The organism is Rhodococcus sp. IEGM 1330 (assembly GCF_033142445.1).
Lineage (GTDB): Bacteria > Actinomycetota > Actinomycetes > Mycobacteriales > Mycobacteriaceae > Rhodococcoides.
The window spans coordinates 288,357-403,699 of sequence record NZ_JAWLSB010000006.1 but is presented as its reverse complement, the minus strand read 5'-3'; the positions used below and the strand labels follow the sequence as shown (position 1 = coordinate 403,699).

At 65.9% G+C, this 115,343-nt stretch carries 102 protein-coding genes, 4 tRNA genes and 1 pseudogene (2 of these 107 cut by a window edge); 82 read left to right on the top strand and 25 right to left on the bottom strand.

Annotated elements, in window-relative coordinates:
- On the top strand, positions 1-1,055 hold the 3' portion of the coding sequence (locus tag R4P57_RS16875; protein WP_317803936.1) for a phage major capsid protein. It extends 193 nt beyond the left edge of the window; only the last 1,055 of its 1,248 coding nucleotides appear in the window; its start codon lies off the left edge, out of view; it ends in the stop codon at positions 1,053-1,055.
- Positions 1,056-1,172: 117 nt separating this feature from the next.
- Here R4P57_RS16875 and R4P57_RS16870 read toward each other — a convergent pair whose 3' ends face one another.
- The 5 genes from R4P57_RS16870 to R4P57_RS16850 all read right to left on the bottom strand — a co-directional run bounded on the left by R4P57_RS16870 (position 1,173) and on the right by R4P57_RS16850 (position 2,406).
- Positions 1,173-1,568, bottom strand: coding sequence for a hypothetical protein (locus R4P57_RS16870; RefSeq protein WP_317803935.1), 396 nt, complete (start codon positions 1,566-1,568; stop codon positions 1,173-1,175).
- Positions 1,569-1,704: 136 nt separating this feature from the next.
- On the bottom strand, positions 1,705-2,016 hold the full coding sequence (locus R4P57_RS16865) for a hypothetical protein (protein WP_317803934.1): 312 nt from the start codon (positions 2,014-2,016) through the stop codon (positions 1,705-1,707).
- Positions 2,017-2,134: 118 nt separating this feature from the next.
- Positions 2,135-2,209 (bottom strand) — tRNA-Val (locus tag R4P57_RS16860).
- Positions 2,210-2,246: 37 nt separating this feature from the next.
- Positions 2,247-2,317, bottom strand: a tRNA-Cys gene (locus tag R4P57_RS16855).
- Positions 2,318-2,334: 17 nt separating this feature from the next.
- Positions 2,335-2,406 (bottom strand) — tRNA-Gly (locus R4P57_RS16850).
- Between the two features lie 243 nt (positions 2,407-2,649).
- On the opposite strand from R4P57_RS16850, the gene R4P57_RS16845 reads away from it, so the two are divergent.
- The 9 genes from R4P57_RS16845 (at position 2,650) to pdxS (ending at position 10,803) form a co-directional block, all read left to right on the top strand.
- Positions 2,650-2,721 (top strand) — tRNA-Val (locus tag R4P57_RS16845).
- Between the two features lie 116 nt (positions 2,722-2,837).
- Positions 2,838-3,239, top strand: coding sequence for a TIGR02611 family protein (locus R4P57_RS16840; RefSeq protein WP_317803967.1), 402 nt, complete (start codon positions 2,838-2,840; stop codon positions 3,237-3,239).
- A 102-nt stretch (positions 3,240-3,341) separates the two neighbouring features.
- Positions 3,342-5,402: a threonine--tRNA ligase gene (gene thrS / locus R4P57_RS16835; protein ID WP_317803966.1), complete on the top strand. Its 2,061-nt coding sequence runs from the start codon at positions 3,342-3,344 to the stop codon at positions 5,400-5,402.
- A 2-nt stretch (positions 5,403-5,404) separates the two neighbouring features.
- Entirely contained in the window at positions 5,405-5,947 is a 543-nt protein-coding gene (locus R4P57_RS16830) for an HIT family protein (RefSeq protein WP_032397953.1), read from the top strand.
- Positions 5,948-5,972: 25 nt separating this feature from the next.
- Positions 5,973-6,656: a phosphatidylinositol phosphate synthase gene (gene pgsA, locus R4P57_RS16825; RefSeq protein ID WP_317803933.1), complete on the top strand. Its 684-nt coding sequence runs from the start codon at positions 5,973-5,975 to the stop codon at positions 6,654-6,656.
- Positions 6,653-7,558, top strand: a complete 906-nt coding sequence (locus R4P57_RS16820) for a phosphatidylinositol mannoside acyltransferase (RefSeq protein WP_317803932.1) — start codon at positions 6,653-6,655, stop codon at positions 7,556-7,558. Before pgsA ends, R4P57_RS16820 begins: the two co-directional genes overlap by 4 nt.
- On the top strand, positions 7,555-8,679 hold the full coding sequence (locus R4P57_RS16815) for a glycosyltransferase family 4 protein (RefSeq protein ID WP_317803931.1): 1,125 nt from the start codon (positions 7,555-7,557) through the stop codon (positions 8,677-8,679). Before R4P57_RS16820 ends, R4P57_RS16815 begins: the two co-directional genes overlap by 4 nt.
- Positions 8,679-9,704, top strand: a complete 1,026-nt coding sequence (locus R4P57_RS16810; protein WP_317803930.1) for an NUDIX hydrolase — start codon at positions 8,679-8,681, stop codon at positions 9,702-9,704. Before R4P57_RS16815 ends, R4P57_RS16810 begins: the two co-directional genes overlap by 1 nt.
- Positions 9,705-9,861: 157 nt before the next feature.
- Positions 9,862-10,803: a pyridoxal 5'-phosphate synthase lyase subunit PdxS gene (gene pdxS, locus R4P57_RS16805; protein ID WP_317803929.1), complete on the top strand. Its 942-nt coding sequence runs from the start codon at positions 9,862-9,864 to the stop codon at positions 10,801-10,803.
- Positions 10,804-10,813: 10 nt separating this feature from the next.
- Here the strand turns inward: pdxS and R4P57_RS16800 are convergent, their stop codons facing one another.
- Positions 10,814-11,464, bottom strand: a complete 651-nt coding sequence (locus R4P57_RS16800; protein ID WP_317803928.1) for a hypothetical protein — start codon at positions 11,462-11,464, stop codon at positions 10,814-10,816.
- A gap of 41 nt (positions 11,465-11,505) precedes the next feature.
- Between R4P57_RS16800 and R4P57_RS16795 the strand changes: the two genes are divergently transcribed.
- From R4P57_RS16795 to R4P57_RS16740, 12 genes and pseudogenes are all read left to right on the top strand, one after another.
- Complete coding sequence (locus tag R4P57_RS16795) at positions 11,506-12,357, top strand: acyl-CoA thioesterase II (RefSeq protein WP_317803927.1); 852 nt, start codon at positions 11,506-11,508, stop codon at positions 12,355-12,357.
- A complete protein-coding gene (gene pdxT / locus R4P57_RS16790; RefSeq protein WP_317803926.1) occupies positions 12,354-12,956 on the top strand; it encodes a pyridoxal 5'-phosphate synthase glutaminase subunit PdxT in 603 nt (200 codons plus the stop codon). Before R4P57_RS16795 ends, pdxT begins: the two co-directional genes overlap by 4 nt.
- 87 nt (positions 12,957-13,043) lie before the next feature.
- Positions 13,044-13,802 (top strand): YebC/PmpR family DNA-binding transcriptional regulator, encoded by a 759-nt coding sequence (locus tag R4P57_RS16785; RefSeq protein WP_317803925.1) that lies wholly within the window; start codon positions 13,044-13,046, stop codon positions 13,800-13,802.
- 107 nt (positions 13,803-13,909) lie between these two features.
- Entirely contained in the window at positions 13,910-14,527 is a 618-nt protein-coding gene (ruvC, locus tag R4P57_RS16780; RefSeq protein ID WP_317803924.1) for a crossover junction endodeoxyribonuclease RuvC, read from the top strand.
- Positions 14,524-15,129: a Holliday junction branch migration protein RuvA gene (gene ruvA / locus R4P57_RS16775; RefSeq protein WP_317803923.1), complete on the top strand. Its 606-nt coding sequence runs from the start codon at positions 14,524-14,526 to the stop codon at positions 15,127-15,129. The genes ruvC and ruvA overlap by 4 nt, the downstream gene beginning before the upstream one ends.
- A gap of 54 nt (positions 15,130-15,183) precedes the next feature.
- Positions 15,184-16,212 carry a Holliday junction branch migration DNA helicase RuvB gene (ruvB, locus tag R4P57_RS16770; RefSeq protein ID WP_317803965.1) on the top strand — a complete coding sequence of 343 codons (1,029 nt, stop codon included), beginning with the start codon at positions 15,184-15,186 and terminating at the stop codon, positions 16,210-16,212.
- Between the two features lie 138 nt (positions 16,213-16,350).
- Complete coding sequence (yajC, locus tag R4P57_RS16765; RefSeq protein WP_317803922.1) at positions 16,351-16,761, top strand: preprotein translocase subunit YajC; 411 nt, start codon at positions 16,351-16,353, stop codon at positions 16,759-16,761.
- 162 nt (positions 16,762-16,923) lie between these two features.
- Positions 16,924-18,705, top strand: a complete 1,782-nt coding sequence (gene secD / locus R4P57_RS16760) for a protein translocase subunit SecD (RefSeq protein WP_317803921.1) — start codon at positions 16,924-16,926, stop codon at positions 18,703-18,705.
- A 1-nt stretch (position 18,706) separates the two neighbouring features.
- Positions 18,707-19,888, top strand: coding sequence for a protein translocase subunit SecF (secF, locus tag R4P57_RS16755; protein ID WP_317803920.1), 1,182 nt, complete (start codon positions 18,707-18,709; stop codon positions 19,886-19,888).
- A gap of 24 nt (positions 19,889-19,912) precedes the next feature.
- Positions 19,913-21,616 (top strand): ABC transporter substrate-binding protein, encoded by a 1,704-nt coding sequence (locus R4P57_RS16750; RefSeq protein ID WP_411742380.1) that lies wholly within the window; start codon positions 19,913-19,915, stop codon positions 21,614-21,616.
- Positions 21,613-22,152: an adenine phosphoribosyltransferase gene (locus R4P57_RS16745; RefSeq protein ID WP_317803918.1), complete on the top strand. Its 540-nt coding sequence runs from the start codon at positions 21,613-21,615 to the stop codon at positions 22,150-22,152. The genes R4P57_RS16750 and R4P57_RS16745 overlap by 4 nt, the downstream gene beginning before the upstream one ends.
- Before the next feature lie 306 nt (positions 22,153-22,458).
- Positions 22,459-24,708, top strand: a pseudogene (locus R4P57_RS16740) (RelA/SpoT family protein); the annotation flags it as partial.
- Between the two features lie 71 nt (positions 24,709-24,779).
- Here R4P57_RS16740 and R4P57_RS16735 read toward each other — a convergent pair.
- Together R4P57_RS16735 and R4P57_RS16730 are read right to left on the bottom strand one after the other, a co-directional pair.
- Complete coding sequence (locus R4P57_RS16735) at positions 24,780-25,574, bottom strand: peptidylprolyl isomerase (RefSeq protein ID WP_317803917.1); 795 nt, start codon at positions 25,572-25,574, stop codon at positions 24,780-24,782.
- Positions 25,571-26,434 (bottom strand): peptidylprolyl isomerase, encoded by an 864-nt coding sequence (locus R4P57_RS16730; protein ID WP_317803916.1) that lies wholly within the window; start codon positions 26,432-26,434, stop codon positions 25,571-25,573. Before R4P57_RS16730 ends, R4P57_RS16735 begins: the two co-directional genes overlap by 4 nt.
- Positions 26,435-26,625: 191 nt before the next feature.
- On the opposite strand from R4P57_RS16730, the gene R4P57_RS16725 reads away from it, so the two are divergent.
- From R4P57_RS16725 to R4P57_RS16715, 3 genes are read left to right on the top strand one after another with little or no spacing between them, the layout of a single operon-like run.
- On the top strand, positions 26,626-27,318 hold the full coding sequence (locus R4P57_RS16725) for an MBL fold metallo-hydrolase (protein ID WP_317803915.1): 693 nt from the start codon (positions 26,626-26,628) through the stop codon (positions 27,316-27,318).
- A 2-nt stretch (positions 27,319-27,320) separates the two neighbouring features.
- A complete protein-coding gene (hisS, locus tag R4P57_RS16720) occupies positions 27,321-28,592 on the top strand; it encodes a histidine--tRNA ligase (protein WP_317803914.1) in 1,272 nt (423 codons plus the stop codon).
- A complete protein-coding gene (locus R4P57_RS16715; RefSeq protein ID WP_317803913.1) occupies positions 28,582-29,235 on the top strand; it encodes a hypothetical protein in 654 nt (217 codons plus the stop codon). Before hisS ends, R4P57_RS16715 begins: the two co-directional genes overlap by 11 nt.
- A 7-nt stretch (positions 29,236-29,242) precedes the next feature.
- Here R4P57_RS16715 and R4P57_RS16710 read toward each other — a convergent pair whose 3' ends face one another.
- Positions 29,243-29,713: a DUF3237 domain-containing protein gene (locus tag R4P57_RS16710; RefSeq protein ID WP_317803912.1), complete on the bottom strand. Its 471-nt coding sequence runs from the start codon at positions 29,711-29,713 to the stop codon at positions 29,243-29,245.
- A 124-nt stretch (positions 29,714-29,837) separates the two neighbouring features.
- Between R4P57_RS16710 and R4P57_RS16705 the strand changes: the two genes are divergently transcribed.
- On the top strand, positions 29,838-30,866 hold the full coding sequence (locus R4P57_RS16705) for an Rv2578c family radical SAM protein (RefSeq protein WP_317803911.1): 1,029 nt from the start codon (positions 29,838-29,840) through the stop codon (positions 30,864-30,866).
- Between the two features lie 11 nt (positions 30,867-30,877).
- Here the strand turns inward: R4P57_RS16705 and R4P57_RS16700 are convergent, their stop codons facing one another.
- Complete coding sequence (locus R4P57_RS16700; RefSeq protein ID WP_317803910.1) at positions 30,878-31,801, bottom strand: neutral zinc metallopeptidase; 924 nt, start codon at positions 31,799-31,801, stop codon at positions 30,878-30,880.
- Between the two features lie 169 nt (positions 31,802-31,970).
- On the opposite strand from R4P57_RS16700, the gene aspS reads away from it, so the two are divergent.
- A complete protein-coding gene (aspS, locus tag R4P57_RS16695; protein WP_317803964.1) occupies positions 31,971-33,755 on the top strand; it encodes an aspartate--tRNA ligase in 1,785 nt (594 codons plus the stop codon).
- 85 nt (positions 33,756-33,840) lie between these two features.
- Here aspS and R4P57_RS16690 read toward each other — a convergent pair whose 3' ends face one another.
- Both R4P57_RS16690 and R4P57_RS16685 read right to left on the bottom strand, forming a co-directional pair.
- Complete coding sequence (locus R4P57_RS16690) at positions 33,841-34,869, bottom strand: hypothetical protein (RefSeq protein WP_317803909.1); 1,029 nt, start codon at positions 34,867-34,869, stop codon at positions 33,841-33,843.
- Between the two features lie 125 nt (positions 34,870-34,994).
- Positions 34,995-35,615 (bottom strand): RDD family protein, encoded by a 621-nt coding sequence (locus R4P57_RS16685; RefSeq protein ID WP_317803908.1) that lies wholly within the window; start codon positions 35,613-35,615, stop codon positions 34,995-34,997.
- Between the two features lie 207 nt (positions 35,616-35,822).
- Between R4P57_RS16685 and R4P57_RS16680 the strand changes: the two genes are divergently transcribed.
- From R4P57_RS16680 to aroB, 13 genes are all read left to right on the top strand, one after another.
- Positions 35,823-39,212: a transglutaminase family protein gene (locus R4P57_RS16680; RefSeq protein ID WP_317803963.1), complete on the top strand. Its 3,390-nt coding sequence runs from the start codon at positions 35,823-35,825 to the stop codon at positions 39,210-39,212.
- A gap of 128 nt (positions 39,213-39,340) precedes the next feature.
- A complete protein-coding gene (locus R4P57_RS16675; RefSeq protein ID WP_317803907.1) occupies positions 39,341-42,064 on the top strand; it encodes a circularly permuted type 2 ATP-grasp protein in 2,724 nt (907 codons plus the stop codon).
- The gene (locus R4P57_RS16670; RefSeq protein WP_317803906.1) at positions 42,064-42,963 is read left to right on the top strand and encodes a transglutaminase family protein; all 900 of its coding nucleotides are present in this window, start codon (positions 42,064-42,066) and stop codon (positions 42,961-42,963) included. Before R4P57_RS16675 ends, R4P57_RS16670 begins: the two co-directional genes overlap by 1 nt.
- Positions 42,964-43,118: 155 nt before the next feature.
- On the top strand, positions 43,119-44,288 hold the full coding sequence (locus tag R4P57_RS16665) for a kinase (protein WP_317803905.1): 1,170 nt from the start codon (positions 43,119-43,121) through the stop codon (positions 44,286-44,288).
- Between the two features lie 151 nt (positions 44,289-44,439).
- Complete coding sequence (locus R4P57_RS16660; RefSeq protein ID WP_317803962.1) at positions 44,440-45,747, top strand: replication-associated recombination protein A; 1,308 nt, start codon at positions 44,440-44,442, stop codon at positions 45,745-45,747.
- A 43-nt stretch (positions 45,748-45,790) separates the two neighbouring features.
- Positions 45,791-48,460, top strand: coding sequence for an alanine--tRNA ligase (gene alaS, locus R4P57_RS16655; RefSeq protein WP_317803904.1), 2,670 nt, complete (start codon positions 45,791-45,793; stop codon positions 48,458-48,460).
- Positions 48,461-48,465: 5 nt separating this feature from the next.
- A complete protein-coding gene (gene ruvX / locus R4P57_RS16650; protein WP_317803903.1) occupies positions 48,466-48,996 on the top strand; it encodes a Holliday junction resolvase RuvX in 531 nt (176 codons plus the stop codon).
- The gene (locus R4P57_RS16645; RefSeq protein WP_317803902.1) at positions 48,993-50,405 is read left to right on the top strand and encodes an endolytic transglycosylase MltG; all 1,413 of its coding nucleotides are present in this window, start codon (positions 48,993-48,995) and stop codon (positions 50,403-50,405) included. Before ruvX ends, R4P57_RS16645 begins: the two co-directional genes overlap by 4 nt.
- 1 nt (position 50,406) lies before the next feature.
- Entirely contained in the window at positions 50,407-51,219 is an 813-nt protein-coding gene (locus R4P57_RS16640; protein WP_317803901.1) for a shikimate dehydrogenase, read from the top strand.
- Positions 51,220-51,340: 121 nt separating this feature from the next.
- On the top strand, positions 51,341-51,913 hold the full coding sequence (locus R4P57_RS16635; protein ID WP_317803900.1) for an A24 family peptidase: 573 nt from the start codon (positions 51,341-51,343) through the stop codon (positions 51,911-51,913).
- Between the two features lie 12 nt (positions 51,914-51,925).
- Positions 51,926-53,113, top strand: a complete 1,188-nt coding sequence (gene aroC, locus R4P57_RS16630; protein WP_032397981.1) for a chorismate synthase — start codon at positions 51,926-51,928, stop codon at positions 53,111-53,113.
- Positions 53,110-53,661, top strand: a complete 552-nt coding sequence (locus tag R4P57_RS16625) for a shikimate kinase (RefSeq protein WP_317803899.1) — start codon at positions 53,110-53,112, stop codon at positions 53,659-53,661. The genes aroC and R4P57_RS16625 overlap by 4 nt, the downstream gene beginning before the upstream one ends.
- A gap of 14 nt (positions 53,662-53,675) precedes the next feature.
- A complete protein-coding gene (gene aroB, locus R4P57_RS16620) occupies positions 53,676-54,788 on the top strand; it encodes a 3-dehydroquinate synthase (protein ID WP_317803898.1) in 1,113 nt (370 codons plus the stop codon).
- A gap of 290 nt (positions 54,789-55,078) precedes the next feature.
- Here aroB and R4P57_RS16615 read toward each other — a convergent pair whose 3' ends face one another.
- On the bottom strand, positions 55,079-55,738 hold the full coding sequence (locus R4P57_RS16615; RefSeq protein ID WP_317803897.1) for a B-4DMT family transporter: 660 nt from the start codon (positions 55,736-55,738) through the stop codon (positions 55,079-55,081).
- Between the two features lie 106 nt (positions 55,739-55,844).
- On the opposite strand from R4P57_RS16615, the gene R4P57_RS16610 reads away from it, so the two are divergent.
- From R4P57_RS16610 to R4P57_RS16530, 17 genes are all read left to right on the top strand, one after another.
- Positions 55,845-56,948 carry a Xaa-Pro peptidase family protein gene (locus R4P57_RS16610; protein WP_317803896.1) on the top strand — a complete coding sequence of 368 codons (1,104 nt, stop codon included), beginning with the start codon at positions 55,845-55,847 and terminating at the stop codon, positions 56,946-56,948.
- A 77-nt stretch (positions 56,949-57,025) separates the two neighbouring features.
- On the top strand, positions 57,026-57,589 hold the full coding sequence (efp, locus tag R4P57_RS16605) for an elongation factor P (RefSeq protein ID WP_027496978.1): 564 nt from the start codon (positions 57,026-57,028) through the stop codon (positions 57,587-57,589).
- A 1-nt stretch (position 57,590) separates the two neighbouring features.
- Positions 57,591-58,145 (top strand): transcription antitermination factor NusB, encoded by a 555-nt coding sequence (gene nusB / locus R4P57_RS16600; RefSeq protein WP_317803895.1) that lies wholly within the window; start codon positions 57,591-57,593, stop codon positions 58,143-58,145.
- Between the two features lie 138 nt (positions 58,146-58,283).
- Complete coding sequence (gene pyrR, locus R4P57_RS16595) at positions 58,284-58,871, top strand: bifunctional pyr operon transcriptional regulator/uracil phosphoribosyltransferase PyrR (RefSeq protein ID WP_317803894.1); 588 nt, start codon at positions 58,284-58,286, stop codon at positions 58,869-58,871.
- Positions 58,868-59,815 (top strand): aspartate carbamoyltransferase catalytic subunit, encoded by a 948-nt coding sequence (locus R4P57_RS16590; protein WP_317803893.1) that lies wholly within the window; start codon positions 58,868-58,870, stop codon positions 59,813-59,815. The genes pyrR and R4P57_RS16590 overlap by 4 nt, the downstream gene beginning before the upstream one ends.
- Positions 59,812-61,128, top strand: coding sequence for a dihydroorotase (locus R4P57_RS16585; RefSeq protein WP_317803892.1), 1,317 nt, complete (start codon positions 59,812-59,814; stop codon positions 61,126-61,128). Before R4P57_RS16590 ends, R4P57_RS16585 begins: the two co-directional genes overlap by 4 nt.
- Before the next feature lie 4 nt (positions 61,129-61,132).
- A complete protein-coding gene (locus R4P57_RS16580) occupies positions 61,133-61,639 on the top strand; it encodes a transporter (RefSeq protein ID WP_317803891.1) in 507 nt (168 codons plus the stop codon).
- The gene (gene carA, locus R4P57_RS16575) at positions 61,636-62,766 is read left to right on the top strand and encodes a glutamine-hydrolyzing carbamoyl-phosphate synthase small subunit (protein WP_317803890.1); all 1,131 of its coding nucleotides are present in this window, start codon (positions 61,636-61,638) and stop codon (positions 62,764-62,766) included. The genes R4P57_RS16580 and carA overlap by 4 nt, the downstream gene beginning before the upstream one ends.
- On the top strand, positions 62,766-66,140 hold the full coding sequence (carB, locus tag R4P57_RS16570) for a carbamoyl-phosphate synthase large subunit (protein WP_317803889.1): 3,375 nt from the start codon (positions 62,766-62,768) through the stop codon (positions 66,138-66,140). Before carA ends, carB begins: the two co-directional genes overlap by 1 nt.
- Entirely contained in the window at positions 66,137-66,964 is an 828-nt protein-coding gene (pyrF, locus tag R4P57_RS16565; protein WP_317803888.1) for an orotidine-5'-phosphate decarboxylase, read from the top strand. The genes carB and pyrF overlap by 4 nt, the downstream gene beginning before the upstream one ends.
- A gap of 208 nt (positions 66,965-67,172) precedes the next feature.
- On the top strand, positions 67,173-67,493 hold the full coding sequence (gene mihF, locus R4P57_RS16560) for an integration host factor, actinobacterial type (RefSeq protein WP_317803887.1): 321 nt from the start codon (positions 67,173-67,175) through the stop codon (positions 67,491-67,493).
- A gap of 5 nt (positions 67,494-67,498) precedes the next feature.
- Complete coding sequence (gene gmk / locus R4P57_RS16555) at positions 67,499-68,110, top strand: guanylate kinase (protein WP_317803886.1); 612 nt, start codon at positions 67,499-67,501, stop codon at positions 68,108-68,110.
- A 72-nt stretch (positions 68,111-68,182) separates the two neighbouring features.
- Entirely contained in the window at positions 68,183-68,488 is a 306-nt protein-coding gene (gene rpoZ / locus R4P57_RS16550) for a DNA-directed RNA polymerase subunit omega (RefSeq protein ID WP_032377808.1), read from the top strand.
- A 23-nt stretch (positions 68,489-68,511) separates the two neighbouring features.
- Entirely contained in the window at positions 68,512-69,762 is a 1,251-nt protein-coding gene (coaBC, locus tag R4P57_RS16545; protein ID WP_317803885.1) for a bifunctional phosphopantothenoylcysteine decarboxylase/phosphopantothenate--cysteine ligase CoaBC, read from the top strand.
- Between the two features lie 183 nt (positions 69,763-69,945).
- The gene (gene metK / locus R4P57_RS16540; RefSeq protein ID WP_317803884.1) at positions 69,946-71,160 is read left to right on the top strand and encodes a methionine adenosyltransferase; all 1,215 of its coding nucleotides are present in this window, start codon (positions 69,946-69,948) and stop codon (positions 71,158-71,160) included.
- Between the two features lie 147 nt (positions 71,161-71,307).
- Positions 71,308-73,275: a primosomal protein N' gene (locus tag R4P57_RS16535; protein ID WP_317803961.1), complete on the top strand. Its 1,968-nt coding sequence runs from the start codon at positions 71,308-71,310 to the stop codon at positions 73,273-73,275.
- A 79-nt stretch (positions 73,276-73,354) separates the two neighbouring features.
- Entirely contained in the window at positions 73,355-74,206 is an 852-nt protein-coding gene (locus R4P57_RS16530) for a cyclase family protein (RefSeq protein WP_317803883.1), read from the top strand.
- Here the strand turns inward: R4P57_RS16530 and R4P57_RS16525 are convergent.
- Complete coding sequence (locus R4P57_RS16525) at positions 74,122-75,837, bottom strand: diguanylate cyclase domain-containing protein (RefSeq protein ID WP_317803882.1); 1,716 nt, start codon at positions 75,835-75,837, stop codon at positions 74,122-74,124. The two genes, R4P57_RS16530 and R4P57_RS16525, sit on opposite strands and share 85 nt — an antisense overlap.
- A 300-nt stretch (positions 75,838-76,137) precedes the next feature.
- On the opposite strand from R4P57_RS16525, the gene R4P57_RS16520 reads away from it, so the two are divergent.
- The 3 genes from R4P57_RS16520 to R4P57_RS16510 all read left to right on the top strand — a co-directional run bounded on the left by R4P57_RS16520 (position 76,138) and on the right by R4P57_RS16510 (position 79,337).
- The gene (locus R4P57_RS16520; protein WP_317803960.1) at positions 76,138-76,860 is read left to right on the top strand and encodes a PadR family transcriptional regulator; all 723 of its coding nucleotides are present in this window, start codon (positions 76,138-76,140) and stop codon (positions 76,858-76,860) included.
- A gap of 87 nt (positions 76,861-76,947) precedes the next feature.
- On the top strand, positions 76,948-77,871 hold the full coding sequence (fmt, locus tag R4P57_RS16515) for a methionyl-tRNA formyltransferase (protein WP_317803881.1): 924 nt from the start codon (positions 76,948-76,950) through the stop codon (positions 77,869-77,871).
- Positions 77,868-79,337, top strand: coding sequence for an RsmB/NOP family class I SAM-dependent RNA methyltransferase (locus tag R4P57_RS16510; RefSeq protein WP_317803880.1), 1,470 nt, complete (start codon positions 77,868-77,870; stop codon positions 79,335-79,337). The genes fmt and R4P57_RS16510 overlap by 4 nt, the downstream gene beginning before the upstream one ends.
- Positions 79,338-79,370: 33 nt before the next feature.
- Here the strand turns inward: R4P57_RS16510 and R4P57_RS16505 are convergent, their stop codons facing one another.
- Positions 79,371-79,760 (bottom strand): MmcQ/YjbR family DNA-binding protein, encoded by a 390-nt coding sequence (locus tag R4P57_RS16505; protein ID WP_317803879.1) that lies wholly within the window; start codon positions 79,758-79,760, stop codon positions 79,371-79,373.
- Between the two features lie 36 nt (positions 79,761-79,796).
- Between R4P57_RS16505 and rpe the strand changes: the two genes are divergently transcribed.
- The 15 genes from rpe to ppc all read left to right on the top strand — a co-directional run bounded on the left by rpe (position 79,797) and on the right by ppc (position 95,958).
- On the top strand, positions 79,797-80,471 hold the full coding sequence (gene rpe / locus R4P57_RS16500) for a ribulose-phosphate 3-epimerase (RefSeq protein WP_317803878.1): 675 nt from the start codon (positions 79,797-79,799) through the stop codon (positions 80,469-80,471).
- Complete coding sequence (gene ribD, locus R4P57_RS16495; RefSeq protein ID WP_411742379.1) at positions 80,471-81,502, top strand: bifunctional diaminohydroxyphosphoribosylaminopyrimidine deaminase/5-amino-6-(5-phosphoribosylamino)uracil reductase RibD; 1,032 nt, start codon at positions 80,471-80,473, stop codon at positions 81,500-81,502. The genes rpe and ribD overlap by 1 nt, the downstream gene beginning before the upstream one ends.
- Positions 81,503-82,114: a riboflavin synthase gene (locus tag R4P57_RS16490; protein ID WP_037189383.1), complete on the top strand. Its 612-nt coding sequence runs from the start codon at positions 81,503-81,505 to the stop codon at positions 82,112-82,114. It begins immediately after the preceding gene.
- Between the two features lie 86 nt (positions 82,115-82,200).
- A complete protein-coding gene (locus tag R4P57_RS16485; protein WP_317803876.1) occupies positions 82,201-83,487 on the top strand; it encodes a bifunctional 3,4-dihydroxy-2-butanone-4-phosphate synthase/GTP cyclohydrolase II in 1,287 nt (428 codons plus the stop codon).
- Positions 83,484-83,981 carry a 6,7-dimethyl-8-ribityllumazine synthase gene (ribH, locus tag R4P57_RS16480; RefSeq protein WP_317803875.1) on the top strand — a complete coding sequence of 166 codons (498 nt, stop codon included), beginning with the start codon at positions 83,484-83,486 and terminating at the stop codon, positions 83,979-83,981. The genes R4P57_RS16485 and ribH overlap by 4 nt, the downstream gene beginning before the upstream one ends.
- Positions 83,978-84,469: a PH domain-containing protein gene (locus R4P57_RS16475; RefSeq protein ID WP_317803874.1), complete on the top strand. Its 492-nt coding sequence runs from the start codon at positions 83,978-83,980 to the stop codon at positions 84,467-84,469. Before ribH ends, R4P57_RS16475 begins: the two co-directional genes overlap by 4 nt.
- Positions 84,470-84,540: 71 nt before the next feature.
- Positions 84,541-86,631 (top strand): excinuclease ABC subunit UvrC, encoded by a 2,091-nt coding sequence (uvrC, locus tag R4P57_RS16470; protein WP_317803873.1) that lies wholly within the window; start codon positions 84,541-84,543, stop codon positions 86,629-86,631.
- An 83-nt stretch (positions 86,632-86,714) separates the two neighbouring features.
- Positions 86,715-87,581, top strand: a complete 867-nt coding sequence (gene rapZ / locus R4P57_RS16465) for an RNase adapter RapZ (protein WP_314144260.1) — start codon at positions 86,715-86,717, stop codon at positions 87,579-87,581.
- Positions 87,578-88,603, top strand: coding sequence for a uridine diphosphate-N-acetylglucosamine-binding protein YvcK (locus R4P57_RS16460; protein ID WP_317803872.1), 1,026 nt, complete (start codon positions 87,578-87,580; stop codon positions 88,601-88,603). The genes rapZ and R4P57_RS16460 overlap by 4 nt, the downstream gene beginning before the upstream one ends.
- On the top strand, positions 88,594-89,577 hold the full coding sequence (gene whiA / locus R4P57_RS16455; protein ID WP_068050529.1) for a DNA-binding protein WhiA: 984 nt from the start codon (positions 88,594-88,596) through the stop codon (positions 89,575-89,577). Before R4P57_RS16460 ends, whiA begins: the two co-directional genes overlap by 10 nt.
- Before the next feature lie 120 nt (positions 89,578-89,697).
- Positions 89,698-90,717 (top strand): type I glyceraldehyde-3-phosphate dehydrogenase, encoded by a 1,020-nt coding sequence (gene gap, locus R4P57_RS16450; protein WP_317803871.1) that lies wholly within the window; start codon positions 89,698-89,700, stop codon positions 90,715-90,717.
- A gap of 5 nt (positions 90,718-90,722) precedes the next feature.
- Positions 90,723-91,934 carry a phosphoglycerate kinase gene (locus R4P57_RS16445; protein ID WP_317803870.1) on the top strand — a complete coding sequence of 404 codons (1,212 nt, stop codon included), beginning with the start codon at positions 90,723-90,725 and terminating at the stop codon, positions 91,932-91,934.
- Between the two features lie 3 nt (positions 91,935-91,937).
- Positions 91,938-92,723: a triose-phosphate isomerase gene (gene tpiA, locus R4P57_RS16440; protein WP_317797619.1), complete on the top strand. Its 786-nt coding sequence runs from the start codon at positions 91,938-91,940 to the stop codon at positions 92,721-92,723.
- 118 nt (positions 92,724-92,841) lie between these two features.
- Positions 92,842-93,075, top strand: a complete 234-nt coding sequence (secG, locus tag R4P57_RS16435) for a preprotein translocase subunit SecG (protein ID WP_032398009.1) — start codon at positions 92,842-92,844, stop codon at positions 93,073-93,075.
- A 51-nt stretch (positions 93,076-93,126) separates the two neighbouring features.
- A complete protein-coding gene (gene ppc / locus R4P57_RS16430) occupies positions 93,127-95,958 on the top strand; it encodes a phosphoenolpyruvate carboxylase (RefSeq protein ID WP_317803869.1) in 2,832 nt (943 codons plus the stop codon).
- Positions 95,959-96,218: 260 nt separating this feature from the next.
- Here ppc and pgl read toward each other — a convergent pair whose 3' ends face one another.
- From pgl to tkt, 5 genes are read right to left on the bottom strand one after another with little or no spacing between them, the layout of a single operon-like run.
- Entirely contained in the window at positions 96,219-96,965 is a 747-nt protein-coding gene (pgl, locus tag R4P57_RS16425; protein ID WP_317803868.1) for a 6-phosphogluconolactonase, read from the bottom strand.
- The gene (opcA, locus tag R4P57_RS16420; protein WP_317803867.1) at positions 96,958-97,866 is read right to left on the bottom strand and encodes a glucose-6-phosphate dehydrogenase assembly protein OpcA; all 909 of its coding nucleotides are present in this window, start codon (positions 97,864-97,866) and stop codon (positions 96,958-96,960) included. The genes pgl and opcA overlap by 8 nt, the downstream gene beginning before the upstream one ends.
- Positions 97,863-99,419 carry a glucose-6-phosphate dehydrogenase gene (zwf, locus tag R4P57_RS16415; RefSeq protein ID WP_317803866.1) on the bottom strand — a complete coding sequence of 519 codons (1,557 nt, stop codon included), beginning with the start codon at positions 99,417-99,419 and terminating at the stop codon, positions 97,863-97,865. Before zwf ends, opcA begins: the two co-directional genes overlap by 4 nt.
- Positions 99,420-99,422: 3 nt before the next feature.
- Entirely contained in the window at positions 99,423-100,547 is a 1,125-nt protein-coding gene (gene tal, locus R4P57_RS16410; protein WP_317803865.1) for a transaldolase, read from the bottom strand.
- 3 nt (positions 100,548-100,550) lie between these two features.
- The gene (tkt, locus tag R4P57_RS16405; RefSeq protein ID WP_317803864.1) at positions 100,551-102,650 is read right to left on the bottom strand and encodes a transketolase; all 2,100 of its coding nucleotides are present in this window, start codon (positions 102,648-102,650) and stop codon (positions 100,551-100,553) included.
- A gap of 411 nt (positions 102,651-103,061) precedes the next feature.
- Between tkt and R4P57_RS16400 the strand changes: the two genes are divergently transcribed.
- Complete coding sequence (locus R4P57_RS16400) at positions 103,062-104,069, top strand: heme o synthase (protein ID WP_317803863.1); 1,008 nt, start codon at positions 103,062-103,064, stop codon at positions 104,067-104,069.
- A gap of 24 nt (positions 104,070-104,093) precedes the next feature.
- Here R4P57_RS16400 and R4P57_RS16395 read toward each other — a convergent pair whose 3' ends face one another.
- Entirely contained in the window at positions 104,094-105,059 is a 966-nt protein-coding gene (locus R4P57_RS16395) for a quinone oxidoreductase (protein WP_317803862.1), read from the bottom strand.
- Between the two features lie 136 nt (positions 105,060-105,195).
- Between R4P57_RS16395 and R4P57_RS16390 the strand changes: the two genes are divergently transcribed.
- On the top strand, positions 105,196-105,567 hold the full coding sequence (locus R4P57_RS16390) for a hypothetical protein (RefSeq protein WP_317803861.1): 372 nt from the start codon (positions 105,196-105,198) through the stop codon (positions 105,565-105,567).
- 139 nt (positions 105,568-105,706) lie between these two features.
- Here R4P57_RS16390 and R4P57_RS16385 read toward each other — a convergent pair whose 3' ends face one another.
- From R4P57_RS16385 to mptB, 4 genes are read right to left on the bottom strand one after another with little or no spacing between them, the layout of a single operon-like run.
- A complete protein-coding gene (locus tag R4P57_RS16385) occupies positions 105,707-106,693 on the bottom strand; it encodes a heme A synthase (RefSeq protein WP_317803860.1) in 987 nt (328 codons plus the stop codon).
- 55 nt (positions 106,694-106,748) lie between these two features.
- Complete coding sequence (locus R4P57_RS16380) at positions 106,749-107,543, bottom strand: ABC transporter permease (RefSeq protein ID WP_411742386.1); 795 nt, start codon at positions 107,541-107,543, stop codon at positions 106,749-106,751.
- Positions 107,544-107,545: 2 nt separating this feature from the next.
- Positions 107,546-108,448: an ABC transporter ATP-binding protein gene (locus R4P57_RS16375; protein WP_411742385.1), complete on the bottom strand. Its 903-nt coding sequence runs from the start codon at positions 108,446-108,448 to the stop codon at positions 107,546-107,548.
- A 38-nt stretch (positions 108,449-108,486) separates the two neighbouring features.
- Positions 108,487-110,190, bottom strand: coding sequence for a polyprenol phosphomannose-dependent alpha 1,6 mannosyltransferase MptB (gene mptB / locus R4P57_RS16370; RefSeq protein ID WP_411742378.1), 1,704 nt, complete (start codon positions 110,188-110,190; stop codon positions 108,487-108,489).
- 147 nt (positions 110,191-110,337) lie between these two features.
- Between mptB and R4P57_RS16365 the strand changes: the two genes are divergently transcribed.
- The 5 genes in view from R4P57_RS16365 to R4P57_RS16345 are tightly spaced (at most 42 nt apart) and all read left to right on the top strand, a layout consistent with a single transcriptional unit that may run on beyond the window.
- Complete coding sequence (locus R4P57_RS16365) at positions 110,338-111,222, top strand: metalloregulator ArsR/SmtB family transcription factor (protein WP_317803857.1); 885 nt, start codon at positions 110,338-110,340, stop codon at positions 111,220-111,222.
- Positions 111,219-112,664: a Fe-S cluster assembly protein SufB gene (gene sufB, locus R4P57_RS16360; RefSeq protein WP_317803856.1), complete on the top strand. Its 1,446-nt coding sequence runs from the start codon at positions 111,219-111,221 to the stop codon at positions 112,662-112,664. The genes R4P57_RS16365 and sufB overlap by 4 nt, the downstream gene beginning before the upstream one ends.
- Before the next feature lie 24 nt (positions 112,665-112,688).
- Positions 112,689-113,879: a Fe-S cluster assembly protein SufD gene (gene sufD, locus R4P57_RS16355; RefSeq protein ID WP_317803958.1), complete on the top strand. Its 1,191-nt coding sequence runs from the start codon at positions 112,689-112,691 to the stop codon at positions 113,877-113,879.
- Between the two features lie 42 nt (positions 113,880-113,921).
- On the top strand, positions 113,922-114,698 hold the full coding sequence (sufC, locus tag R4P57_RS16350) for a Fe-S cluster assembly ATPase SufC (RefSeq protein ID WP_317803855.1): 777 nt from the start codon (positions 113,922-113,924) through the stop codon (positions 114,696-114,698).
- A 2-nt stretch (positions 114,699-114,700) separates the two neighbouring features.
- Positions 114,701-115,343, top strand: the beginning of a protein-coding gene (locus tag R4P57_RS16345; RefSeq protein WP_317803854.1) for a cysteine desulfurase. Its footprint extends 650 nt past the window's final position; 643 of the gene's 1,293 nt are visible here — the first part of the coding sequence; the start codon lies at positions 114,701-114,703; its stop codon lies off the right edge, out of view.

Genomic DNA, 115,343 nt, shown 5'->3' with positions numbered 1-115,343 from the left:
AGGTAGACCGGACGATGCAGGCGGCCAAGCGGTCGGCGGCTACCGCCGCCAAGATGAAAGGCGGCGTCGTAATCGACCAGGACGGTAACGCTGTGAACGGCGGGGGCGGCCTGGGCACCAAGTACATCGGTCTGAGCACGCCGTCGGGCGTCAAGAGCACTGCGGCGGTACTCGCCAAGGGGATGACCAACCCCGACCCGTCGGCCAAGGCCCTCGTGCCCGCGGGCACCGCCACCGGCGACGTGCCGATGATCGGCATTTACGAGCGTCCCGACCTGCCGACCACGATCCTCGACTTGCTGCCGATGAAGCGCGTCGACTCGCACTTCTCGTACATGCGTGAGGTGAGCCGCAACGACAACGCAGGCGTCGTGGCCATCGGTGAGGAAAAGCCGCGGTCGGACTACAGCATCGAGCGCGTCGAGGATCACCTGCGCGTCGTGGCACACCTTGCAGGGCCCATCGACAAGTATGTGCTCGAAGACTCGGCCTCGGTGCAGGCGTTCCTCGAACGACGCATGTTGCACGGTCTGCGCCTGGGCATCGAGGACGCAATCCTCGTCGGTGACGGTGCAGTCGCCGCCGGGCCGCCCCGTGTCGACAACGTGCGCGGCATACTCAATTACTCGTCCATTCAGGGGCGGGCTTTCGCTGTCGACCTGCTCACGACCATCCGAAAGGGCATTACCGACCTCGAACGCCTTGGCCACCAAGCCACCGCGCTCGTGCTTTCACCCGACGATTGGGAGGCACTGGAACTCACCCGCCGCGTCGGTGACGGCGGGTTCGACCTCGGCCCCGCCAACCTGCCCGTCGACCGCGCTAAGCGTCTTGTGTGGGGCGTGCCGACGGTCACGAGCAACGGGTTGCCCACCAAAACCGGCGTGCTACTCGACACTGCGGCGGTCGAGTTCGTCGGTGACGGACGCATTGCCGTCGACTGGAACCCCTACAGCGGGTTCTCGCGCAACGAGGTCGAGGTGCGCGTCGAGACGCGTATCGGCGTCAACTTGGTGAGCCCCCTCGGGGTAGTCGAGTTGGGCACCAGGGCCTAACAGATACCCCGCCGTTCCAATAGCGGCGGCGTTCGCACCGTGCGGTCGGCTCGGGTGAACACAGCAACGCCCCGGCACCTCACAAGGGCCGGGGCGTTGTCGTGTGCGTATCGAGGGCTACTCGACTCGGATGATTGCCTTACGACGCACCGGGGCCTTGGTCCACGCGCCCCGTGGGTTCGGCTCGTCGCCGGTGCGGGTCAAAACGATGGACCCACCGCCCACACTCCGAATGACCATCTCACCGGAGACGGTGTGGGGTGTGCCGTCGACGTCGACCACAGCGGACAACGACGATGCCGCGACGTGCTCGCCACGCTTGAGTTCCCACACGTCGCTCTTGTCGAGCAGGTCAATCTCGTTCCGCACGTCATCGGCGTGCGGCGTGATGATGACAACCTGGTAGCCGTCGAGGGCCTTGAGTGTGTAGCTGCCCTCGGCGTCACCCGTGTGGGTAACTGTGTAGCCGAGCGGGGCGGCGAGGGCGTCGAGTTCGAGAGCGGCAGACTGCAAGGCAAGTCCTCAGGACTAGGTCGAGCACGTGAACCGACCTCGTGGTCGGCCTGAGGACAAAGCGTATGCCGCCGGTCCGACAGTATGGGCACGGTGCCCGCGCTCACCGCTCGGAAGTGTTCGCAAACCGCTCGCGTTAGCCGCCCAAACTGATCGAGAATGCCCCGCCGGACGGCGGGCGTGGGTCGAGTTCGTCGGCGGCCTCGGTCAACGCGGCGGCAAGACGGCGGGCGTCGGCGGGGGATAGATGAGCGCCGATCCCATATGCCTGCGAGGCCGAGGCCGCGAAGAACATATTTCCATTCTCGGTCACGATCTGAATGGGCCTCGGCTTATCGGTGTCAATCTCGACGGTCACGCGGTCGTCGACGTCGGCAGGGGAGCGGTCCGCCGTCCGCGCTACCGCAAATGTCGGGGCCGAAACGGATGTCACGTCTCTGAAGGTCATGCCTGCACTATCGCGCCGACAAAGCGCACCCGTTACGCGCCGCACCACCGACGTGGGGCACACGTGGTGCAGACACAAGAAAGGCCCCCTCGAAAGGGGGCCTGACCTGGTATTTCTGTGGTGCGCGATACTGGGATTGAACCAGTGACCTCTTCCGTGTCAGGGAAGCGCTCTCCCGCTGAGCTAATCGCGCGTGTCCTCGCACCGGTCTTGCAACCGATGCACTAGCGAGGTGGAGACGGGAATCGAACCCGTGTGCACGGCTTTGCAGGCCGTTGCCTCACCACTCGGCCACTCCACCATGGGTCGAGACCCTCGAGCGGATGACGGGATTCGAACCCGCGACCCTCACCTTGGCAAGGTGATGCGCTACCACTGCGCCACATCCGCATACCCCGGAGGCGTTCACTGCTGGGCAGTTGCTGTCTCCGTGGTGCGGGGAAAACATTAACCCAACGGGAGTGAAACTCACAAATCTCGTGGTCAGCTGCGGAATTCGAACGTGCAGCGCATGTGAAAGATGTGAAAGCAGAGGCGAGACGAGCCCTGTGGTGGCAGTCCGTCGACGTAGTCGGTGATCGGGCAGGCGATTCGGTTCGCCGCGGCACCTCGTGTTAATGTTTTGCCTCGTTCGGTCCCGTGGCTCAGTGGGAGAGCGTCCGCTTCACACGCGGAAGGTCGCTGGTTCGATCCCAGCCGGGACCACAGAAAAGAAGGCCCACACCGCCCGCCGGTGTGGGCCTTCTTGCGTTCGAGGCCGGTAGCCTGAGCCGGTGAGCACCGAAGAGACGAAGCCCCAGGCCGCCGCCGACCAGGGTCCGATGGACACAGCCAAGGTGAAGCACCGGCGCTTTCGGGCGCGCATCGCCGAGAACAAGTCCCTCGATCTCACGTACCGAATAACGGTCGGTGTCGTCGGAACAGTCGTGTTGGTGCTGGGTGTACTCGCCATTCCGTACCCGGGGCCCGGCTGGTTGATCGTGTTCGCCGGCCTGGGAATCCTGGCGTCGGAATTCGCGTGGGCAAAGAGTGCGCTGCGGTTCGTCCGTAAGAGATACGACGCATTCATGGCGTGGTTCTCGAAGCAGTCGATGTTCGTCAAGGGTCTCGGCGTTCTGTTCACCACGGTCGTCGTGCTCGCAACGCTGTGGCTACTGGGCACGTTCGCGTTGGTCGGGGGCTGGATCGGGCTCGACTGGACGTGGCTCGAAAGCCCGATCTGACGTCACGCGTCGCGCTGAGGCCAATCGAGTGGACCGTTGCCGATAGGCTGTCGGAGGCCTTCCTGGCCAGAAGAATCGATCGAGGAGTACATCGCTGTGAGCATGCCCGTTGTCGCCGCCGTTTCGCCCGCCCGCATCATGGTGCCGGCAGGAACGACGGCAGGTACGGCGCTCCGCGACACCGGCCTGCCGAACAAGGGACCCGACGCCATCGTCGTGGTGCGCGATCCCGACGGCAAGCTCCGTGACCTGTCGTGGGCACCGGAGGGCGACACCGAGGTCGAGCCCGTTCCGGCGAACACCGAGGACGGACGAAGCGTCATCAGGCACTCGGCTGCACACGTGCTGGCGCAGGCCGTTCAGGAGCTCTTTCCCGACGCCAAGCTGGGCATCGGACCGTTCATCAAGGACGGCTTCTACTACGACTTCGATGTGAAGCAGCCGTTCACTCCCGAGGATCTGACCGCACTCGAGAAGAAGATGAAGCAGATCGTCAAGGCCGGCCAGCGCTTCTCGCGTCGGGTGTACGAGTCGGTGGATCAGGCCCGCGAGGAGTTGGCGAACGAGCCGTACAAGCTCGAGCTGATCGACGACAAGTCCGGCATCGACGATCCCGAGGTCATGGAGGTCGGTGGGGGAGAGCTGACCGCCTACGACAACCTCAATCCCCGGACCGGCGAGCGCATCTGGGGCGATCTGTGCCGCGGACCGCACATCCCCACCACCAAGTACGTGCCCGCGTTCAAGCTCACCCGCAGTTCGGCTGCATACTGGCGCGGCAATCAGGACAACGCCGGCCTGCAGCGCATCTACGGAACGGCATGGGAGTCCGCCGAAGCACTCGATGCGCATCTCGAACTGCTGGCCGAGGCGGAGCGTCGCGATCACCGCAAGCTCGGATCCGAGCTGGACCTGTTCAGCTTTCCCGACGAATTGGGCTCCGGTCTTCCGGTGTTCCATCCGAAGGGTGGTGTGATCCGCAACGAGCTGGAGAACTACTCGCGCCAGCGGCACATCGAAGAGGGCTACGAGTTCGTCAACACCCCGCACATCACCAAGGGCCATCTCTACGAGGTCTCGGGTCACCTCGATTGGTACCGGGACGGCATGTTCCCGGCGATGCACCTGGACGCCGAACTCGACGAGAACGGCGACGTGCGCAAGCCCGGCCAGGACTACTACCTCAAGCCGATGAACTGCCCGATGCACAACCTGATCTTCCGTTCCCGCGGTCGCTCGTACCGCGAACTTCCGCTGCGCCTGTTCGAGTTCGGCTCGGTCTACCGGTACGAGAAGTCCGGCGTCATCCACGGTCTGACCCGCGTGCGCGGCATGACCCAGGACGACGCGCACATCTTCTGCACCCGCGAGCAGATGCGCGGCGAGCTCACCAGCACCCTCGAATTCGTTCTCGGGCTGCTCAAGGACTACGGCCTCGACGATTTCTATCTCGAACTCTCCACTCGGAACCCGGAGAAGTCGGTCGGCAGCGACGAGGTCTGGGAAGAAGCGACCAACACCCTCGCCGAGGTGGCGGCGGCGTCGGGCCTCAACCTGGTGCCCGATCCGGGTGGTGCCGCGTTCTACGGACCGAAGATCTCGGTGCAGGCCAAGGATGCGCTGGGGCGCACCTGGCAGATGTCGACCATTCAGCTCGACTTCAACCTGCCCGAACGCTTCGAGCTCGAATACACCGGCTCGGGCGGAACCAAGGAACGCCCGGTGATGATTCACCGTGCGCTGTTCGGTTCCATCGAGCGCTTCTTCGGAGTGCTCACCGAGCATTACGCGGGCGCATTCCCGGCGTGGCTCGCACCGGTCCAGGTCGTCGGCATCCCGGTTGCCGAGGTGTACCAGGACCACTTGTTCGCGGTGGTGAACGAGCTGAAGAAGCGTGGCGTGCGCGCCGAGGTCGATGCCAGTGACGATCGGATGCAGAAGAAGATCTTCAACCAGACGGCGCAGAAGATCCCCTTCATGCTTCTCGCCGGCGAACGCGACGTCGAAGCCGGTGCGGTGAGCTTCCGATTCCGGGACGGCACGCAGGTCAACGGCGTCCCCGTGGCACAGGCCATCACTGTCATCACCGACTGGATCTCCCAGCGCAACAACGCATCACCGACCGCCGAGCTCGTGCAGACCGAACCCGCAGGAGTGAGCTGATCATGTCGGAACAGGACGAGTCGATCGTCGTCACCGGGGCCGGTGAGCCCGATCGGCTGCAGCGACTGTGGACGCCGCACCGGATGTCCTACATCGCCGAGGCTCCCCAGGGCTCGGCGAAGTCGAACGAGCCGTTCTCCGACATTCCCAAGATGAGCGACGAGGACGGTCTCGTCGTCGCACGAGGCGAATCGGTGTACGCGGTGCTCAACCTGTACCCCTACAACCCCGGCCACGCGATGATCGTGCCGTACCGCCGTGTCGCGGCGCTGGAAGACCTCACGCCCGCAGAAAGCGCCGAGTTGATGGCGTTCACGCAGCAGATGATTCGCGTCATCAAGCGAGTGTCACGTCCACACGGGTTCAACGTCGGACTCAACCTCGGCGCTGCCGCTGGCGGGTCGCTGGCCGAGCACCTGCATCAGCACATCGTGCCCCGGTGGGGCGGCGACGCGAACTTCATCACCGTGATCAGCGGCGCAAAAGTCATGCCGCAGTTGCTCCGCGACACTCGGGCCCTGCTCGCGTCGGCCTGGAACGAATGAACCACAGGCGAGAGGAGCACGCGCCGTGCTGAGCATTTTCGGCCGTGCGCCGGTGTCGAAGGTGACCGCCCCGCTCGGGCGCGCCCTCAACAGCACAGGGCTGACCCCCAACTCCGTGACGATCATCGGCACCGTCGTCACCGTCACGGCCGCGGTCACGATGTACCCCGCCGGCTACCTGTGGTGGGGTTCGATCGTCATCACCCTGTTCGTGTTGTTCGACATGCTCGACGGTGCCATGGCGCGGGCTCGGGGCGGTGGCACCAAGTACGGTGCCGTCCTCGACGCGACGTGCGATCGGGTGGCCGACGGCGCGATCTTCGGCGGGTTGGCCTGGTGGGCGGTCTATTCCGAGCAGGACAAGCTGCTGCTGGTGGCCACCCTGATCTGTCTGGTCACCTCCCAGGTGATCTCCTACGCCAAGGCGCGCGCCGAGGCCAGCGGACTCTCGGCCGACGGTGGTTGGATCGAGCGCCCCGATCGCCTGGTCATCGTTCTCGTCGGAGCCGGGTTGACCGGCGTCGGAAGGCATTTCGACATTCAGTGGCTGGACAGCGTGATCTACCCGGCCATGTGGATTCTCGCCGCCCTGAGCATCGTGACCGTGTTCCAGCGCGTTCTCGCAGTCCGTGGATCCGAGGGTGCTCGCGACATCATCGTCCCTCCGGTGGCACCGGCATCCGACGACGGCGACGTGGCCGCGTCGTGACTCTCTCCGACAGGGCGAGCGACGCGGGCTATGCGGCCGGTTGGCGCCTGGTCCGGTCTCTGCCCGAGCCGGTGGCACGACGCCTGTTCGATCGCGGGGCCGACTTCGCGGCGACGCGGGGCGGTGGACCGGATCAGCTGCGTCGCAATCTCGCTCGCGTCCTGGGGACCACTCCCGCCGAGGTGCCCGACGAGCTGATTCGCGACAGCGTTCGCTCCTACGCCCGGTACTGGCGCGAGGCATTTCGGTTGCCGTCGATGGATCTGGCTGCGCAGGCCGCCGTCATCGATCGGTGTGTGAACGGCAAGGAGCATCTCGAGGGTGCACTCGCGGCCGGTAAGGGAGTGGTGCTGGCGCTGCCGCACAGCGGCAATTGGGACATGGCCGGAATGTGGCTGGTGCGCACGCACGGTGGGCTCTCGACCGTTGCCGAACGGCTGAAGCCGGAATCTCTGTACCAGCGATTCGTCGCCTATCGGGAGAGCCTGGGCTTCGAGATATTTCCGCTCAGCGGCGGTGAGCAACCGCCCCTGCTCGCGCTGTCCGAAAGGCTGCGCCACAACAAGGTCGTCTGCCTGCTCGGCGAACGAGACCTCGCCAAGCACGGGGTGCCGGTCACCTTCTTCGGTGAACCGACCCGGATGCCCGCGGGCGCAGCGAAACTCGCGATCGACACCGGGGCGACGCTGCTGCCGGTGCACGGCTATTTCGACGGCGACGGCTGGGGATTCGACATCTCGCCCGCAGTGGATGTCTCGGCCGGGGTCGGGCCTGCAACCCAGACGTTGGCCGATCATTTCGCTGCCGGAATCCGAGCCCATCCGGCGGACTGGCACATGCTGCAGCCGCTGTGGATGAGCGACTGGTCGGCCGAGCGACGCGCCCGAATCGAGGGCGCGTGAAGATCGGCATGGTGTGCCCGTATTCGTTCGACGTTCCGGGCGGGGTGCAGGCTCACGTTCAGCAGCTGGCCGAGGTGTTCATCGAACGTGGCCACCGCGTCAGCGTCCTCGCACCGGCATCGGAGGACGTCGAGCTGCCGGACTTCGTCGTTTCGGCAGGCGAAGCAACGGCCATTCCCTACAACGGGTCGGTCGCACGCCTCAAATTCGGACCGATCACCTACTCCAGAGTCCGTAAGTGGATCTCGGACAACGATTTCGATGTGCTCCACATCCACGAACCCAACGCCCCCAGTCTGTCGATGCTTGCTCTGAAGGCCGCGGACGGCCCGATCGTGGCGACCTTCCACACCTCCACCACCAGGTCCCTCTTTCTCAGCACGTTCCAGGGAGTCCTACGCCCGTATCACGAGAAGATCAGCGGTCGAATCGCCGTGTCCGAGCTGGCCCGTCGCTGGCAGGTCGAGGCTCTCGGATCCGACGCCGTCGAGATCCCCAACGGAGTCGACGTGCCCGCATTCGCCGATGCGCCTGTGCTGGAAGGCTATCCGCGCGCCGGTCGCACGGTGCTCTTCCTCGGCCGTTTCGACGAACCGCGCAAGGGAATGGCGGTCCTGCTCGGCGCTCTTCCCGCCCTCGTCGAATCCCATCCCGACATCGAGATCCTCATCGTCGGCCGCGGCGACGAGGACAAGCTCCGCAAGGACGCCGGCGCACTCGCTTCGCACCTGAAATTTCTGGGCCAGGTGGACGACGCGACCAAGGCATCCGCGATGCGCAGCGCCGATGTCTACTGCGCACCCAACCTCGGCGGCGAGAGCTTCGGCATAGTCCTCGTCGAGGCCATGGCCGCCGGAACACCCGTGGTGGCAAGCGAACTCGACGCATTCCGGCGAGTTCTGCGAGACGGCACCTGCGGGTTGCTGGTCCCGATCGACGATTCCGATGCCGTCGCCGCCGCAGTGACCTCGATCCTGTCCGACGACGCTGTTCGTGCGCGCCTGGTCGACGCCGCCTCGGTGGCAGTGGCCACCTACGACTGGCCCGTCGTCGCCGAGCAAATTCTGCGTGTCTACGAAACCGTCACCCTCGGGGGCCAGAAAGTGCGGGCGGCGAACTGATGACCCTCTCGGCGCTCACGATCCTGGTACTCGGGCTGGTCGCGGTACTGATCCTCGTCGTCGGCCTGTGGGCCTACGGAACGGCGAACCGACTCGACCGCCTACACGTGCGCACCGACCTCGCCTGGCAGGCGCTCGACGCAGCACTCGCCCGCCGTGCCGTCGTCGCGCGCGCGGTGTCCGCTGCCACCCGAGACTCGGCCCCGTCGAGCAGAGAACTTGCCGCACTGGCCGATCGGGCCGAACGCGTCGACCGATCTCAGCGCGAAGAGGCCGAGAACGCAGTGTCCAAGGCTCTGGCCGTCGTCGAACCGAACGCCCTACCCCCGCAACTGGTCGCCGAACTGGCGGACGCCGAGGCCCGCGTGTTGATTGCACGACGGTTTCACAACGATGCCGTTCGCGACACCCTGGCACTGCGCGTCAGACGTCCCGTCCGCTGGTTGCACCTCGGCGGAACCGCGGCCCTGCCGTCGTACTTCGAGATTGCCGAGCGGTCTGCTGCCGCGGCGTTCGGCAGCGAGAACCGCGCCACCCCGAGAACGTCCGCGCGGGTGGTGCTGCTCGACGAGCGTGGCCGCGTACTGCTGCTGCGCGGACACGATCCGACGGTTCCCGACACCTTCTTCTGGTTCACCATCGGTGGGGCAGTGGAGAAGGGCGAATCGCTCCGCGAGGCAGCGGTGCGCGAGGTACACGAGGAGACCGGCCTGACGATTACCCCGGCCGATCTGCGCGGTCCACTGTGGCGTCGGGTTGCGACGTTCCCGTTCAACGGAACCCTGATCCGCTCCGAGGAACTGTTCTTCGCGATCCGAACGCAAGAGTTCGAGCCACACAGCGCTGGTTTCACCGACTTCGAGCGCCGCACCGTGACCGGCCACCAGTGGTGCACCGAGGCCGACATCCGTGCGCTGAGCGCCGTCGGCGAGAACGTCTATCCCCAGGACCTGGCGGAATTGCTCGACGAGGTCAACGTGGCTCTCGCTCGACGCGGCGACCCGGACGTGCGCGCTATCCGCTAGCAATCTGGACCCTTTTCGAGCAGTCCAGCAATCGTCAAGTGGTTATGGGAAACCCTCGCGTCGAGGCCTACAGTTCTGGACGCGACATCGCGCTGCGCGCGATCGCACCTATCAGCCCGGAGCGCCGCAACAGCGTCGAAGAACACAGGAGTTTCCCTTGACTACCCCACACGCCTCGAACACGCCCGCCGCATCGGGCGACGGTGGATCCGGCGAGAACGGAGTCGGCACCGCGCGCGTCAAGCGGGGCATGGCCGAGATGCTCAAGGGCGGCGTCATCATGGACGTGGTCACCGCCGATCAGGCCAAGATCGCCGAAGACGCCGGAGCTGTGGCCGTCATGGCACTCGAGCGCGTCCCCGCCGACATTCGCGCCCAGGGTGGGGTGTCGCGAATGAGCGATCCCGACATGATCGACAGCATCATCTCCTCGGTCAGCATCCCGGTGATGGCGAAGGCCCGCATCGGCCACTTCGTCGAAGCGCAGATTCTGCAGAGCCTCGGCGTCGACTACATCGACGAGTCCGAGGTACTCACCCCGGCCGATTACGCCAACCACATCGACAAGTGGAACTTCACCGTTCCCTTCGTCTGTGGTGCCACCAACCTGGGTGAGGCAATGCGCCGAATCACCGAGGGCGCGGCCATGATTCGCTCCAAGGGCGAGGCCGGAACCGGCGACGTCTCGAACGCGACGACGCACATGCGCAAGATTCGCGACGAGATCCGTCGCCTCACCTCGCTTCCCGAGGACGAGCTGTACGTGGCGGCGAAAGAACTGCAGGCCCCGTACGACCTCGTCGTCGAGGTCGCCCGGGCAGGCAAGCTGCCCGTCACACTGTTCACCGCCGGTGGCATCGCCACTCCCGCAGACGCAGCGATGATGATGCAGCTCGGTGCCGAGGGCGTGTTCGTCGGATCGGGAATCTTCAAGTCCGGCAACCCCAAGGAGCGCGCCGAGGCGATCGTCAAGGCCACCACTTTCTTCGACGACCCCGACGTGCTCGCCAAGGTTTCGCGCGGTCTCGGCGAGGCGATGGTCGGAATCAACGTCGACGACCTCCCCGTCGGACACCGTCTCGCCGAGCGCGGCTGGTGACGGTCCTCGGTTAGTTGCGTTCGAGTGCCGGGCGGTCCGGATGGTCCCAGCGGACCAGAAAATCCGGCCGCTCGGCCGACAAGCCAAGGCTCTCGTAGTACGTGAGCAGCGGGGCGCAGGTCCACTGCTCGTCGGCGCTGGTTCGGCGGCGCAATGCGCTCGCGGACAGGCGTAGATGCACCGACAGATCGACGTTCAATCCCCGTCCGAGCAGCATGGGGCCCGCGATCAGGACGATCTGATTCGCTGCCGCCGAGGTGCTGCGGGCCCGTGCCGATCGGTCGGTCGCCTCATCCCACAGTCGCGGTAGAAAGTGACCTCCGCCACCAGGTCGCAGCGGGGCGATGACCTCTCGAACGATGGCGTCGTAGTCGAACCACAGTGTGCGATAGCTCAATTCGTCGGTGCGCGAGTACTCGAATCGAATGGACGCAGGTCGGACGTAGTCGTGCAGGTCGACGACGGCAGCCGGACGGCCCCGAGAGTGGGCGTGTTCGGCTGTGCGCGTTGCGAAGTCGACCGGCCGCGCGGCATCCGCGCCGTCGATCACGACGATCGATCGGGCCCCGTCCGGGCACGAATCGACGATCGACTCCACGAGAAGATCGGGAAATATCGGCACCGGTTGACCCACGCCGACCATCTTGCCTGGTCCGTCCATTGTTAGCCTGAGCCGTTGTCACAGAAAGGTGGACACCAGCCATGGCCAGCATCGAGGACATTCTCGAATTGGAACGGATCGAGAACGATATCTATCGGGGACGGACTTTCCCGAGTCGGCTGCCCCGTACGTTCGGCGGTCAGGTGGCGGGTCAGGCGCTCGTCGCGGCGGTGCGCACCGTGGCCCCCGAGTTTCGTGTGCACTCGCTGCACGGCTACTTCCTGCGTCCGGGCAATCCGAACGAACCGGCCGTGTTCATGGTCGATCGGATTCGGGACGGGCGCTCGTTCTGCACGCGCCGAGTGACCGGAATTCAGCACGGCAAGGCGATCTTCACGATGTCTGCCTCGTTCCACGGCGACGACGAGGGCATTTCGCATCAGGACGTCATGCCCGAGGTCGTGGGGCCGGACAGCCTGCCCGATCCCACCACCCTCGCCGAGTACGACCACTCGTACTACAAGGAGTGGTCGGAGTGGGACATCCGTCTCATTCCCGATGACCAGACCGTCAAACACCCGAGTTTCGCTGCGCAGCAACGAGTCTGGTTCCGTTACCGAGACAAGCTGCCCGACGACCAGGTGTTCCACGTCTGTGCGCTCGCATACATGAGCGATATGACATTGATCGGATCGGCCAAGGTGCCGCATCCGGACGCCGTCACGCAGACGGCCTCCCTCGATCACGCGCTGTGGTTCCTGCGGCCGTTCCGGGCCGATGAATGGTTGCTCTACGACCAGACGTCACCGTCAGCCGATTTCGGGCGGGCGCTGGCTCAAGGGCGAATCTTCGACACGTCCGGGCGCATGGTTGCCGCTGTGGTGCAAGAAGGGCTGATGCGCTACGAACGGGATGCCAACGCGCCCCACGTCGATCCCTTCGGCCGCAAGTGAGCGCTCCGACCATCGGAGTTCTGGCCCTGCAGGGCGACGTTCGCGAACATCTGGCTGCCCTGGAGTCGAGCGGCGCGCACGGCGTCACCGTGCGGCGTGCGGCCGAACTCGCGCAGATCGACGGGCTGATCATCCCCGGTGGGGAATCGACGACCATGAGCAACCTGCTCGGCGTGTTCGACCTGCTCGAACCGTTGCGTGCCCGGTTGGCCGAGGGCCTGCCCGCCTACGGATCGTGCGCGGGCATGATTCTGCTGGCGTCCGAGATTCTCGACACCAGGCCCGACGCCCGACATCTCGATTCCCTCGACATCACCGTGCGGCGCAACGCTTTCGGTCGTCAGGTCGATTCCTTCGAGACCGATCTCGACGTCACCGGCATCGACGGTGGGCCCGTCCGAGCGGTGTTCATCCGCGCGCCCTGGGTCGAGCGGGTGGGCGAGAGCGTCGAGGTGCTCGCCACCGTTCCGCACGGACCGGCCGCCGGACGGGTGGTGGCCGTTCGCCAGAACTCCGTGCTCGCGACGAGCTTTCATCCCGAGGTCACCGGCGACGATCGAGTGCACGCACTGTTCGTCGACATGGTGCGAGGCCGCTAGAACCTTCGATGGTCGGTCGGTGCCGAGCGCGGTACCGGGCGAGTAAAGTCGACAACACTGATTTCGAGCAGGAAGGGGCCCTATCGCATGAGCGGCCACTCAAAATGGGCCACCACCAAGCACAAGAAGGCGGTGATCGACGCCCGACGCGGCAAGTCTTTCGCCAAGCTCATCAAGAACATCGAGGTGGCCGCCCGCACGGGTGGCGGTGATCCCGTAGGCAACCCGACGCTCTTCGACGCCATTCAGAAGGCGAAGAAGACCTCGGTGCCCATCGACAACATCGAGCGGGCGCGCAAGCGAGGTGCAGGCGAGGAGACCGGTGGTGCCGACTGGCAGACCATCATGTACGAGGGCTACGGGCCCAACGGCGTGGCCATCCTGATCGAGTGCCTCACCGACAACCGCAACCGCGCCGCAGGCGAGGTACGGGTGGCAATGACCCGCAACGGTGGAAACATGGCCGATCCGGGCTCGGTGTCGTACCTGTTCTCACGCAAGGGTGTGGTGACCCTCGAGAAGAACGGTCAGAGCGAGGACGACGTTCTGATGGCCGTCCTCGAAGCCGGTGCCGAGGAAGTCAACGACAACGGTGACACTCTCGAGATCGTCAGCGAGCCGACCGACCTGATCGCCGTCCGCACCGCCTTGCAGGAGGCCGGAATCGACTACGACTCGGCCGAGGCGAGCTTCCAGGCCTCGGTCAACGTCCCGGTCGACGCGGACGGTGCACGCAAGGTGTTCAAGCTCATCGATGCACTCGAGGACAGCGACGACGTCCAGAACGTGTGGTCCAACGTCGACCTCTCCGACGAGGTCATGGCGGAGCTCGACGACGAGGACTGACGCCCCTCGCATCCGACGCAGTGATCGACCGGGTGTCGTATCCCTGATCCGACGGTGGGCTCCGCTACGCTATCGAACAACAGTTCGTAAGCGGAAGGTGTGGTGGCGTGCGGGTGATGGGTGTCGACCCCGGTCTGACCAGGTGTGGGCTCAGTCTGATCGAGGGTGGCGCGGGCCGAACGGTGGTCGCGCTCGATGTCGATGTGGTGCGAACGCCCGCGGACATGGATCTCGCACAACGTTTGCTGCGGATTTCCGAGGCCGCGGAGTACTGGCTCGATACCCACAAGCCTTCGGTGGTGGCGATCGAGCGAGTCTTCGCCCAACACAACGTGCGTACGGCCATGGGCACGGCCCAGGCCGGTGGCGTCATCGCCCTCGCGGCGGCCAGGCGCGGCGTCGACGTCTGCTTTCACACTCCCAGTGAGGTCAAGGCCGCCGTCACGGGCAACGGCTCGGCCGACAAGGCACAGGTGACCGCAATGGTCATGCGCATTCTCGGTCTGCAGACGGCACCGACTCCCGCGGACGCGGCCGACGCGCTGGCCCTCGGAATCTGTCATTGCTGGCGAGCGCCCATGATCGCCCGGATGGCGAAGGCCGAAGCCATGGCAGCCGAACAGAAACGCAAGTACGACGCGCGCCTGGCCGAGGAGCGCAAGGCTCGCGCCGTCGTGGCACGCAGGATCGAGAAATTGGCCAAGAAGGAGGCGGGCGCACGATGATCGCGTCGATCAGGGGTTCGGTGTTCGACATCGCGCTCGATCACGTCGTGCTCGAGGCTGCGGGCGTCGGGTACCGCGTCAATGCCACTCCGGCGACGTTGGCCACGCTGCACCGGGGGAGCGAAGCGACCCTCCTGACGACCATGATCGTGCGCGAGGACTCGCAGACGCTGTACGGGTTCCCCGACAAGGAGTCGCGTGAACTGTTCGAGTTGCTCCTCACCGTGACCGGCGTCGGCCCGCGAATCGCCATGGCAACTCTTGCCGTACACGAGCCCGATGCGCTGCGAACGGCCTTGGCGGACAGCGATATCGGAGCTCTGACCAGAGTTCCCGGTATCGGTAAGCGCGGCGCGGAGAGAATGGTCGTCGAGTTGCGCGACAAGGTCGACGCGGTGGTCGGACGCGCCGGAAGCTCTGCCGTGCCGGGATCCGGTGCGGGCAATTCGATGCGAGACCAGATCGTCGAAGCGCTGATCGGTCTCGGATTCCCCACCAAGCAGGCAGAGGAAGCCACCGACGCGGTACTCGCCCAGCAGCCCGAGGCCACGACGTCGACCGCGTTGAGGTCGGCTCTGGCGTACCTCGGAAAGTCCAGGTAGGCCCGGGTGACCGAGGAAGACCAGTTCGCCGAATCCCAGGTCGGTGCGGACGCGATGTCCGACGATCTGGATGTCGAGACGAGTCTGCGTCCGAAGAACCTCACCGATTTCATCGGTCAACCTCGGGTGCGCGAGCAGCTCCAGCTCGTATTGTCGGGTGCCAAGATGCGTGGCGGTACCCCCGATCACATCCTCATGTCCGGGCCGCCGGGCCTCGGCAAGACGAGTATGGCGATGATCATCGCCGCCGAGCTCGGAACCTCGCTTCGGCTCACGTCGGGTCCGGCGCTCGAGCGGGCAGGCGATCTTGCCGCGATGCTCAGCAACCTGGTCGAAGGCGACGTGCTGTTCATCGACGAGATCCATCGCATCGCCCGTCCGGCCGAGGAGATGCTGTACCTCGCGATGGAGGATTTCCGCGTCGACGTCATCGTCGGCAAGGGGCCGGGAGCGACGTCGATTCCACTCGAAGTCGCACCGTTCACTCTCGTCGGTGCCACCACCCGGTCGGGTGCGCTCACCGGCCCACTGCGAGATCGATTCGGGTTCGTGGCGCACATGGATTTCTACGAGCCGAGCGAACTCGAACGCATCCTGATGCGGTCGGCGGGAATTCTGGGCGTGCCGATCGACCGGGACGGCTGCGCCGAGATCGCCGGGCGCTCGCGCGGCACCCCCCGAATCGCGAACCGACTGCTCCGTCGAGTCCGCGACTACGCGGACGTCCGCGGCGACGGCACCGTCACCCAGGACACCGCGAAGGCCGCCCTGGTGGTCTACGACGTCGACAAACTCGGGCTCGACCGCCTGGACCGCGCAGTACTCAGCGCGCTCATCCGGAGCTTCGGCGGAGGGCCGGTGGGGGTGTCGACCCTGGCCGTCGCCGTCGGCGAGGAACCGTCGACGGTAGAGGAAGTGTGCGAGCCGTTCCTGGTGCGTGCCGGAATGATCGCCCGCACCCCCCGCGGGCGCGTCGCGACCGCTGCTGCATGGCAGCACCTCGGTCTGACGCCGCCGCCGGACCTCGCAGTGGGTGGAATTTCGGTCCGATCCTCGGAGGTTGCGCAGGGATTATTCGAGTGAATCGGGCACAACAGGACACGAACGGACCGGACCGGTTCCAGGTAATGGCACACTGGGTAGCTGCGAGGCCCGCACCGGCGACGTTCTCGCACGAGACAATGACGTATTTCGAACCCGACTTCGAGGACTGACCTTCCGATGGATTTGCTGTTCCCGCTGCTGATCGTGGCCCTTCTGGTACCGCTGTTTCTCAATGCGCGTCGACAGAAGAAGGTGTTGGCCAAGACCACGGAAATGCAGGACTCGCTGAAGATCGGCGACGAGGTCGTCACCACCGCCGGCCTGTACGCCCGAGTCGTCCTGGTCGAGGACGACACGATCGACCTGGAGATCGCCGACGGCGTCATCACCACCTGGTCGCGTGCAGTGGTACGTGAGGTGCTCCCCGACGACGCCGAGTTCGACAACACCGACATCGACGCCACCACCGAGGCGGACATCGCGGCCCTGGGCTCGAACGACACCGCAGGACCGTCCCTGAGCAAGGCAGACGCGAGCAGGCCGGACGAGACCGTCGAGCAGACGTCGAAGAGGCTCGAAAAAGAGTGAGCACGATGTGAGTCGAACCGCTGTCGGAGACAGTATCCGGCAGCGGTTTTCTCTGCGGTGACCGATGTGGTGCACAATCGCACCGCTCACCGCTGACACATCGGGCCGCCAGGCCCTGCAGGAACCGACACTTTCCATCGCCTCAGAGGAGAAACACACACCGTGGCACCTTCCAGCGGACCGGTGCAACCCGCCCGCTATCTCGCCGTTTTCGCGGTGCTGATGGCGGCGGTGTATGCCATGGTCTTCTTCACCGGAGACAAAGACCCCTCGCCGAAGTTGGGAATCGACCTGCAGGGCGGCACTCGCGTGACACTCACCGCGCGGACCCCCGACGGCAACGCACCGACGCAGGACAGCCTGCAACAGGCGCAGCAGATCATCGAGACTCGCGTCAACGGTCTCGGTGTGACCGGGTCCGAGGTGGTCGTCGACGGCGACAACCTCGTCATCACGGTGCCCGGCGACGACAGCTCCCAGGCGCGCACGCTGGGGCAGACCGCACGGCTGTTCATCCGACCGGTGGTGGGCTCCGTTGCTCCCTCGGCGGGCGAGAGTGCGGGTTCGCAGCAGACCCCGGCCGCGCCGGTCGACCCGGCGGTGCCGGCAGACCCTGCTGCTTCGGCGGATCCGGCTGCGCCTGCAGATCCGGCCACTCCGCAGAACCGTGTGTTTCCGGCGCAGGATCCGACGACGGTCGATCCGAGTCCCGCCCCCGCCACGGATGCGCCTGCCACGGATGCGCCTGCCACCGACGCACCGGCGGCCGACGATCCCGCCACCGATGCGACCCTGTCCGACTCGGAGCGTGCAGCGCAGGAGATCTCCGACGCCAAAACGCTCCGGCAGAGTGAGGATCAGCAGATCCAGCAGCTGGCCATGCAGTCGCTCGACTGCAACGCCGCAGACCCGCTCGCCGGCAACGACGATCCGGCGCTTCCCCTCGTGGCGTGCTCGACCGACGGAACGGCCGTCTATCTGCTCGGACCCACGATCATCGACGGTCAGCAGATATCCGACGCGACCTCCGGGTTCGACAGTCAGCAGGCCCAGTTCCAGGTCAGCCTGACGTTCGACACGGACGGCTCGAACACCTGGGCTCAGTTCACCGCGGCCAATCTGCAGAAGCAGGCTGCGTTCGTGCTGGACTCGAAGGTGATCAGTGCGCCGGTCATCCAGGGTGCCACTCCCGCTGGCAGCGCCACCTCGATCACCGGAAACTTCAACAACCAGACCGCGTCCGAGCTCGCCAACACCCTCAAGTACGGCTCCTTGCCGCTGTCCTTCGTGTCCTCGGAGGCCGAGACGGTGTCGGCAACACTGGGATTGGCCTCGCTCGAGGCCGGCCTGATCGCCGGTGCCATCGGTCTCGCTCTCGTGCTGGTGTACTGCCTGCTCTACTACCGCGCCCTCGGGCTGCTCACGGCGCTGTCGTTGGTATTGGCCGGTCTCGTCGTCTACGGAATCATCGTTCTGTTGGGTCGATGGATCAGCTTCACGCTCGACCTCGCCGGCATCGCAGGCCTGATCATCGGAATCGGTATGACCGCCGATTCGTTCGTGGTGTTCTTCGAGCGCATCAAGGACGAGATCCGGGAGGGCCGCAGCTTCCGATCGGCGGTTCCTCGCGGTTGGGCACGCGCACGTAAGACGATCCTGTCGGGCAACGCAGTCAGCTTCATCGCCGCCGCGGTGCTCTACGTGTTGGCCGTCGGTCAGGTCCGCGGTTTCGCGTTCACCCTCGGACTGACGACGATCCTGGACATCATCGTCGTGGTATTGGTGACCTGGCCGCTTGTGTACCTGGCCTCGAAATCCACGTTCTGGTCCAAGCCGTCCGTCAACGGTCTCGGTGCCGTTCAGCAGATCGCGCTCGAGCGCAAGCGCGCGGCCAACAAGGCACTCGCCGTCAAGACCGGCACTGCGCCGTCGAAGGAGGCATGACATGTCGGACACGACCACGTCGACCCCATCGCCCCTCGACGATTCGAGTGTCGATCAATCCACCCAGCCCAAGCACAGCTGGCTGTCCCGGCTGTACACCGGCACAGGGGCCTTCGACATCGTCGGTCGTCGCCGGTTCTACTACATCCTCACCGGCGTCATCGTGCTGGTGTGCCTGCTGAGCTTCCTGGTCCGTGGCTTCACGCTCGGCATCGACTTCGAGGGCGGAACGCGCATCGCGCTGCCTGCCGCCGACAACATCTCCACCGAGCAGGTGGAGACCGTCTACAACGACTCGCTCGGGATGGCACCGGTGTCGGTGCAGACCGTCGGATCCGGGGCGGCGGCAACGGTGCAGATCCGTTCCGAGGCACTCGACTCCGCCGAAGTGGACAGCCTGCGTCAGGCACTGTTCGAGGCATTCCAGCCGCAGGACAACTCGGGCACCTCTACACCCAATGCCATCAGTGTGTCCGACGTCAGCGAGACCTGGGGAGGCCAGATCACCCAGAAGGCGCTGATCGCGCTCGCGGTCTTCCTGGTCGTCGTCAGCATCTACATCGCCGTTCGATACGAACGGGACATGGCCTTCGCGTCCCTGGCCGCCCTGGCCTTCGACCTCATCGTCACCGCAGGTGTGTACTCGCTCGTCGGCTTCGAGGTGACTCCGGCGACGGTGATCGGTCTGCTGACGATTCTCGGTTTCTCCCTGTACGACTCGGTGGTGGTGTTCGACAAGGTCGAGGAGAACACTCGGGGCATCCTCAACCTGCATCGCAAGACGTTCGCGGAGCAGGCCAACCTGGCCGTCAACCAGACCCTGATGCGCTCGATCAACACGACCGTGATCGGCGTGCTGCCGGTGGTCGCGTTGATGGTCGTGGCGGTTTGGCTGCTCGGAGTCGGCACACTGAAGGATCTGGCGCTGGTGCAACTCGTCGGCATGATCGTCGGTGCCTACTCGTCGATCTTCTTCGCCACTCCGTTGCTGGTGACGCTCAAGGAGAAGTGGGGCCCCGTGGCAGCTCACACGCGCAAGGTCCACGCCAAGCGCGCCGAAGCAGCAGCTCGCGCAGCCGGTCTCGCTCCGGAGCCGGTGGCCGTCGGCGTAGCCGCGCCCAAGGCGTCGGCTCCGCAGCCGGGTAACCGCCCCACCGGGAAGCGAAACAAGAAGCGTCGGTAGAACCACCCTCGACACGGACGGAGAGTGCACGTGAAACGCAGGTGGAGCGCGGCACTGGTCGTGGCGGGTCTCGCTGCGGTGTCCATCACCGCGTGTTCGTCGCCCGAGGACAAGGTGCCCTCGATCGGCTACTCGTTCGACAACGTGGTGAACACCTACAACGCGAGAACCGTCGACGGCGCGGCGTCGGGAGCCCGGCAGGCGTTCACTCGGGTGCAGGTGGGCTTCAGCTACCTCGGGCCCGAGGGAGACGCGTTGTCGGACAACGACATCGGGACCGTGTCCGTGGTTCCCGGCGATACCCTGACCGTGCAGTACTCCATCGCCCCGGCCGCGACGTACTCGGACGGTGCGCCGATGGCCTGTGACGATCTGGTGTTGGCGTGGGCGGCGAACAGCGGAAGGTTCGCGACCGACCGCCCCATGTTCGACGCGGCGTCGACGGCCGGGTACTCCGACATCCAGCGCATCGATTGCGTTCCGGGGGCCAAGGAAGCCACGGTCGTCTTCGCGTCCGGCCGCAGCTACCAGAACTGGCGTGCCCTGTTCGGGGCCACCGACCTGCTACCGGCACATGTCGCGGCTCGGGCAGCGGGCGTGCCGAACGTCGTCGATCCCATCCTGGCCGAGGACGACGACGTCGTGAGCCGCATCGCCGACTTCTGGAACACCGGGTGGACCCTGACACCGGGCTCGATCGACCTCTCGCTGCTGCCCTCGGCCGGCCCATACCGCGTCGAGTCCTACTCCGCCGAGGACGGTCTCGTGCTCGTGGCGAACGACGCCTGGTGGGGAAACCCACCCCAGACCGAGCAGGTGGTCGTCTGGCCGAAGGGCACCGACCTGGCGGCGAAGTCTTCGGACGGATCGCTGGACGTGGTCGACCACGGTGCCGGTGCTGTCGATCTCGGGGCCACCGAGGGATTCACGACCACCGAGGAACCGTCGCGAGGCGTCGAGCAGTTGACGTTCGCAACTCAGGGGATCCTGGCCGACGCGAGTGCACGTCGAGCAGTGGCCGCGTGCATCCCGAGATCGGATCTGTTCGACACACTGGGTCACCCCGGTTTCGAGGCGGCAGCGGCTGGTCTGGGCTCGGGCGTCGTCGACTCTCGTCTCGTCCAGCCCGACACGCTCGAGTATCCATCGGTCGCAACGGTGGTGGGCGATCGGTACCAGCGCTCGGACCTGGACCAGGCGAGCCGAGAACTGGAGGCTGCGGGCGAGAACGCCCTGACCGTTCGTGTCGGCTACCGGGGACCGGACGCGCGCCGCGCCCAGGTGGTCAGTCGCATGGCCGCCGATTGTGCCGCCGCGGGCATCACCGTCGAGGATGCGAGCTCACCGGACTTCACACCTTCAGCACTGCGGGCCGGAGCGGTCGATGCCGTCCTCGGTAGCAGCGGATCACTTCCCGGACCGTCGGGTTCGGCTGCCGCTGTCACCGCCCGGTATTCGTTGCGGACGGGAATCGGTCTGAACGTCGGCGGATACAGCAACGGCAGGATCGATTCCATCGTCGATCAGTTGGCGGTGACCGACGATCCCGAGCGCATACTGGCGCTGGCCGGCGAGGGCGAGAACATCCTGTGGAACGACATGCCCTCGCTTCCCCTGTACAACGAGCCGCGTACCACTGTCGTCAGTGACGGCATGCAGGACGTGGTGCCCAACCCGACGGCCGCTGGTGCCGGATGGAACATGGATCGGTGGGTGCTTCTTCGATGAACGACGCAGGTGATCGAGTGGGTGCTGCCGCTGCCGTGACCAGGCTGACGCGGTGGGTCGACGACTTCCCCGTCCCCGGTGTGCGCTTCGGCGATCTGACACCGGTGTTCGCGGACGGACCGGCGCTGCGCAGCGTCGTGTCGGAGTTGGCGCAGGGCTTCGAGGACGTCGATCTGGTGGCGGGTATCGACGCACGGGGATTCCTGCTGGGGGCCGGCGTTGCCCTCGAACTCGGGTGCGGTGTGCTCGCGGTGCGCAAGGCGGGCAAGCTACCGCCTCCGGTGCATTCACGGTCGTACGAACTCGAGTACGGAACCGCCGAACTGCAGATCCCGACTGCGATCGACGTAGCCGGAAAACGAGTGCTCGTGGTCGACGACGTTCTGGCGACCGGCGGTACCGTCGATGCGACGGCTCGGTTGTTGGCCGAGCAGGGAGCGGTGATCGCCGGTGCCGCTGTCGTTCTCGAGATCGCTGTTCTGGGAGGGCGCGACAAGTGCAGTGGCTACCCGCTCGGCTGCCTGGTTCGAGTATGAGGACTAAAGTCTCTTTCATAATGCGTTGACCGGATACTTCCGGCGACAGCGCGGAACGTGTGGCAGGAGGTGATGAGAGTGACCCGTTACATCGATCAGCCCTTGCCCGATCGGCCTGCCGTCCCCGAGCGGCCCACAGTTGCCGATCAGACCGGAGTTACCGATCGGACCGGTGTCGGCGTCGTCACGACCGACGAGTCCGCGTCCGGTGATGCCCGCCCGGCCGTCGACACTCCGGTTCCCCACGACCCGGCGGCGACCGATTCGCAGGCTCCGTCGGGAACCCGTAATTCGGCGCCTGTCCCCACCTCGGCATCGCGGCGGGTGCGAGCACGTCTGGCGCGCCGCATCACCGCTGGACGCAGCGCGGCGGTCAAGCCGGTGCTCGAGCCACTCGTCAGCCTGCACCGCGAGCTCTATCCCAAGGCCGACCTGACGTTGCTGCAGCGGGCCTACGACGTAGCGGACGAGCTGCATGCCTCGCAGATGCGCAAGTCCGGCGATCCCTACATCACGCATCCGCTCGCCGTGGCCAACATTCTGGCCGAGCTGGGGATGGACACGACCACCCTGGTTGCGGCGCTGCTGCACGACACCGTCGAGGACACCGGATATTCGCTCGCCAAGTTGACCGAGGAATTCGGCGACGAGGTGTCTCATCTCGTGGACGGAGTGACCAAGCTCGACAAGGTCGTGCTCGGAACTGCAGCCGAGGGCGAGACGATCCGCAAGATGATCATCGCGATGGCGCGCGATCCACGGGTGTTGGTCATCAAGGTCGCCGACCGGTTGCACAACATGCGCACCATGCGGTTCCTACCGCCGGAAAAGCAGGCGCGCAAAGCGAAAGAGACGCTGGAAGTTATTGCGCCGCTTGCCCATCGGCTCGGAATGGCCACGGTCAAATGGGAGCTCGAAGACCTGGCGTTCGCGATTCTTCATCCCAAGAAGTACGACGAGATCGTGCGTCTCGTCGCTGATCGTGCACCGTCCCGCGACACCTACCTCGAGAAGGTTCGGGCCGAGATCAACGCGACACTCGCCGCGTCGAGAATCAGTGCGGTCGTCGAGGGTCGCCCGAAGCACTACTGGTCGATCTACCAGAAGATGATCGTCAAGGGCCGCGACTTCGACGACATCCACGACCTGGTGGGCGTCCGCATTCTGTGCGACGAGATTCGCGACTGCTACGCCGCCGTCGGTGTGGTGCATTCGCTGTGGCAGCCGATGGCGGGCCGTTTCAAGGACTACATCGCGCAGCCGCGTTACGGCGTCTATCAGTCGCTGCACACCACGGTGATCGGACCCGAGGGCAAGCCTCTCGAGGTGCAGATCCGTACGCGGGACATGCACCGCACAGCCGAGTTCGGCATCGCTGCACACTGGCGGTACAAGGAGACCAAGGGCAAGCATTCGCAGGACAATGCCGAGGTCGACGACATGGCGTGGATGCGCCAGCTTCTCGACTGGCAGCGAGAAGCTGCCGATCCGGGGGAGTTCCTCGAGTCGCTGCGCTACGACCTCGCGGTCAAGGAGATCTTCGTCTTCACTCCCAAGGGCGATGTCGTCACCCTGCCTGCCGGATCGTGTCCGGTCGACTTCGCGTACGCGGTGCACACCGAGGTGGGGCATCGCTGTATCGGCGCACGGGTCAACGGTCGACTCGTCGCACTGGAACGAACTCTCGACAACGGTGAAGTGGTCGAGGTGTTCACCTCGAAAGCTGCCACTGCCGGTCCGAGCCGGGACTGGCAGGGGTTCGTCGCTTCACCGCGAGCCAAGACCAAGATTCGCCAGTGGTTCGCCAAGGAGCGCCGCGAGGAGGCCCTGGAGGCAGGCAAGGACGGCATCGCCAAGGATGTCCGTCGAGGCGGACTTCCTTTGCAGCGCTTGATGAATGCCGAGTCCATGTCGGCGATCGCGCACGAGCTACGGTACGTCGACGTCTCCGCGCTCTACACCGCGGTCGGCGAGAATCACGTGTCCGCTCGCCACGTGGTGCAGCGGTTGGTCGCCCATCTCGGTGGCGTCGGCGACGTCGAGGAAGAGCTCGCCGAGCGGTCGACACCGTCGACCATCCCGACTCGACCCCGTCAGGTCGGCGACGCGGGAGTGTTGGTCACCGGTGCCGAGGGTGTCGTCGCGAAACTCGCGAAGTGCTGTACTCCGGTGCCGGGAGACGAGATCCTCGGATTCGTCACCCGTGGTGGATCGGTGAGTGTCCACCGCACCGACTGCACCAACGCACGATCACTCGAAGAGCAGTCCGAACGGTTCATCGAGGTTCAGTGGGCTCCCTCCGCGTCCTCGGTGTTCCTGGTTGCCATCCAGATCGAGGCACTCGACCGTCACCGTTTGCTCTCCGACGTCACCAAGGCGCTCGCCGACGAGAAGGTCAACATTCTCTCGGCGTCGGTTGCCACATCGGGGGACCGGGTTGCGATCAGCAAGTTCACCTTCGAGATGGGTGACCCGAAGCACCTCGGTCATGTGCTGAACGTCGTGCGCAACGTCGAGGGCGTGTACGACGTGTATCGCCTGACGTCTGCGGCCTGAGCGGCAGTCCACACAAGCGACGAGAGGGTGAGCAGATACTCTGCTCACCCTCTCGCCCTTCGAACCCGAACTCAGGCTGCGGTCTCCACGATCACCGGGTTCGCCGGTGCGCCGTCCTCGGAGCCACCGGTGACCCCGCCCGCTGAGATGGCGTCGAGGGTTTGCAGACCGGCGTCCGAGATGGTGCCGAACACCGTGTACTGCGGCGGCAGCACCGAATCGGCATAGACCAGGAAGAACTGGCTGCCGTTGGTATCGGGGCCGGCATTGGCCATGGCCAGCGTTCCGCGGGGGTAGACCACCGGATTCTCGGCCTGCGCCGGATCGCCGGTGTACGCGGTGGTGGGGTACTCGTTGGCGAATGTGTATCCCGGTCCGCCTCGACCGGACCCGGACGGGTCACCGCATTGCAGTACCTCGAGGCCCGGTGACGTCGTCAGCCGGTGACAGGGCGAGCCGTCGAAATACCCCTGCTGGACGAGGCCGACGACGCTGTTGACGGTGCACGGTGCCTGCGTCCGGTCGAGTGTGATGCCGATCGGACCCTGAGTGGTGGACAACGTCACATCGACGTTGCCGTACACGTCGATGTTGTCGGTCGCAGGAGCGTCGACCTCCTTGACGGCCGGAGACTCCTCCGGATACGAGCAGGACACCGTGTCGGTCGTCGGCTGCGGCACCGGCGGCAACGCCCCGAAACGGGACAGATCGAGTGCCGGCCGGGGCGCGGGTGCTTCGGTCGTCGTGGTAGTCGTCGACGACGGTGTGGTGGCCGGTGCAGCTGCCGGTTCGGCCGAACCGGAACACCCTGCGAGTACCAGCGCCGTGGCCGAGATCGCGATCGTCAGAGCCGAGGTGCGGTTCACAGGTCGCTCAACATGGACGTGATGTCGACCGGTTCGGCGGGGGCTCCGTCGGATGCTCCGCCCTGCGCTCCCTTGGCCGCGATGGCGTCGAGGGTGGCGAGTCCGGTCTCGTCGATGGTGCCGAACGCGGTGTAGGCGGGGGGCAGTTCGGAATCGCCGTAGACGAGGAAGAACTGGCTGCCGTTGGTACCCGGGCCTGCGTTGGCCATCGCCAACGTTCCGCGTGGGTAGGCGATCGGGGTCTGTGCGGCGGGGTCGCCTTCGGCATACGTATCGGTGGGGAATTCGTCGGCGAACTGGTAGCCGGGCCCGCCGGAGCCGGTGCCCGTGGGATCGCCGCACTGCAGAACCTGCAGGCCCGCGCCCGTGGTGAGCCGATGGCAGGTGGTGCCGTCGAAGTAGCCCTGATTGGCGAGCGAGACGAAACTGTTGACCGTGCACGGAGACTCGGGATTGTTCAGCGTGAGCCCGATGTTCCCCGCAGTCGTGGTCATGCTGTAGCTCAGCGGCTCGTCGCTGGTGGGCACGTTGTCGGTGCGCGGGGGAGTGTTCGGCTTGGCCGCCGGCTGCTCCGCGGCGGGGTAGGAGCAGTTCACCGTCTCGGGCAGCGGCTCGGTGCGCCCGGCTGCGATGATCGAATCGGCGGGCGCCGACGTCGTCGATTCCTGGGCGGTGCTCGCGTCGTCGTCACCGCGGGTCACGACGAACACGACCGAGACGACGGCCACGACCGCGACGACGCCGAGAACGGAACCGGCGATCGTCAATTGCTTACGACGCCGCGCACGCTCGGCGCGGCGTACGAGTTGGCCTTCGAGCTTTCGTTTGGCAGCCTCGCGCCGTTGCTCGTTGCTGGGCAATTCGTGTTCCTCCCGCTTGTCGAAAAACGACCTCGCCCGCTCGCTGCACGGACCGATCGTGTGGTAATCGGCCGAGAATCGGCCAACGCGAGTTTGCCATCACTGCCTGAGAGCATGCTGGGGGGACCCGGCGGGAGCGGCCCCACTAAGCTTGATCGGTACTTCGGCCTCAGCCTTTAGGAGCGTTTGTCTTGCTCGTCACCGGATTCCCCGCAGGCATGTTTCAGACGAACTGTTACATCCTGGCCCAGGACGACGCGTCCGAGTGTGTCGTCGTCGATCCCGGTCAGGACGCCGCGGATCCGCTGATCGACTTCCTGACGCAGTCCTCGCTCACCCCCACCGCAGTACTGCTCACGCACGGTCACCTGGACCACACGTGGTCGGTGGAGCCGATCTGCGCAAAGTACGGCATCCCGGCGTACATCGCACCCGAGGACCGGTACATGCTGGCCGATCCGATCAAGGGAACGGGCCCGACGTTGGCGGCGGTACTGGGCGACCTCGAGTTCCACGAACCGGCCGAGGTGATCGAGCTCACGGACGGTCGACGGCTCGAACTCGCCGGAATCGAATTCACGGTGGTGCACACCCCCGGGCACACCCAGGGATCGGTGGTGTTCCTCGCCCACGCCGACGGGCCCGACGGCTCGGTTCCGTTGGCTCTGACCGGGGACACCCTCTTCGCAGGATCGATCGGGCGCACCGATCTGCCCGGCGGCGATCATGACCAACTGCTGCGGTCCATCGCGACTCGGCTGCTACCGCTGAGCGACGACACGGTGGTGCTCCCGGGGCACGGCGGGCAGAGTTCGATCGGTCAGGAGCGCGGGTCCAACCCGTTCCTCGTTGGACTCACCGACCCCGAGCAAGGAAGGCTGTGAGCGTGAGCAAGCCGACCGCCTTTTCCGCGCCCAAGGGCATTCCCGATTACTTCCCGCCCAACTCGGCCGAGTTCGTAGCCGTACGCGAAGGGTTGCTCGGCGCAGCCCGCAACGCCGGCTACGGCCACATCGAACTGCCGATCTTCGAGGACACCGGCCTGTTCGCCCGTGGGGTCGGGGAGTCGACCGACGTGGTGAGCAAGGAGATGTACACCTTCTCCGATCGCGGTGACCGATCGGTGACGCTGCGACCCGAAGGCACCGCCGGAGTCATGCGCGCGGTGATCGAGCACGGGTTGGATCGGGGAGCGCTGCCGGTCAAGCTGGCCTACGCCGGGCCGTTCTTCCGCTACGAACGCCCGCAGGCCGGCCGGTACCGGCAGCTGCAGCAGGTGGGTGTCGAGGCGATCGGCGTCGACGACCCGGCGCTGGACGCCGAGGTCATCGCTGTGGCCGACGCCGGTTTCCGGGCCCTCGGGCTCACCGGCTTCAGGCTCGAGATCACCTCTCTCGGTGACGACACCTGCCGCCCGCAGTACCGAGAGCTGTTGCAGCAGTTCCTGTTCGCGCTTCCCCTCGACGAGGACACCCGTCGACGCGCGGAGATCAATCCGCTGCGTGTGCTCGACGACAAGCGACCGGAGGTGCGCGCGATGACCGCGGACGCACCGCTGATGCTCGATCACCTCTCCGATTCGGCGAAGGAACACTTCGACGAAGTGCTGGCATACCTGGACGTGATGAACGTTCCGTACCTGGTGAATCCGCGGATGGTGCGCGGCCTCGACTACTACACCAAGACGACGTTCGAATTCGTGCACGACGGGCTCGGCGCACAATCGGGCATCGGCGGCGGCGGACGCTACGACGGGTTGATGGAACAGCTCGGCGGGCAGGCGCTCTCTGGAATCGGGTTCGGTGTCGGCGTCGATCGCACCGTGCTGGCACTCGCCGCCGAAGGCAAGACCGCGGGCGCGACGGCACGATGCCAGGTCTTCGGCATTCCGATGGGTGCAGGCGCCAAGCTGGCTATCGTCGACATCGCGGCTCAGCTACGCGAACGAGGAATAGCCGTGGACATGGCCTACGGAAATCGCGGAATCAAGGGTGCCATGAAGGCCGCCGACCGATCCGGCGCGCGGTTCGCGTTGGTGCTCGGCGATCAGGAACTGGCTGCGGAATCGGTTCTGGTGAAAGATCTTTCGAACGGCGAGCAGGACACCGTTCCGATGGCCGACGTAGTCGACGCCCTCGGAGCGCGCCTTGCCCAGTGAGTCCCGGCCCGGTGACTCTCGGTCCAACGCGGGGCCGGTAGCCCTGGACCTGGTCTCGGTCGAGTTCCTGGCACCGCGCCTGCGCAAGATCATTGTCGGGTCGGCCGCGATCGGGATCGTTCTCGCCGTCGTCCTGGCGCTGTTCGTGCCGGTATGGGTTGCCGTTCTCGTCGGGGTGATCGTCGGCGGTCCCGCAGTACTGTCGGGTTGGCTCGGTCTGCGCCGACGGGTGTGGCTCGACGGTCCGCAACTGTGCGCGCGAGGGTTGCGCACTCGCCGGCTGACGATGCCGGAGGTGGTGACGGCCGAACTGACGATTCGGACGGCCGGAATCGATCAGATCTCGCTGCGGCTCTACGACGGGCGTACGCACATCGTGGTTCCGCTTGCGCTCTACACCAGGGATGGGGGCCGCGAACTGCCGATTCTCGCGTTGCGCACCCTCGCCGACTCGCTGTGGACCACCGAGTTGGTGCCTGCCGCGGCGATCGCATCGGTGCTGGTGGATCAGCTGCGCGCCGAGGCACGCGACGCCGGACTCGACCAACGGCCGCTCTATCGAGCCGTCGAACTCGTCCGCAGCAAGGGGCGAACTCCGCAGGCGACGCTGACCGACCGTGAGGTCGCTCAGCTGCTCGACTGAGCCGTGGTCAGGTGACCAGGAATGCGTCGAGCACGACGGCTTCGGCGGAGCGGGATCCGGACGTGACGACGAGTGCGCGGTTGAGATAGGTGAACTTCGGGACCGCGGTCGACACGCGGAGGGTGCCGCGGAAATAGTACGTGGCGGGATCCACCTCACGCTCGGGATCGTTCAGAGCGTCGATGACCTCGGCCGGGCCGAACTGAACTCCGCGATAGTCGAGCGAGAGGTAACCGCCGGTCGCCAATTCGAGAACGAGGTCGCTGCTGAACTCGGTGCATCCGTCGGGCCGCGTGACGCTGACGACGGTCGACCCGGCTGCGAGCGTTCCCTCGATGTCGGGGCCGGGAGCTGCGCCGCCGAGCACAGTGGTGACCACCCGCTCACCGGCGGGCACCGAGCCGATGTCGATTCCCGGTCCGAGTGTGAGGCCGAGACGCAGAATGGGCTCGAGGGTCGGTGTGTTCGGGGCGGTCACGGCGGTGCACTCCTAGGATCGACTGGGGGCCTACGCTATCGCCCTCCGGTGACCACACCCGAGCGGGGACCGTCGGGGGTCACCTGACCTTGACACGACATAGAACAAATGTTCGACTGTGTGCATGCGATGGGCCGGTCAGACTCTCGACGCCGCGGACGACGGGGCGCTACCGGGGCTCGAGCGATCGGGGCTGGTCCGCAGCGTGCAGACGCCCGAGTTCGAGGGCATCACCTTCCACGAGGTGCTGTGCAAGAGCGCCCTCAACGAAGTGCCGAGCGAATCTCAGGTGCCCTTCTCGTGGACCGTCAACCCGATGCGCGGGTGCTCGCACGCATGTCGATACTGCTTCGCGCGCCCGACGCACGAATATCTGGATCTGGACTCCGGCAACGATTTCGACTCGCAGATCGTCGTGAAGACGAACGTTGCGGCGGTACTGCGCAAAGAACTCGCGCGCCGGTCGTGGAAACGGGAGCCGGTGGCCCTCGGTACCAACACCGACCCCTATCAACGCGCGGAGGGTCGATATCGGTTGATGCCCGGCATCATTCGGGCACTGACCGAATCGGGCACTTCGTTCTCGATTCTCACCAAGGGCACACTGCTGCGGCGTGATCTGCCCCTGTTGACGCTCGCCGCGCAGCAGGTGGACGTGCAGGTGAGCATCAGCCTGGCCATTCACGACGCCGACCTGCAGAAGCAGCTCGAGCCCGGAACCCCCAGTCCGCGAGCGCGATTGGACCTCATTCGTGCAGTACGTGATGCGGGACTGGACTGCGGGGTTCTGGTGGCACCGGTCATTCCGTTTCTCACCGACGGGGCCAAGCAACTGGACGGCCTCATCGGTGCCCTGGCCGAGGCGGGTGCGACAACCGTGACGGCGCTGCCGATGCATCTGCGTTCGAGCACCGAGGACTGGTACATGAGCTGGCTGGTGAAGGAACACCCAGCGTTGGTGCGTCGATACCGTCAGCTCTACGGACACGGGGCGTACGTGACTCCTGAGTACAAGCAGTGGCTGAAATCCAGAATCGATCCGCTGCTCGACACCTACGGGTTCGCCGCAGAGCAGACCCGCTCGCTGCCCGCCAACGAGCCTGCCGAACCCCGAGAACTGGTGACCTCGGGGCCGGCTCTCACCCTGTTCTGATCGGTGCCGGTTCAGGGATTGTCGAGGTCGCGTGCCGCGAACGTGTCGCAGGCCGCCACCTGTCCGGTCTCGTAGCCCGCGGTGAACCACGCCTGGCGCTGCGCAGACGAGCCGTGCGTCCAGCCCTCGGGGTTGACGCTGCCCGTGGATGCCTGCTGAATTCGGTCGTCGCCCACCGACGACGCCGCGGAGAGGGCGTCGTCGATGTCGGTGGGAGTCAGCGGCTCGAGGAACGGAACACCGGTGTCCGGATCGACCGTGTCGGCTGCGTAGTGCGCCCAGATTCCCGCGTAGCAGTCGGCCTGCAACTCCACTTTGACGCCACCGGACTCGGGCCCCTGCGGATCGGCCTGTGCGCGGCCGATGTCGCCCAGTTGGTTCTGCAGGTGGTGGCCGACCTCGTGCGCCACCACGTACTCCTGCGCCAGTGGGCCGCCGCTGGAGCCGAACTGGTCGACGAGAACCTGGAAGAAGCTCGTGTCGAAGTACGTCGTGGAATCGGCCGGGCAGTAGAACGGCCCGACGGCGCTGGTGGCGTTACCGCAGCCGGTGTTCGTTGCTCCCGAGAACAGATTCACGCCGGGCTGAACGTAGGCGACGCCTGTCTGAGCTTGCAGCTGAGATTCCCAGACGGTGTCCAGACTCGACACCGTGAATCCGATACGGCAGTCGATCTTGCTGTTCGCCTCCGCCTCGGTCTCGCAGCCCTCGAGGGTCCCCGAGGTGCCGGAGTCGACCTGCCCCGCAGAGCTGTCGCCGCCACTGATCTGATTGAGGATCGAACCGGGATCTCCGCCGAAGAGCAGCGCGATGACGATGATGATCAGGCCGCCTGCACCACCGCCGATGGCCAGTTTGCCACCGCGACCGCCGCCCCCGCTGCCGCCGACGGAGACTCGACCCCGCTCCATCCGCGAACCTTCTCTGAAGGTCATGCCCGAGTTCCTCTCCGCCGAGCCCCCGCCTGTGGCGAGAACACAAATCGCTGCTGTCGGCCATAGCTTCGCATGCCGCGTCGCGATCTCGTTTCCTTCTACGGTGATGTGCTCCGTAGGATCGGTGAGCGAAGAACACGATCAGCGGATTTTTCTCGAAAGGACACCCGTGCTGCGCACCCACCTCGCCGGCTCATTACGCCCCGAGCACGTCGACCGAACCGTGACGCTGACGGGATGGGTGGCCCGCCGACGCGATCACGGCGGCGTCATCTTCATCGATCTGCGCGACGCGTCCGGTGTGTCCCAGGTCGTCTTCCGTGAGGGAGCAGCACTTGAACAGGCGCACCGGCTGCGCGCCGAATACGTCGTGAAGGTGACCGGCAAGGTCGAGGGTCGTCCAGAAGGCAACGCCAACTACGAGATCCCGACCGGTGCAATCGAGGTCGAGGCCTCCGAGATCGAGGTGCTCTCCGAGGCTGCGCCGTTGCCGTTCCAGCTCGACGACCAGCCGGGCGAAGAAGCGCGTCTGAAGTACCGGTATCTCGATCTGCGTCGTGAGGGACCGGGACACGCCATTCGCCTGCGCTCGCGCGTGAACGCCGCGGCCCGTTCGGTGCTCGCGCATCACGAGTTCGTCGAGGTCGAGACTCCGACGCTCACGCGGTCCACCCCCGAGGGTGCCCGCGACTTCCTGGTGCCGGCGAGGTTGCAGCCGGGTAGCTTCTACGCCCTGCCGCAGAGCCCGCAGCTGTTCAAGCAGCTGCTGATGGTCGGCGGTATCGAGCGCTACTACCAAATCGCCCGCTGCTATCGAGACGAGGACTTCCGAGCCGATCGTCAGCCGGAGTTCACCCAGCTCGATGTCGAGATGAGCTTCGTCACTCAGGACGACATCATCCTGCTGGCCGAGGAGATTCTGGCGTCGCTGTGGAAGCTCGTCGGGCATCACTTCACCGCACCGATTCCACGGATCACCTACGCCGAGGCGATGCGTCGCTACGGTTCGGACAAGCCCGATCTCCGCTTCGACATCGAACTGGTCGAATGCACGGACTTCTTCTCCGACACCACGTTCCGAGTGTTCCAAGCCCCGTACGTCGGTGCGGTCGTCATGCCCGGTGGCGCATCGCAGCCCCGCAAGCAGTTGGACCGGTGGCAGGAATTCGCGAAGCAGCGTGGCCACAAGGGCCTCGCGTACGTTCTCGTCGGTGAGGACGGCACGCTGGGTGGCCCGGTTGCCAAGAACCTGACCGACGCCGAGCGCGACGGCCTCGCCGCACACGTCGGCGCGAACAACGGCGATGCGATCTTCTTCTCCGCGGGCCCGATCAAGGCATCACGTGGATTGCTCGGTGCCGTGCGCGGCGAGATCGCTCGCAAGCTCGACCTGATCGACCCGAAGGCATGGGCGTTCGTGTGGGTCGTCGACGCTCCGCTGTTCGAGCCCACGTCCGACGCCACGGCCAGTGGTGACGTGGCCGTCGGATCCGGTGCGTGGACTGCAGTGCACCACGCCTTCACGTCGCCGAAGCCGGAGTCGATGGACTCGTTCGACACCGACCCCGGATCTGCTCTGGCCTACGCCTACGACATCGTCTGCAACGGCAACGAGATCGGCGGCGGCAGTATTCGTATCCACCGCAAGGACATTCAGGAACGGGTGTTCGCGATCATGGGTATCGACAAGGAAGAAGCTCAGGAGAAGTTCGGTTTCCTCCTCGATGCCTTCTCCTACGGCGCACCGCCGCACGGCGGCATCGCGTTCGGCTGGGATCGCATCACTGCGCTGCTCGCCGGAGTCGATTCCATCCGTGAGGTCATCGCGTTCCCCAAGTCCGGTGGCGGCATCGACCCCTTGACCGACGCGCCGGCACCGATCACGCCGCAGCAGCGTAAGGAATCGGGCGTCGACTTCAAGCCGGAGAAGAAGGAAGAACCGGCCGAGGCCTGAGAAGTTCGAAAGCGAATGTCCCCGTAACGCTCTGCGCTACGGGGACATTCGTCTGTACGGACCAGTTTGTTCAGGAGCAGTCGGGTCAGCGTGCGGGGGACAGCGGACCGCCGGTCAGGACGCGGTAGGCGTAGTTGGTGGCGATCACCGAGATCGGGATGGTGAACAGCAAACCGAGACCGCACAGCAGCGCACCGACGACGTTGATCGCGGCCAACAGCAGCAGGAGCAGCAGCAGCGGGCCGAAGTTCTTGACGGTCAGGTCGACACTGGACTTGATGGATTCGATCGCCGTCTGATTGCGATCGATCAGGAACGTCAGTGCGAAGTTGGCGAGGAAGCCGACCACGATCAGAAGGACCGTTCCGAGGAACGGGATGAAACTGAACACCACGGTGACGACGGTCCAGATCAACGCCAGGATGGCGATCTGGCCGACGTTGGTGAGTTGAAAGAACCGCCCGAACGACGGCTTCTCGGGGGCGCCGGTCTCGTCCAGCGCTCCCCGAACGTAGGCGGCGTTGACGAAATACGACGCGAACGTGGCGATGGCCGTCATGACGATGGCCACCCCGGATGTCGTGGTCGTGAAAGTCGTGTCGCCGCTGTCGAAGGCCACCATCGCCGCGGTGAACGTCGACGCGAAGACCACGGCGAGTCCGATAGCACTGACTGCCCACACGATGGCCGTGATTCCTAGCCACGGGCCGACGTTGGCCTTGAATTTGTCGAACCCGTAACTCGGCGCCGCGCCGACGTCCAGACGACCGGGATTGGGACCCAGCGGCGTCTGCCCGTAGCCCTGGTTCCCGTAGTTCCCGTAGTTCCCGTAGTTCCCGTAGTTGCCGGGCGGCGGCGGGTACGCCCCGGGAGGCGGTGGATAACTGCCGGGTGCGCCACCGGGAGGCGGGTAGTTTCCGGGCGGGGGTGGGTAGCCACCGGGCGGCGGGTAGTTCCCGGGTGGGGGCGGGTACTGACCGCCGGGAGGCAGGTACTGACCGCCGGGAGGCGGCGGGGTGTTTCCCGTGTTCGGCGGGGGAGTGTTCGGCGTTTCGGGGCGGTCGGGATCGGATCCCTCGCCGGGCCGCGGTTCGTCGGTCGAATTGTCGCTCACGTCGTTCTCCTGGTCTGTGGTCGGGAGGACTGGGGCACTTCAGGGCACCGAGGCCCGGGAACACCCGAACGCAGACGAGCGGGCCTCCTGGAATTCAGGAGGTCCGCTCGTGCGTGGACGGGCTGTTACGAGACGCTGATGACCTGGGTTCCGCCGGCGATCTCGTCGTGCTTGCCCTGCTTGGTCGGGCTCGAATTGATGGTCACCGCAACGACGATGTACGCCACGATCACCAGGAAACTGCCGATGAACGGCACGATGTTGAGAAGAAGGAAGGCATTGCGCTTGGCCGCCTCGGCCTGAGTGGGGAGTCCGCCTCCTGCGCCGAGGGTGCGCAAGCCGAGGAGCTGCTTGCCCAGGGTCTGGCCGCGAGAGGACTCGAGCAGCGTGAAGTACGCGAAGCCGAGGAGCGCGGACGCGAGACCCAGCAGGAAAGTTCCGAAGAACCCGCTGGGGAGAATCAGGAACAGGATGATCTGAACGATCGCGAGAATGAGCCCGTCCAGGAATCGGGCCGCGAACCGTGATCCGAGGCTGCCGGGCTGCGCGCCGCCGGGCAGCTGCGAACCCATTCCGAATGCCGCGTTGCCGCCTACCGGCGGCGGTGGATAGTTGCCCGGGGGCGGGTAGTTACCGGGTGGCGGGTAGTTGCCGGGCAGCGGGTAACCGGACGCTGGATTCGTGGGGTACTGGGGTTGGTTCGGATCGGAGCCGTACTGCGGTCCGTTGGGTGAATTGTCGCTCACGAGATTCCCTTTGGTTGCAAAGTGTGGCGTGCGTCGAACGAATACTCGATTCTCGCTGAGCGAACCGCACCACGAAGAGGGTGTCAAGCACTACGCGCCTGCCCGGTCAGCACATTTCGGACACGATTTCTTCGCCGAGCGCACCGGGCCCGGTCCTACTAGGGTTGGGTGTTCTACCCATACCGGGACTATCACGAGGGGCTCGCCGTGGGCATCAAGGTTGCACTCGAACACCGCACCAGCTACAAATTCGACCGCACCGTCAAGATCTTTCCGCACGAAATCCGGCTGCGACCGGCACCGCATTCGCGTACTCCCATCGAGGCGTACTCGCTGAAGATCGAACCAGCGGAGCATTTCGTCAACTGGCAGCAGGACGTGTTCGGAAACTTCCTCGCTCGGGTGGTCTTCCCCGAGCGAACCGACCATCTGTCGATCACCGTCGGACTCGTCGCGGACATGGCGTCGATCAACCCCCTCGACTTCTTCGTCGAGGAATGGGCCGAGCACTTCGGCTTCGCGTACGAAGAGCACGACCTTCCCGACCTCGAGCCGTATCTGCGCCCGGTGGACGAGGACAAGGCCGGAACCGGACCGGGCCCGGTGGTGACGGCCTGGGTGGAGAAGCTGCAGGCAGCCGTCGTCGAACGCGGAGAGTCGTTGCGCACCATCGATTTCCTCGTGATGGCAAATCAAGCCGTCATGGGGGACGTCGGGTACTCCGTGCGCATGGAACCCGGAGTACAGACCCCTGATCTGACCCTGACGTCCGCCGTCGGGTCGTGCCGCGACTCGGCGTGGTTGCTGGTGTCGGTACTGCGTCAGATGGGTCTGGCAGCGCGCTTCGTCTCGGGTTACCTGGTCCAGTTGTCCTCCGACGTCAAGTCGTTGGACGGCCCGTCCGGGCCGGTGGAGGATTTCACCGATCTCCACGCCTGGACCGAGGTCTATCTCCCCGGTGCGGGCTGGGTCGGGATGGATCCGACCTCGGGCCTGTTCGCCGGCGAAGGCCACATTCCACTGTCGGCGACGCCGCACCCGTCGACTGCCGCCGCCATCTCCGGTGCGACGAGCAAGTGCAAGGCCGAACTCGATTTCTCGAACACCGTCGTCCGCGTCCACGAGGATCCGCGAACGACGTTGCCCTACACCGCCGAACAGTGGGAATCGATCAAGGCGACAGCCGCGAAGATCGACAAGCGGATGCAGGGTCAGGACATTCGGTTGACCGTCGGCGGCGAGCCCACATTCGTCGCGATCGAGAATCAGGAAGCGCCCGAGTGGAACACCACGGCCGATGGCCCACACAAGCGCAAGCTGGCAAGTGTGCTCGCAGAACGGCTTCGGACCATCTACGCACCGGACGGTCTCGTGCAGCGCAGCCAGGGCAAGTGGTACCCCGGCGAACCGCTGCCGCGGTGGCAGGTGGGATTGTTCTGGCGCACCGATGGTCACGCCCTGTGGCACGACTCCGACCTGATCGCCGATCCCTGGTTGGCGGAGGACCTGCGCCCGGAACCGGTGGACAACTCGGCGTCGCAGGAACTGATCGACGAGTTGGTCAAGGCGCTCGGACTGCCTGCCTCACAAGCGCGTCCCGCCTACGAGGACCCGTTGGTGAAACTGCTGGACCTGGTTCGCCAGCCCTACGGTGACCCGCCCGCCGACGACGAGGATCTCGAACCGGGAGCCGATTCCGCGGACGCAAGAAAGCAACTGCTCGAACGGCTCGATGCCAGCACCGACGAGCCTGCCGCATTCGTGCTGCCCATCTCGCGCACCGAGGACGGGTCCGGCTGGGAGAGCTCGGACTGGAAGCTGCGCCGTGGCCGAATAGTGCTGTTGGAAGGCGATTCTCCCGCGGGTCTGCGGCTGCCGCTGCGAGCGATCTCCTGGGACGGCGGACCGGTCGAGAACCCAGCCGACCCCACCGCGCCCAAGCCGGATCTGCCCACACCGCAGCTGACGCAGCAACCGCCGCGTGCGGTGAACCCGGCCGAGTCTCGGTACGCGCAGTTGGTGAACGAGACGTCCGGGGTGGGCGGCACCGCCGTCACCGCGCTGGTTGCCGAGGTCCGTGACGGCGTCCTGCACGTGTTCATGCCGCCGATGGATCGGTTGGACGATTTCGTCGACCTCGTCTCACGCGTCGAGCAGGCGGCTTCGACCATCGACACCCCCGTCGTGATCGAGGGCTACGGCCCGCCGTCGGATCCTCGTATCCAAACCCTCACCGTCACACCGGATCCCGGTGTGATCGAAGTCAACGTGCAACCGACCTCCTCGTGGGCCGAACAGAACGACCTGATGGAGCGTCTCTACCTCGAGGCTCGCCAGTCCCGGTTGAGCACCGAAGGATTCGACAACGACGGCACCACCCGCGGAACCGGCGGCGGCAACCACATCACTCTCGGCGGCGTGACGCCGGGCGATTCACCCGTTCTGCGTCGACCGGACCTGCTGGTGTCGATGCTGACTCACTGGCAACGGCACCCGTCGCTGTCGTACCTGTTCTCGGGCCGCTTCATCGGCACCACGTCGCAGGCACCTCGCGCCGACGAGGGCCGAGAGGAATCGCTCTACGAGCTCGAGGTCGCATTCAGTGAGATAAAGCGACTGACCGGGGCCGACCGATCGGCATCGCCCTGGGTAGTCGACCGTGCACTGCGGCACCTGCTCACCGACATCACCGGCAACACGCACCGCGCCGAGTTCTGCATCGACAAGCTCTACAGCCCCGACTCCACTCGCGGCCGACTGGGACTGCTCGAATTACGCGGGTTCGAGATGCCGCCGCACCATCAGATGGCGATGGTGCAGTCACTGTTCGTGCGATCGATGGTCTCGCGGTTCTGGGACACCCCGCTCGAAGCTCCGCTGATCCGACACGGTGCCAATCTGCACGGCCGGTACATGCTGCCGCACTTCGTGATCAGCGACATCGGCCGCGTCGCCGAGGACCTCCGTGAGCACGGCATCGATTTCGACACCAGCTGGCTCGATCCGTTCACCGAATTCCGATTCCCGCGGATCGGAACCACCGTGGTCGGCGACGCCGAGATCGAACTACGTGGCGCAATCGAGCCCTGGAACACCCTCGGCGAAGAGTCGACGTCCTCGGGCACCGCGAGGTACGTGGACTCTTCTGTGGAACGCATCCAGGTTCAGGTCGCCGGAGCCGACGCGGGCCGATACATGGTGACGTGCAACGGGGTGCCGGTGCCGATGTTGCGCACCGAGCGTCAGGACGTTCAGGTCGCCGGTGTGCGCTACCGCGCCTGGCAGCCGCCGAGTGCTCTGCACCCGACGATCGAGGTGCAGAGTCCACTGCGTTTCGATCTGGTGGAAATACAGACCGGACGCGCGGTCGGTGGGTGCTCGTACCACGTCGTGCATCCGGGCGGGCGCTCGTACGAGGGGCCTCCCGTGAACTCGGTGGAAGCCGAAGCGCGCCGCAACGGCCGCTTCGAGGAGGGCGGGTTCACCTCGGGGAAGGTGGACGTAGCAAGATTGCTCGAGATGCACGCGCGCCAAGCGATCGATGTGTCCGCGCCCGGCATGCTCGACCTGCGCCGGACCGGAGTCATCACGTCCTGACGCGCGACTGCACAGGAGAACGAGTCGACCGGTAGCGATCTCGGTCCGACGCGTATCGGGTGGTTCCGCAGGTAGCGGAGCCGCCCGGCGGCGGAGTGTGATCGACCGACGGAAGGAACAACGGCTCGATGGTGCCCGTGGATACCACCCTGAGTGGAGCCGGCAGAAACGACGATGTTTCGAGTGGAGCCGGCAGAAACGACGATGTTTCGAGTGGAGCCGGCAGGAACGACGTTGTCGCGAGTGGTGCCGGGTCGCCGTGGCTCGCGTATCGCGGTCGGCGCGAGGCCGTGACCGGTCGCGTCGATCGGTTCGACGAGATGCTCGATGCCGACGACGCCGTCCGTCCGCATTGGGCGGAGTTGGTCGACGGGATGCGTGAGGCCGGCCCCGGTGCCATGCAGACGTTGCAGTCGCGGGTGAGCCGTCTGGTCGACGACCATGGCATCACGTACAACCCTATTCCGTCGGGTGGCAGCGAGGCGTTGCCCAGTGCTGTTCGGTGGGGGTTGGACAGTGTTCCGTTGGTCGTCGCGGCCGACGAGTGGGATCGTCTGGAAGCCGGTTTGGTTCAGCGGTCGATGCTGCTCGATGCGGTGCTCACCGATATCTACGGGGCCCAGGAAACCGTTCGTCGTGGGTTGATTCCGCCGGAGTTGGTCTTCGGCAACCCCGGCTATCTGCGGACGGCGCACGCGATCACCATTCCGGGGCCGCATCAGCTGTTCATGCATGCCGCCGATGTCGCCCGAGGTTCCGACGGCCAGTTCCGGGTCATTGCCGACCGCACGCAGGCACCGTCAGGAGTGGGGTATGCGCTCGCCGATCGGCGAGTGATGTCGCGCGCGATTCCCGAGTTGTTCCAGGCGAGCAATCCCAGGCCGCTCTCGACATTCGCTCGCGCGGTGCGGTTGGCGCTTCGCGATGCGGCACCCGCGTCGGCAGAGAATCCGGTCGTCGTGGTGCTGAGTCCTGGTTCGCATTCCGAGACGGCATTCGATCAGGCCTATCTCGCAACGGTTCTCGGCTTTCCTCTCGTGGAGAATGCCGATCTCGTGGTCCGTGACGGCTGTCTGTGGATGCGGTCGCTCGGCAAGCTGCGCCGGGTGGATGTGGTGCTGCGCCGAGTCGACGCCGAGTTCGCCGACCCACTCGATCTACGTCCGGATTCGCACCTGGGTGTCGTCGGTCTGGTCGAGGTGCTGCGGCGCGGGGCCGTGAGCGTGGTGAACACTCTCGGTAGCGGTGTGCTCGAGAACCCGGCGCTCCTTCCGTTGCTGCCGGCGTTGAGCCGGGCACTGCTGGACGAGGACCTGATTCTCGGTTCGGTGCAGACCTACTGGGGCGGTGACCCGAACCAGCTCTCGCACATCGGAAACCGGATGCGTTCGCTGGTGCTGCGGTCGATCACCTCGCGGCGCACGGTGGTGGGGCACGATCTCACCGACGCCGCAGCCAGGGAGCTGTGGAATCGAATCGTCGCCGAGCCGTGGAAGTGGACCGGACAGGAAGTCCCCGAGTTCTCGCTGGCTCCGGTCGGTTCGACGATGGACGGCGCGTCGGGTTCGCAATTGTCGGTGGCCCCCGCGCAGGTGGGGATGCGGCTGTTCACGGTTGCGCAGCGGGGCGGGTACACGCCCATGCGCGGCGGTCTGGGGCAAGTGGTGCTCACCGCACCGGTCACCGATCCGCTCATCACGGTGGCGTCGAAGGACGTGTGGGTCAAGTCGGTGGAACGGGTCACCCCGGCCGACTCCGCGCCGCACACCCCGCCCGCCACGGTGGAGGAGTTGCCGCAGTACGCCGCGTCCAACGTCGACGTCGTCAGCTCGCCGCGTGTGCTCGGCGACCTGTTCTGGTTCGGCCGCTACAGCGAGCGTGCCGAGGACATGACTCGATTGCTCATCGCCGCGCGCGAACGCAATCAGGACTACCGCTCGATGCCGTGGCTCGAAGGCAGCGACAGTCTGCCGATCCTGCTCGAAGCGGTCACGAAGGTCTCGCGCACCTGGCCGGGCTTCCTGGACGAGAAGAACCGCGGCGACGCGACCGTGGAAATGCGCTCGCTGATGCTCTCGACGGGACGTATGGGTTCGCTGGCGCAATCGGTGGATCGGATGCAGCAGGCGGCGCGCGCGGTGCGCGACCAGCTCTCGAACGACACCTGGGCGGTTCTGAACCGGATCGACACCGCGCTAGAGGAGCTGGCCGAATCGCCGGTTCACAACGGCGCACAACTGGCGTCGTCGCAGTCGAGTGTGCTGCGTGGTCTGCTCGCGCTGGCCGGTTTGGCGTCGGAATCGATGGTGCGAGACGCGGGCTGGTACCTGATGGACGCCGGCAAACGGATCGAGCGTGGTCTGCAGCTGACTGCGCTGCTCTCGGCCACATTGAGCCACGCTCTCACGCCGTCCACCGAACAAGCGGTCATCGATTCGGTGCTGTCCGCGGCCGAGTCCTCGGTGATCTACCGCAGACGTAACAGCGGTCGCGCGCGTCCGGCAGCCGTCGCGCAGTTGCTGTTGTTCGACGAGGGCAACCCGCGAGCCTTGGTCTACCAGCTCGATCGGCTTCGGGACGACCTGGGTTCGTTGCCCGATGCCTCGGGTACGTCGCGGCCCGAGCAGCTCGTCGAGCAGATGCGGGTGCGGTTGCGGCGGGTCGACCCTGGCGATCTGGAATCGGTCGACGCGAACGGCCGACGGGTGGAGTTGATCGAGCTGGTGGACGGCATCCACGACTCACTCGAGGAACTGTCTCGCGTCGTCCTCGCCACTCACATGTCGTTGCCCGGTGGCACGCAGCCGCTGTGGGGCAGCTCGAACATCCGAACTGCGAACGGGGTGCGGTGATGAGTCGTCGGTACCGAATCAAGCACATCACCACCTACACGTATTCCGACCGCGTGACCTCGTCCTACGGGCGGGGATTCCTCGCGCCGCGGGACATGGACGGGCAGCACTGCGTGGAGAAGTCGGTCACTGTGGAGCCCGCACCGACCGATCAATCCTTCGGCGTGGACGTCTACGGCAACGAGGATGTGTACTTCCACGTGACGCACGACCACGAGAAGCTGGTGGTGACGGCGGATTCGCTGGTGGAGGTGTATCCGCGCCCGGCGGACGAGACCACGTCGTGGCCGGCGACGGCATCCTGGGAGTCCGCTCGGATGGCGCTGTTCGGTGGACACGTGCCTGCGGATCCGGCTCGCGCGTCTGCTGTGGAGTTCGCTCTGGATCTTCCGACCCCGGAGATCACCGACGAGGTGCGCGCCTACGCTGCACCCAGCTTCTGGCCCGGTCGTCCCCTCGCGGACGTCGTCGTCGATCTGACGCATCGGATCTTCACCGATTTTCGCTATCTCTCCGGTTCGACGACGGTGTCGACCACCGTGGTCGATGTGCTCGCCGCGCGATCGGGAGTGTGTCAGGACTTCGCTCGCCTTGCCATCGCGTGCTTGCGCTCCCAGGGTCTCGCGGCGCGGTACGTGTCGGGATATCTCGCAACCGAACCTCCGCCCGGCAAGGAACGGATGATCGGCGTCGACGCGACCCACGCGTGGGCAGCGGTGTGGATGCCGAACGATCGCTGGCTCGCCTTCGATCCCACCAACGATCAGCTGGTCGACGAGCGGTACGCGACCGTGGCGTGGGGACGCGACTACGCCGACGTACCTCCCCTGCGAGGGGTGATCTACACCGAGGCGGAGGAGAGCACCATCGCCGTATCGGTGGACGTTGCACCGCAGTAGCGAACCCTGCATAATTCGGTGGCCCGGGGGTAACCGACCATCTGGTCGAATCTACGAATGCACTGTGCGAAAAGCCGCAAAAAGGACAATCGTGTCTCATTCGTAGCCACCGAGACGGCACAGCAGAACACACCGAACGGGTAGCTTGGACATCGATGACCGCAACACTGGCAGACCCTGTATCAGAGGTAGTAGCAGCAGCTCAGCGACTCCTCACCAAACGCACCGGAGCTCCGGTGACGTTGATCGACCCGGTGAATCTGGGGGGTAGCGGCCAAGCGGTCGTGTTGCGAGTCCGAGTCTCCGAGAACCCGTTTCAACTGCCCCGCACCCTGGTGATCAAGCAGGTTCGCGACCTGCCCGCCGAATCGGAACTGCGCGCCGAGCTCGGCGACATCTCCGGTTCCAGCGCCTTCTTGCGCGAGGCAGCGTCGTACCAGTTCGCCAACGCTCTGGCCACGGACAGCAGACCCGGACCCGAGCTGCACGCCTACGATCTCGACGCGCGGCTGCTGGTGCTCAGCGATCTCGGCGACGCCAGTCCCATCACCACTCTGCTGCGCAACTCGGACGAAGCCGCGGTGACCAACTCGTTGATGGCCATGGCTCAGGCGCTCGGCCGCATGCACGCCGCCACCGTCGGCCGCGAGGACGACTTCGCCGCTCTGCTGCGCCGGGTGGGGCAACCCGACTCCACCGACGGGATCTCCGCCCAGATACCCGACGCGCTCGCCGTGGTTCCCGGCCTGCTGACCGATCTCCTGGGCGTCGGAACGACCCCGGATGCGATTCTCGATCGCGTCTCTCGCAGCGGACGGCTGTTCGCGCACGGAGCCTTTCGCGCCTTCAGCCCGTCCGACCTGTGCCCCGACAACATCATCGTCAACGACGAAGGTGTCCGGTTCCTCGATTACGAGTGGGGCGGATTCCGTGACGCCACCCTCGACATCACCTACGCGTTGGCGTCGTTCCCCGGTTGCCTGTGCAGCTTCGAGCTCTCGCACGATCGCGAGCAGGCCATGATCGACGCGTGGCGCTCGGAAGTGGTGGGAATCTGGCCGGCGTTGGCTGACGACACCACGCTGGCGAGCAAGATCCTCGACGCACGTCTGATCTGGGTATGGCTCAGCACCTACTGGTTCCTGCCCGACGATCACACTCGCATCGCAGCGGCGCGTGCTCACCATCTGTCGGTTCCGCGGTCGCAGGCGCTGATCTCGCGGTGGGCGGTGCTGGCGGACAGTGCTGCGCGCGTCGGCGAGACCGGTATCGCCGAGTACGCGACGTCGGTCGGCACCGCTCTGCGCACGAAGTGGGAGCGCTGAGGAAGACGTCGTTCGCGCATCCGGCGGTCGGATCGGTAGCGTTCGATCGGTGAGCAGCGGTTTCGGAAGTGACATCTCGGGCGGGGACATCTCGGGAAGCGACGAGTTCGGCGACGACGGACTCTTCGACACGCCTGCGGCACCGGAGGCGATGGTCGCCGAGCCCCGTCCGACGTCCTCCTACATCAGGCCCGACGCCCCGCTGGCGGTGCGTATGCGTCCGACAACCCTCGACGAGGTGGTCGGGCAGTCTCATCTGTTGGCTCCCGGCGCACCGCTGCGCCGGCTCGTCGAGGGCTCCGGCGCATCCTCGGTGATGCTCTACGGTCCGCCGGGAACCGGCAAGACAACGCTCGCGTCGTTGATCTCCGGGGCCACCGGACGCAAGTTCGAGGCGTTGTCGGCCCTATCGGCAGGTGTGAAGGAAGTGCGTAGCGTCATCGAACTTGCACGACGCCGGTTGCTGTCGGGCGAGCAGACTGTGCTGTTCATCGACGAGGTGCACCGGTTCTCCAAGACGCAGCAGGATGCACTGCTCGCAGCCGTCGAGAATCGGATCGTGTTGTTGGTGGCTGCGACCACCGAGAACCCGTCGTTCTCGGTGGTGTCTCCGCTGCTGTCCCGATCGTTGGTATTGCAGTTGCAGCCGCTGGGATCCGAGGACATCGAGTTGTTGCTCACCCGCGCCGCCAACGATCCGCGCGGTCTGGACGGTGCGGTGACCATCGCCGAGGACGCGATGTCGCACCTGGTGCGTCTCGCGGCCGGTGACGCCCGCCGAGCGCTGACGGCCCTCGAGGCGGCAGCGGGCGCCGCAACCGACGGAACGCTGGACCTCGCGACGGTCGAGGCCAGTGTCGACAAGGCCGCCGTGCGTTACGACCGCGACGGAGATCAGCACTACGACGTCATCAGTGCGTTCATCAAGTCGATCAGAGGATCCGACGTCGACGCCGCCCTGCACTATCTGGCGCGGATGATCACGGCAGGCGAGGACGCACGGTTCATCGCGCGACGTCTCGTGGTCCACGCCAGCGAGGACATCGGGATGGCCGATCCCACGGCATTGCAGACGGCGACGGCCGCTGCCAGCGCGGTACAGATGATCGGGATGCCCGAGGCGCGGTTGGCGCTGGCGCAGGCGACCATCCATCTGGCGACTGCGCCCAAGTCCGGTGCCGTGATCGGCGCACTCGGTGCGGCCATGGCCGATGTGGCTGCAGGCAAGTCGGGATCGGTGCCGCCGCATCTACGCGACGGCCACTACAAGGGAGCGCAAGGGCTGGGAAACGCCGTCGGGTATCGGTACCCGCACAGCAGTCCGGGCGGCGTACTGGGGCAACAGTATCCGCCGGACGAACTGGTGGGCGTGAACTATTACGAGCCCACCGAACACGGTGCCGAGCGCGAAATCGCGACCAGGGTGGGGAAACTGCGGCGCATCATCCGAGGCCGATAGGCCCTCGAGTCGGCACAGGGTCTGACGACGCTAACCTGTACCAGTGCAGACCCATGAGATCCGCAGGCGTTTCCTCGACCATTTCGTGAAGGCGGGACACACCGAAGTACCCAGTGCGTCGTTGATTCTCGACGACCCGAACCTGCTGTTCGTCAATGCGGGCATGGTCCCCTTCGTGCCGTTCTTCCTCGGTCAGCAGACGCCGCCGTACAAGACGGCGACGAGCGTCCAGAAGTGCGTACGCACCCTCGACATCGAGAACGTCGGTATCACCACCCGCCACAACACCTTCTTCCAGATGGCGGGCAACTTCTCGTTCGGTGACTACTTCAAGCGCGACGCCATTCGGCACGCCTGGTCGCTGTTGACCGACAGTGTCGAAGACGGCGGGTACGGGTTCGACCCCGAGCGGATCTGGGCCACTGCATATCTCGACGACGACGAGGCGATCGAGCTCTGGAAGGAGATCGCCGGCCTGCCGGACGATCGAATTCAACGGCGCGGAATGGCCGACAACTACTGGTCCATGGGCATCCCCGGCCCCTGCGGCCCATGCTCGGAGATCTACTACGACCGTGGACCCGAGTTCGGTGCCGAGGGCGGTCCAGAGGCCGACGAGGACCGGTACATCGAGATCTGGAACCTCGTGTTCATGCAGAACGAGCGAGGCAAGGGGATCAGCAAGGACGACTTCGAGATCCTCGGTCCGCTGCCGAAGCAGAACATCGACACCGGCATGGGCGTCGAGCGCGTCGCATTCTTGCTGCAGGGCGTGGACAACGTCTACGAGACCGACCTCGTCCGGCCGGTGATCGCCAAGGCCGAGGCGCTCTCAGGGCGCGCCTACGGTGCCAACCACGACGACGACGTTCGCTTCCGTGTCATCGCCGATCACGCCCGCACCGCCGCGCTGCTGATCTCCGACGGCGTCAACCCCGGCAACGACGGTCGCGGTTACGTACTGCGCCGACTGCTGCGCCGTATCGTGCGATCGGCACGTCTGCTCGGAGCACCCGACGAGACGATGGCGCAGTTCATCACCGTCGTGCGCGACACGATGGCCGAGTCCTACCCGAACCTCGTCACCGACTTCGATCGAATCCTCACCGTCGCGGTGGGGGAGGAGACGGCGTTTCTCAAGACCCTCACCTCGGGTTCCCGACTGTTCGAGGGTGCCGCCGAGGCAGTCAAGGCGTCTGGTGCGAAGAAGATCGGCGGTGCCGAAGCGTTCGCGCTGCACGACACCTACGGGTTCCCGATCGATCTGACGCTCGAGATGGCCGCCGAGGCCGGCCTGTCGGTCGACGAGGACGGTTTCCGGTCCCTGATGGCCGAGCAGCGCAACCGGGCCAAGGACGACGCCCGCGCCCGCAAGCATGCACACGCCGACCTGACGGTCTACAAGGATTTCGTCGACGGTTCGCCGACCGAGTTCACCGGGTTCGACGAACTCGGTTCCGAGGCAACGGTGTTGGCGCTGATCTCCAACGGTGTTCGCGTTCCCACCGCGGTTGCAGGGGAGTCGGTGGAGATCATTCTCGACCGCAGTCCGCTGTACGCGGAGTCCGGTGGTCAGATCGCGGACATCGGCACCATCACCGCCCCGGGCCTCGGCGTCAAGGTCAACGACGTGCAGAAGATCGCCAAGAAGCTCTGGACGCACAAGTCCGTGGTCGAGTCGGGTCAGATCACCGAGGGTGACACCGTCCACGTCGATGTCGACCACGCCTGGCGCAAGGGTGCGACTCAGGGCCACTCGGGCACCCACATGGTGCACGCGGCACTGCGACAGGTTCTCGGGCCGAACGCGACGCAGGCGGGTTCGTTGAACAAGCCCGGCTACCTCCGATTCGACTTCTCGTGGCAGGGCGCACTCTCGGAGGCGCAACGCGACGACATCGAGAACGTCGCCAACGACGCGGTGGGCTCGGACTTCGCGGTCAATACCCTGGTCACCGACCTCGACAGCGCCAAGAAGATGGGCGCAATGGCCCTGTTCGGTGAAAACTACGGCGACGAAGTGCGCGTGGTCGAGATCGGCGGACCGTTCTCGATGGAACTGTGCGGTGGTACGCACGTGCAGCACTCGTCGCAGATCGGCCCGGTCACCATTCTCGGTGAATCGTCCGTCGGCTCGGGAGTGCGCCGAGTCGAAGCATTCGTCGGCCTCGATTCGTACCGCTATCTCGCCAAGGAACGCGCGCTGCTTGCCGGCATCGCGTCCTCGCTGAAGGTGCCGTCCGAGGAGGTCCCGGCTCGCATCGAGACCCTGGTCGAGCGTCTGCGCGTCGCGGAGAAGGAACTCGACGCCGTCAAGGCCGCTGCTGTGCTGGCCTCGGCCGGTGAGTTCGTCGGCAAGGCCGAGCGATTCGGTGACGCCCGAGCGGTGGTCGCTCGAGCACCGGACGGTGTCGGCGGTAACGACCTGCGCACCCTGGTGACCGATATTCGAGGACGGCTGGGCACCGATCCGGCCGTGGTGGTGCTGTTCGGCACCGTGAACGGCAAGGTCCCGTTCGTGGTCTCGACCAACAAGGCAGCTCAGGATGCAGGCATCGCGGCAGGCGATCTGGTGGCGGCCTTCGGTCCGAGCATCGGTGGCCGAGGCGGCGGCAAGCCCGAGCTGGCTCAGGGGTCGGGGTCGGACGTCGCCGGAATCGCAGCCGGTATCGACGCCGCCCGGGCTCGACTGACCGAACTCACGACCCACTGACGATCGTGGTAGCTCAGGGGCGCGGCCCCGATCGGCCAGGCGTCGACGATCCCGGACGCGGCCGTCGTATCGGCATCGACGTCGGTAGCGTCCGCATCGGCATCGCCTCCAGCGATCCCGACGGTGTACTCGCCACGCCGGTCGAGACGGTTCCGCGATCGAAGATCAAGGGTCCCGACGCGCCGGACGTGGTGCGGGTGGCGGAGATCGTCGCCGAATACGAGGCCGTCGAGATCGTGATCGGGCTTCCTCGGACGCTGCGCGGAGAGCGCGGCAGCGCCGTCGACGCAGCCGAGAGATTCGGCCGCTCCCTGTACCGGCGGTTGGGTGATGTTCCGATACGGATGGCCGACGAGCGACTGACTACCGTGAGCGCATCGCGCGCGTTACGGGACAGTGGAGTGCGAGCCAAGAACCAACGATCGGTGATCGATCAGGCTGCGGCGGTGGCGATACTGCAGGGCTGGCTCGACGAGCGCCGTGCCGTATCGGATCGTGCAGCGAACAATTCAGGATCGACGGAGGTCGACGAGTGAACAACCAAGGGTCCGATCGGGACCGGCGAGATGCGCGCTCGGACGAGGCGCACACCGACCCGATCGGTTATCGCGTGGACGAGGGCAGCGACTTCCACCGCAGCCTGCACGGCCATCCGCAGCGTCAGGAGCCGCACCCCCGGCCCTCTCGTAACGCAGATCGGGAGCCCGATCACGAGGCCGAGCGCGGAGCAGTGCCACAGGAGGTCGGCCGCAGCCGCGCCGCGACCCGCAAGGACCGAGCTGCGTCCAGCCGCAAGCGTCGCGGCCGGCTGGTGGCTCTGGTGCTCGGGCTCGTACTGATCGTGGCAGTGGCAGGCGGAGGGTATTTCGCGTTGAACAAGTTCGGCAATCGCACGACCCCGAACGCGGACTTCGCCGCAGGCTCACCGGGGGACGGCGTGGTGATTCAGGTTCACCCCAACGACACCGCACAACAGATCGGTACCCAGGCAGCGGACAAGGGTGTCGTGGCCAGCTCGGGTGCGTTTCTCGAAGCAGCGCTCCTGAACAACGCCATCACCTCGGTTCAACCAGGCTTCTATTTGCTCGCCAGCAACGTGCCTGCCTCGCAGGCCGTGACCGAACTCGTCGACCCCGCGTCCCGAGTGGGCAACATGGTGATCTCCGAGGGCCGCCAGCTCCACGACGCGCGCGACGTGAACACCGGTGCCGTGAAGAAGGGCATCTACACCCTGATCTCCGAGGCCAGCTGTGTGGACCGGACCGGCAGTGGAACCCCCACCTGCGTGAGCTACGACGACCTCAACGTCGCAGGAGCTGTGGACGACCCGGCTGCCTTGGGCGTGCCCGACTGGGCCACCGATCGCGTCGAGGGAGTCCCGGACCGCGATCGACAGCTCGAAGGCCTGATCGCCGCGGGAACCTGGGATTTCGACCCCAGCGCGGCTCCCACCGACATTCTGAAGCAGTTGGTGTCCGAGAGTGCGACCCGCTACGAGGACACCGGAATCCTGACCGCGGGCACCAACTCCGGGCTGACTCCGTACGACACCCTCGTCGCCGCATCGCTCGTCGAGCGTGAATCGCTGCCGCAGGACTTCAGCAAGGTGGCCCGGGTGATCCTCAATCGCCTCGCCGTGCCGCAGCGGCTCGAGTTCGACTCGACGGTCAACTACTCGCTCGACACGACCGAGGTGGCCACCACCGACGCCGACCGGGCCCGCGTCACCCCGTGGAACACCTATGCCAGCGAGGGGCTGCCGGCAACCCCGATCTCCTCGCCGAGTATCGGTGCGGTGCAGGCGGTCGAGATGCCCGCAGACGGTGACTGGTTGTACTTCGTGACCATCAACCAGGCGGGCGAAACCCTGTTCACCCGCAGCTACGAGGAACACCTGGCGAACATCACCAAGGTCGAGGCGGGCTTCCTCGACAGCGGCCGCTGACGTGCGCGCCGCCGTACTGGGTAGCCCTGTCGAACACTCGAAGTCGCCCGTGCTGCACTGTGCTGCGTACCGCGCGCTGGGACTCGACGACTGGACCTACGAACGCATCGACTGCACCGGTGAGCAGTTGCCCGGCCTGCTCGACGGTTTCGGTCCCGAATGGGTCGGCGTGTCGGTCACCATGCCGGGCAAGGTTGCGGCTCTGGCGTACGCGACCGAGCGCACCGCGCGGGCAGTTCTGGCCGGCTCTGCGAACACCCTGGTGCGCACCGCGTCGGGCTGGCGCGCCGATTGCACGGACGTCGACGGAATCGTGGGTGCACTACGCGACGCCGGAGTCGAGGACCTGTCCGGTCGCACCGTGACGGTGGTCGGCGCAGGAGGAACGTCGAGGCCGGCGATCGTGGCGCTGGCCGGACTCGGGGCGACTGCGGTCACCGTGGTCGCGCGGTCCGCCGACCGCGCCCGGGACACACTGGACTGCGCCGTCGCCACGGGGATGCGCGCGGAGTTCGCGGACATGACCGACCCTCGACTCGCCACTGTCGCAGCGGAGTCGGCTGTGCTGGTCAGCACCGTTCCCGCGGCCGGAGCGGCGGATATCGCGTCGGATCTCGCCCATGCGCCGTTGGTCCTCGACGCCATCTACGATCCCTGGCCGACGCCCCTGGCAGCTGCCGTGGACGCGGCCGGTGGAACCGTCATCAGCGGATTGTCGATGCTGCTCAATCAGGCGTACGGGCAGGTAGAACAGTTCACCGGCAGGCCGGCACCACGAGCGATCATGCGTGACGCGCTGACCACCATGCTGTGAGTTCGCACCGTCGGTAGTCCACAGGCCTCGAGTTGTGCACAGGCCGTGAGTTGTCCACAGGGCAATGTCCCACCTGGGCGTGCGTCACGAGCGATCGCTGCCGCGATGCAACCCTTCGATCATGATGGGTCTGTGTGTGGCGGTCCTGGTCGGTGCCGTTGCGGGGATGACGATGCGCCGCTGCCTGGTCCGATGGAGTCCTCGGCTCCTGCCGCTGATGTCTGCGATCGGGACCGGATGGGTCTGGTGGCGGTTCGGCGGTTCCGAGTACGTGGTTCCGTTGTGCGCGACGACGTGGTGGTTCGCCGCGCTCAGCGCCGTCGACCTGCAGCGCCGCCGGTTGCCGAACGCCTTGACCGTCCCCGGTGCGATCGTGGTGACGATCGCACTCGTGCTCACGGGCTCGGCAGGGGCACTGCTGGGCGGCGCCCTGCTGTTCGCGATCTACCTCGTCGTTCACCTTCTCGCGCCCGCAGCGTTCGGAGCGGGTGACGTCAAACTCGCCTGGTCGGTCGGCTCGATCGCATGCGTGGGCGGCGGGGAAGGATGGGCCGTCGCCGCACTGTCGGCACCGGTGGCAACTGCCGTGGTGGGGTCGGTCGCCGCGGCGTTCGGGCACAGGCGAGCCCGCATCGCGCACGGCCCGTCCATGTGTGCGGCCACCCTGCTGGCATCCGCGGCGTCCCTGGCGTGAAAAGATGTTCGAGTGCTGCGCTGGATAACTGCCGGAGAATCCCACGGACCCGCTCTCGTCGCCATCCTCGAAGGAATGGTCGCGGGAGTAGAGGTGACCTCGGACGACATTGCCTCTCAACTCGCTCGCCGTCGCCTCGGCTACGGCCGCGGTGCCCGCATGAAGTTCGAGGCCGACAAAGTGACCCTCACCGGCGGTGTCCGACACGGACGCACCATGGGCGGGCCGGTTGCGATCGAGGTCGGCAACACCGAGTGGCCCAAATGGGAGCAGGTGATGTCGGCCGACCCCGTCGACGACGCAGTGCTCGCGGATCTCGCGCGCAACTCTCCGTTGACACGGCCGCGGCCCGGCCACGCCGACTTCTCCGGAATGCTCAAGTACGGATTCGACGATGCTCGTCCGGTGCTCGAACGCGCCAGCGCTCGTGAGACCGCCGCGCGGGTCGCCATCGGCACTGTCGCCCGTCTGTTCCTGAAGCAGGCGTTCGGCGTCGACGTCGTGTCCCATGTGATCTCCATCGGAGCATCCGACCCCTATGTCGGACCCCCGCCCGCAGGTGCCGACCTCGACGCGATCGACGCCTCTCCGGTTCGCGCCTTCGACAAGGCCGCCGAAGAATCGATGATCGCCGAGATCGAAGCCGCGAAGAAGGACGGCGACACTCTGGGCGGCGTCGTCGAGGTCGTCGTGCACGGCCTCCCCGTCGGCCTCGGATCGTTCGTCTCCGGAGAACGCAAGCTCGACGCCAGGCTCGCCGCGGCACTGATGGGAATCCAGGCCATCAAGGGGGTCGAGATCGGAGACGGCTTCGAGACCGCGCGTCGACGCGGAAGCGTCGCCCACGACGAGATCAAGCCCGGACCGGACGGTGTGTTGCGCTCGACCAACCGTGCAGGCGGCATCGAGGGCGGTATGACCAACGGTGAGGCACTGCGAGTGCGGGCGGCGATGAAGCCCATCTCGACGGTTCCGCGCGCGCTGGCAACGGTCGACATGACGACCGGCGACGAGGCAGTGGCCATTCATCAGCGTTCGGACGTCTGCGCTGTTCCGGCCGCCGGTGTCGTGGCCGAGACCATGGTCGCCCTGGTGGTCGCGCAGGCAGCGTTGGAGAAGTTCGGTGGGGACTCGCTGGCGGAGACGACGAGCAACGTCGACCACTACGTGAAGGGCACCGCCGCCCGACCCCCACGATGACCCCGTACGCGGTCCTCGTCGGACCGCCGGGGGCAGGGAAGTCGACGATCGGTCGACGGCTGGCACAGGCCCTCGACCTCGACCTGTTCGACACCGACGTGGCCATCGAGCGAGACACCGGTCGCACGATCGCCGATATCTTCTCGCACGACGGCGAACCGGCTTTTCGGCAGATCGAGGAGCGGATAGTCGCCGGTGCTCTGGCCTCGCACGACGGGATCGTCTCCCTCGGCGGTGGTGCTGTGTTGTCGCCGGCGACCCGTGCCCTGCTGTCCGGGCATACCGTGGTGTACCTGGAAATCAGTGTGTCGGAAGGGCTTCGGCGAACCGGCGCGAACACGGTTCGGCCGCTGCTCGCCGGTCCTGACCCGCGTGCGAAGTATCAGGAACTGATGCGTCATCGGCGACCTCTCTATCGTTCGGTGGCCACGGTGCGCGTGCGCACCGACAGTCGCAGCCCGGCTCGGGTCGTGGGCCAGTTGGTGGCGAAGCTGACGGCGATCGCCCCTGTTCCCGGGCGCGATGCGAACGAGAAAAACCCCCAGTAGATGAAGGTGATTCGATGACAGAGCCAGTGCGCGTCCAGGTCGAGACTGCCAACCCGTACCCGGTGATCATCGGCCGAGGTCTGTTGACGGACCTCGTCGACGAGCTCGCCGGAACGGCCACCGTGGCGATCTTCCACCAGCCTCCGCTGGCAGAGACCGCAGAGGCAGTGCGAGCGGCGTTGGCGGACAAGGGAATCGACGCTCACCGCATCGAGATCCCGGATGCCGAGGACGGCAAGGACCTTGCAGTGGCGGGGTTCTGCTGGGAAGTCCTCGGCCGAATCGGTCTCACCCGCAGCGACGCCATCGTCAGTCTGGGAGGCGGAGCGGCAACGGACCTGGCCGGATTCGTGGCAGCGACCTGGATGCGCGGAGTCCGTATCGTCCACGTCCCGACGACGCTGCTGGCCATGGTCGACGCGGCAGTGGGCGGCAAGACCGGCATCAACACCGATGCCGGCAAGAACCTCGTCGGCTCGTTCCACGAACCGGCCGCCGTGTTGATCGATCTGGCGACGCTCGAGACCGTGCCGAAGAACGAGATCGTCTCGGGCCTGGCCGAGGTGATCAAGACCGGGTTCATCGCCGATCCGAAGATTCTGGACATCATCGAGGCCGATCCTGCCGCGGCGCTGGATCCGACCGGTGACGTTCTGCCGGAGTTGATCAGGCGCTCGGTCGAGGTCAAGGCGAAGGTCGTGGCGGCCGATCTGCGCGAGTCGAACCTCCGCGAAATCCTGAACTACGGGCACACGCTCGCGCATGCCATCGAGCGGCGGGAGCAGTACCGCTGGCGTCACGGTGCCGCCGTGTCGGTCGGTCTGGTGTTCGCGGCCGAGCTGGGACGCCTGGCCGGACGCCTGGACGACGCAACTGCCGACCGCCACCGCTCGATTCTCGAATCGGTCGGCTTGCCGGTCACCTACGACGAGCATGCATTCTCGGATCTGCTCAAGGGCATGCAGAAGGACAAGAAGAACCGGGCCGGGTTGCTGCGATTCGTGGTTCTGGACGGTCTGGCCAAGCCCGGACGGCTCGAGGGTCCGGATCCGGCACTGCTCGTCGCCGCATTCTCGGCGGTCGGTCGCGAGGCCCCGACCGCAGGTGGGTCGGCCATTCTGTTGTGACCTCGTGAGACCGACTCGGGTCTCGACGAAGAACGGGCGGGGGTGGCCCCCCCCCCCCGCGCGGACACCCCCCCCGGGGGTGGGGTGGGGGGGGCCGGGACCCCCGGCGCGCGCCGGGCGCCCCCCCGGCGGCCGCGGGCGGGGGGGGGGGGGGGGGGCCCGCCCCGCGGGGGGGGGGGGGGGGCTTGGGGGGGCGCCCGGGGGCGCCCGGGGGGGGCCCGCCGGCCCCCGGGGGGGGGGCCCCCGCCCCCGCGGGCCCCCCCCCGCCCGTAGGTCGATGTGTGGGGGAGTCAGGAACCGTCGGCGCTGCCGTGACGACCGCGCTTGTCCAGTCGCGGCTTGCCGTCTGCGTCCACTGCCGAGAACACCTCGGTATCGGCTTCGCCGTGCTCGGAGGCCCACTGGGGCTCGGACCGCGTGGGTTCGGACCGCGCGGGTTCGGCCTGCCTCGACCGATTCTCCTGACCGGCGTTGACCAGCTGGCGGTCGTGTGCGCGTTCGGCGTCCGAGGTGGCCAACTTCTTCTTGGCCTCGCGGTTGACGATCTGTCTTCCCACGAACACCGCGACGCTGGCGGCGATGAAGATGGTGAGAATGGTGAACGCGGCTCCGGAAGTCAGCTCGAAGGCCAGACCGTTCTGACCCAGGCTGAAGTCGACGAAGAAGTCGACGATCCAGCTCAGGAGACCTCCGAGGAGTCCACCGACCACAGCGGCTTTGAGCCAGACCATGGTCAGGTCCTCGCCGTCGTCGGGGTCGGGATGCTTGCGTCGGTCGCGGATTCCGTCGATGCCGGCCCACACGATGATGACGAGCAACACGAGGGCGTATGCCACCCAGCGCAGTGCCGATCCGCTCAGCGGCCACATCGACACTGCTGCCCCCAGCAGCAGTCGAACGAGGACGTTGATCAATCCCATACTTATGCCACGCACTGCCCACCCAGTCATGCGGCACAGCATATCTGCACGTCGAAGTTTGTGTGTCGGGGCCCACAAGTTCGATGACCTGGTCGAGTGGAATGGCGCCTGTGGAACGGCCGGTAATGTCGAAGGCATGCCTGCCGATTTCGGTGCCCGTCGTGGTGCCCTACGAGAACTAATGGCCGCCGACGGACTCGATTCGATGTTGATCACCGATCTTCTCAACGTCCGATATCTGACGGGCTTCACCGGGTCCAACGCCGCGTTGCTGGTCTCGGTGGCCGATTCGGCCGGTGACGAGGATCGGACGGTCATCTGCACCGACGGTCGGTACGTCACTCAGGTGGCCGAGCAGGTGCCGGATCTGCGGGCCGAGATCGATCGGGCGTCGGCGATACACCTGCTTCGCTCGGGTGTGTCGGGTCGTGGCGGGCGGATCGGTTTCGAGAGCCACGTGGTGACCGTCGACGCTCATCGCGCGTGGTCCGAGCTCGACGGCGCTGCGGAATTGGTGCGCGCACCGGGCGTCGTGGAGTCGTTGCGCATGGTCAAGGACGAGTTCGAGGTGGGGTTGCTCAGGGACGCCTGCCGGGCCGCCGACGACGCCCTGGCTCGATTGATCGGTGGGGGCGGCATCCGTGCCGGTCGGACCGAGCGTGAGGTCGCCCGCGAGCTGGAGTCGTCGATGCTCGACCACGGTGCCGATGCCATCTCGTTCGAGACCATCGTCGCTGCCGGAGCCAACTCGGCGGTCCCGCATCACCGGCCGACCGATGCTGTGCTGGCCGACGGCGACTTCGTCAAGCTCGACTTCGGTGCACTCGTCGGCGGCTACCACTCGGACATGACTCGGACCTTCGTCATCGGGACTCCCGTGCAGTGGCAGCGCGATCTGTACGAGCTGGTGCAGCGGTCGCAGACAGCCGGTCGGGAAGCGCTGGCACCGGGAGTGACCACCGCCTCGGTCGACGCCGCGTCGCGCTCGGTGATCGAGGACGCAGGGTACGGGGAGTACTTCCTCCACGGGCTCGGCCACGGCGTTGGCCTGGAAATCCACGAAGCGCCGGGAATCGCGAAGACGAGCACCGGTACACTGCTGAGCGGTGCAGCGGTCACCGTCGAGCCGGGTGTCTACTTCTCCGGTCGCGGCGGCGTTCGGATCGAGGACACACTCGTCGTTCGCGACGGGGGTCCGGAACTGCTCACCCTGACAAGCAAGGAACTCACGTCCGTCTAGCGCGCGGGCGGGAGCGAATCCAAGCCCGTGACCGACGGCGCGTCACGCGCACAAACGATTGAGGAGACGCGAAGCAAGTGGCTTCCACCAGCGATTTCAAGAACGGACTGGTTCTCAACCTGGAGAACCAGCTGTGGTCGATCATCGAATTCCAGCACGTCAAGCCCGGCAAGGGACCCGCATTCGTGCGGACCAAGCTGAAGAACGTGCTCTCGGGCAAGGTCGTCGACAAGACGTTCAACGCCGGTGTGAAGGTCGAGACCGCAACGGTCGACCGCCGCGACATGACGTACCTCTACCACGACGGTAGCGACTACGTGTTCATGGACGCCGACACCTACGACCAGCTCTCGATCGGTGAGGCCACCGTCGGTGACGGCGCGCGCTTCCTGCTCGAGAACCTGCGCGTTCAGGTCGCCATGCACGAGGGCGTTCCGCTGTACGTCGAGCTTCCCGTCACCGTCGAGCTCGAGGTCAAGCACACCGATCCCGGCCTGCAGGGCGATCGCTCCACCGGCGGCACCAAGCCGGCGACCCTCGAGACCGGAGCCGAGATCTCGGTGCCGCTGTTCATCAACACCGGCGACAAGCTCAAGGTCGACTCGCGTGACGGAAACTACCTCGGGCGTGTGAACTCCTAACGTGTCATCGAAGAAGTCGACATCCTCCGCCTCGCAGAACGGTGCCCCCGGTGCGAAGAAGCTCGGTGCGCGCCACAAGGCCCGTAAGCGTGCGGTGGACTTTCTGTTCGAGGCGGAGGCGCGCAACGTCGACCCGGTGAACCTGACCACCGAGCGCATCGAACTCGCACGCGGCGACGACACGATCGCTCCGGTCAGTGATTACACCAAGACGTTGGTCGAGGGCGTCGCCGAGAATCTCGATCGACTCGACGGCGTGATAGCCGATCACCTCAAGGACTGGACGCTCACCCGTCTACCTGCAGTCGACAGGGCCATCCTGCGCGTCGCGGTGTGGGAGTTGTTCCATGCCACGGACGTGCCACCGGTCGTGGCCGTCGACGAAGCCGTCGAGCTGGCCAAACAGCTGTCCACCGACGATTCGCCCGGCTTCGTCAACGGCGTGCTGGGTCAGATCGTCCTGGTCGCGCCACAGGTACGCGCCGCGGCCGCGGCGGTTTCGAGCCGTACGCAGTCCGATGCGTCCGGTGCAGCGTCGGTCGACGCCGAGCAGTGATCGGACGTTCGACGCTCGTGTGACCGAACGCTCTGCGAGCCTGCTGGTCATGGTTCGCAGAGCGTTGCTAGGCTCTACGCAGTTCTGTCAGACATCCTTTAACGATCCGTCCAGAGAGGCGGAGAAGGAGGTCGTAGTTTGCCTGCGCCCGAAAGCTCGTCCGCTGACCCCGCCGTTCGCGAATTGCTGTCCTCGGCCGATGTGGGACGCACCATCTCCCGCATGGCCCATCAGATCATAGAGAAAACTGCTCTCGACGCGGCCGACTCGCCGCGCGTCGTCCTGCTGGGCATTCCCACTCGCGGCACGACCCTGGCCGAGCGCCTCGCCGAACGCATCGAGGCATTCTCCGGCGTGCGGCCCCCGCTGGGGTCGCTCGACATCACCCTGTACCGCGACGATTTGCGGAACAAGCCGCACCGCCCACTCGAGCGGACGTCGGTACCAGCAGGCGGAGTCGACGACGCGTTGGTCGTGCTGGTCGACGACGTGCTGTTCTCGGGCAGAACAGTCCGCTCCGCGCTCGATGCGCTACGGGATCTCGGCCGCCCCCGTGCCGTGCAGCTGGCGGTTCTCATCGACCGCGGTCACCGCGAACTTCCCCTCCGTGCGGACTACGTGGGCAAGAACGTCCCCACAGCGCGCACCGAGGACGTGTCGGTGCTGCTCTCGGAACACGACGGCCGCGACGGTGTCAGCCTGTCCGAGGGAGGATCGGCTCGATGAAGCATTTGCTCTCGGTCGCCGACCTGACGGCCGAATCGGCCACCGAGCTTCTCGACGAAGCCGAACGATTCGAGCAGGCGCTGCTCGGCCGCGAAGTCAAGAAGCTGCCGACACTCCGCGGACGCACCATCATGACGGTGTTCTTCGAGAACTCGACGCGTACTCGCGTCTCGTTCGAGGTGGCCGGCAAGTGGATGAGCGCCGACGTCATCAACGTCAGCGCGAGCAGCTCGTCGGTGTCGAAGGGGGAGTCGCTCCGCGACACCGCGATGACGTTGCGTGCTGCCGGAGCCGACGCGCTCATCGTCAGGCACCCGGCGTCGGGTGCTGCTCACCAGATCGCTCAGTGGACCGCCGATCAAGGAAGTTCGGATGGCCCGGCGGTGATCAACGCGGGCGACGGTACGCACGAACATCCCACCCAGGCCCTGCTCGACGCTCTGACGGTTCGTCAACGTCTGGGTAGTATCGCCGGCCGACGAGTCGCGATCGTGGGCGACATCCTGCACAGCCGGGTGGCGCGCTCGAATGCGATTCTGCTGGCCAAGCTCGGTGCCGAGGTGGTGCTGATCGCACCACCGACCCTGCTGCCCGTCGGAGTGACCGGCTGGCCGGTGCGGGTCTCGCACGACATCGACGCCGAACTGCCCGGTCTGGACGCTGTGCTGATGCTCAGAGTGCAGGCCGAGCGAATGAACGGCGGGTTCTTTCCCTCCGCTCGCGAGTACTCGATCACGTACGGGCTCTCGCAGCGCCGGCTCGACCTGCTGCCCGAGCATGCCGTCGTACTGCACCCGGGTCCGATGCTGCGCGGTATGGAGATCGCGTCCTCGGTGGCCGATTCTCCGAAAACTGCAGTCCTGCAACAGGTTACGAATGGAGTTCACGTGCGGATGGCGGTGCTGTTCCGATTGCTGGTCGGTTCGGACGGGGGCGCATCGTGAGTGCATCCGCGACTTCCGTCCTACTCCGCGGCGTGCTGCTGTACGGCGAGGGCCCCGAAATCGACGTTCTGATCACCGGTGAGGAGATCGCCGGTATCGGTTCGGACCTCGACGCCGACGGTGCCGAGGTCGTCGATGCCCGCGGCCAGATTCTGCTGCCCGGATTCGTCGACATGCACACGCACCTGCGCGAGCCCGGCCGCGAGGACACCGAAACGATCGAATCCGGTTCGGCAGCAGCTGCTCTGGGCGGCTACACCGCAGTGTTCGCGATGGCGAACACCGATCCGGTTGCCGACTCGGCGGTGGTCACCGATCACGTCTGGCGTCGGGGACAAGAAGTGGGCCTCGTCGACGTCCACCCGGTCGGTGCGATCACCGTCGGATTGAAGGGCAAGCAGCTCGCCGAGATGGCCACGATGGCAGCCGGAATCGGCCGGGTGAAGATGTTCTCGGACGACGGCCACTGCGTCGACGATCCACTGATCATGCGTCGGGCACTGGAGTACTCGAGTTCGCTCGGCGTGCTCATCGCCCAGCACGCCGAGGAGCCCCGGCTCACCGTCGGTGCCGTCGCACACGAGGGGCCAACAGCGGCGCGGCTCGGACTGGCCGGTTGGCCGCGCGCGGCCGAGGAATCGATCGTCGCACGGGACGCCCTGCTCGCACGTGACGCGGGTGCACGGGTGCACATCTGCCATGCATCCACCGCCGGCACCGTCGAGTTGATGAAATGGGCACGCGGACAGGGAATTTCGATCACCGCGGAGGTCACCCCGCATCACCTGCTGCTCGACGATTCGCGGCTCGAGACGTACGACGCGATCAACAAGGTGAATCCACCACTACGCGAGAAGTCCGATGTAGACGCCCTGCGTAAGGGCTTGGCCGACGGTGTGATCGATTGTGTGGCAACCGATCACGCTCCGCATGCCGAACAGGACAAGTGCTGTGAGTTCTCGATCGCCCGTCCCGGGATGCTCGGGCTCGAAACAGCACTGTCCATCGTCGTCGACACGATGGTGACACCGGGACTGCTCGATTGGCGCGGCGTGGCGCGGGTGATGAGCGAGCGTCCCGCCCAGATCGTCGGATTGGCCGATCAGGGACGGCCCATCGAGGTCGGCGAGATCGCCAATCTCACGCTGGTGGACCCGAATGCGAGCTGGACGGTCTCGGGTAAGAAACTGGCCAGCGTCGCACACAACACGCCGTTCGAGGACATGACCTTCTCCTCGAAGGTGACCACGACGGTGTTGCGCGGACGAATCACCGTCAGCGGCGGAGTCGTGACGAACAGAGCGGGAGAGTAGAGCCGTGGACAGAGTTCTCATCGTCATCGGATTCATCCTGTTCTGGGCGCTGATGATCGCGCTGATCTTCTGGGGTTGGCGAGGACGGCAGAAGCGCCAGGAAGAGCGAATCGGTGAATTCCCGGGCGTGCCCGACGATCTGGGTGCCACCCACATCGAGCCGAGCACCGGCCTGTACGTCGGGAGCACCATCGCGCCGAGCTGGCAGGACCGCATCGCCGTCGGCGACATCGGCCACCGCGCCACCGGTGAACTGTCGCGATACGAGAAGGGCATCCTGCTCGATCGAGACGGTGAATCTCCCATCTGGATTCCGGCGGAATCGATTCGCGCCATCCGCACCGAACGCGGATTGGCAGGCAAGGTCATGACCAAGGACGGGCTCCTGGTCATTCGCTGGGAGCTCCCGACGGGGACCGAGATAGACACGGGCTTCAGGGCCGACGACAAGCAGATCTACCCGGTGTGGACAGCGAGTTCCACCGGAGAAACCAAGGAGGAAACCGCGTGAGCAGCGCAGTTCTTGTTCTGGAGGACGGCCGGACATTCCGCGGCACCACATTCGGCGCACAGGGGCGCACCCTCGGCGAGGCCGTGTTCTGTACCGGAATGACCGGGTATCAGGAGACACTCACCGACCCGAGCTATCACCGACAGATCGTCGTCGCGACCGCGCCGCAGATCGGCAACACCGGCTGGAACCAAGAGGACGGTGAAGCCGCCAGCGCCCAGGATCCCAACAAGATCTGGGTCGCCGGATACGTCGTCCGAGATCCGGCGCGCCGCACCTCGAGTTGGCGCTCGACCGGAACTCTGCAGGATCAGCTCGAGGCCCAGAACGTCGTGGGCATCGCCGGAATCGATACGCGCGCCCTGGTACGTCACCTGCGCACGCGCGGCTCGATGCGAGCGGGAGTGTTCTCGGGCGACGCGCTCGGCACCTCGGACGAGATGCTCGATCAGGTGGTCGGCCAACCGTCGATGCTCGGCGCCGATCTCGCCGGTGAAGTGACCACTGGAGCCGGCTACACCATCGAGCCGGCCGGAGATGTTCGATTCACCGTCGTCGCAGTCGATCTCGGTATCAAGACCAACACTCCTCGGATGTTCGCCGAGCGCGGTATCCGGGTGCACGTGGTGCCATCGAACACCACCATCGAGCAGGTTCTGGAACTGAACCCGGACGGCGTCTTCCTCTCCAACGGACCGGGCGACCCGGCCACGGCCGACACCAGTGTCGCGTTGACCAGACAGGTACTCGAACGTGAGCTGCCGCTGTTCGGTATCTGCTTCGGCAACCAGATCTTCGGGCGGGCACTGGGCCGTGGCACCTACAAGATGAAGTTCGGCCACCGCGGCATGAACATCCCGGTCATCGAGCACACCACCGGCCGTATCGCGATCACCGCGCAGAATCACGGATTCGCACTCGAAGGCGAAGCGGGCGAGGAGTTCGACACCGACTTCGGCCGCGCCCGCATCAGTCACACCTGCGCCAACGACGGCACCGTCGAGGGCGTCGAGTTGATCGGCGGTAGCGCCTTCTCCGTGCAGTACCACCCCGAGGCCGCGGCGGGTCCGCACGACGCCGCCTACCTCTTCGACCGTTTCACCAGCGTCCTTCAGGAGAAGAAGTAATGCCACGCCGCACAGACCTGAACCACGTCCTGGTCATCGGATCGGGCCCGATCGTCATCGGTCAGGCCTGTGAGTTCGACTACTCCGGCACCCAGGCCTGCCGAGTGTTGCGCGAGGAAGGACTCCGCGTCAGCCTCGTCAACTCCAACCCCGCGACGATCATGACCGACCCCGAGTTCGCCGACGCCACCTACGTCGAGCCGATCACCGCGGAGTTCATCGAGAAGATCTTCGCGCGCGAGGCCGAGCAGGGTCACCCCATCCAAGCTGTACTCGCCACCCTGGGTGGACAGACGGCGCTCAATGCCGCTGTAGCGCTGCACGATCAGGGCATTCTCACCAAGTACGGCGTCGAGCTGATCGGTGCCGACTTCGACGCCATCCAGCGCGGCGAGGATCGGCAGAAGTTCAAGGACATCGTCGCCAAGGTCGGTGGCGAGTCGGCCAAGTCGGCCGTCTGCTACACGATGGACGAGGTCCGCGAGACCGTAGTCGAGCTCGGCTTCCCGGTCGTCGTTCGCCCGTCGTTCACCATGGGTGGTCTCGGTTCGGGGTTGGCCTACAACGACGAGGATCTGACCCGGATCGCCGGCGGCGGGCTGTCGGCCTCGCCCACGGCGAACGTCCTCATCGAGGAGTCCATCCTCGGCTGGAAGGAATACGAGCTCGAGTTGATGCGTGACGGCCGCGACAACGTGGTCATCGTGTGTTCCATCGAGAACGTGGATCCCGTGGGCGTGCACACCGGCGACTCGGTCACCGTCGCCCCGGCCATGACGCTGACCGACCGCGAATACCAGAAGATGCGCGACCTCTCCATCGACATCCTGCGTGAGGTGGGCGTCGACACCGGTGGCTGCAACATCCAGTTCGCGATGGACCCGGCGGACGGGCGCCTCGTCGTCATCGAGATGAACCCGCGCGTGTCGCGCTCGTCGGCTCTGGCGTCGAAGGCAACCGGTTACCCGATCGCGAAGATGGCCGCCAAGCTGGCCATCGGCTACACCCTCGACGAGATCGTCAACGACATCACCCGCGAGACCCCGGCGTGCTTCGAGCCGACCCTGGACTACGTGGTCGTCAAGGCTCCGCGGTTCGCGTTCGAGAAGTTCCCCGGTGCCGATGGCACGCTGACCACGACGATGAAGTCCGTCGGTGAGGCGATGTCCATCGGCCGCAACTTCACCGAGGCCTTCGGCAAGGTGATGCGCTCGCTCGAAACCAAGCGCGCGGGGTACTGGACCGGCCCCGAGGTCGAGGCAGAGAGCCTCGAAGCACTCCTCGAGGACCTGTCCGTTCCTCAGGACGGTCGGATGTACGGAATCGAGAAGGCGTTCGCGATGGGTGCCACCCTCGAGCAGCTCTTCGAGGCCACCAAGATCGACCCGTGGTTCCTCGACCAGTTCCAGCAGATCCACGAACTCGGCGTTCAGGTCCGCGAGGCCGCCGAATTTGACGAGGCGCTGCTGCGGCAGGCGAAGTATCACGGTCTCTCCGACCGCCAGATCGCCGCTCTGCGTCCCGAACTCGACGGCGAGGACGGAGTGCGTGCGCTGCGTACCGAGCTCGGTGTGCATCCGGTCTACAAGACGGTCGACACCTGCGCCGCCGAGTTCGAGGCCAAGACGCCGTACCACTACGGCACCTACGAGCTCGACCCCGACGCCGAATCCGAGGTCGCCCCGCAGCCGGACCGCCCCAAGGTGCTCATCCTGGGCTCGGGTCCCAACCGCATCGGCCAGGGCATCGAATTCGACTACAGCTGTGTGCACGCGGCGCAGACACTGTCCGAGGCCGGCTACGAGACGGTGATGGTCAACTGCAACCCCGAAACCGTCTCCACCGACTACGACACCGCCGACCGCCTGTACTTCGAGCCACTGACCTTCGAGGACGTCCTCGAGGTGTACCGGGCCGAGGCGGCGTCGGGCACGGTGCGGGGCGTCATCGTCCAGCTCGGCGGGCAGACCCCACTCGGACTCGCCAAGCGACTGAAGGCCGCAGGCGTCCCGATCGTCGGAACGTCGCCCGAGGCCATCGACCTCGCCGAGGACCGGGGTGAATTCGGCAAGGTACTCGACGCAGCCGGACTGCCTGCAGCGAAATACGGCACCGCGACCACGTTCGACGGAGCCCGTGAGATCGCCGCAGGCATCGGTTACCCGGTGCTGGTGCGTCCGTCCTACGTTCTGGGCGGACGCGGCATGGAGATCGTGTACGACGAGGCATCACTCGCCACGTACATCTCCAACGCGACGGAGATCTCGGACGACCGTCCGGTGCTGGTCGACCGATTCCTCGAAGATGCAGTCGAAATCGACGTCGACGCACTGTGCGACGGCACCGAGGTCTACATCGGCGGCATCATGGAACACATCGAGGAGGCCGGTATCCACTCCGGCGACTCGGCGTGCGCGTTGCCGCCGATCACGCTCGGCAAGACCGACATCGAGAACGTCCGACGGTCCACCGAGGCTCTCGCGAAGGGCATCGGCGTCCGCGGCCTGCTCAACGTGCAGTACGCACTCAAGGACGACATCCTGTATGTCCTCGAGGCCAACCCGCGTGCGAGCCGCACCGTTCCGTTCGTCTCCAAGGCGACTGCCGTACAGCTCGCGAAGGCCTGCGCCCGAGTGATGCTCGGGGAGAGCATCGCCGAGTTGCGGACCGCAGGCATCCTGCCCGAGACCGGGGACGGTGGCACCGTCCCGGCCGGAGCCCCGATCGCAGTCAAGGAAGCGGTGTTGCCGTTCAACCGGTTCCGTCGTGCGGACGGAACCGGAGTGGACACTCTGCTCAGCCCCGAGATGAAGTCCACCGGAGAGGTGATGGGAATCGACTTCGATTTCGGTACCGCTTTCGCCAAGAGTCAGACCGCCGCGTACGGCTCGTTGCCCGCAGGCGGCGCGGTGTTCGTATCGGTGGCCAACAAGGACAAGCGATCACTGATCTTCCCGGTGAAGCGACTCGCGGATCTGGGCTTCACGATTCTGGCGACCGAAGGCACTGCAGATGTGTTGCGCCGCAACGGAATCAAATGTGAGCAGGTGTACAAGCAGTCCGGCGAGGACGTGCCGGAGGGGGAGCGGACCATCGTCGACCGGATACTCGCCGGTGACATCGCCATGGTGATCAACACTCCGTACGGCAACTCCGGCCCCCGCGTCGACGGGTACGAGATCCGTAGCGCCGCAGTGGCGCAGAACATTCCGTGTATCACCACGGTGCAGGGCGCGTCGGCAGCCGTGCAGGGCATCGAAGCCGGTATCGCCGGCGGAATCGGTGTTCGCTCGTTGCAGGATCTGCATGCGGGTCTGAAGCAGGGGCTGGGAGTGGAGCCTGCGGAACGACCCGGGAATGCGGGAGTGGAATGAGCCATCGGAGTTGGTCGGATCGTGTGCGCGCCGCGGTCGCGGCGCGCGGTCGACTGTGTGTCGGTATCGATCCGCATCCGGCGCTGCTCGAGGCGTGGGAGTTGCCACGCTCGGCGGACGGTCTCGAGGTGTTCGCCGAGCTGTGCGTCGAGGCGTTCGTCGGTGAGGTGGCGATCGTCAAGCCCCAGGTGGCGTTCTTCGAGGCGTACGGATCTGCCGGGTACGCGGTGCTCGAACGCACTGTCAGTGTGCTTCGGGATGCGGGCACCCTGGTGATCGCCGATGCGAAGCGCGGCGACATCGGCACCACGATGGATGCGTACGCGCAGGCCTGGCTGGAACCCGATTCTCCGTTGTCGTCGGATGCTGTCACGGTGTCGCCGTACCTGGGCTTCGATTCGCTGGGGGAGACCGTCGATCGAGCAGTGCGACACCAGCGCGGGCTGTTCGTGCTGGCCCGTACCTCGAATGCGGAAGGCTCGGCCCTGCAGCAGGCGGCGACGTCGAACGGCGGGTCGGTGGCTCAGTCCATCGTCGATGCGGCGTCGACGCGTAATCGCGTCGATGCCGACACAGTGGGCTTGGTCGTCGGCGCCACTCGTGATCATGGTCTCGACCTGTCGAACTACACCGGTCCCATCCTCGCGCCGGGTCTGGGAGCACAGGGAGCGACGGTTGCCGATCTCGCTGAGATCTTCCGCGATTCGCGTGAGCTGTTGCTTCCCAACTCCTCTCGGGGTGTCCTGGCGGCAGGCCGGTCGGTGACGGCATTGCGCGACGCGGCGACGCGGTTGCGCGACGAGATAGAAGCCGGTCTCGCATAGTCGACGCTGCCGCGCTCCGGCACTCGGGGGCGAGTGAGCGGTGAACGCGAGTCGTCGGTACGGTCGCTAGCGCTGCCGACGAACAGTGCGGATCGCCAGTGCGGAGCGCTGACGACCGCGGTCCGTGGCAGTGGAACACCGATGGTCGACGTACCGACAGCGATCGTGTGCGTCGTATCGCCCAGACGAGAAGACGGAGGAACCGACAGTGGCCCTTCCCCAGTTGACCCCCGAGCAGCGTGCCGCTGCCCTCGAGAAGGCAGCGATCGCCAGGAAAGCGCGCGCCGAGCTCAAGGAGCGTCTCAAGCGCGGCGGCACCGATCTCAAGCAGGTGCTCAAAGATGCCGAGACGGACGAGATTCTCGGAAAGATGAAGGTCTCCGCGTTGCTCGAGGCCCTGCCGAAGGTGGGCAAGGTCAAGGCCGCGGAGTTGATGACGGAATTGGAGATCGCGCCGACCCGTCGACTGCGCGGTCTCGGCGATCGGCAGCGCAGGGCGCTGTTGACGAAGTTCGATTTCGAGGCCTGACGGCGGTGAGTGACACTGCGGCGACGTCGGTCCCGGAGAACAAGCGCGGCCGGTTGGTGGTGCTGTCCGGCCCCTCCGGCGTCGGCAAGTCCAGTGTCGTTCGGCTCGTGCGTGCGGCGCTGCCCGAGCTGGTCTTCAGTGTGTCGGTCACGACGCGTTCACCGCGGCCGGGCGAGGTGGACGGGCAGGATTACCACTTCGTGTCGGCCGGCGAGTTCGATCGGATGATCGCCGACGACGAGCTGCTCGAGTGGGCGAGTATCCACGGTGGGCTGCAGCGGTCGGGGACTCCGGCCGCACCCGTGGAGGCCGCGCTCGAGGCGGGCAGCCCGGTGCTGCTCGAGCTCGATCTGGCCGGTGCCCGTGCCGTACGGGTGTCCAAGCCCGAGGCTGTGCTGGTGTTCATGGCACCACCGACATGGGACGACCTGGTCTCTCGTCTGGTCGGGCGCGCGACCGAGGAGAGCGCGGCCACCGAGCGGAGGTTGGAGACCGCACGGGTGGAATTGGCCGCACAGGACGAGTTCGACACGGTGGTTGTCAATACCGATGTCGACCATTCGTGCGAACAGTTGGTATCCTTGTTGGTCGGTAGGTCGTCGGTCGGCAACAGCTGACCAGTTTCACGGCGCACGAGGCCCCGACCAGCTAGTTCGTAGCACCAACGATGCAATTTCAGGAGATCATCAGTGAGCAGCATTTCAGCGGCCGTTTCCGACTTCGACGGACGCAGCGCTCTGCCGGCCTACGACACGCCGCTCGGCATCACCAATCCACCCATCGACGAGCTGCTCGCCCGCACCTCGTCCAAGTACGCCCTCGTGATCTACGCAGCCAAGCGTGCGCGTCAGATCAACGACTACTACAACCAGCTCGGTGACGGCATCCTCGAGTACGTGGGTCCGCTGGTCGAGCCGGGTCTGCAAGAGAAGCCGTTGTCGATCGCTCTCCGCGAGATCCACGCGGACCTGCTCGAGCACACCGAAGGCGAATAAGAACCTCACAGAGGACATCTGACTTGCACGTTGTCGTCGGAGTCGGCGGAGGTATCGCCGCCTACAAGAGTTGTTCGCTCATCCGCAGTTTCACCGAGAGCGGGCATCAGGTACGGGTGATTCCGACCGCGTCCGCCTTGGAGTTCGTCGGGCGCGCGACGTTCGAAGCCCTGTCCGGTCAACCGGTGCACACCGGGGTCTTCGCGGATGTCCCGGAAGTCCCACACGTCCGCCTGGGTCAGGAGGCGGACCTGCTCGTCGTTGCCCCCGCGACAGCGGACCTCATGGCCCGCATCGCCGGGGGACGTGCCGATGATCTCCTGACGGCCACCCTCCTCACCGCGCGGTGTCCGGTGGTCCTGGCTCCGGCGATGCACACGGAGATGTGGGAGCACCCCGCCACGGTCGCCAACGTCGCGACCCTGCGCTCGCGCGGAACGCACGTGATCGAACCTGCATCGGGGCGCTTGACCGGACGTGACACCGGGTCGGGCCGACTTCCGGAGCCGGACGAGATCTTCGCGCTCTCGATGCTGGTGACCGAGCGAGCGGATGCGCTCCCTCGGGACCTCGAAGGACGCCATGTTCTGGTGTCTGCCGGAGGCACTCGTGAGCCTCTCGACCCGGTCCGTTTTCTGGGCAATCGAAGCTCAGGCAAGCAGGGATACGCACTGGCGCGAGTGGCTGCGCAACGCGGAGCCCAGGTGACGCTGGTCGCCGGGTACACCAGCGACCTCGACGCTCCGGCCGCGGTCGACGTGGTGCACGTCAAAACGGCGTCCGACATGCAGGATGCCGTTCGCAAACTTGCCGTCGGTGTCGATGCTGTGGTGATGGCGGCCGCGGTCGCCGACTTCCGCCCGGAGTCCATCGCGGGCAGCAAGATCAAGAAGGGGTCGAACGAGCCGTCGTCGATCCCGCTGGTCCGCAACGACGACATACTCGCCGGCCTCGTGTCGGCTCGCCGCGACGGTGAGCTCGAATCGTCGACTGTCATCGTCGGATTTGCCGCCGAGACCGGGGACGCGGACGGAGACGTGTTGACTTATGCGCGGGCCAAGCTCGAACGCAAGGGCTGCGACCTGCTCGTCGTCAACGCTGTCGGTGACGGCAAGGCATTCGAGGTCGACCACAACGACGGATGGTTGCTCGGTTCCGACGGTTCCGAGGCTGCGCTCGGAGAGGGCTCCAAAGCGCTTCTCGCGAGCCGCGTGCTGGATTCGGTGGCGCAGATGCTCGACGCACGGAGTCCTCGACCGAAGTCGAATCCGTGATGATGCCAAGGGTGCACGATCGATGTCGCACCGGCTACCGTGCTGGGCACCACGTGTAGTGCCATAGAGGTTTGCCTGGCTCCGTCAGGGGCCATAACACCGAGGGAACGTTCAATTTTTCGTGGAGTGCCCGACCGGCGCGAGGCGTCGGGTCGGGCAGGAACATGCGTCGAGAGGAAGTCCGTGAGCAAGTCCGGTAGTCGGCTTTTCACCAGCGAGTCCGTCACAGAGGGTCATCCCGACAAGATCTGTGACGCCATCAGCGATTCGATTCTCGACGCTCTGTTGACGGAGGATCCGCGTGCTCGTGTGGCCGTGGAGACCCTGGTCACCACCGGCCAGGTGCATGTCGCGGGTGAGGTCAATACCACCGCGTACGCCGACATCCCCAAGATCGTGCGCGAGAAGGTGCTCGAGATCGGGTACGACTCGTCGGCCAAGGGGTTCGACGGAAATTCGTGCGGCGTGAACGTCGCGATCGGCGCGCAGTCTCCCGAGATTGCTCAGGGCGTCGATCATTCGCACGAGGCCAGAGTCGAAGGACTGTCCGACGACGAGATCGACCGTCAGGGGGCGGGGGATCAGGGGTTGATGTTCGGGTACGCCAACACCGATACTCCCGAGCTGATGCCGCTGCCGATCGCGTTGGCGCACCGTCTTTCTCGGCGGCTGACCGAGGTCCGCAAGAGTGGGGTGCTGCCTTACCTGCGTCCGGACGGCAAGACGCAGGTGACGATCGAATACGACGGTGACAACGCCGTTCGCCTCGACACCGTGGTGATCTCGACTCAGCATGCGGCCGACATCGATCTCGACAATCTGCTCACTCCAGATATTCGGGAGAAGGTGCTCGGGTCGGTGCTCGCAGAGTTGGACGTGCCGACGCTGGACACGTCCGATGTGCGGCTGTTGGTCAATCCCACCGGAAAGTTCGTGCTCGGTGGACCGATGGGTGACGCCGGGCTGACCGGTCGCAAGATCATCGTCGACACCTACGGCGGCATGGCACGGCACGGCGGTGGCGCGTTCTCCGGCAAGGACCCGTCCAAGGTCGACCGCAGCGCCGCGTACGCGATGCGTTGGGTCGCGAAGAACGCTGTTGCGGCTGGGCTCGCCGAGCGCATAGAGGTCCAGGTGGCGTACGCCATCGGCAAGGCCGCGCCGGTCGGGTTGTTCGTCGAGACGTTCGGCACCGAGAAGACCGATCCCGCGCGTATTCAGGCGGCGATCAGCGAGGTGTTCGACTTGCGTCCCGGTGCCATCATTCGTGATCTGGATCTGCTGCGACCGATCTACGCGCCCACTGCGGCGTACGGTCACTTCGGCCGCACGGATATCGATCTTCCGTGGGAGTCGACCGATCGCGCCGACAAGCTCCGCGAGGCTGCCGGACTCTGAGTTGGGCAGCGACCGTTCTGCACGTACCCTGCTCGCACCGCCTCGGTGCTCCGACATCGAGTGTGGGGTGAGAATCGAGGAGGAGGTGCGGTGGCGGGCGTAGCACGGGTGGCGGCGTCGGATCTTCCGATCGCGCGCATTCTCCCGATGTTGCCGCTGCCGCATCTCGACCGCGAGTTCGACTACCTCGTTCCCGAGGAGGTGAGCAGTGACGCTCAGCCCGGTGTGCGGGTTCGGGTGCGGTTCGCGGGCCGACTGGTCGACGGTTTCGTGTTGGCCAGACTCGCCGAGACCGAGCATTCCGGCAAGCTCGGCTGGCTCGATCGGGTGGTGTCGGCGGAGCGAGTTCTGACCCCGGAGATCGCGGAACTGGCCGAGGCCGTGGCCGATCGGTACGCCGGGACCAGAGCGGACGTGCTGCGTCTGGCGATCCCGGCCCGCCACGCCCGAGTCGAGGCGGAACAGACCCCCGTCGTCGAGCCGCCGGTCGAGCCTGCCATCGACAGGGCAGCATGGTCTGCCTACACCCACGGCCCGAACTTCCTCGACGCGTTGGCATCGGGACGCATACCGCGAGCGGTATGGCAGGCGTTGCCCGGCGAGCGGTGGCCGGTGCGGTTGGCGGAGGCCGCTGCCGTGACCGTCGCCGGCGGTCGATCCGCGGTGATGGTGGTGCCAGATCAGCGAGACCTCGACCGACTGGAGACGGCCTGCACGGCTCTGCTCGGTGCCGACCGGGTGGTGGCATTGTCGGCCGGATTGGGTCCGGCGAAGCGGTATCGGCAATGGTTGCGTGGTCTGCGATCGGGCCCGGTCGTTGTGGTGGGGACGCGCAGTGCCGTGTTCGCTCCGGTGTCCACTCTCGGCATGATTGCCGTCTGGGACGACGGTGACGACAGTTTCGCCGAGCCCCGCTCGCCGTATCCGCACGCCAGAGAAGTGGCGTTGCTCCGAGCGCATGTGTCCGGGGCAGCGGTGGTCATCGGCGGACACTCGCGGACGGCGGAGGCGGAAGCTCTCGTGGATTCCGGTTGGGCACACGATCTGGTGGCTCCACGTGAGCTGGTCCGTGAGCGTCAACCCCATGTGGTGGCCTTGGCAGACTCGGACCATGCGCTCGCGCGGGATCCAGCAGCTCGTGTCGCTCGGTTGCCCGCGATCGCATTCGAGGCGGCGCGAGCGGCACTGAAGGCCGATTCGCCTGTGCTGGTTCAAGTTCCGCGCGGCGGATACGTTCCGTCGCTGGCGTGCGCGAAGTGTCGGCATCCGGCTCGGTGCCGCAGGTGCAACGGGCCGTTGGCCCTGCCCTCCGCCCCGGGGAGCGACGGAGCCGGCAGTCCGACGTGCTCGTGGTGTGGAATCGCCGACACCGCGCATCGGTGCACGGTCTGCGGATCACGCAACCTGCGGGCGGTCGTGATCGGCGCGGGCCGTACGGCCGAGGAACTCGGACGGGCGTTTCCCGGCGTACCGGTACACAACTCGGGAGGCACCACCGTGCTCGACGCCGTTCGACCCGGTGCCGGTCTGGTCGTGTCCACCGTCGGTGCCGAGCCGACGGTCGACGGTGGGTACGGCGCGGCCCTCTTGCTGGACGGCTGGGCCCTGCTCGGCCGGGCGGACCTGCGCGCCGCAGAGGAGACACTGCGTCGGTGGATGACGGCCGCAGCCCTGGTCCGGCCGGGGGCGGCAGGTGGCCGCGTGGTCGTCGTCGCCGAGTCCGAGATACCCACGGTGCAGGCGCTGGTTCGCTGGGATCCGCTGTGGCACGCCAGAAGTCAGTTGGACGAACGAGTCGAGGTACGGTTCCCGCCCGCCGTGCACGTCGCGGCGATCGACGGAACCACCGATGCGATCACCGCGTTGGTGGAGAGTGCAGATCTGCCCGAGGCAGTGGAAATACTCGGACCGGTCGATCTGCCCGACGGCCAACGGGCGCCCGCGGGCAGCGGTGAGGACGTACTTCCCGGTGATGTGCAGCGGCTGTTGATACGCGTGCCGCGCAGCACCGGGGCGGCATTGGCGCGAGCGCTGGCTACCGCGCAGGCGTCTCGTAGTGCCAAGAAGCACGGCGGCGGAGTGCGGGTTCAGATAGACCCGATTCGAATCGGCTGATCCTGCCGTCCTGGCTCGACGTGACCTAAGGTTGCGTCGGGGCGGCGCACGGGGCGCCGATGAGAGGTGGGTCGGGGATATGAAGAGAAGGCAGCTCTTTCGCCGTGCGACAACAGGTTTGGCAGTGGTGATCGGGGCCCGTCTGGTGGCACCCGCCACCGCCGACGCCCTGCCCGGTACCGGCTCGGCGCAGCCACCGTCACCGGCCGTTCCTTTGGATCGAGTGCTACGGATCGTGTCGCTGTCGCACATCAACGATCCGGCGCTCACCCCGATCTTTCCCGGCGATCCGGAATTCTCTCTCGAGACGGCGTTCACCGTCGCGGACGACGGCTTCTACCTCCAGTACGTCAAGGAGGGCGAGCACACCGGCACGCACTGGGGAGCGCCCGCGCACTTCCAGGAAGGTGGGCTTACCGCCGACCAGCTCGATCCGGAGGATCTGTTTCTGCCTGCGGTGAAGATCGACATTCGTGATCGGGCGGCCGCCGACGCGGACTACGCCGTGACGGTGGCCGACCTGCAGAACTGGGAAGCAGTCAATGGAGCCATTCCGCGAGGGGCGGCTGTCATTCTGTGGACCGGATGGGCGTCACGCTGGGGGACCGATGCCTACGCCAACGCGGACGCGGACGGTGTGACGCACCAACCCGGGTTCTCCGCGGAGGCGGCGCAGTGGTTGATAGACACGGGCAGGCTCGCCGACAGAGGTGCCCTCGGTACCGACACCTTCGGACCCGATCTGGGGAACGACGAAACCTATCCGGTGTCCGTCAAGCTCTACGACAGGCGTCGGATCAGCCTGGAGAACCTGACCAATCTGGAGTCGATTCCGACCACGGGGGCTTACGTTCTGGTCGGTGGCCCGATCAACCGAGCCGGATCCGGTTCGCCTGCAACCATTTTCGGTCTGGTACCCAGAATCGCCTGATCGGAACCGCTCGGTACCGCGCTGAGTGTGCCTGCTGTGTCGTAGGCGTATATACCGGCCTTGCCCTCGTGTTTGGCCTTGTACATCGCGCGATCGGCCAGCCGCATCAGCTCGTCCTCGTCGACGTCGGAGGTGTCGGAGCCGGCCACGGTCGTGGTGTCGTGGGGTCTGCGGTCGAGCGGACCGATCTGCACCACGCCCACACAGACACCGACCGACACCGAATGACCGTCGATCTCGTGCGTTGTCCGCATCGCCTCGGCGATGCGGACCGCCGTCGCGCGACCGGTATCGAGGTCCGCGTACACCAGGGCGGTGAACTCGTCGCCGCCGAAGCGCGCCACCACACCGTCGACGACGCATCGGTCGAGGCGGCGTGCAAGTTCGACCAGGAGTCGATCGCCGCCGCCGTGGCCGAATCTATCGTTGACGCTCTTGAAGTCGTCGAGGTCGATCAGCAGCAGGGCGGCGCGGACCCGGCCCGCTCGAGCGTCGTTCACCGCCGCTCGAAGGTGTTCGTCGAACGAAGACCGGTTGAGCAGCCCGGTCAGCCCGTCATGGTGCGCGCGGTACGTCAGCTCGGCCTGTGCCCGAGACAGGCTCCGGAGCAGATTGTCGTTCTGAACCAGGGTGATCACCTGGCGAACGAGCGAGAGCAGCACCACGGCCACCCCGAGTACCACGACGGTCGAATCCAGGTCCCCGGTCTGCACACGCAGTATCGCCAACACGATCCCTATTGCACCCATGAGCGCGTACGGCAACAGCAGCTGCGTTCTCTCACCGGTGACAGTCTCGGTATACGCCCGCGCAGTGGTCTCCGATCCGTGCAGCGACGATCCGTGCAGCGACGAGCCGCGCGGCGACGGATTGTCGTCGACGGTTCTGGGGGCGGCGGCCGCGAGAGCGATGAGCGCAGTCCCTGCGATGAATCCGCCGTCGGTCAGAACCGGCATGAAATCCGCACCGGTGGCGACGAGATACGCGTAGATGCTGTCGGAAATCGCCATCATCAGGATCCCGGCACCGAGCAGGGTGAGCTGCGTTCGGTATCTCGACGCGATCTTCGGGATCACGGCGAGCAGCACGATCATGGCCACGAGAACCAGGTCGGTGATGGGATACATGATCGCCACGAGGAACTCGATGGACGTGGCTTCCGACGAGTGCACGACCGCACCGAGCACGGTGGCCCAGGAGAGCACGAAAAGGGACCCGACGACGACCGCCCCGTCGAGCGACGACATCACCCAGACATGGCGTGCACCTGAGGCCGCCCGTCGGGGCGACAGGCCCACGAAGGCGAGCAACGCCGGCACAGCGAAGATCGGGAAGAGGAAGAACCCGACGTCGGCGACCGATGCGGTCGGCAGCGGCATGTCGAGGGCTGATCGGTAGAAGGCCCAGACCGCCATTCCTGCACTCCAGCACGCCATTCCTGCGGCCATCAGAACGCGCCACTGCCGTTCGGAGCCCGTCCTTCTCGACGCCGTCCGCCAGCAGACGACCGTCGCAGTGATACCACCCGCGAGCTGTGCGACGTCGTCGATCAGTACTGAGATTCGCTGGCCGAGAACATTGGAACCGGCGAGCAGGACGATGGCGAGGACGCAGCCGAGAACGACGGTCACGCGTCGCCTCGTTGATCCGGCCACAGGCCCCCCTCGTTCGTGAGCGAGCGCTTTCGAGCCGGCCGCTGCAATTCGGTGCGTTCGACGAGAGCTCGTACCGACCGAGCCATTCTAACGAGCGAGATCGATCCACGACGCGTTCCTCGGATGTAGAAACGTGGAGGTTGCCTCTGAACCTTGACGAAGATCTATTGTCGATATATCGTCGACTTGTTCATCGATATGAAGGAGAACGACATGAACCACGCAATCGAAGGATTTGCATACGAATTCGGACGCCGCGCAGGCGCACGTCGACACATGCGAGGCGCGCCCTTTCAGATGTGGGTGGCGCAGAGCGACGATCACGGCCCGTCGGACGACCACGGTCCACGAGAGCGAGGCCGTGGCAGGAGGGGCCACGGTGAACGGAGTAGGCACGGTGACGGTGGCCATTTCGGACGAGGACGAGAGGGCATGCGCCCCGGCTTCGGCCCCGGCGGTTTCGGGCCGAACGGCGATTTCGGTCGAGGCCGGGGTCGGGGAGGACGAGGGCGACGCGGGGATGTGCGCGCTGCAATCCTCCTGTTGCTCGAGGAACGTCCGATGCACGGATACGAACTGATCCAACAGATCGCCGAGAAGAGCAACGGCACCTGGAAGCCGAGTCCGGGCTCCATCTATCCGGCCCTGTCGCAACTCGAAGACGAGGGCCTGGTCCTGATCGACAAAGTGGCCGGCCGCAAGACGGCAGCGCTGACCGACGAGGGGCGAACGCACATCGACGCTCATCGCGCCGACCTGGGCAGCCCTTGGGATGACGTGGCAGAGTCCGTCGGTGTCGACGCCCGGGATCTTCGGGCGCTCATCGGCCAGTTGATGGGCGCTGCCGGTCAGGTCGCCGGAGTCGGTACACCGAAACAGGTGGAGCAGGCCGCCGAGATTCTCACCGAAGCACGCAGGTCGCTGTATCGGATCCTTGCCGACGACGGTTCGACCGATCGAGATCCCGACGATACGGTCGACGCCCCCGACGCGAGGTGATCGGCAGGTGCGGAATCGTCCGCAGCGCTCGAGACTCCCTAGGATGGATACCCGAGATCCTTTCGTCCATCCCAGGGAGTTGCTCGAGTGCGCGTCGTCTTTGCCGGTACACCGGAGCCCGCAGTCCCGTCGCTGCGGCGACTGCTGGAGTCCGAACGCCACGAGGTGATCGCGGTGGTGACCCGGCCCGACGCCGCTGCCGGTAGGGGTCGCAAGACGATGCGCTCGCCGGTCGGGCAGCTGGCCGACGAGCATGGAATCCCTGTGTTCACGCCCGCGAAGCCCTCGGATCCGGATTTCGTATCACAGCTCACCGAACTCGCACCCGACGTGTGTCCGGTCGTCGCATACGGGGCACTGCTGCCGCAGCCGGTGCTCGACATCCCTCGCTTCGGCTGGATCAATCTGCACTTTTCGCTGCTGCCCGCGTGGCGAGGTGCCGCGCCGGTACAGGCCGCCATCGCCGCAGGCGACGAGATCACCGGTGCCTCCACCTTCCTGCTCGACGCGGGAATGGACACCGGCCCGGTACTCGGCGTCGTCACCGAGCGGGTGCGCGCAACCGATACGACCGGGGACCTGCTCACCCGACTGGCGTCGAGTGGGGCAGACCTGCTGGCTGCCACCCTCGACGCGATCGAGGACGGGACGGCATCCGCGCATCCGCAGCCCGAGGACGGGATCTCCTACGCGAGCAAGGTGAGCGTCGACGCCGCACGCATCGACTGGACTCGATCTGCAGCATTCGTCGACCGGCACATCAGATCGGTCACCCCTGCACCGGGCGCATGGACGACGATCGGTGAGCTCCGCGTCAAGATCGCCCCCACAACGCGCTCGGATGACACGTTGGCCCCGGGCGAGATAGCGGTGCGCAAGTCCGGCGTGCACATCGGAACAGGCACGACCGCAGTCGTTCTCGGCGATGTTCAACCCCAGGGCAAGAAGCTCATGAAGGCACTCGACTGGGCGCGCGGCGCTCGGCTGGACGATACGGCGGTAGCGCGATGACAGAACCCGACAGGCCTCGAAAGCGCGAGTCGAGTCCGGCCCGAAAGACCACCAAGAAGTCGCCCGGTGCGCGCGGTCCGAAGGGAAACCGGCCCCCTCAGGGTGCAGGACCTCGTGCAGTCGACGCGATCGACCCAGCTCGCCGTGCTGCCCGGGACGTCCTCAAGGCGGTGCGTGAACGGGATGCCTACGCCAACCTGGTGCTCCCCGGCCTGCTGCGAGAGCGCAAACTGGACTCGCGCGACGCCGCACTGGCCACCGAGCTCGCCTACGGTGCGTCCCGAGCGCGTGGTGTGCTCGACGCGGTGATCGCCCACGCTGCCGGTCGGCCTGCCGCCGAGATCGACGGGCCGCTGCTCGACATTCTGCGGCTCGGCTCCTACCAACTGCTCCGCACCCGGGTGGCACCACACGCGGCCGTCGCCACGTCGGTGGACCTGGCTCGGTCCGAATTCGGTACCGGCAAAGCGGGTTTCGTCAACGCGGTGCTGCGGCGCGTGTCCGAGCGTACGGCGGCGCAGTGGGTGGACGAGCTCGCGCCCGAGGCGGCGGTCGATCCCGTCGGCCACCTCGCGTTCGAGTACGCCCATCCCAAGTGGATCGCGCAGGCCTTCGCCGATGCACTCGGTGCCGACGCCGGTGAACTGGCCGCCGTCCTCGAGGCCGACGACGCGCGTCCCTCGGTGCACCTGGTTGCCCGCCCCGGCGAGATCTCCGCCGAAGAACTGGCGTTGATCACCGGGGGAGAGGAAGGACCCTATTCTCCGTACGCCGTGCACCTCGACGGCGGAGACCCAGGCAAGCTCGACGCCGTCCGTGACGGCCTGGCCGGGGTGCAGGACGAGGGCAGTCAACTCGTCGGCCGGGCACTCACCCTCGCGCCGCTCGTCGGCGAGGACGGTGGCCGGTGGCTGGACCTGTGCGCAGGACCGGGCGGAAAAGCTGCCCTCCTCGGTGCCATCGCCGAAATCGACGGTGCCACGGTCGACGCCGTGGAACCGACGCCGCACCGAGCCGATCTGGTGTCCAAGACGACCAAGGACCTCCCGGTGACGGTGCACACCGTCGACGGTCGAGCCTCCGGACTCGACAGCGGCTACGACCGAGTGCTCGTCGATGCGCCGTGCACCGGACTCGGTGCCCTGCGCCGCAGGCCCGAGGCCCGCTGGCGCCGTCAACCCTCCGATGTGGCGGCACTGGTGACATTGCAGAAGGAACTGCTGGCCGCGGCGATCGAGCTGGTACGCCCGGGCGGAGTGGTGCTGTATTCGACGTGTTCGCCGCACCTGTCCGAAACCACCGCCGTCGTCGCCGACGCGGTCCGCCGCTACGGCGTCGACCAGCTCGACACCCGCGAGCTGGTCCCCGGAGTGCCGCAACTCGGCGACGGTACGTCCGTGCAACTGTGGCCGCACCGACACGGCACGGATGCGATGTTCATGGCGGCGCTGCGTAAGCCGCTGTGATCAGGAAGCCGATGTGATCAGGAAGCCGATGGATCAGTTGCCGGACAGGAACGTCTCGGCCACGTGTTTCGGGGCGTAGACCAGCCACCCGTCGATGATCAGTTCTCGCAGTTCGTCGTCGTCGGTGTTGTCGATGTCGACCAGAACGGCAGCGAACCCGTCGAAATGCGAGATGGTGAAGCACGCCCGCGGGTGTGCGGCGAGGATGGCGTCCTTCTCGTCGAGATCAGCGGTGCGGACGGCGAGGATCGGCCCGCCGGGCGGAATCTCGCTGCCGAACCGCTTCAGATCGGCTTTGCTGAACGGGCGGACCCACGCGAACACGTTTTTGCCCACCGACCACGCCGGATGGCCGTACCTGACACTCTCGGTGACCTCGGGCAGCTCGGCGATCACCGCCGTCACGGAATCCATGGTGGTCATGGGCGAACGATACCGGCTCGGCTAGGCTCGTCAATCGTGGTTTCCCCGATGATTGCCCCCTCGATCCTGTCCGCAGACTTCGCGCGTCTGGCTGCCGAAGCCGATGCCGTGTCCGGAGCCGATTGGCTGCACGTCGACGTCATGGACGCGCACTTCGTACCCAACCTCACCCTGGGGCTGCCGGTCGTGGAGAGTTTGCTGAAGGCGACGAACATCCCCCTCGACTGCCACCTGATGATCGAGGACCCGGCCCGCTGGGCCCCGCCGTACGCCGAGGCAGGCGCGTACAACGTCACCTTCCACGCCGAGGCAACCGACGATCCGTCCGCGGTCGCGCGCGACATCCGGGCGGCGGGAGCCAAGGCGGGCCTGTCCGTCAAACCAGGAACACCCATCGAGCCGTACCTCGAGATCCTGCGCGACTTCGACACGCTGCTGGTGATGAGCGTCGAGCCTGGCTTCGGCGGACAGTCGTTCATGCCGGAGGTGCTCGCGAAGGCGAAAGCCGTTCGGGCACTTGTCGATTCCGGTGATCTCAGACTGATAGTGGAGATCGACGGCGGCATCAACTCCGACACGATCGAGCAGGCCGCGGAGGCCGGCATCGACTGCTTCGTCGCCGGATCGGCCGTCTACAACACCGCCGACCCCGCAGCCGCTGTGCGCGACCTACGCGACCGAGCCGCCCGCGCATCACACCACCTGTCGTAATGAACGGTCAGGGCTCAGCAATGTCCCTCGCGGACGCCATGGCCCTCGCCGTCGAGGCCTCCGAGTCCGCCCGGGGCATCAGCAGTCCCAATCCTGCTGTCGGCGCGGTCGTTCTCGATGCCGGTGGCGTCGTCGTCGGCATCGGCTCGACGCGTCCGCCCGGCGGTCCACACGCCGAGATCGTCGCGCTGGCCGAGGCCGGGGACCGAGCTCGCGGCGGCACCGCGGTGGTGACCCTCGAACCCTGCAACCACACGGGCCGCACCGGACCGTGCTCGCAGGCCCTGATCGACGCGGGCATCACTGCGGTCGTGCATGCCGTCGCCGATCCGAATCCGCTCGCATCGGGCGGCGGGGCAGCCCTGCGTGCGGCGGGCATTCGCGTCGAACAGGGGATCGGCGAGACCGCGGTGCGGCAGGGGCCGCTGCGCGCCTGGTTGCACAAGCAACGCACCGGTCGGCCGCACGTGACGTGGAAATATGCCGCCACCCTCGACGGACGCAGCGCCGCGGCGGACGGCACGAGCCAGTGGATCACCGGACCACAGGCCCGGGCGCACGTCCACGCCGAGCGCGCCAAGCTCGACGCCATCGTCGTCGGAACCGGCACCGTCCTGGCCGACGACCCGCGACTGACCGCACGACGCCCCGACGGGACCCTTGCGCCCCACCAACCCGTGCGTGTCGTCGTCGGATCGCGGCCGATACCGTCGACCGCGGCAATCCGTGGGTCCGACGCACCCACGGTGTTCCTCGACACACACGACCCCGCGGCCGTGATCGACGCTCTGCACGAGCACACCGACATCCAGATCGAAGGCGGTCCGACGTTGGCCGGAGCATTCCTCGCTGCGGGACTGGTGGACCGCGTCGTGGCGTACGTCGCACCGGCGGTGCTGGGCAGCGGACCCACAGCGGTGGAGAATGCGGGTATCGGAACAATTGCCGACGCAATTCGGTTCCGCACGGAGACAGTGACCATGATCGGCAACGACATTCTGATCGGCGTCGTGCCCGAAGGAGCGAAGTAGATGTTCACCGGAATTGTCGAAGAGCTCGGCGAGATCGTCGCCAAGGACGAACTGCCCGACGCTGCGCGGTTCACCGTTCGGGGCCCGGTGGTGACCTCGGATGCAGGCCACGGCGACTCCATCGCGGTGAACGGGGTCTGCCTGACCGTCGTCGAGGTGCTGCCCGACGGCGGATTCACCGCCGACGTCATGCAGGAAACGCTGAATCGCTCGAGCCTCGGTGCGCTCGACGTGGGCAGCCGCGTCAACCTCGAGCGTGCCGCCGCACTCGGCAGCCGTCTCGGCGGGCACCTCGTGCAGGGCCACGTCGACGGCACCGGAAAGATCATCGGCCGGTCCCCGTCCGAGAACTGGACCGTCGTGCGCATCGCACTGCCCACCTCGGTCGCGCGTTACGTCGTCGAGAAGGGCTCTATCACCGTCGACGGCGTCTCGCTCACCGTCTCCGGACTCGGCGTCGACGACGGAGCGCACTGGTTCGAGATCTCCCTGATCCCCACCACCCTCGACCTGACCACTCTCGGCACGGCCGAGGTCGGATCACCGGTCAACCTCGAAGTCGACGTCATCGCCAAGTACGTGGAGCGGCTGCAGACGATCGACGCACAGTAAGTACTCTTGACGTGCACGCAATCGACGGTGCATCGGAGAATTTCCAGGGCGCTGAGCCAGGCCCGAGACGTATGGAGCACACCGTGGTGACCAGGTTCGACAGTATCGAGCGCGCAGTTGCGGACATCGCTGCGGGCAAAGCAGTGGTGGTCGTCGACGACGAGGACCGCGAGAACGAAGGCGACCTCATCTTCGCCGCCGAGAAGGCCACCCCGGAACTGGTCGCCTTCATGGTCCGCTACACCTCCGGTTATCTCTGCGTTCCGCTCTCCGGTGAGGACTGCGACCGGCTCGGCCTTCCGCCGATGTTCGCCACCAACCAGGACAAGCACGGCACCGCATACACCGTCACCGTGGACGCCCGCGAAGGCATCGGCACCGGAATCTCGGCCTCCGACCGTGCGGCCACGATGCGACTGCTCGCCGACCCCGACACCGGAGCCAACGACTTCACCCGTCCCGGCCACGTCGTACCCCTGCGCGCCAAGGACGGCGGCGTGCTGCGTCGCCCCGGCCACACCGAAGCTGCCGTCGACCTCGCCCGCATGGCAGACCTACGGCCTGCAGGCGTCATCTGCGAAATCGTCAGCCAGAAGGACGAGGGCGCGATGGCCCAGACCGACGAACTGCGCGTCTTCGCCGACGAACACGACCTCGCCCTCATCTCCATCGCCGACCTCATCGCGTGGCGTCGCAAGCACGAGAAGCACGTCGTGCGCGTCGCCGACGCCCGAATCCCCACCAGCCACGGCACCTTCCGCGCCGTCGGCTACCAGAGCATCTACGACGAGGTCGAACACGTCGCGCTCGTCCGCGGCGACATCGCGGGCCCCGACGGAGACGGCAACGACGTGCTCGTTCGAGTGCACTCCGAATGCCTCACCGGCGACGTGTTCGGATCACTGCGCTGCGACTGCGGACCACAGCTGGACGCGGCCCTGGAAATGGTCGCCGCTGAGGAGCGCGGCATCGTGCTGTACATGCGCGGACACGAAGGGCGCGGCATCGGTCTGCTGCACAAGCTCCAGGCATACCAACTGCAGGACGCGGGCTCCGACACCGTCGACGCCAACTTGCAGCTCGGCCTCCCCGCCGACTCCCGCGACTACGGAATCGGCGCGCAGATCCTCGTCGACCTCGGCGTCTCCTCGATGCGGCTGCTGACCAACAACCCCGCCAAGAGAGTGGGCCTCGACGGCTATGGTTTGCACGTCACCGAGCGAGTGCCGATGCCCTTGCGCGCCAACGCCGAGAACCTCACCTACCTGCGCACCAAGCGCGACCGCATGGGCCACGACCTCACCGGGCTCGATGAGTACGAAAACGGTCATTCCGCAGGCTCCACTCCGGCCGAAAACGGGACCACCTCATGAGCGGCGAAGGCGAACCCACCCTGCAGCTCGCGGGTGCCTCCGATCTCAAGCTGGCAATCGTCGCGGGCCAGTGGCACCAGAAGATCTCCCAGGCGCTCCTCGACGGTGCACTTCGCAAAGCCGAGTCGGCGGGGATTCAGGACGTCACGGTCATCCGTGTGGCCGGAGCCATCGAACTGCCCGTCGTCGCGCAGGCATTGGCCCGCAACCACGACGCCGTCGTCGCTCTCGGCGTCGTCATTCGCGGGGGTACACCGCATTTCGAGTACGTGTGCGACGCAGTGACGGCAGGCCTGACGCGAGTCTCGCTCGACGAGGGCACTCCGGTCACCAACGGTGTGCTCACCACCAATGACGAGCAGCAGGCGCTCGATCGCGCCGGACTGCCCGGTTCGTTCGAGGACAAGGGCGCCCAGGCCACGGCGGCCGCGATCGACACGGCGCTGACTCTCAAGCACCTGCGCCAACCCTGGACCGATCAGGAGTTCACATGACCGACAGCGCACCGTCCGCCGAGTGGGACATGGAAGTGAAGTCGCGCAAGTCGGCTCGTTACGCCATCGCGACGGCGGTACTGCTCGTGGTGGCGCACTCGACCGTCGCCGTCCTGCTGCGAGTGTCCCCGACCGGGGTGTACTTCAGAACCGCAGACCAACTTGCGATGGCGGGTATCGGCGTGCTGCTTGCCGGCCTCGCGCTGATGCTCACCCGGCCACGAATTCGCGTCGGTCCCGCTGGCGTTGCGGTGCGAAACTTGTTGTCGGAGCGTCTGATCGAGTGGGATCTGGTGCGGGGTCTGTCTTTCCCGGAGGGAGCGATGTGGGCCAGGGTCGACATTCCCGACGACGAGTTCATCAACGTGATGGCCATCCAGTCCAACGATCGTGACCATGCGGTCGCGGCGGTACGACAGTTCCGCACCCTCGAACGCACATACGCGCCCGCCGCCTCTGTTCCGGACATCGAGGTCGATCAGGACTGACGTCGTACCTCCGCACCACAGCTGAGCTGCGGATGCGGAGAACGTCGGACCCGACGGCTAACGTGGATGTCGTGTCCGACCCCGCTACCTACCGCCCGGCCACCGGAACCATCCCGGTGGAGCCGGGGGTGTACAAATTTCGAGATCCCCACGGTCGCGTCGTCTACGTAGGAAAGGCCAAAAGCCTCCGCAGTCGGCTCAATTCCTACTTCGCAGACATCGCCTCGCTGCATCCACGTACTCGTCAGATGGTCACCACCGCGGCGTCGGTGGAGTGGACCGTGGTGACCACCGAAGTCGAGGCCCTGCAGCTAGAGTACAACTGGATAAAGGAATTCGATCCACGGTTCAACGTCCGCTACCGCGACGACAAGAGCTATCCGATGCTCGCGGTGACGATGAACGAGGAATACCCGCGGTTGTTCGTCTACCGCGGACCCAGACGCAAGGGCGTGCGCTATTTCGGCCCCTACGCGCACGCGTGGGCCATTCGCGAGACGCTGGACCTGCTGCTGCGAGTATTTCCCGCGCGCACGTGCTCGACCGGAGTGTTCAAGCGCCACAATCAGATCGGCAGGCCCTGCCTGCTGGGGTACATCGACAAGTGCTCGGCACCGTGCGTCGGCCGGGTCAGTGCGGACGAGCATCGGCGCACCGTCGAGGACTTCTGTGACTTCTTGGCCGGAAAGACGGACAAGCTCGTTCGTCAGCTAGAGAAGAAGATGCAGGCTGCATCCGAGGACCTGGATTTCGAGACCGCTGCTCGTCTGCGAGACGACGTCGGTGCGCTGCGTCGCGCATTGGAAAAGCAGGCGGTGGTGCTCGGCGACGGCACCGACGCCGATCTCGTCGCCTTCGCCACCGATGCTCTGGAAGCTGCCGTTCAGGTCTTCCACGTCCGAGGCGGCCGCGTGCGTGGGCAACGCGGCTGGGTGGTGGAGAAGGCAGGCGAGGTGATCGAGCGGCAGGACGAGGCCGATCTGCCCGCCCTGGTCGAACAGTTTCTGACGCAGTTCTACGGCGAGCAGGCTGCCCTGTCCGCACAGGTACCGGGCGGCGACGACGGTGGTTCCAATGCCGTCCCGAGGGAAGTGCTGGTTCCGGTCCTGCCGGACAATGCCGATGAGGTACAGGTCTGGCTCAGTGAACTCCGAGGCTCGAACGTGACCCTGCGTGTTCCCCAACGCGGCGACAAGAAGGCGTTGGCCGAGACCGTCGAACGCAACGCCAAGGAGGCCCTGCAGCAGCACAAGCTCAAACGCGCGGGCGACTTCACGTCGAGATCGGCTGCGCTGCAAGGTATTCAGGAGGCACTCGATCTGGATTCTGCACCGCTGCGCATCGAGTGCATCGACATCTCCCACGTGCAGGGAACCGACGTGGTGGCCTCGCTCGTCGTCTTCGAGGACGGATTGCCCCGCAAGAGCGACTACCGCCACTACGCGATCAAGGAAGCGGCAGGCGACGGGCACTCCGACGACGTGGCGAGTATCGCCGAGGTGACCCGTCGCCGATTCCTGCGACACTCCGCGGACGGTTCGACCGACGGCACCGGGGGTGATCTGGCCCCCGAAGCGGCGTTGGATCCGCAGACCGGTAGACCGCGAAAATTCGCGTACCCACCGAACCTGTTCGTCGTCGACGGCGGTGCCCCTCAGGTGGCCGCTGCCGCGGCGGTACTGGACGAGCTCGGCGTGACCGACGTTGCGGTGGTCGGCCTGGCCAAGAGGCTCGAGGAGGTATGGGTTCCGGGAGAGGAGGATCCGGTCATCCTGCCGCGTACGAGCGAGTCGCTCTACCTGCTGCAGCGGGTCCGCGACGAAGCGCACCGGTTCGCGATCACGTTCCATCGCAGCAAGCGATCGCGGCGGATGACGGCGTCGGCTCTCGATTCGGTCCGCGGACTCGGCGAGTCACGTCGAACGGCGCTGGTGGCACACTTCGGTTCGGTCGCCAACCTCAAGCGTGCGACGGTCGCGGAGATCGTCGAGGTTCCGGGGATCGGAGAGACCACTGCCAAGTCGGTGCTGGCCGCGTTGGGTTCCGACACGGACGACGCCGATGTAGGCGATGATGGCAGCGCAACTGCAACGACATCGGGCGAGAACACGGCGGAACATGCGATCGCACCGCGTGTGGAATCGGCGGGACAGGCTTCGTAGTGAGCGAACACCAGACACAGAGACATCCACCGTCCGAAGAGCACCTCGAACAGTCCTCCGAGGGGGAGTCGCGGCACGACGAGATAGAAGTGGCGTTGGTCACCGGGGTTTCCGGCGCGGGATTGCGTACTGCGGCCAAAATTCTCGAGGATCTCGGCTGGTACGTCGCCGACAACCTACCGCCGGAGCTCATCTCCAAGATGGTCGATCTCGGACTCGAGTCCAAGCCCAGAATCGAGCGACTGGCACTGGTGATGGACGTTCGAAGCCGCCTGTTCACCGGTGATCTGGGCTGGGTCGTGAAAGAACTCGACTCCAAGGGCGTGCGCAACAGAGTGCTCTTCCTCGACGCGTCCGACGCCGTGCTGATCCGTCGATTCGAGTCCAACCGGCGAAGCCATCCTCTGCAGAACGACGGCCAGGACGGAACACTGACCGAGGGCATCACCGCCGAGCGGCTGCGACTCGCCCAGGTCAAGGCAGCTGCGGATCTCACCGTGGACACCACATCCCTGTCGGTGCATCAGCTGCGGCGCAAGATCGAGACGGTGTTCGGTGACGCCGACACCACCGGCGTTGGCGTCACCGTGCAGTCGTTCGGCTTCAAGTACGGCCTGCCGATGGACGCCGACCTGGTCTGCGACGTACGTTTTCTGCCCAATCCACACTGGGTGCCCGAGCTGCGCGAACACACCGGCCAGGACGCGGACGTGCGCGACTACGTCCTGGGGCAGGACGGGGCACGCGACTACCTGCAGACATACACGCACCTGCTGAATCTGACGATCGAGGGATACGTGCGGGAAGGCAAGAGATACATGACGGTGGCCGTGGGTTGCACCGGAGGAAAGCACCGAAGTGTCGCGATGACCGAGGCACTGGCCGCAATTCTCGCTGATCAGGGCGATGTGTCGGTGCGTGTGCTGCATCGGGATCTGGGTCGCGAATGAGCGAGTTCGACACCGAAGTACCGGTATCCGGCCCGAAGATCGTCGCGCTCGGAGGCGGCCACGGCCTGTACGCCACGCTGTCGGCGGCCCGGTTGCTCGGTCACGACGTCACCGCCATCGTCACGGTCGCCGACGACGGGGGATCCTCGGGGCGTCTGCGCGCCGAGCTCGGCGTCATTCCGCCCGGGGACCTGCGTATGGCACTGGCCGCGCTGGCACGCTCGGACGAGAGAACGCAGCTATGGACCGACGTGCTCCAGCACCGTTTCGGTGGCACGGGCGCTCTGGCCGGACATTCGGTGGGCAACCTCATCCTCGCCGGCCTCACCGAGGTACTGGGCGACCCGATCGCTGCACTGGACGAGATGGTGCGGATGCTCGGAATCGACGGACGAGTGCTTCCGATGTCACCCATCGCACTCGACATCGAGGCCGACGTCTCCGGTCTCGAGGACGACCCACGCGTGAGCCGCGTCATTCGCGGACAGGTCGCGGTGGCGACGACTCCCGGAAAGGTTCGCCGCGTTCGACTGCTTCCACCCGAACCGCCGGCCTCCGCGGATGCACTTGCAGCGATCGAGAAGGCCGACCTCGTGGTGCTCGGACCGGGCTCGTGGTTCTCCAGCGTCATCCCGCACGTGCTGGTGCCGGATCAGCTCACCGCGCTGGCTCGCACGAGCGCACCGAAAGTACTCGTGTTGAACCTGGCACCCGAACTGGGGGAGACCACCGGATTCTCCGCCGAGCGCCATGTCCACGTACTCTCCCAACACGCACCGGATTTGGGAATCGACTACGTGTTGGTCGATTCCGCCTCGGTCCCGGAAGGCAGCAACCGCGAGCACGTGGCGCGGGCAGCGGCCCGGCTCGGTGCCGAGGTGGTCTACGTCGACGTTGCCGAAAACGGCACCCACGCACATCATTACGGCAAGCTTGCTGCGGCTCTCGGCTCCATCGTGTCGTCCACCGACGGCACCGCACCGACTGCCGCACGCAGAGAGGGGATCACTTCGTGGCCATGACAGCGGAGGTCAAGGACGAGCTGAGCAGGCTCACCGTAAGTCAGGTCAGTTGCCGCAAGGCCGAGGTGTCCGCACTCCTGCGATTCGCCGGCGGGCTGCACATCGTGGCAGGCCGGGTGGTGGTCGAGGCGGAGGTGGACCTCGGGTCCATTGCGAGACGGCTGCGTCGGGAGATCTTCGAGCTGTACGGCTACTCCTCCGACGTGCACATGCTCGGAGCAGGCGGGCTACGCAAGACCTCTCGCTACGTGGTGCGCGTCGCCAAGGACGGCGAGGCCCTGGCGCGGCAGACCGGTCTGCTGGATCTGCGCGGGCGCCCGGTTCGCGGCCTGCCCGCGCAGGTCGTCGGCGGCACGGTGGGGGACTCCGAGGCCGCCTGGCGCGGGGCATTCCTGGCGCACGGTTCACTCACCGAACCGGGTCGATCCTCGGCCCTGGAGATCAGCTGCCCCGGACCGGAAGCAGCGCTCGCGCTCGTCGGAGCCGCTCGACGCCTCGGAGTGGCCGCCAAGGCACGCGAGGTCCGTGGCACGGATCGAGTGGTCGTCCGCGACGGCGAAGCGATCGGGGCACTGCTCACCCGCATGGGCGCACAGGACACCCGGTTGATCTGGGAAGAGCGACGCATGCGACGCGAGGTCAGGGCCACCGCGAACCGGCTCGCCAACTTCGACGACGCCAACCTGCGCCGCTCGGCCAGGGCAGCCGTCGCCGCCGCAGCGCGCGTCGAGCGGGCCCTGCACATCCTCGGCGAGGACGTACCGGACCATCTGGCCGCCGCGGGCTCGCTCCGAGTCCAGCATCGGCAGGCGTCACTGGAAGAACTCGGCCAGTTGGCCGACCCACCGATGACCAAGGACGCTGTGGCAGGCCGAATTCGACGCCTGCTGTCCATGGCCGACCGCAAAGCGAAGGAAACCGGAATTCCGGACACCGAGTCCGCGGTCACCGCCGAGCTGCTCGACGAGGCGTGACCGGCTCGATCGCCTGATGCGCGCGCTCTGCCTGCGCGCACACTAGGGTGGGAACCGCGTGTGGCACCCCGCACGCAGGCACAATCAGACCTCTGTTTTCACAACTTTTAGGAGCGAACAGTGACGATCCGGGTAGGCGTCAACGGCTTCGGCCGCATCGGGCGTAACTTCTTCAGGGCTGTCGATGCGCAGAAGGCGCTCGGTACCACCGACATCGAAATCGTTGCTGTCAACGACCTGACCGACAACGCATCGCTCGCGCACCTGCTCAAGTACGACTCGATCCTGGGTCGCTTGTCGCACGATGTCTCGCTCGAGGGCGAGGACACCATCGTCGTCGGTGGCCAGAAGATCAAGGCGCTGTCGCTGCGCGAGGGCCCGTCCGCACTTCCGTGGGGTGACCTGGGTGTCGACGTCGTCGTCGAGTCCACCGGCATCTTCACCGACGCTGCGAAGGCACAGGGCCACATCGACGCCGGTGCCAAGAAGGTAATCATCTCCGCGCCCGCCAAGGGCGAGGACATCACCATCGTGATGGGCGTCAACGACGACAAGTACGACGGCAGCCAGAACATCATCTCCAACGCGTCGTGCACCACCAACTGCCTCGGCCCCATCGCCAAGGTTCTCGACGACGAGTTCGGCATCGTCTCGGGTCTGATGACCACGATCCACGCGTACACGCAGGATCAGAACCTGCAGGACGGCCCGCACAGCGATCTGCGTCGCGCCCGCGCTGCAGCTCTGAACGTCGTCCCCACCGGTACCGGCGCAGCCAAGGCCATCGGCCTGGTACTCCCGCAGCTGCTCGGCAAGCTCGACGGCTACGCGCTTCGGGTTCCGATCCCCACCGGCTCGGTCACCGACCTCACTGCGCTGCTGAAGAAGTCGGCGTCCGCCGAGGACATCAACGCCGCGATGAAGGCTGCTGCCGAGGGTCCCCTCAAGGGCATCCTGAAGTACAACACCGATCCGATCGTGTCCTCGGACATCGTCACCGACCCGCACTCGTCGATCTTCGATGCGCCGCTGACGAAGGTCATCGACGACCAGGTCAAGATCGTCTCCTGGTACGACAACGAGTGGGGTTACTCCAACCGCCTCGCCGACCTCATCGGTCTCGTCGGCAAGTCCCTCTGACACCGATGGCTGTCAAGACACTGCAGGATCTGCTCGATGCCGGTGTCGAAGGCCGTGGCGTCCTCGTGCGATCGGACTTCAATGTCCCGCTCGAGGACGGCACGATCACCGATCCCGGCCGTATCCAGGCGTCGATCCCGACCCTTCGGGCATTGGTCGAGGCGGGTGCCAAGGTCATCGTCACCGCGCACCTCGGTCGTCCCGACGGCAAGCCCGACGCGAAGTACAGCCTGGCTCCGGTCGCAGCGGAACTCGGCGAACTGCTGGGACGCCACGTTCAGCTCGCGGGCGACGTGGTGGGTCAGGACGCCGAGGCTCGCGCCGAGGGTCTGACCGACGGCGACGTACTGCTGCTCGAGAACATTCGCTTCGATCCGCGCGAGACCAGCAAGGACGAGTCCGAGCGAGCTGCCCTGGCCCGTGAGCTCGTTGCTCTGGCCGGCGACGACGCGGCGTTCGTCTCCGACGGATTCGGCGTCGTGCACCGCAAGCAGGCGTCGGTCTACGACGTGGCGCAGTTGCTGCCGCATTACGCGGGCACCCTCGTCGCTGCCGAGGTCGAGGTGCTGGCCAAGCTCACCGAGGATGCTGCACGTCCGTACGCGGTGGTGCTCGGCGGCTCAAAGGTCTCGGACAAGCTGGGCGTCATCGAGGCGTTGGCCCCCAAGGTCGACACCCTCGTCATCGGTGGCGGCATGGCGTTCACTTTCCTTGCCGCGCAAGGGTATTCGGTCGGCAACTCGCTGCTGCAGGAGGATCAGATCGGGGTCTGCAAGGACCTGCTCGAGCGTTTCGGCGACGTGATCCACCTGCCTGTCGACATCGTCGTCGGAGACAAGTTCGCGGCGGACGCCGAGGCGAAGACCGTGAAGGCGTCAGAGATTCCGGACGGCTGGATGGGTCTGGACATCGGACCTGACTCGGTCAGTCGTTTCGCCGTCGTCCTCTCGAATGCCAAGACCGTCTTCTGGAACGGACCGGCAGGAGTGTTCGAGTTCGACAAGTTCTCGGCAGGCACCAAGGGCATCGCGGAAGCGATCATCGGAGCCACCGAGAAGGGCGCGTTCAGCGTCGTCGGTGGCGGCGACTCCGCGGCTGCGGTGCGCACCCTCGGACTGCCCGACGACGGCTTCTCGCACATCTCCACCGGCGGCGGTGCATCCCTCGAATACCTCGAAGGCAAGCAGCTCCCCGGCCTATCCGTCCTGGAGGCGTAACGCATGGCACGTAAGCCGCTCATCGCGGGCAACTGGAAGATGAACCTCAACCACCTCGAGGCGATCTCGCTGGTGCAGAAGATCGCTTTCTCGTTGCCCGAGAAGTACTTCGACAAGGTCGACGTGACGGTGATCCCGCCGTTCACCGACATCCGCAGCGTGCAGACGCTGGTCGAGGGTGACAAACTCCTGCTCACCTACGGTGCACAGGATGTCTCGTCCGAGGACAAGGGTGCCTTCACCGGCGAGATCAGCGGATCGATGCTGGCCAAGCTCGGGTGCACCTTCGTCGTCGTCGGTCACTCCGAACGACGCACGCTGCACAGCGAGGACGACGCCGTCGTGCTCGCCAAGACGAAGGCGGCCCTGAAGAACGGACTCACTCCGATCGTGTGCATCGGAGAGGGTCTGAACATCCGTGAGGCCGGCGAGCACGTGGCCTACAACGTCGCTCAGTTGCGTGGGTCGCTCAGCGGATTGTCGGCCGAGGACATCTCCAAGGTCGTCATCGCCTACGAGCCGGTGTGGGCGATCGGCACCGGCCGGGTCGCGTCGGCGTCGGACGCTCAGGAAGTGTGCGGTGCCATCCGTGAGGAACTGAAGTCGCTCTCCTCGGACGAGGTCGCCGCAGGCGTGCGCGTGCTGTACGGCGGCTCGGTCAACGCGAAGAACGTCGGCGAGATCGTCGGTCAGCCCGACGTCGACGGCGCGCTGGTCGGTGGCGCTTCGCTCAAGGCGGACGAGTTCGCCACGTTGTCGGCCATCGCTGCAGGTGGACCCCTGCCCTGATCGGCCATCGGCAACACTGCAACAAACGGCTTCGGACACCTCGCTTCGGCGGGGTGTCCGAAGCCGTTCGCGGGGCCAGGTAGGCTGCTGAAGGCATCGAATCGAGTTTGAGGTGGACATGGATCTGTTTCTGGATATTCTGCTGGTCATCACCAGCCTGGCACTGATCTTGCTGATCCTGCTGCATCGCGGCAAGGGCGGCGGATTGTCCAGCCTGTTCGGTGGCGGTGTGCAGTCCAGCCTCTCCGGTTCCACCGTCGTCGAGAAGAACCTCGATCGCCTCACGGTCTTCACCGGCATCATCTGGCTCATCGCCATTCTCGGTATCGGTCTGGAGATCAAGTACACCTGATCGAATTCGGCTCCGAGTGCGAGTTGGTGACGGAGCGACAATACTGGGTGGATGAGCGAATCCTCCTACGAGTCAGTCGGTTCCCCAGCGTTCGTCCCACCGACAGCTCAGGGTCGGGAGTTGACAGAGCCTCTCCGTGAGGACATCCGCTATCTCGGCGGCATCCTGGGTGAGATCGTTCGCGAGCACGAGGGCGACGACGTCTTCGAGCTGATCGAAGCGGCGCGAGTCGAATCCTTCGCGGTACGCAGATCCGAGATCGAGCGGGACGACTCGATCGGACGCTACACCGACGTGGAAGTGGCACAGGCAGTTCCACTCATTCGAGCGTTCAGCCACTTCTCGCTGCTGGCCAATCTAGCCGAGGACCTGCACCGCGAGCGTCGTCGCGCGATTCACCTCGACCGCGAGGACCCGCCACAGGACAGCAGTCTCGACGCCACCTGGCTGAAGATCGATGCCGCGGCACCGTCGCGCGAGCAGGTGGCGGCGGCACTGACAGATGCGTTGGTCGCACCGGTGATCACCGCGCACCCCACCGAGACTCGTCGCCGCACCGTGTTCGACGTGCAGTCGAAGATCACCGAGCTGATGCGTCGCCGCGATGTCGCCGCTGCGGCGGTTGAGGGCAAGGCCGCCAGTGCGGCGAAGGAACTGGCCGCCATCGACGTGCAGATCCGCAGGCAGGTGCTGACCCTGTGGGAGACAGCTCTGATTCGGTTGTCGCGGTTACGAATTCAGGACGAGATCGAGGTCGGCCTCCGGTACTTCGAGTCCTCTCTGTTCGATGTCATGCCTGCGTTGAACGCGGACGTCCGGGCAGCCCTGCGGGCACGGTGGCCCGAGGACGACCTACTGCCTCGGCCCATTCTTCGCCCCGGTTCCTGGATCGGCGGCGATCGGGACGGTAACCCGAACGTCACCGCCGAAGTGGTTCACACCGCGACCCATCAGGCGGGATACGTCGCGTTCGAGCACTACCTCGACGAGCTGGTCGCGCTGGAGAAAGAACTGTCGATGTCCGCGCGCCTGGTGGATGTCACCGAGGATCTGAAGGCTTTGGCCGGCGCATCGACCGAGCCGGACGACCGTCGATCGGACGAGCCGTATCGGGTCGCGGTCGTCGGTATCCGGGCCCGGCTCACTGCCACCGCCCAGACTGTGCTCGACGCGGTGCCGGTCTCTGGGATCGACCTCGGGGCGCAGAAGTACGACGGTCCGCAGGACATCCTCGACGACCTCGACATCATCGACCGGGCATTACGGGCGGACGGCGATGCCTTGATCGCCGACGATCGACTGCTCCGGCTGCGACAGTCGGTCGAGACGTTCGGCTTCCATCTGCAGGCGTTGGACATGAGACAGAACTCCGAAACCCACGAAGAGGTGGTCGCCGAGCTGTTGGCCTGGGCCGGTGTGCACCCGGACTACATGTCCCTGGGGGAGGACGAGCGGGTCTCGGTGCTGTCGCAGGAGCTTGCGACCAGGCGGCCGCTCGTCGGCCCCAACGCGCAACTCAGTGAGCTCGCCACCAAGGAGCTGGGCATCGTCAGGGCCGCCAAGGAGGCCATCGACCACCTGGGCCCCGACACCATCCAGAACTACATCATCAGCATGTGTCAGTCGGTCAGCGACATGCTCGAAGCGGCATTGCTGCTCAAGGAAGCGGGGATCTTCGACCCCGGCACCGACGGCTCGGCCCCCACGTCGACTGTGGGTGTCGTTCCGCTGTTCGAGACCATCGAGGATCTCCAACAGGGCGCCGCGACCTTGCTCGCCACGCTCGACGTTCCGATCTACCGCGCGCTGGTGGCAGGGCGCGGCATGAATCAGGAGGTCATGCTCGGGTATTCGGACTCGAACAAAGACGGTGGATACCTCGCGGCGAACTGGGCGCTGTACCGCGCCGAGTTGGATCTGCTCGAGGCCTCACGCAAGACGGGTATTCGCCTGCGGCTCTTCCACGGCCGCGGCGGCACGGTCGGCCGCGGCGGCGGTCCCAGCTACGACGCGATCCTGGCGCAGCCGCCCGGAGTGGTGCAGGGATCCCTGCGCCTGACCGAACAGGGCGAGATCATCGCGGCGAAATACGCCGAGCCGTCCATGGCACGTCGCAACCTCGAGTCTCTGGTCGCGGGAACCCTCGAATCGACTCTGCTGGACGTGGAGGGTCTCGGAGACGGCGCAGAGGCCGCGTACGACATCCTGGACGACCTGGCGGCGAAGGCCCGCGCGGCATACGGGCGGTTGGTGCACGAGGAGCCCGGTTTCGTCGAGTACTTCCGCACGTCGACGCCGGTGGCCGAGGTCGGCGAGCTCAATATCGGCTCCCGTCCGGCATCGAGGAAGCCGACGAACTCGGTGTACGACCTGCGTGCCATTCCATGGGTGATGTCGTGGAGTCAGTGCCGCGTCATGCTGCCCGGGTGGTACGGCACCGGTTCGGCATTCGAGGAGTGGGTCGGCGACGACGATTCCAAGCTCGAGGTGCTGACCGACCTGTATCGGAAGTGGCCGTTCTTCCAGACCGTTCTGTCCAATCTTGCGCAGGTCATGGCCAAGTCGGATCTGGGTATCGCGGCGCGGTATGCCGAACTGGTTCCCGATCCCGATCTGCGGGCGCGAATCTTCGGCATGATCGAAGCCGAACATGCAACGACGGTGCGGATGTACCTGAAGATCACCGGTCACAGTCGCCTTCTCGAAGACAACCCGTCGCTGGAACGCTCCGTGCACAACCGGTTCCCGTACCTCGAGCCGCTCAATCAGATGCAGGTGGAAATGCTCCGGCGCTACCGCAACGGTGACGACGACGAACGCGTCAAGCGAGGAATCCTGCTGACGATGAACGGTCTCGCGACGGCGCTGCGCAACAGCGGCTAGCCTCGTGCGCGTTTTGCGTGTTCAGGAGTACGCAAAACGCGCACGAGGGGCGGGGAACCGGTCGGCGGTCGATCGCGTCCAACGAGGTATGAGGCAGTGCAGTAGCCCGATGGACACCTGGCGAAACGGATCCGCCTACCGTGCGAACGGTAGGCGGACCGTTTACTCGACAACAGGACGTGTCCGGTGCGTCAGCGACTACGACGGCGATCGGCCGGGGCGTGACCCCGACGCTGTCGAACCAGACTAGTTATGGGGTATCAGACAGTGTCCAGCTTCGACGCTGCGCCTGCGTCGAGGAACCAGACCGTCGATTCGGCGCCCAGCGCGCCGGCTGACGGGACGTCGTCGGAATCGGCCCCGCCCACCGCAGCAGCGACGGCATCGGCCTTGTTCGCTCCCGAGACGAGCAACCACACGTGCTGTGCGCGGCGAACCGCCGGCAGCGTCAGAGTGATGCGCACCGGCGGGGGCTTGGGGGAGTCCTCGACCGCCACGACGAAGCGGTGCTGCTCGCGCACTGCATCGGTGTGGGGGAAAAGCGAATTGATGTGGCCTTCACCGCCCATTCCGAGGAGATGGACGTCGAACTGGGGCGTCGGCTCGCCTTCCGATCCGGAATGCAGGATCTGCGCATACGTTGCCGCGGCCACCTCGGGGTCGCTTCCGTGCGGTCCGTCGGAGGAGGCCATCCGGAACACCCGATCCGGATGGACATCGACGTGATCGAGCAGCGCCTCCGAGGCCTGAACCTCGTTGCGCTCAGGATCGCCCGAGGGCAGGAAGCGTTCGTCGCCGAAATAGATGTCGACTGTGCCCCAGTCGATCGAGCCGGAGTCCTTGCGCAGCGCCTCCAACAGCGCGATTCCGGTGCCACCGCCTGTCAGCACCACAGACGCGGAGCCTCGCTCGGCCTGCGCGGCTGTGACCACGTCGACGAAGCGAGACCGTGCAGCGTCGACGAGGGCCTGCGCGTCCAAGTACTGAAGTACCGATGTCTTACTCATAGCTCACTTTCGACAGTCCGTGCAGGGCGAGTTCGTAGATCTCGTCGGTGTCGAGTCTGCGTAGTTCCTCGGCGAGGCACTCGCGCGTGTTGCGACGCGCCAGTGCGACTTCGGCGTCGGGCTGACCGGTGCGCCGCAGGGTTGCGGTCTTACCGGTCTGCGGTCGCGTCAGCGAAATGCTGCTGTTCTCCCTGACCAGCTCCACCTTCAGCTCACCCGCACGACGGTAGACCGGCACGTCCAGTTTCGCGGCCAGCCAACCGGCCAAAATGTCGAGTGCGGGCTCCTCGGCCAGTCCCGACACCGTGGCCGAGACGACAGCTTCGAACGGAGCCTGGTCGAGCGCGGTAGCCAACAGACCGCGCCAGTAGGTGATGCGACTCCAGGAGAGATCGGTGTCGCCCTCGGTGTAGCTGCTCAGCCGACCCTTGATGGTCGCGGTGGTGTCGGGGGAGTTCGTGGCATCGGTGATCCGTCGAATTGCCAAGCGCCCCAGCGGATCCTTCGCCGGGACGGCCGGTGCCTCGTCGGGCCACCAGGCCACGATCGGGGTATCGGGCAGCAGGAACGGGATGACGACACTGTGCTCGTGATCGGCGAGTTCGCCGTTCAGGCGCAACACGACGACCTCCGATGCACCGGCGTCTCCGCCCACACGGATCTGGGCGTCGAGGCTCGACTCGGCGGATCGGTCTCCGTGGATGAGCACGATGACGCGGCACGGATGCTCACGGCTCGCTTCGTTCGCTGCGTCGATCGCTCGTTCGGCCTTGGCCGGATCACGGCTGGCGACGATCAGTGTCAGCACTCGGCCGATGGTCACCGCACCGCCTGCTTCGCGCACCTCCACCAACTTCTTGCCGACCTCGGCCGTCGTCGTGGCGGGGATGTCGACAATCACGGTCTTCTCCATTCGCGTCCGGTGCGGTGCATCATCTCGTCACCCGAGGAGGGCCCCCAGGTACCGGCTTCGTACGGTTCCGCGGTGCCGCCGGAAGCCCAGAATTCCAGAATCGGATCGAGGATCTTCCACGACAGTTCCACTTCGGCATTGACCGGGAACAGCGACGGCTCACCGAGCAGCACGTCGAGGATGAGGCGCTCGTATGCCTCAGGAGAGGATTCGGTGAACGCCTGGCCGTAGCTGAAGTCCATGCTGACGTCGCGCACCTGCATGCTCGATCCCGGCACCTTGGATCCGAACCGCATCGTCACGCCCTCGTCGGGCTGGACTCTGATCACCAATGCATTCTGACCGAGTTCTTCGGTCATCGTGGCGTCGAACGGCAGGTGCGGAGCGCGCTTGAACACCATCGCGATCTCGGTGACTCGGCGCCCGAGTGCCTTGCCGGTACGGAGATAGAACGGCACCCCACCCCAGCGCCGCGTATCCACCTCTAGCGTGATGGCGGCGTAGGTTTCGGTGTTCGACTCGGAGTCGAAACCCTCTTCCTCCTTGAGCCCCTTCACCTTCTGGCTGCCCTGCCAACCCGCGGAGTACTGACCGCGCGCCGAGGTTCTGTCGAGTGGCTCGGCAAGCTTGGTTGCCGAGAGCACCTTGATCTTCTCCGATTGCAGCTCCTTGGGGTTGAAGCTGACCGGCTCCTCCATCGCGGTGATGGCGAGAAGCTGCAGAAGGTGGTTCTGGATGACGTCGCGGGCGGCACCTATTCCGTCGTAGTAGCCCGCGCGACCGCCCAATCCGATGTCCTCGGCCATCGTGATCTGAACGTGGTCGACGTAGTGCGCATTCCAGATCGGATCGAACAGTTGATTGGCAAAGCGCAGTGCCAGGATGTTCTGCACCGTCTCCTTGCCGAGATAGTGGTCGATGCGAAACACGGTGTCCTCGGGGAACACTCGGTTCACGACCGCATTGAGCTCTTTCGCGCTCTGCAAGTCGTGTCCGAACGGCTTCTCGATGACCACGCGTCGCCAATTGCCGTCCTTGCTCTGCGCCAGACCCGAGCGCGACAGCTGCTCGAGGACGACGGGGAACGCGCTGGGCGGGATGGACAGATAGAAGGCGTGATTACCGCCGGTGCCGCGGGTCTCGTCGAGCTCTGTCAGTGTTCGTGACAGCTCGTCGAACGCGTCGTTGTCGTCGAAGGAGCCTTGGACGAACCGGAATCCCTCGGCGAGGGTGTTCCACACCTCCTCGCTGAACGGTGTTCGCGCGTGATCGCGCACGGAGTCGTGCACGATCTTCGCGAAGTCCTGGTTCTGCCATTCCCGCCGGGCAAATCCGACCAGGGCGAAACCGGGGGGTAGAAGCCCCCGGTTCGCCAGGTCGTACACCGCAGGCATGAGCTTCTTACGCGCGAGATCTCCGGTCACTCCGAAGATGACCATGCTGCACGGGCCCGCGATACGGGGGAGCCGCTTGTCTCGCGCGTCGCGGAGAGGGTTGAGCCAGTCCGCGGAATGGAGAGGTTCGGTTTCTGCGGTGGGCACAGGTCAGCTCTTCTGACCTGCTTGGCGAAGCTGCTCGCCGGTGGCCTCGAGCAACTCGTTCCAGGCCGCCTCGAACTTCTGGACGCCTTCGTTCTCCAACGTCACGAAGACATCGGTGATGTCGATACCGAGCGCCGAGATGCGGTCGAAGATCTCCTGCGATTCCGGTCCCTTGCCCGAGACCGTGTCGCCGACGATCTCACCGTGATCGGCAACCGCGTCCATGGTCTTCTCGGGCATCGTGTTCACCGTGTTCGGCGAGACGAGCTCGGTGACGTACATGGTGTCGGGGTAGGCGTCGGACTTGACGCCGGTCGACGCCCACAGCGGCCGCTGAGCGCGCGCGCCACTGCCGACGAGCTCACGGAACCGCGGAGCGACCTCGAAGATCTGCTGGTACGCCACGTATGCGAGACGAGCGTTGGCCAGAGCGGCCTTGCCCTTGAGTGCCTCGGCATCGGGGGTGCCGATCGCATCGAGCCGGGAATCGATCTCGCTGTCCACGCGGGAGACGAAGAACGACGCGACCGAGTGGATCTTGTCGAGGTCGTGACCGGCTGCGCGGGCGTTCTCCAGCCCCTCGAGGTACGCGTTCATCACCAGTTCGTAGCGCTCGACGGAGAAGATCAGCGTGACGTTGACGCTGATGCCTTCGCCGATCACCTTGGCGATAGCGGGAATTCCGGCCTCGGTGGCCGGAATCTTGATGAGCAGGTTCGGGCGGTCGACGATCTTCCACAGTTCGACGGCCTGCTCGTACGTCTTGTCGGCATCGTGGGCCATGCGGGGATCGACCTCGATCGACACCCGGCCGTCGACGCCTGCGCTGGCCTCGTACTGAGGCATCAAGATGTCGCACGCTTCGCGAACGTCGTCCGTGGTGACCGTGCGGATCGTGGTCTCGACGTCGGCACCTTCACCGGCGAGCTTGTTCACCTGCTCGTCGTACGCCTCGCCCGTGCTCAGGGCCGCCTGGAAGATCGACGGGTTGGTGGTCACTCCGACGACGCTCTTGGTGTCGATCAGGTCCTTCAGGTTGCCCGAGCGGATGCGATCACGGGACAGGTCGTCCAGCCATACCGAGATTCCGGCGGCGGAGAGCTCTGCGAGATTCTTGTTCTGGGTCATGAATTATCCCTTCACATTGGTGATGGAGCGCTGTGCGGCTGCGGTGACGGCCTCGGCCGTGAAGCCGAACTCGCGGAAAAGTGTTGCAGCGTCGGCAGATTCGCCGTAGTGCTCGAGCGAGATGATTTCGCCGAAGCCGCCGACGATCTTCCACCACGGCATCGCGATGCCGGCTTCGATCGACACCCGGGCCTTGACGGTGGGCGGGATCACCTGGTCGCGGTAGTTCTGATCCTGGCTCTCGAACCACTCGACGCACGGCATCGAGACGACGCGGGCGGCGATGCCCTGCGCCTCGAGCTGCTTCTGTGCCTCCACGGCGTACTGCAGCTCGGAACCGGTGCCGATCAGTACGACGTCCGGGGTCGCCTTGGAGGACTCGACGAGAATGTATCCACCCTTGGAGACGCCCTCGTAGCTGGTGCCGTCGAGGACCGGGATGCCCTGACGCGTCAGTGCGAGGCCGACGGGGCCACTGCTGCTGGACTTGGCCAGCACTGCCTGCCACGCGAAAGCGGTCTCGTTGGCGTCACCGGGACGCACGACCGAGAGGTTGGGGATGGCCCGCAGCGCGGCGAGATGCTCGACCGGCTGGTGCGTCGGGCCGTCCTCGCCCAGGCCGATGGAATCGTGGGTCCACACGTAGATGGGGTCGATGTCCATCAACGACGCGAGCCGAACTGCCGGCCGCATGTAGTCGCTGAACTGCATGAACGTTCCGCCGTACGCGCGGGTCGGGCCGTGCATGACGATGCCCGACAGGATGGCGCCCATCGCGTGCTCACGGATGCCGAAGTGCAGCGTGCGGCCGTACGGCTCGGCGTCCCAGTCGTCGGTGGAGATCGACGTGGGGCCGAAGGACTTCGCACCCTTTATCGTCGTGTTGTTGCTGCCGGCGAGGTCGGCCGAGCCGCCCCACAGTTCCGGGAGAACAGGTCCGACGGCGTTGAGGACCTCGCCCGACGCCGCACGTGTCGCGACGGCCTTGCTGCCGGGCTCCCAGGTGGGCAGAACGTCGGTCCAGTTCTCGGGCAACGTGCCCTGGGTCAGTCGGTCCAGCAGCTTCTTGCGCTCGGGCTCGCGCGCGGCCCAGGCGTCGAATTCGACGGTCCACTCGGCGTGGGCCTTGCGGCCGCGTTCCTGCAGCTTGCGGGTGTGGCCGATGACCTCGTCGGTGACCTCGAACGTCTTGGCGGGGTCGAAATCGAGTGCCTGCTTGACCTTCGCGATCTCCTCGTCGCCCAGTGCGGCACCGTGGACTGCGCCGGTGTTCATCATGGTGGGGGCCGGGAAACCGATGATGGTGCGCAGCACGATGATCGACGGCTTGTCGGTGACGGCCTTGGCGGCCTCGACGGCTTCTTCGATCGCGGTGACGTTCTCGCCGCCCTCGACCACCTGGACGTGCCAGCCGTAGGCCTCGTAGCGCGCGGCCGTGTTCTCGGAGAGGGCGATGTCGGTGGAGTGCTCGATCGAGATCTTGTTGTCGTCGTAGAACAGGATCAGGTTGCCGAGCTGCTGAGTACCGGCCAGCGACGACGCCTCGGACGTGACGCCTTCTTCGATGTCTCCGTCGGAGGCGATCACGTAGACGAAGTGATCGAACGGGCTCTCGCCGAGTGCCGGCTCAGGATCGAACAGGCCCCGCTCACGCCGTGCCGCCATGGCCATGCCTACGGCAGATGCCAGTCCCTGCCCGAGCGGGCCGGTGGTGATCTCGACACCTGCGGTGTGGCGGAACTCGGGGTGTCCGGGAGTCTTGGATTTGTAGGTGCGCAGTGCCTCGATGTCGGCGAGTTCGAGTCCGAAGCCGCCCAAGTACAGCTGCAGGTAGAGGGTCAGGCTCGAGTGCCCGCACGAGAGCACGAACCGGTCGCGGCCGATCCAATGCGTGTCGGTTGGGTCGTGACGCATGGTGCGCTGGAAGAGGGTGTAGGCGAGGGGGGCCAGGCTCATCGCGGTTCCGGGGTGGCCGTTGCCGACCTTCTGCACTGCGTCCGCTGCCAGAACACGAACGGTGTCGACCGCTCGGGTGTCCAGGTCCGTCCAGTCGCTCGGGTGGTGCGCCGTGGTGAGGACGTCAATATCGTCTGTGATCGACACGAGCAGAAATCTCCTGACATTCGTTCGAGTTGTGGCTCCGAGGAATCGTCGTTCGGCGGCGACTGCGATGCGCCTGGGAGAAGCACGCACGCGGTCGGTGCCGAAGGACGTCCTCCACCAGCCTAGTTCTGTCCGACCCTACTGTCGTGCCTTCCCCCGGGCGATTGCGCGCGGGTTACTCGTAGGCGACGTATTCCTCACTTTGGGTGCCCTGCGAATTGGAGGTGCACACCCAGCCGTCTACCATCGGTTGTAGTAGGCGCACGTTCGTCGGCTCCCGCAGTAGTAGTTGCGGAGAACCGCGCGTGCGCGCAGGCGTCGAAGTGTCGCCATGGAGAGTCAACCCGCGTGCCGGTGGCACGTGAGCAAGTGGCCGAGCGCCAGAGAACGACAGTCGTGCGAGGAGACGCAGTGCGAATTGGGCAGCAGCCGGGCGGACACGGTTTCGCCGGCGGCCCCGGATTCGGAGCAGACGACAAGGGTGAGCCCACGCAGGCCGCGCCGGCGACGTCCGCCCCGCGCAGAGCACTTGCACTGTTTCTTGCGTATGTCGCGCTCACGAAGCCCCGGGTCATCGAACTCCTCCTCGTCACGACCATCCCGGCGATGCTGCTGGCCGACCGAGGAAACGTCGATCCGTGGCTGATCCTCACCACACTCTTCGGCGGAATGTTGGCCGCGGCCAGTGCCAACACACTGAACATGGTGGTCGACGCAGACATCGACAAGGTGATGAAGCGCACCGAGAAGCGCCCACTCGCCCGTGGTGCCATGCCCGTCTCGCACGCCCTGATCTTCGGGCTCGTTCTGGGTGTGTTCTCGTTCTTCTGGCTGTGGGCCATCACGAATCTGCTCAGCGGTGTGCTCGCCGTCGTCACCATCTGCTTCTACATCTTCGTCTACACACTCGTGCTCAAGCGGCGCACATCGCAGAACGTGGTGTGGGGTGGCGCGGCCGGTTGTATGCCCGTGATGATCGGTTGGTCCGCCGTGACCGGCACGATCGGGTGGCAGGCGCTGGTGATGTTCCTGGTGATCTTCCTGTGGACGCCGCCGCACACCTGGGCGCTCATGCTCCGCTACAAGGAGGACTACCAGGCCGCCAACGTGCCGATGCTGCCTGCTGTCGCCTCGGAAACGAAGGTCACCAAACAGATCGTGCTCTACGCGTGGGCCACCGTTGCCGCAACGCTCGCGTTGGCACCGGGCTCGGGCATCGTCTACGCGGCCGTCGCCGTGGCGTCGGGAGTGTGGTTCCTCGTCGTGGCCCACCGTCTGTACGCAGGCGTGCGAGCGGGAACTCCGGTCAAACCGCTCAAGCTGTTCATTCTCTCAAACGAATACCTGGCACTGGTGTTCTGCGGCCTGGCCGTCGACTCGGTTCTGGGTTGGCAGACGCTCGCCCAGCTTCTGTCCTGAGCGAGCGTCCCCCCGGTCGATCGGTCAGGGAACGAGCACGATCGACCCTGTCGTCCTGCGTGATTCCAGGTCGGCATGGGCTGTGGCCGCGTCCTCGAGCGGGTACCGCGCGCCGATCTCGACGGTCAGAGCGCCGCTCGACATCGCAGCGAACACATCTCCGGCGCGCCACTCCAGTTCGGCCCGGTCTCGGATGTGATGCGCGAGCGTGGGTCTGGTCAGGAACAGAGATCCTGCGCCGTTCAGCCGCTGCGGATCCAGCGGCGGGACCGGACCGCTCGCGGCACCGAACAGAGCCAGCGTCCCTCTGATTCGAAGCGACGCCAGACTTGCCTCGAACGTGTCGGCGCCGACGCCGTCGTACACCGCGTGCACGCCCTCGCCGTCGGTGATCTCGCGCACGCGTGCGGGGATGTTCTCCTCATAGCGCAACACGTGGGCGGCACCGGCATGAGTGGACCGCTCGGCCTTCGCATCCGTGGAGACCGTGGTGATCACCTTCACGCCCTTTGCCACCGCCATCTGCGTCAACAACAGTCCGACGCCACCTGCGCCTGCGTGCACCAGCACGGTGTCGCCCCGCTGAGCGGGATAGGTGGACTCGATCAGATAGTGCGCCGTCATCCCCTGAAGCAGTGCCGAGGCGGCCTGATCGGCAGGAACGCCGTCGGGAACCGCGATGGCCGAGGAGGCGTCGACCAGGACGTATTCGGCGTAGCTACCCGGTGCTGCGGCCCAGGCGATGCGATGTCCCGGTGCAAAGCCGGTGACGTTCTCTCCGACCTGTTCGATCACCCCGGATCCCTCGTCGCCTGGAACGTACGGCAGCGCGCGCGGGTACAGTCCGCGCCGAAAGTACGTGTCGATGTAGTTGATGCCGACGGCGTCGATCCGGACCAGGAGTTGCCCAGGTCCCGGTGTCGGTATCGGAACGTCGACGATGTTCATGACCTCGGGTCCGCCGATGTTGTCTATTCGAATGGCACGCATGAACACCGTTCTACACGGGCGCGTCGCACCCGGGTGCACAGATCGGCTCGATGCACGCACGCGACCGAAGTTACCGATCAGTAACGACTCGATGGGTCGGTGTGGGGATCATGGACGACCTCGGTATCGTGTCGGCATGGCTACCGAAATCGACAGTGCGGGCATCGAGAAGAACGAGTCGAACGACGTTCCCAAAGGAACGCTCGCGGCAGTGAAGAGCTTTCTCGCCGACCACGGCAACTCTGCCAATGTGGTGATCCAGCCGATCGGTCGGGCCGGAACTCGGCTGACCATGGTCGGTGCCGACGGCGTATTGGGGGACCAGGTGGTGGCGACGACCGCCATCGCCCGCGCGATCGTCGACGGTCTCGACCAGTTGACCGAGGCCGAATGGGACCGCGAGCTGGTCAGTTCGGTAAATCCGGCACCCGGACACCACGAGAAGATGGCCGGGTGGGTAGCCGGTCAGAAGAAGTTTCCGAAGGCGCGCAACCAGGCGATCGTCTGAGCGGAGAAAAGTCGCAAAACTTGTTCGATTCGGCGGGAACCATCTCGGTACCCGGTGCGTCGAAGTCAGTGGAGGGGCAGTCGGCCATCTGAGGGGGAGGTCGGCTGCCCCTCCACCTTGTTCGAAGCTCGATCGGTCGTCACGAGCGAACTGCGACGTCCTCGGTGGTCTCGATCTTCTCGGTCGCGGCCGGGCCGCGAGTACGGCAGGCCGCCCAGACAGCTGCGGTGGCGGCGGTACATGCGCCCGCACCGGCCACATGAAAGGCGACGAGTACGGCGGGAACCCCGGTGAAGTATTGGACCAGTCCGATCAGAGACTGCGCGAGCACCAGGACGATCAGGACATTGAGTCGAAACGTCACCGCCTTCGGCGCACGTACTGCATACAGGGCGAAAGCGAGTCCGACGAGCAGGGCGAGGTAGCCGACCAGGAACTGAGAGTGTGCGTGCACCAGCGTCACGATCTCGATACCGAGGCGCGGTACCGGTTCTTCGATGCTCTTGTCGCCTGCGTGCGGTCCGGCCCCGGTCACCATGGTGCCTGCGATCAGCACGCCTGTCAGTGCGATCCCGGACAGTCCCGTCAGCGCGCGGAGTGCACCGGGCACCGTGGGCGTCGACTCCGACGGCGCATCGCTCTCGCCCACCTTGGCGTACAGCAGCGTGGCCAGCCACACCATCGCCATCGAGACGACGAGGTGAACGGCGACCGTCCACCACAGCAGTCCGGTCAGCACCGTGAATCCGCCGATCACAGCCTGCACGACGGTTCCGAGTGGCATCAGCCAGGCGAAGAACAGCACTTCCCGACGACGCCGCGCCCTGGTGACGGCGATGACGACGGCGGCAGCGGCGAGAACAACGACGAACGTGAGCAGACGATTGCCGAACTCGACAGCCTGATGCAGGATCGGTACCTCGGAGACCCCGACGGGAGTGAAGCTACCGGGGAAGCACTGTGGCCACGTGGGGCACCCGAGACCGGATCCGGTGACGCGAACGACGGCACCGGTGACCGCGATGCCACCTTGCGTCACGATCGCGATGAATGCCAGCACCCGCTGCACTCGAAGCGAGGGCAAGGGCAGGAGATCGACGACGCGCAAGAACGCTCTGTACAGCACTCCACGATGGTAAACGCCGATCAACTACACAGCGTCGTTGGGTAGCGAGCGTCGCTCAGGTGAACTTGAACGTGCGGACCGCGAGGGTGCCACACACCGCAGCCCACACCAGCAGGACGACCACGCCGAAGATGTCGAAGGACGAGGACACACCTCTGCTCAGGGCTTCGCCCAGCGCGCCGGACGGAACGATGCGCGCGACGTTCTGCAGTCCCTGGGGGATCTGATCGTCCACGAACACCGCGCTGCCGATGCCCAGCATCACGAACCAGGCGATGTTCGCCAGCGCCAACACGATCTCGGCGCGCAGGGTGCCGCCGAGCAGCAGTCCCATCGACGCGAAGGTGACGGTTCCCAGAGCGATGATGACTGCCCCGAGCAACAGACCCGTCGCGCTCGGGCGCCATCCGAGAGCGACGCCGATCGAGCCGAGCAGCACCGACTGCAGAATCACCACGATCACCACGGCGGCGGATTTGCCGCCGATGATGCCCCACCGCGGAAGTGGTGTCGCGCCGAGCCTCTTGAGAGCGCCGTAGCGGCGATCGAAGCCGACAGCGATCGCCTGGCCGGTGAACGCCGTCGACATGATGGCCACCATCATCACGGCCGGGACCACACGGGCAACTCGGTCGACGCCGAGTTCGCCGAAGGGCAGCAGGGTCAATCCGATCAGCAGTGTGATCGGGATGAACATCGTCAGCAGCAACTGTTCACCGTTGCGCAGCAACAACTTCAGTTCGAGGCGGGTCTGCGCGAGCAGCATGCGCGCAGCCGACGCGGGCTGCGGGCGAGGCGTGAACAGACCTGTCTCGAATCGGTTGTCGGCGAGCCGGGCTTCTCTGCGCACGGTCACTTCCTCAATTCTCTGCCGGTCAGCTCGAGGAACACGTCCTCGAGGCGGCGCTGGTCGACCTGCAACTCGGTGGCCAACACGTCCTGCTGTGCACACCAGGACGTGACGATCACCAGTATCTGCGGCTCGATCACGCCGGAGACCACATAGGAACCGGGCGTCGGTTCCGACGGTACGTAACCCGGGGGAAGTGCCGCGTCGAGCATGGACAGTTCGAGTCCCGGGGGTGCGGTGAAGCGCAGTTGGCCCTCGGCTCCTTGCTTGGTCAGCTCCGACGGAGTGCCCGAGGCGACGACGCGGCCGTTGTCGATGATCGTCAGCCGGTCCGCGAGCTGCTCGGCCTCGTCCATCAGATGCGTCGTGAGCAACACGCCGACACCGTCGCGGCGCAGGGCGTCGATCAGCTCCCACACGAGCAGCCGGGCCTGGGCGTCAAGCCCGGCCGTCGGTTCGTCGAGGAACACCAGTTCGGGCCGTCCGACGATGGCGCAGGCCAGGGCCAGCCGCTGCTGCTGCCCACCGGAGAGCCGCCGGTACGGGGTGCGGACGGCCGAGGTCAGGCCGAGGCAGTCGAGCAGCCATACCGGGTCGAGTGGGTCGGCCGAGTACGAGGCGACGAGTTGGAGCATCTCGCCGGCTTTGGAACCGGGGTACGCACCTCCGCCCTGGAGCATGACGCCGATGCGTGGCCTCAGCTGCGCCGACTGTGCCATGGGGTCCAGTCCGAGGACCCGGACCGAGCCGCTGTCGGGTGCGACGAATCCCTCGCACATCTCGACGGTGGTGGTCTTTCCGGCACCGTTGGGGCCCAGCAGCGCGAGAACCTCGCCGGGGCCGATGTCGAGGCTCAGTCCGTCGACGGCACTGACACCGTCGTACGACTTGCGTACGTCGGTCAGCTGTACGACAGGTTGCGCCGCGTCGGACGTCCCGGAGATCACGAGGACTCAGCGTATTCGTCGGTGCTGCGGTCGCGTGCCGGTGGTCCGGTGCGGGTGGGCCACGGCATCCGGTTTCGCGTGAACAGATAGAGCACTGCGATCGTCAGGATGGTCATGATTGCGGCCTGCACGATCTGGAACGGCTGGTACTCACTGCCGTTCGGCATGAGGATCACGCTCACCAACGACGAGAAGGCGATGGCAGGACGCCGGAACGACGGAGTCGTGGCCCACGCCGCCAGCGGAATCACCGCCCACAGCAGGTACCAGGGTTGCACCACCGGGAACAACAGAACGACGGCCCCGAGCGCGACGCCGAGTGCGCCGACCGGATGCAGGCGGCCGCGCAGAACGGCGATCAGCATGCGGACGACGATGATTCCCGCGACGACGGCAGCGATCGGGCGAGTGAGACCCAACACAGCGGTGGTGTGGTCGCCGAGGCCGAGAAGCACGCCGACGAATCCGGTGCCGAGACCGAGGATCGTGGGGATCGACATCCAGCTGCGCACCACCCCCGCGGTACCAAGAGTGTTGATCCAGCCGAAGCCGAGCCCACTGCCCAGGCTCACGGCGACCTGGACCGTGACGGCGATCGAGCCGAGCAGCAGTGCCGCGTACATCACGGATCTGAGGGTCCCGCCCCATCTCCTCGACAATGCCATCCCCACGAAGCCGAGCGCGATGAGCGAGGGAATCTTGATCGCGGACGACAGTGCGATCAGGCCTGCTCCGCCGACGAGGAACGCAATATCGGTACTTCGTAAGGCACCCGAGTGCTCGATCGCGCGAAGCGCCAGTTCGGTACCCGCCAGCATCAGCCCGATCATCAGGGCTTCGTTGTGGATACCGGCTACCAGGTGGAACAGCAGCAACGGGTTCGCGGCACCGAGCCACAGTGCCGTCACCGACGCAACCCCGCAGCGTCGGGCGAGACGTGGCAGCGACCAGACGATCAGCGCTACACCCACCAGCGCAAGCAGGCGATGGAGGAAGATGCCGGCGACGATGTTCTCGCCGGTCAAGTACGTGATTCCACGCCCCATCCACAGGAACAGCGGACCGTAGGGTGCCGGGGTCTCGCGCCAGATGTTGGGAACCGTTCGAGTCAGTACGTTGTCGGCCCCGAGTGCATCGACCGGACCGACCTCGTACGGGTCGAGTCCACGTGCGGTGATCTCGCTCTGGGCCAGGTACGAATAGACATCGCGCGAAAACATCGGCGGTGCCACGCACAACGGCAGGATCCACAGCAGCAGCGTGCGGTCCATCTGGGAACGAGTGAGTCGACGCGGAGTGGCTCCCGATCGCGTGCGTCCCAACGCGAATCTTCCCAACAGCAACCACGCGATCACCACGATGACGGTTCCGGTCATCGTGACGGTCAGAGCGGAGGTCGCCATCCGGGACGGCAGGCTCAGGAAGCGGACGCCTGCGATCGGGTTCTGCAGTACCGGCTGCGCGCCTGCGCCGAGGGCGCCGATCGTCATCAGCAGTGCGCCCGCGGCACCGAACCGGCGGATGTTCCTGAGCTGGTTCGTCTCCGACGGATTCAGCCCCGGTGCCTCCTGCTCGTCTCCGTGCAGGGTGGCGACCACCCCGCCGGGAGGCGTCGGCTCGAGGCCGATGACTCGACGAGCGGGGGTCACGACGAACCTGTGGACGAGCGCAGCCGGCGTGGACTTCGATGTGCCGGACACCGAGGGAGACTCGGGACCGCTCGCGGAAGGTGAGCTCTCGAAACTGGGCTCACTGTCGGTCGATGGCACAGTGGGAGCGTAGCGGTGCACTCGCGCACGACCTGCACCGTGCTCCACCCGCCGTCGTGGCATCGGCCACCGTGCTGGATGACCGACCTGCATAGGGCACCCTTGCTGGACCGGGTACAGCAATTCCGTCACACTGGTGTTGTGAAAACAACCGAGAGCTCGCTCGTGCGTCCGGGAAGTGTCGAGTCATCGGCCTCCGGCGCAGGCGTTTCGTCGGTGCGACCTGCGTCGGCCCCCGAGGGGCAGACGCGGAGCGCTGTGGTCACTCTGCTCCTCGAAGAGGGCCCCATCACCGCCTCAGACATCGGTACTCGACTGGGGTTGAGCGCGGCGGGTGTCCGACGTCACCTGGACGCACTCATCGACGCGGGCGAGGCCCGCATCACCACCCCCGCGGGTGCGCGGCAACGTGGCCGGGGCCGACCGGCCAAGCATTTTCAGCTCACCGCAGCCGGGCGCAACCGTCTCGGCCACACCTACGACGATCTTGCCGGTGCCGCCATGCGGCAGCTACGCAAGATCGGTGGAGACGCGGCCATCGAGACATTCGCTCGGCAACGCGTCAACACCATCGTGGCCGACGTGGAGCCGGCGACGGGATCCGATGCGCATGCCGTGGAGGACGCCGCCGGCCGAATCGCCGACGCATTCAGCGCGGCGGGCTTTTCTGCCACCACCCGTCAGGTGGGCAACGGTGTGCAGATCTGCCAGCACCATTGCCCGGTGTCGCACGTCGCGTCCGAGTTTCCGGAGCTGTGCGAGGCGGAGCAGACCGCGTTCGCCGAGATCCTCGGCACACACGTGCAGCGTTTGGCAACCATCGCAAACGGCAATTGCGCCTGCACGACGCACGTACCGCTGTCACCGACGCGGTACTCGAACACCGATAGTTCCGACAAGAAGACTTCCGACGCGCAGCCCCGCGTCGGAGAACGCCCACGCCTCCGGAAGGAGCCCGCATGACCGTCACACCAGACCAGGTGACACCCACCGCGCCGCTGACCCAGGACGAGACCATCGCCTCGCTCGGCACCTACGGATACGGCTGGGCCGACTCGGACGTAGCCGGTGAAAGCGCCAAGCGCGGTCTTTCCGAGGCTGTCGTTCGAGACATCTCGCAGAAGAAGAGCGAGCCCGAGTGGATGCTCGAGGCGCGCCTCAAGGCGCTCAAGACGTTCGAGCGCAAGCCGATGCCGAACTGGGGTTCCAACCTCGACGGCATCGATTTCGACAACATCAAGTACTTCGTACGGTCCAGCGAGAAGCAGGCCGCAACGTGGGACGACCTGCCGGAGGACATCAAGAACACGTACGACAAGCTCGGCATCCCCGAGGCGGAGAAGCAGCGCCTCGTCTCCGGTGTCGCCGCTCAGTACGAGTCCGAGGTGGTGTACCACTCGATCCGTGAGGACCTCGAGGCTCAGGGAGTGTTGTTCCTCGACACCGACACCGCCCTCAAGGAGCAGCCGGAGCTGTTCCGCGAGTACTTCGGCACCGTCATCCCCGCAGGCGACAACAAGTTCTCCGCACTGAACACCGCGGTGTGGTCCGGTGGATCCTTCATCTACATCCCGCCGGGCGTCCACGTGGACATCCCGCTGCAGGCCTACTTCCGGATCAACACCGAGAACATGGGTCAGTTCGAGCGGACGCTGATCATCGTCGACGAGGGTGCCTACGTGCACTACGTCGAGGGCTGCACCGCGCCGATCTACAAGTCGGATTCGCTGCACTCCGCCGTGGTGGAGATCATCGTCAAGAAGGGTGGTCGTTGCCGCTACACGACCATCCAGAACTGGTCGAACAACGTCTACAACCTCGTCACCAAGCGCGCCAAGGCCGAGGCAGGCGCAACGATGGAGTGGGTCGACGGCAACATCGGCTCCAAGGTCACCATGAAGTACCCGGCCGTCTGGATGACCGGTGAGTACGCCAAGGGCGAGGTTCTGTCGGTCGCGTTCGCAGGCCCGGACCAGCACCAGGACACCGGCTCGAAGATGTTGCACCTGGCACCGCACACGTCGTCGAACATCGTCAGCAAGTCCGTCGCTCGTGGCGGTGGCCGGACGTCGTACCGCGGTCTGATCCAGATCAACAAGGGTGCACACGGTTCGCGCTCGACGGTCAAGTGCGATGCATTGCTCGTCGACACGATCAGTCGTTCCGACACGTACCCGTACGTCGACATCCGCGAGGACGACGTGTCCATGGGCCACGAGGCCACCGTCTCGAAGGTCAGCGACGATCAGTTGTTCTACCTGATGAGCCGCGGCATGACCGAGGACGAGGCCATGGCGATGGTCGTGCGCGGCTTCGTCGAGCCGATCGCTCGCGAACTGCCGATGGAATACGCGCTCGAGCTCAACCGGCTCATCGAGCTGCAGATGGAAGGGTCGGTCGGATAAGTGAACAACCCCCTCACCGGAGTGATGGGTGCCGTGGCATCCGAAAACCCCGAGTCGGCCAAGGAAGACAAGTCGAAGCTCGTCGAGAACAAGGGCGCTCAGTTCACGTCCTACGACGTGAATGCGTTCGAGATCCCGTCCGGTCGTGACGAGCTGTGGCGTTTCACGCCGCTGCGTCGGCTGCGCGGCTTGCACGACGGTTCCGCTGTCGCCGACGGGGCCGCTCAGGTCACCGTCGGTGCCCCGGAATCGGTGGTCGTGGAAACCGTCGGCCGCGACGACGAGCGACTGGGCAAGGCCGGTGTTCCAGCAGATCGTATTGCCGCTCAGGCATTCTCGGCGTTCACCGAGGCCACGATCGTCTCCGTGCCGAACGAGGTCGAGGTGGCCGATCCGATCGAGATCACCGTCGACGGCCCCGGTGTCGACCACGTCGCCTACGGCCACGTGCAGATCAGGCTCGGCACGTTCGCTCGTGCCACCGTCGTGATCGACCAGCGGGGTAGTGGCACATACGCCGAGAACGTCGAGTTCGTTCTCGGCGACAGCTCGCAGTTGCACGTCGTGCTGATCCAGGACTGGCAGTCCGACGCAGTGCACGTCGCGGCGCATCATGCACTGCTGGGACGCGATGCGGTGCTGCGGCACTACAACGTCAGTCTCGGCGGCGATCTGGTGCGCATCAGCCCGACCGTGCGCTACAGCGCACCCGGTGGCGATGCGAACCTGCTCGGGCTGTACTTCGCCGACGCAGGCCAGCACCTCGAGCAGCGTCTGCTCGTCGACCATTCGGCTCCGCACTGCAAGTCCAACGTGATGTACAAGGGCGCGCTGCAGGGCGAAACCGGACCCGGCACCGTCGATGCGCACACCGTCTGGATCGGCGACGTCCTCATCCGCGCCGAGGCCGAGGGAACCGAGACCTACGAGCTCAACCGGAACCTGGTACTCACCGACGGCGCGCGCGCCGACTCGGTACCGAACCTCGAGATCGAGACCGGGGAAATAGTCGGAGCGGGCCACGCCAGCGCCACCGGCCGTTTCGACGACGAGCAGCTGTTCTACCTGCGCGCTCGTGGCATCTCCGAGGAGGTTGCTCGTCGACTCGTCGTCCGCGGCTTCTTCCACGAGGTCATCGACAAGATTCCGGTCCCCGCCGTGCGCGAGCGTCTGGATGCTGCCATCGAGACCGAACTCGCCGTCGTCGGCGCGTAGGTCTCACCCGAAACTTTCTCGACTGCACAAAGGAACTTGAAGATGTCCACACTCGAAATCCGCGATCTGCACGTCAGCGTCGCCAACTCCGACTCGACCGCGGAGCCCATCAACATCCTCAAGGGTGTCGACCTCACCGTGAAGTCCGGTGAGACGCACGCGATCATGGGGCCCAACGGTTCCGGCAAGTCCACGCTGTCCTACGCGATCGCAGGCCACCCCAAGTACACGGTGACCTCCGGCACCATCACTCTCGACGGTGAAGACGTGCTCGAGATGAGCGTCGACGAGCGCGCCCGTGCAGGTCTCTTCCTGGCGATGCAGTACCCGGTGGAGGTGCCCGGTGTCTCGATGTCGAACTTCCTCCGTACCGCCGCCACCGCTGTGCGCGGTGAGGCCCCCAAGCTGCGGCACTGGGTCAAGGAAGCCAAGACCGCCATGAGCGAACTGGAGATCGAGGCCAACTTCCTCGAGCGCAACGTCAACGAAGGCTTCTCCGGCGGCGAGAAGAAGCGTCACGAAATTCTCCAGCTGGGACTGCTCAAGCCCAAGATCGCCATCCTGGACGAGACCGACTCCGGCCTCGACGTCGATGCGCTGCGAGTGGTGTCCGAGGGCGTCAACAAGTACAAGGAGCGTCAGGACGGCGGAGTGCTGCTGATCACGCACTACACCCGCATTCTGCGCTACATCAAGCCCGATTTCGTGCACGTCTTCGTCAACGGTGAGATCGTCAAGTCCGGCGGTGCGGAGCTGGCCGACGAGCTCGAAGCCAACGGTTACGCCGGCTACACGCAGGCCGCAACCACCGGAGCATGAGTATGGCTGCACCGGCAGCTGCGGCGGTGGCGGCATCGTTCGATGTCGCCACGGTTCGCCGCGATTTCCCCATCCTCTCGCGCACCGTCCGTGACGGAAAGCCGTTGGTGTACCTCGATTCCGGTGCCACGTCGCAGCGGCCGGTGCAGGTACTCGACGCCGAGCGCGAGTTCCTCACCACGTGTAATGCCGCAGTGCACCGCGGGGCGCACCAGCTGGCCGAGGAGGCCACCGACGCCTACGAAGGTGCGCGCGCGGCCATCGCGTCGTTCGTCGGGGCTGATGTCGAAGAGATCGTGTTCACCAAGAACGCGACCGAGTCGCTGAACCTCGTGACGTACGTGCTTGCCGATCAGCGATTCGACCGGCACCTCGGTCCCGGTGACGAGATCGTCGTGACCGAGCTCGAACATCACGCCAATCTCGTTCCGTGGCAAGAGCTTGCAGCTCGAACCGGTGCCACCCTGCGCTGGTACGGCGTCACCGACGACGGACGAATCGATCTCGACTCGCTCGAATTGTCTTCCGCCGTCAAGGTTCTCGCGTTCACGCATCAGTCCAACGTGACCGGCGCGGTGGCTCCGGTCGAGGAATTGGTGCGTCGGGCCAGGGCGGTCGGTGCGCTCGTCGTCCTCGACGCATGCC

What these genes read in the sequence shown, in the direction of transcription:
- ruvA (WP_317803923.1), top strand. Translation starts at nt 14,524, where the DNA reads ATGATCGCGTCGATCAGGGGTTCGGTGTTCGACATCGCGCTCGATCAC.
- R4P57_RS16590 (WP_317803893.1), top strand. Translation starts at nt 58,868, where the DNA reads ATGAAGCATTTGCTCTCGGTCGCCGACCTGACGGCCGAATCGGCCACC.
- carB (WP_317803889.1), top strand. Translation starts at nt 62,766, where the DNA reads ATGCCACGCCGCACAGACCTGAACCACGTCCTGGTCATCGGATCGGGC.
- R4P57_RS16390 (WP_317803861.1), top strand. Translation starts at nt 105,196, where the DNA reads ATGGCTACCGAAATCGACAGTGCGGGCATCGAGAAGAACGAGTCGAAC.
- R4P57_RS16745 (WP_317803918.1), top strand. Translation starts at nt 21,613, where the DNA reads ATGAACGACGCAGGTGATCGAGTGGGTGCTGCCGCTGCCGTGACCAGG.
- R4P57_RS16800 (WP_317803928.1), bottom strand. Translation starts at nt 11,464, where the DNA reads ATGGACGGACCAGGCAAGATGGTCGGCGTGGGTCAACCGGTGCCGATA.
- sufD (WP_317803958.1), top strand. Translation starts at nt 112,689, where the DNA reads ATGGGTGCCGTGGCATCCGAAAACCCCGAGTCGGCCAAGGAAGACAAG.
- R4P57_RS16700 (WP_317803910.1), bottom strand. Translation starts at nt 31,801, where the DNA reads ATGACCTTCAGAGAAGGTTCGCGGATGGAGCGGGGTCGAGTCTCCGTC.
- R4P57_RS16830 (WP_032397953.1), top strand. Translation starts at nt 5,405, where the DNA reads ATGTCGGAACAGGACGAGTCGATCGTCGTCACCGGGGCCGGTGAGCCC.
- R4P57_RS16795 (WP_317803927.1), top strand. Translation starts at nt 11,506, where the DNA reads ATGGCCAGCATCGAGGACATTCTCGAATTGGAACGGATCGAGAACGAT.
- R4P57_RS16395 (WP_317803862.1), bottom strand. Translation starts at nt 105,059, where the DNA reads ATGCGTGCCATTCGAATAGACAACATCGGCGGACCCGAGGTCATGAAC.
- R4P57_RS16445 (WP_317803870.1), top strand. Translation starts at nt 90,723, where the DNA reads ATGGCTGTCAAGACACTGCAGGATCTGCTCGATGCCGGTGTCGAAGGC.
- tal (WP_317803865.1), bottom strand. Translation starts at nt 100,547, where the DNA reads ATGACCCAGAACAAGAATCTCGCAGAGCTCTCCGCCGCCGGAATCTCG.
- R4P57_RS16705 (WP_317803911.1), top strand. Translation starts at nt 29,838, where the DNA reads ATGCGATGGGCCGGTCAGACTCTCGACGCCGCGGACGACGGGGCGCTA.
- tpiA (WP_317797619.1), top strand. Translation starts at nt 91,938, where the DNA reads ATGGCACGTAAGCCGCTCATCGCGGGCAACTGGAAGATGAACCTCAAC.
- ribH (WP_317803875.1), top strand. Translation starts at nt 83,484, where the DNA reads ATGAGCGGCGAAGGCGAACCCACCCTGCAGCTCGCGGGTGCCTCCGAT.
- R4P57_RS16460 (WP_317803872.1), top strand. Translation starts at nt 87,578, where the DNA reads ATGAGCGAGTTCGACACCGAAGTACCGGTATCCGGCCCGAAGATCGTC.
- R4P57_RS16670 (WP_317803906.1), top strand. Translation starts at nt 42,064, where the DNA reads ATGAGTCGTCGGTACCGAATCAAGCACATCACCACCTACACGTATTCC.
- R4P57_RS16810 (WP_317803930.1), top strand. Translation starts at nt 8,679, where the DNA reads ATGACCCTCTCGGCGCTCACGATCCTGGTACTCGGGCTGGTCGCGGTA.
- pyrF (WP_317803888.1), top strand. Translation starts at nt 66,137, where the DNA reads ATGAGCCATCGGAGTTGGTCGGATCGTGTGCGCGCCGCGGTCGCGGCG.
- R4P57_RS16535 (WP_317803961.1), top strand. Translation starts at nt 71,308, where the DNA reads ATGTTGCCGCTGCCGCATCTCGACCGCGAGTTCGACTACCTCGTTCCC.
- yajC (WP_317803922.1), top strand. Translation starts at nt 16,351, where the DNA reads ATGGATTTGCTGTTCCCGCTGCTGATCGTGGCCCTTCTGGTACCGCTG.
- ruvB (WP_317803965.1), top strand. Translation starts at nt 15,184, where the DNA reads ATGTCCGACGATCTGGATGTCGAGACGAGTCTGCGTCCGAAGAACCTC.
- R4P57_RS16610 (WP_317803896.1), top strand. Translation starts at nt 55,845, where the DNA reads ATGCCTGCCGATTTCGGTGCCCGTCGTGGTGCCCTACGAGAACTAATG.
- R4P57_RS16530 (WP_317803883.1), top strand. Translation starts at nt 73,355, where the DNA reads ATGAAGAGAAGGCAGCTCTTTCGCCGTGCGACAACAGGTTTGGCAGTG.
- R4P57_RS16510 (WP_317803880.1), top strand. Translation starts at nt 77,868, where the DNA reads ATGACAGAACCCGACAGGCCTCGAAAGCGCGAGTCGAGTCCGGCCCGA.
- R4P57_RS16675 (WP_317803907.1), top strand. Translation starts at nt 39,341, where the DNA reads ATGGTGCCCGTGGATACCACCCTGAGTGGAGCCGGCAGAAACGACGAT.
- R4P57_RS16660 (WP_317803962.1), top strand. Translation starts at nt 44,440, where the DNA reads ATGGTCGCCGAGCCCCGTCCGACGTCCTCCTACATCAGGCCCGACGCC.
- aroB (WP_317803898.1), top strand. Translation starts at nt 53,676, where the DNA reads ATGACAGAGCCAGTGCGCGTCCAGGTCGAGACTGCCAACCCGTACCCG.
- R4P57_RS16625 (WP_317803899.1), top strand. Translation starts at nt 53,110, where the DNA reads ATGACCCCGTACGCGGTCCTCGTCGGACCGCCGGGGGCAGGGAAGTCG.
- ppc (WP_317803869.1), top strand. Translation starts at nt 93,127, where the DNA reads ATGAGCGAATCCTCCTACGAGTCAGTCGGTTCCCCAGCGTTCGTCCCA.
- pgl (WP_317803868.1), bottom strand. Translation starts at nt 96,965, where the DNA reads ATGAGTAAGACATCGGTACTTCAGTACTTGGACGCGCAGGCCCTCGTC.
- R4P57_RS16785 (WP_317803925.1), top strand. Translation starts at nt 13,044, where the DNA reads ATGAGCGGCCACTCAAAATGGGCCACCACCAAGCACAAGAAGGCGGTG.
- R4P57_RS16365 (WP_317803857.1), top strand. Translation starts at nt 110,338, where the DNA reads ATGACCGACCTGCATAGGGCACCCTTGCTGGACCGGGTACAGCAATTC.
- sufB (WP_317803856.1), top strand. Translation starts at nt 111,219, where the DNA reads ATGACCGTCACACCAGACCAGGTGACACCCACCGCGCCGCTGACCCAG.
- thrS (WP_317803966.1), top strand. Translation starts at nt 3,342, where the DNA reads ATGCCCGTTGTCGCCGCCGTTTCGCCCGCCCGCATCATGGTGCCGGCA.
- secF (WP_317803920.1), top strand. Translation starts at nt 18,707, where the DNA reads ATGTCGGACACGACCACGTCGACCCCATCGCCCCTCGACGATTCGAGT.
- R4P57_RS16490 (WP_037189383.1), top strand. Translation starts at nt 81,503, where the DNA reads ATGTTCACCGGAATTGTCGAAGAGCTCGGCGAGATCGTCGCCAAGGAC.
- R4P57_RS16665 (WP_317803905.1), top strand. Translation starts at nt 43,119, where the DNA reads ATGACCGCAACACTGGCAGACCCTGTATCAGAGGTAGTAGCAGCAGCT.
- sufC (WP_317803855.1), top strand. Translation starts at nt 113,922, where the DNA reads ATGTCCACACTCGAAATCCGCGATCTGCACGTCAGCGTCGCCAACTCC.
- R4P57_RS16505 (WP_317803879.1), bottom strand. Translation starts at nt 79,760, where the DNA reads ATGACCACCATGGATTCCGTGACGGCGGTGATCGCCGAGCTGCCCGAG.
- secG (WP_032398009.1), top strand. Translation starts at nt 92,842, where the DNA reads ATGGATCTGTTTCTGGATATTCTGCTGGTCATCACCAGCCTGGCACTG.
- R4P57_RS16615 (WP_317803897.1), bottom strand. Translation starts at nt 55,738, where the DNA reads ATGACTGGGTGGGCAGTGCGTGGCATAAGTATGGGATTGATCAACGTC.
- R4P57_RS16635 (WP_317803900.1), top strand. Translation starts at nt 51,341, where the DNA reads ATGATGGGTCTGTGTGTGGCGGTCCTGGTCGGTGCCGTTGCGGGGATG.
- R4P57_RS16840 (WP_317803967.1), top strand. Translation starts at nt 2,838, where the DNA reads ATGGACACAGCCAAGGTGAAGCACCGGCGCTTTCGGGCGCGCATCGCC.
- ribD (WP_411742379.1), top strand. Translation starts at nt 80,471, where the DNA reads ATGAACGGTCAGGGCTCAGCAATGTCCCTCGCGGACGCCATGGCCCTC.
- R4P57_RS16865 (WP_317803934.1), bottom strand. Translation starts at nt 2,016, where the DNA reads ATGACCTTCAGAGACGTGACATCCGTTTCGGCCCCGACATTTGCGGTA.
- R4P57_RS16475 (WP_317803874.1), top strand. Translation starts at nt 83,978, where the DNA reads ATGACCGACAGCGCACCGTCCGCCGAGTGGGACATGGAAGTGAAGTCG.
- R4P57_RS16520 (WP_317803960.1), top strand. Translation starts at nt 76,138, where the DNA reads ATGCGAGGCGCGCCCTTTCAGATGTGGGTGGCGCAGAGCGACGATCAC.